The following is a 115,343-nucleotide window of genomic DNA, read 5'->3' as shown; positions in this document are numbered from 1 at the left end:
GGCCTCTACCGTGACGCCATGACGACCCCCGAGCAGCAGCCGCCTCAGACGGCGAGCCCTCCGACGCCCGAGGGGCTGCCCAAGGCCGAGTTCGCCTTTCCCGGTCCGCTCCGCGACCAGCTCGTCGCCGCGATTCTCGACGGTTCGAAGACGTCCACGACCGGGCTCGTCGTCGACTACGAGCACGAGGGTGAGGCTCTGCCGGAGGCCGGGAGCCGTTCGGTGGTCGTCGACTCCGAGGACCGGCCGGTCGGGATCATCGAGGTCACGGGCGTACGAGTGGTTCCGCTGGCCGAGGTGGATCTCGCCCACGCGCTCGACGAGGGCGAGGGCTATGCGGACGTGGCCGCGTGGCGGGCCGGTCACGAGCGGTTCTGGCACAGCTCGGAGATGCGGGCGGCGCTCGGGGACCCCGGGTTCACCGTGGACGACGCGACACCGGCGGTACTCGAACGATTCCGCCTCGTGACCGACCTCAGGCCTTGAGGTTCTCGCCCCCGCCCGCGCCTGCCCGTCCCACCCCTGGGGGCTCCGCCCCAGACGGGCTGGAGGCAGGGGTGGGCGGGTGGGAAACAAGAACCCGGGCTGCCGAAAGCGGCAGCGCAGCTCATCGGCCCGTATGTGTGAGCTCGGGCAGGTCGGCCGGGTCCGCGGGGACTTCGGTACCCGTCTGCTCCGCCTCCTCCTGCCCGCGCCCCTTCCCCGGCAGCAGAACAGCGACCAGTACCGTCCCCACCCCCAGGATCACCGCCCCGATCAGGCTCGTGTGGGCCACCGCGTCCGAGAAGGACGAGCCGACCGCGTCTGCCATCTGCCGCGCCCCCTGGGCGAGTTGAGTCGCCTGCGCCTTCAACTCGGCCGCCTGCCCGGTCTTCCCCGCGCTCGCCGCCTGCGATGCCTGTGCCGCGAGCTGCCGGGCCTGTGCGCCGATCGTCCGGGCCACCTGGTAGCCCGCGCCGACCGAGTCCTGGGCCGAACTCAGCGCGCCCGCCGGCAGCTTGCTGCCGTTCGTCGCGTCGGTGAGGTGGGAGGCGTACGACGTGGAGAGCAGTGAGCCGAGGATCGCGATGCCGAGTGAGCCGCCGAGTTCCAGCGAGGTGTCGTTCACCGCCCCGCCGACGCCCAGTTCGGCCTCGGGGAACGCCCCCATGATCGCGTCCGTGCACGGGGAGAGCGCGAGGCCGATCGCGAGGCCGAGGACGACGAGAGGGGCGACGAAAGTCCCGTACGACGAACCGGAGTTCACCTGCGAGAGCAGCGCGAGGGCCGCCGTACCGCCGACCATGCCCGCCGTGACCGTGACCTTCATGCCGACGCGCGGGGTGAAGTAGCCGGTGAGGGCCGAGCCGGCGAAGACCGCGCCCGCCAGCGGCAGCATGCGCAGGCCGGTGTCCAGGGCGTCGTAGCCGAGCACGAACTGGAGGTGCTGCGTGAGGTAGTAGAACGCGCCGAAGACCGCCAGGAAGAACAGGGCGACCGCGAGGTTCGAGCCCGCGAACCGGCGCTGTGTGAAGCGGCGTACGTCGAGGACCGGGCGCGGGTGGCGCAGTTCCCATACGACGAAGAGGACAAGGCCGAGGCCCGCGGCGACCGCCGCCGTGACCGCCTTGAGGCCCCAGCCGAAGTGCGGCCCTTCGATGATCATGTAGACCAGCGCGCCGATCCACACCACGGACAGCAGGCCGCCGACGTAGTCGATCCGGTCGTGGTGGCCCGCCTTGGACGGCGGTACGAGGACGAAGGCGCCGATGATCGCGAGCACGGCGATCGGCACGTTGATCAGGAACGTCGAGGCCCAGCCGTGGTCCTCCAGCAGCGCGCCCGCGACCAGCGGGCCAGCCGCGATGGCGAGGCCTGCGGTGGCGGTCCACAGGGTGATCGCCTTGGCGCGTTCGGCGCGCGGGAAGGTCGCGGCGAGGAGGGAGAGTGTCGCGGGCATGATCAGCGCCGCGCCCACGCCCATGACGGCACGGGCCGCGATGACCCCGGTGGCCGAGTCGACCAGCGAGCCCGCGACCGACCCGGCGCCGAAGACGACCAGGCCGAGGACGAGCGCCCCACGGCGGCTGTACTTGTCGCCGATCGCGCCGAGCAGCAGCATCAGCGCCGCGTACGGGACGGTGTAGCCGTCGATCACCCACTGGAGGTCGGCGCTGGACAGGCCCAGGTCCTGGGTCATGTCGGGGGCGGCGACGGTGAGGGCGGTGTTCGCCATCACGATGATCAGCAGGCTCAGGCAGAGCACGAGGAGCGCCCACCAGCGCCGGGCGTACGGGCGGGTCATCCCCTCGACGGGTTCCGTCCTGACGAATCGCATGGCCACGGGGTCGCCTTCCTAACTGGCTGGTGATCACTGGCTGATGGCTGACGCCTGATCATTTTGCACAGTGACGTGCAGTTGCACAATAATGTGCAACATACCCCGATGCACAGTGCTGTGCAAATAGAAGGAAAGGAAGGCACAATGTCAGCCATGACCACGGGTACCACCAGCCGCGCCGACGTGAATCGCCGCCGCATCCTCGACGTCGCGCTCGCCGAACTGTTGCGCGACCCCGACGCCTCGATGGACCAGATCGCGCGCGCCGCAGGTGTCGTACGACGGACTGTGTACGGGCATTTCCCCAGCCGGGAGGCGCTGATCAGCACGCTGCTCGACGGCGCCGTGGAGGCGGTGGCCGCCGCGCACGCCGAGGGGATCGAGGGCGCCGCCGATGATCCGGCGGAGTGTGTCGCCCGGTCCACGCTCGCGGTCTGGCAGGTCGCCGACCGCTACCGCATCCTCGTCGGGCTCGCCCAGCGCAGCGTCACCGTGCAGGGCATCCGCGACCGGTTCGCTCCGGTCCGTGAGGCGTGTGTCGAGGTGCTGCGGCGGGGCCTGGAGGAGGGTGTGTTCACCTCGACCCTGCCCGCGGCGGCACTGGCGTACGTGCACGAGCAGATGCTGTTCGCGCTGATGGAGGCGGTGAACGACGGGCTCCTCGCAGCGGAGGAGGCGGGCCGCTCAGCCGCGGTCACCCTGCTGGCCGCGGCGGGTGTCCCCGTCTCCCGGGCCACCGCGCTGGTGGCCGAGCTGGGCGACGTGTCGACTGGGCAGCGTGACGGCTGAGCGACGTGTCGGCTGAGCGACGTGTCGGCCGACCGCCGTACCCGCGCACAGTCGTACCGACGAACTGCCGTACCGACGAACTGCCGTACCGGGCATGGAAATAGCCGAGCGGCCAGGCTTCGGGGGAGTGCCTGGCCGCTCGGCGTTTTTCGAGGTCCTGGGGCTCCGGCGGACCTGCCGGGGTGCCCCAGGCCGGTTGGCTGGACTACCGGGGAGTGTCCGGGCCATCCGGGGTTCGGGATCTGACTGCTGTTCTGCGCCGCCGTGAGTCCTGTGCCCGGGCGGCTGAGGGACAGGGGAGCACCTCAGCCGCCCGGAGTCGGCGGGCCCGGACCGGGTCGTAGCGGACCGGGCCGAACCTGGCCTGGCCTGGCCTGGCCTGGCCTGGCCTGGGATCAGGCCTTGGCGAGTTCCTTGTCGCCGCCCTGCTCGGGGGCGTCCGCGGCATCGGAGTCCGGGTGGAAGCCGTCGTTCTCGTCGATGAGCGTCTTCTCGTCGAACGGGTGCTGACCGGCGAGGACCTCCGCGACGCGCTCCTTGTCGATCTCGTTGGTCCAGGTGCCGATCAGGACCGTGGCGACCGCGTTGCCCGCGAAGTTCGTGAGGGCGCGGGCCTCGCTCATGAAGCGGTCGATGCCGACGATCAGGCCGAGGCCGTCCACCAGGGCGGGCTTGTGCGAGGAGAGACCGCCGGCCAGGGTCGCGAGACCGGCGCCGGTGACACCCGCCGCGCCCTTCGAGGCGACGAGCAGGAAGAGCAGCAGCGGGATCTGCTCACTGACCGACATCGGCGTACCCATGGCGTCGGCGATGAACAGGGACGCCATGGTCATGTAGATCATGGTGCCGTCGAGGTTGAACGAGTAGCCGGTCGGGACGGTGATGCCGACCACCGGCTTGCTGACGCCCAGGTGCTCCATCTTCGCGATGAGGCGCGGCAGCGCGGACTCGGAGGAGGAGGTCGAGAGGATCAGCAGGAACTCACGGCCCAGGTACTTGAAGAGCGAGAAGATGTTGAGGCCCGTGAAGATCTTCAGCAGCGCACCGAGCACGATGAAGACGAAGAGGAAACAGGTGAGGTAGAAGGACAGCATCAGGATGGCGAGCTGCTTGAGCGCGTCGACACCGGCGGACCCCGTCACCGCGGCCATGGCACCGAACGCACCGACGGGCGCGGCCCACATCACCATGCCGAGGATGCGGAAGACCAGGCGCTGGATGTGCTCCACACCGCGCATGATCGGCTGGCCGGCCGAGCCCATGGCCTGGAGGGCGAACCCGGCGAGCAGGGCGATGAGCAGCGTCTGGAGGACCTCACCGCCGGTGAAGGCGGAGACGAACGTCAACGGGATGATCCCGAGCAGGAACTCCGTGGTGTCCTTGGCCTCGGCCACGACCTGCGCCTGGCCGGTCTCCTTGACTGCGTCGGTCAGCGCGAGGCCGGTGCCCGGCTCGATGATGTTGCCGACGACGAGGCCGATGCCCAGCGCGACGAACGACATGAGCACGAAGTAGCCGAGCGCGATGCCGCCGACCTTGCCGACCTTCGCGGCCTTCCGTACCGAACCGATTCCGAGCACGATCGTGCAGAAGATGATCGGCGAGATCATCATCTTGATCAGGTTCACGAAGCCGGTACCGATGGGCTTCAGCTCGACGGCGAAGTCCGGGGCGATCAGGCCCACGGTGATACCGGCGGCCACCGCGGCGATGACCGCGATGTAGAGGTAGTGGGTACGGTCCCGCTTGGCGGCGGGTGCGGCAGGTGCCGTTGATGATGAGGTGGCCACGGCTGCCCTCCTTGACGTCGTCGTCGGCATCACCGGCGTGCGGCTCACGTCCGGGGGATGGGGAGAAAGTTGTGCTGGGGGTGCGATGGTGCTGGGTTGCGATGGTGTTGCGGGGTCGCGAGCGGCGGCGACCGAAAACAGGCCAAGGCCCGTGAATCGCGTCCCTGCGATGCCGTGACTATCCCTCGGCCTGTGAGGGCGGTCACCCTTCCGTTCATTTAGTTCACGCTTATAAGGAGAGGCAGACTGACACCATGCGCTTCCCCCGCGTTCCCGGACCCCGCAGCCTGGCCGCCCAGCTGTTCGCGATGCAGGCCGTGCTGATCGCGGTCGTGGTGGCCGGATGTGCGCTGTTCACCTACCTCAGCGACCGCACCCAGGCCGAGGACGCGGCGGGCCGCCAGGCGATGGCCGTCGCCCGTTCCGTCGCGGACGCCCCCTCCGTGCGCGAGGCGATCCTCACCGCTCCCGAGCCGACGGCGCTGCTCCAGCCGTACGCCCTCCAGGTGCAGCACCACACGGACGTCGACTTCATCACGATCATGGACCCCGAAGGCATCCGCTGGACCCATCCCGACAAGGCGCAGATCGGGCAGCGTTTCCTGGGGCACCGGGAGCGCGCGCTGCGCGGCGAGTCGTTCACGGAGGTCTTCTCCGGCACGCTCGGCCCGTCCGTCCGCGCGGTCACGCCGATCCGCGCCGGCGGTGCCGACGGCGAGATCATCGGGCTGGTCAGCGCGGGTATCCGGGTCGAGGAGATCACCGCCCGGGTCCAGGACCAGGTCACGGCACTGTTCGGAGTCGCGGCGGGCGCTCTGGCGCTGGGCGCGGTGGGTACGTACGTCATCAACGCGCGCCTGCGCCGCCACACACACGGGATGAACGCGGCCGAGCTGAGCCGCATGCACGACTACCACCAGGCCGCCCTGCACGCCGTACGCGAGGGGCTGCTGATGCTGGACGGGCAGTACAAGGTGGCGCTGATGAACGACGGCGGGCGTGAACTGCTGGGCGTCCTTGACGACGGCAAGGGCGAGGGCGAGGTCGTCGGGCGGTCCGTGGCCGAACTGGGGCTGCCGGCGCCGCTGACGGGTGCGCTGCTGTCGGCCGAGCCGCGCGTCGACGAGGTGCATCTGACCGCCGACCGGGTTCTGGTCGTCAACACCTCTCCGGTGTCGAGCGGTGAGCGCCGGGGCACGGTCGTCACCCTGCGCGATGTGACGGAACTCCAGTCCCTGATGGGCGAGTTGGACTCCGAGCGCGGTTTCACGCAGGCGCTGCGCTCGCAGGCGCACGAGGCGGCGAACCGCCTCCACACGGTCGTCTCCCTGATCGAGCTGGGGCGGGCGCCGGAGGCCGTGGACTTCGCGACCGCCGAACTGGAACTGGCCCAGGCGCTCACCGACCAGGTCGTCGCGGCGGTCAGTGAACCGGTGCTGGCCGCCCTGCTGCTCGGCAAGACGGCGCAGGCGAACGAGCGGGGCGTGGAACTGGTGGTGTCGGAGGACAGCAGCCTCGACGACGGTCTCCTCCCCGACACCCTCCCCTCCCGCGACCTGGTCACCATCCTGGGCAACCTCATCGACAACGCGGTGGACGCGGCCCAGGGAAGCGTGGAGGGCGGCATGGGGGCGTCCCGGGTGACGGTGACGGCCCTGACGGAGGACTCCCTGCTGGTGCTGCGCGTGTCGGACACGGGCGCGGGCGTCGACCCGGCCCACGCGGAGGCGGTCTTCCAGCGGGGCTTCACGACGAAACCGGCGGGACCGGGCGGTCGGGGTCTCGGCCTGGCGCTCGTACGGCAGGCGGTGGCCCGGCACGACGGGACACTGACGGTGGCCGAGGCGGCGTGCGGCGGGGCGGAGTTCGAGGTACGGCTGCCGTTGCCTAAGGTTGCGGCGCCCGTGGTGGTTCCGGCGAGCGTGGTGGTTCCGGCGAACGCTCCGGGGCGTCACGCTCCCGCCAGGTCCACTACAACCAAGTCCGCTGCTGACATCGCTGAGCCCGCCAAGCACGCCGAGACCACCGAGCACGCCGAGCACGCCTTGCCAGGAGGCGACGTATGACCGACCCGAGAGACACGACGCGCAGGGATACGACGACCGACCCCATCCGCGTTCTCGTCGTGGAGGACGACCCCGTCGCCGCCGACGCGCACGTCATGTACGTCGGCCGGGTGCCCGGGTTCACGGCCGTCGGCAAGGCCCACACGGGCGCGGAGGCGCGGCGCGCGCTGGACCGTACGCCCGTCGACCTGCTCCTGCTCGACTTCCATCTCCCGGACGGACACGGGCTGCAACTGGCCCGCTCGCTGCGGGCCGCCGGCTACCACGCGGACGTGATAGCGGTGACGTCGGCGCGGGACCTGGCGGTGGTCCGGGAGGGGGTCTCGCTGGGGGTCGTGCAGTACGTACTGAAGCCGTTCACCTTCGCGACCCTCCGGGACCGGCTGGTGCGGTACGCCGAGTACCACGCGTCGGCGGGCGAGGCGAGCGGCCAGGACGAGGTCGACCGCGCGCTGGCCACCCTGCGCGCACCGGGCCCCGCGGCCCTCCCCAAGGGCCTCAGCGCTCCCACCCTGGAACGGGTCACGGTGACCCTCCGGGCCAGCACCGAGGGGCTCACCGCGGCCGGGGTCGCCGAGGAGGTCGGCATCTCGCGCATCACCGCCCGGCGCTATCTGGAACACCTGGTGGACGCGGGCCGGGCGGCGCGGAGTCCGCAGTACGGGCAGGTGGGGCGGCCGGAGTTGCAGTACCGGTGGGTGAAGGGCTGATGGGGTACGGGGAGTTGAGCGGGTCTTACCTCAACGGCCGTGCGTAGGCGATGACTTGGGAGGCGAGTCCGACGACGCTGACTGCCTCGAAGCCGGAGAGCACAAGCAGACCGGGGCTGCCCTGGCCACCCGCCCAGTAGACGCCTAGACCGGCGAGCGGGACGAGACAGAAGGCCAGCAGATCGATGACGCACTGGACGGCCTTACGGGAACGCCGCCGCAGATTGGCACGATGGACCCGCTCCCAGCCGAAAACTCCCTCGCCCTGGGCAGGTTGGGTGAGCTGAGCGAGTTGGGCGAGCCGCGGCCCCAACTCGTCCCTCACATACGCCCCGATCGCGGAGATCTTCTCGTCGTTGACGAGGTAGGTCCAGCCGAGGACCACGCACACCGGCGGCAGGGCGAGCACGATGGCGGGCTGCTTGGCCTGCACGGCAGCCGCGATGACGGCGGCGACGACGGTGAGGGTGACATAGAGGAGGTTGTCGCGGAATCCGATACGGGTCTTCTGCTCCTCCTTGAGGACCGTGTACTCGGTGAGCAGGAGCTGCCCGAGGTCGACACCTGTTCTCGGCGATGCAGGTGGTTCCGGTGGTTCAGTTGATTCGGGTGACTCCGGATTCTCCGGTGACTCCGGCACGCTTCTTCCTTCCGATGCCTGTTGAGCGTCTGCTGAGCGAATGATCGCTGGTCGCCGGTCGCTGCAGGGTCATTGACCTGACTAGACCACTCCTCTTACGTTCGCCGGGCAGCCATACAGGCTTCAAGCCCGTAGGAGGTCGTGCTCGTGCGCCCCACCGCCGCCCGCCCAACTGCCCCATTCTCCCTGCTCATTGCCGCCACCCTCGCCATCGCCGCCGGCTCGCTCACGGCATGCGGCGGCGGCTCCGGAAGTGATCCGGACACGGTGAGGATCTCCTTCAAACAGTCGACCGACAACTCCGTCAAGGTGATGGACACCTTCCTCGCGGACGTCAGGAAACAGTTCGAGAAGGCCAACCCGGGCAAGAAGGTCGAGTTGGTCCCGATCAAGGCCCCGGACTCGGAGTACTACACCAAGGTCCAGCAGATGATCCGCTCCCCCAAGACGGCCCCCGACCTGGTCTACGAGGACACGTTCCTCATCAACTCGGACATCACCAGCGGGTACTTGAAGCCGCTGGACGCCTACCTGGCCAAGTGGCCCGACTGGAACCAGTTCATCGACACCGCGAAGACGGCGGCCAAGGCCGAGGACGGAAAGACGTACGGCGTCCCGGACGGCACGGACACGAGAGGCCTCTGGTACGACAAGGGGATCTTCAAGAAGGCGGGCTTACCGGCCGAGTGGCAGCCGAAGACGTGGGAGGAGGTGTTGTCCGCGGCCCGCACGATCAAGGAGAAGGTCTCTGACGTCACGCCTCTGAACGTCTACACGGGCAAACCGGCGGGCGAGGCGGCCACGATGCAGGGCTTCGAGATGCTGCTGTACGGAACGGGGGATGCGAGAGCGACGACCGCTAGTGACCCCTTGTACGACAGTTCGTCGAAGAAGTGGATCGCGGGAAGCCAGGCCTTCAAGGACGCCCTGACGTTCGTCGAAACGGTCTACGCGGAGAAGCTGGGCCCGGACGTGTCGGACGCGCTGGATCCGAACATCGCGACCCGCGTCCGCGGCGAGTGGCTCCCCCAGGGCAAGTTGGGCATCAACCTCGACGGCTCCTGGCTCCCCCAGGACTGGCTGCCGGGCAGCGGTCACGAATGGCCCGAGTGGTCGACGAAGTTGGGCCTGGCGGCGATGCCGACCCAGAACGGCCAGGCGCCGGGCAGGGTGAGCATGTCGGGCGGCTGGACGTGGGCGATCCCGTCGAAGGCCGGCAACCCTGACCTGGCCTTCGAGTTCATCAAGACGATGCAGACGAAGGCGAACGCCCAGAAGTGGTACATCGCCAACTCGGGCATCGCGGTACGGCAGGACGTGGCGGCGGACCCTGCGTACGTGGACGCCCAGCCCGGCATCAAGTTCTTCACGGACCTGGTCGCGAGCACGCACTACCGCCCGGCGTATCCGGCGTATCCGAAGGTCTCGACGGCCGTCCAGGAGGCGATGGAGGGCGTGACGACGGGCGACTCGTCGGTGGAGGAGGCGGCGAGCGCGTACGACGAGGCGCTGAAGTCGGCGACGAACGACCAGGTCGCAGAGAAGCCGTGAGTGCGGATACGGATACGGGGACGGGTGCGGGTGCGGGTGCGGGTGCGTCCAGGCGCTCCCTGTCCCGAACGCTGACGCGGGCGCTTCCGGTCACACCGGCGGTGATCCTGCTTCTCCTCTTCCTCGCCGGCCCGATCGCGTACTGCGCCTACATCGCCTTCACCGACCTCCAGTTGACGGGCCAGGCCGAGTCGTCGTTCATCGGCTTCGAGAACTTCCGGACGGCGTTCAAGGACGAGGCGTTCCTGAACGCCGTATGGCTGACGCTGGTGTTCACGGTCCTGTCGTCCCTCATCGGTCAGAACACGCTGGGGCTGGCGCTGGCGTCGCTGATGCAGCGTGCCTCGAAACCGGTGCGGACGATGGTGGGCGGGATCGTGATCACGGCGTGGGTACTGCCGGAGGTGGTGGCGGGGTTCCTGCTGTACGCCTTCTTCCGGAGGGAGGGCACCCTCAACGCCATCCTGGACTGGCTCCGTCTACCGTCCCAGAACTGGCTGTTCACGTTGCCGATCCTGGCGGTGTCGTTCGCGAACGTGTGGCGGGGTACGGCGTTCTCGATGCTGGTGTACTCGGCGGCGCTGAACGAGATCCCGAAGGAGATCACGGAGGCGGCGGAGGTGGACGGAGCAGGGGGCTGGCGGCGGATGTGGCACATCACGCTGCCGATGATCCGGCGGTCGATCGGCACGAACCTGATGCTGAACACGCTTCAGACGCTGTCGGTGTTCGGGCTGATCTGGGTGATGACGAGGGGCGGTCCGGGGAACAGGAGCCAGACACTCCCTCTCTTCATGTACGAACAGGCCTTCCAGAAAAGCATGATCGGGTACGGCACGGCGGTGGCGCTGCTGTTGCTGGTGGTCGGCTCGCTGTTCTCGGTGGTGTACGTGCGGCTGCTGCGTACGGAGGTGTGAGGGGGCCGTGGTGACGGTGGCGACGATGAGGTCCCGGCGTGCGAACCGCCGGTTGGCGGCCGATGCGGGGTTGTTGGTGGTCGCGGCGGCGTTCGTGCTCCCGCTCGCGTGGGTCGTCCTGTCGGCTCTGGATCCGCGGGCTGATCTACGGGTGCGGGTGCCGGACGGTTTGACGCTGGGGAACTTCGATGCGGTGCTGACGGATGACGTCACGTTTACGCCGCTGCTGAACAGTCTGCTGCTGTGCGGGGGCGGGACGCTGCTGACGGTGGTGTGTGCGGCGCTGGCCGCGTATCCGTTGTCGCGGTTTCGGTCGCGGTTGAACAGACCGTTTCTGCTGACGGTTCTGTTCGCCACATGTCTGCCGATCACTGCGATCATGGTGCCCGTTTACGCGCTTTTCGTGCGGGTGAACCTTATCGACACCATGCAGGGCACGATCTTCTTCTTTGCGGCTTCTCAGCTGCCGTTCGCCATTTGGCTGATGAAGAATTTCATGGATGGGGTGCCGAGGGAACTGGAGGAGGCCGCGTGGACGGACGGGGCTTCGTCGTTTCAGTCTCTGGTGCGGATTGTGCTGCCGTTGATGGGTCCGGGGGTGGCTGTCGTCACGGTGTTCTCGTTCGTGATGATGTGGGGGAACTTCTTCGTGCCGTTCATGTTGCTGCTCACGCCGGATCAGATGCCGGCGAGCGTGAGCATCAATGATTTCTTCGGGAATCGGGGGACGGTTGTCTATGGGCAGTTGGCCGCGTTTTCGGTTATTTATTCGACGCCGGTGATTTTGTTGTATGTGTTGGTGGCCCGGAGGGTGGGTGGGGGCTTCGCACTCGGTGGAGCCGTGAAAGGGTGAGTGGTGCGAGCCCGCCGGTCTGCGTGGCTGCTATCCCTGTTGCTCGGCCCGGATGCGGGCTTCGTCGGCCTCGACGGTGGAACCGGCCCGGGTGTGGGCACTGGCCGCCTGGAGCCAGGTGGCCAGCGCCTCGGCGGGGTTGCCGGTGGCCTCGTGGGTCGATGCGAGGTTGGAGAGGGTGCGGCCCACGCGGTGCCAGTCCTCGAGCTCCTGGAAAATCTCCAGCCCCTGTCGGTGAGCCGAAACGGCCGCTGCCCCTCGACCCGCTCTCCCGAGGGCTACACCGAGGTTGTCCCAGGCGATGGCCTCACCATGGCGGTCCTCTGTTGCCCGGTAGAGGTCGCGAGCGCGGGAGTGCGCCTCGATCGCCTCCTCCACCCGGCCCACCTCGCGCAGGGCGACACCAAGGTTGTTCCAGGCCCTGGCTTCACCGTGGCGATCCTCGACAACCTGGTGCAGTTCTCGGGCACGGGAGTGGGCCTCGATCGCCTCCTGCACCCGCCCCACCTCCATCAGGGCGAGACCCAGGTTGTTCCACGTCCTGGCCTCACCATGGCAATTCCGCGTCGCCTGGTGCAGGTCACGGGCACGGGAGTGCGCCTCGATCGCCTCCTCCACCCGACCCACCTCGCGCAGGGCAATGCCCAGGTTGTTCCACGCCCTGCCCTCACCACGACGGTTCCTCGTGGCTCGGTGCAGGTCACGAGCGCGGGAGTGGGCCTCGATCGCCTCCTCCAGCCGGCCCACCGTCCGAAGGGATCCGCCGAGGTTGTTCCACGCCCTGGCCTCGACCCTGCGCTCACCGGCACGATGGGCGGCCTCCTGGGCGGCACGGCTCACGGTGACCCGATCATCGCTGTACCGCCGCCAGCGCAGATACACCACCAAGGCCTCGGCGAGCCGAACCGCGGTGTCCGCATACCGCGCCCTACTCGCCCAACGCGCCGCGGCTACCAGCCCAGCCCGCTCCGCATCCAGCCATGCCAGTGCTTCCGCCCGTTCCGTGAACCACGCCGGCACCGGCCTCCCCGGCAGCCACCGCAAACGCCGATCAGCTGCGTACGCCCACGTGCAGTAGAAGGTCAGCACCCGCTCACGGGCCGCCTCCCCCTCCTCCACCAACCCCGCATCCCCCGCCACCACACCCACCCCGAACGCCCGTACCAAGTCGTGCAACCGCCACCGTCTACGCCCGCTCTGTCTCCCCCGCTCAACGAGATGGGCGCGAACCAGGGCCTCCAGTGCCTGGATCGGAGGGGCGTCGGTCCCGACGAGCGCGGCGACGACCTCATCGCTCGCATCCGGCCCCGGCGCCAGAGCAAGGAGACGTAACATGCGTGCCTGCTCCGGCGGCAAGCGTTTGTACGACAGGTCGAAGGCCGCGCGAACGCTGCGCTCGCCGTCGTCGAGATGGCCGAGCAGGTCACGGGACTCCGCGAGTTCGGCGGTGAGTTCGGCGACCGGCTTGTCCCGGTCCACCGCCAGCAATGCCGCCGCGATCTGGAGGGCCAGGGGCAGGTGCCCGCAGAGGCCGGCGAGGCGTGCGGCCTCCCCCGGGTCGTCGGCGACACGGCTGTCGGCCGGACGGGCGATCCGCAGGGCGCGGTCGAGCAGGTCGCATGCCTCCTCTGGCGTCAGCTCGTCCAACGCCAGCAGCCTGGCGCCCAGTTGGGGCAACCGGTCGCGGGAGGTGACCAGGAGTCGGTGCCCGCTGCCGCCGGGAAGCAGGGGCCGCACCTGGGCGGGCGAGGACGCGTTGTCGGCCAGGATCAGTACCGGGCCTCGATCACGGGCACGCGCTGCGAGGGCCGAGCGGTAGAGCGCGGCTCGTGCGTCCAGCCCGGCCGGGATGTGCTCCGGATCCGTACCCAGCGCCCGTAACAGCGCCTCCAGCGCCTGCTCTCCCGTGACGGGCTCCTCGTCGTACCCGTGCAGATCCACGAAGAGCACCCCGCCCGGAAACCAGTCCTTGCCGCAGGCCTCGTACCCGGCCTGCACGGCGAGCGCGGTCTTGCCGATGCCGCCGAGTCCGGAGACAGCCGCGACGACCACCGCCTCGGGGCCGGCCTCGGACGCGGCCGGGTCGAACGCGTCCAGCAGTTCCCGGAGTTCAGCCTCCCGCCCCGTGAATCCGACCGCCCGGGCGGGAAGGGCATCGAGCGCACTCGGCGCCGACGCGTGCTCGTAGTACACGGCCTTCGCCGTCACCGAGCCCGCGATGTTCGCACCCCGCAGGTCGATGTGATCCCCGCCGTACGCACTCGCCATCGTGCCGCCCGTCCCCCGTGCCGCCTTCACTCATCGCGTGACATCAACGTACGCCCGCCCAGTACGGTAGAAACGTGCCGGAGACAAAGAGAACCGTGGCCGTCCTCACCGCGCTGTCGCTGGAGTACGACGCGATGCGGGAGCGCCTCACGGACGTCGAGACGCTGACCCACCCGCGCTACGGCACCAAGGCCAAGCTCGGCCAACTCCCGGACAGCCCTTGGCAGGTGGTCCTCGTCAACATGGGCGAGGGCACACTCACGGCGGCGACACTCACCGAGCGTGTGCTGACGTGGCTCGAACCCGAGGCCGTGCTGCTCGTCGGTGTCGCGGGCGGCCTCAAGGACGACATCGAGATCGGCGACGTCGTGATCGCGACGAAGGTGTACTCGATCCACGGCGGCAAGCAGACCCCGGACGGCTTCCTGGTCCGCCCGGAGGCGTGGCGGGCCTCGCACCGCCTGGAACAGGCGGCCAAGGAGGCCCTGCGCGACACGACCGACTTCCAGGCGTACTTCAAGCCGATCGCCGTGGGAGACGTGGTCCTCGCGGACCGGAAGTCGGAGCTCGCCCAGCACATCCACACGCACTACAACGACGCCGTCGCCATCGAGATGGAGAGTTCCGGCGTGGCCAACGCCGTCCATCTCGCCGGTGAGGCAGGCGCGTTGATCATCCGGGGCATCAGCGACCAGGCCAACCCGGACAAGTCCGCGGCCGACAAGGCAGGTTCGCAACCCCGGGCCGCAACGAACGCGGCAGCGGCAGCCGTTGCCGTACTCCGCGAACTGACCCCGAAGCAGCTACCCGGCCAGGCGGCGACCGACCCCCGGGAGGGGCCTTTTCACGGCTCCACGTACGGAGGGGACCACATCGACTTCCGCAGCAGCACGTTCAACGGCCCCTTCGTCGCGAAGGTCGTCGGGCACCGCCCCGGCGACGAGGCCGGACGGTAGCCCGGACGCGGGGCCCGGAGGGCTCGGCACGGGCCACTCCCACGGCCCGGTCCCGGTAGCGACGGCCACGCTTCCGCCCCGTCCGCTGGGCTTCACCGGCCGTTCGGCGGAGTTGGGCCGCCTGTTGCCCCGCCTGGAACCTGACCCGACCGGTGCCGCCGCGCCCCCTCTCCTCATCTTCGCCGTCACGGGCATGGGCGGCATCGGCAAGACAGCACTGGCGGTCGAGGCGGCACACCAGGCCTGCGCGCGGGCCTGGTTCCCCGGCGGCGCACTCTTCGTCGACCTTCGCGGCTACGACGACGACCCGGTCACCGCCGACCAGGCGGTCCTGGCGCTGCTCGACGCGCTCGGCGTACGTGGCCCGGATCTGCCGCCATCCGCCGCGCGCCAGTACGACGCCTACCGCCAACTCCTCGCCGAGCGGCAGGACCGGATGCTGCTGATCCTGGACAACGCGTCGGACCCGGCCCAGTACCTCCCCCTGCTCCCCGGCACGGACCGCCACCGGGTACTGATCACCTCCCGCGACCGCCCGGACTCCCTCGCCCTACGCCTCATCGACCTGGAGACGCTCCCTCCGGACGACTCCGCAGCGCTCATCACCCGCGCCCTCCACGACGCCGACGAACGCGACGACCGCCCGGCCGTTGAACAGGACGCCCTCCACGAACTGACCGCCCTCTGCGGCCACTTGCCGCTCGCCCTCCAGATCGCCGCCGCGATGCTGCGCCGGCGCCGTCACCGCGGTATCGCCTCCCTGGTGACCGAGATCAAGCAGGCCGAGGACCCAACTGCCGTACTGGACAACGGCACCCACGGAACCGACCTGTACGGCCGCTCCCTCGCCCTCCGCCCGGTCCTGGAGACCTCGTACCGCCGGCTCCCACCCGACCAGGCCCGCCTGCTGCGCCTACTCGCCCTCGCACCCGGCACGGACACCGGCACGGACGTAGTGGCCGCCCTGATCGACCTCGACACGGAGGCCGCCCTGAGCCTCTTGGAGGACCTGGCCGCCACGCACCTCGTTACCCCGGTCAGAGCTGACGACGGTTCGGATACCGGCGTGCGGTGGCGGTTGCATGACTTGGTGAGGGTGTTCGGGGTGGGTGTGGTGGTGGGGGATGTGGGGTTGGTGGAGGAGGGGGAGGCGGCTCGGGGGCGGGTGCTGGCCTTCTATCTCGCGTGGGCGGGTGCGGCTGATGACTGGTTGCGGTGGTTGCCGGGGATGGAGGTGCCGGGGCGGTTCGGGGATCGGCGGGAGGCGTTGGGCTGGCTGGATGGGGAGCGTGCTGGTTTGGTGGCCGCGGTGGGGTGGGGGGAACTGGAGCGGTATGCGGACACGGCCTGGCGGCTGGCCGCGTGTCTGGCGGTCTACCTGGAGTGGCGGCGGTATTTCGATGACTGGGTCGGGGTGGGCCGGGCCGGGCTGGAGGCGGCGGGCCGCGCCGGGGACGGCGAGGGCGAGGCCCGCGCGTGGGACCACCTCGGCCTCGCCCTGCGGGAGGCGGGCCGGGCGGTGGAGGCGGTCGAGGCGCACACCCGCTCCCGCGACCTGCACCAGGCCGCCGGGGACCGCCACGGCGAGGCCGACGCGTGGAACAACCTCGGCGGCGCCCTGCGGGAGGCGGGCCGGGTGGCAGAGGCGGTCGAGGCGCACACCCGCTCCCGCGACCTGCACCAGGCCGCCGGGGACCGTCACCGTGAGGCCCGCGCGTGGAACAACCTCGGCCTCGCCCTGCGGGAGGCGGGCCGGGTGGCAGAGGCGGTCGAGGCGCACACCCGCTCCCGCGACCTGCACCAGGCCGCCGGGGACCGCCGCCGCGAGGCCAGCGCACGGTACAACCTCGGCAACGCCCTGCGGGAGGCGGGCCGGGTGGCGGAGGCGGTCGAGGGGTACGGGAAGGCACTGGAGGTCTACCAGGAGTTCGAGGACTGGTACTGGACGGGCCAGGTCCTCCACAACCTCGCCCTGATCCACAAGGCCGCCGGCCGCCGCGTCGAGGCCCGTGCCTGCTGGCTCCGGGCCGCCGACGCCTACACCCAGGCCGGCGACACCGCCGAAGCCGACCAGGCCCGCACCTGGGCCGAGGAGCAGCAATAACACCCGCGCCGCCCCCGAGTCACGCCCTCCCAACCCCCACTGCCGCGAACTCCCGAGCCCCCGCCCAAGGCAGCACAGCCCACATCCGCGTCCCCTCTCCCGGCTCCCGAGCCTCCCCGAACCCCCACTCCCCGCCGCACCCCTCCACCACGCACCCCAGAACCCGTAGCGCATCCCCCCTCCGCTCATCGCAGGCCGCAGCCAGCCGAGGATGCACATGCCGCCGGTGACCGTCGTAGAGCACCACTTGCAACTCTGCCTCCCACCACCGCAGCGACACGTACACCGACGCATCCGCAGCGAACCGAAACGCACAAGCCGTCAGCTCCCCCACCACCTGCACCGCAGCGTCCGCCATCTCCTCCAGCCCATGCGTCTGGAGAACAACCCGAGTCGTAGCCCGCGCAACCCGCGAACTCACCGCCTCCGCAGGCAGAGTGAAGCCGTACGTAAGCGTGTCAGGAGAGGGCGGCGGGGCCTTCGTGAGGTCGGTCGAGATGGGACAGGCCGAGACGGCGAGCGAAGCGGACATGACGAACTCCCTTGCTGGACAACGGACTTGACGCAGCCGACGTACACCCAACCGGTGGCCTGTCTCCCTGGCGCGAGCGCGCCCCTCCCAGGGAGGGAGAAGGCGGGCAGGCTCGCGCGATGCGCTTCCGAGTAATGCCGGGCCGTAAGCGACTACTCACGGACTGTAGACCAGTTTGGTGGCCTTTTGTCACCTACTCAACAGAATTACCACTAGCCGAATGGACCAACCAGGCGCCCGAAGGGCAGACTTACGCCGCACCCGCTGGAGGAAATGACACATGCCGCCGAGGTCAACACCGACGGAACGCCAGAAGCGCTTGGGCGCCGAACTGCGCAAGATGCGTCTCGCCGCAGACGCGACCACGGAGTACGCCGCAGGGCTGCTCGGGCTGGACCGCACAAAGGTGTCCAACATCGAGTCCGGGGTCCGGGCCATCAGTACGGACCGACTGAGGACCCTGGCCTGCAACTACGCCTGCCGCGACAAGGCGTACGTCGACGCCCTGGTCGACATGGTCGGGACACGTAAACGCGGCTGGTGGGAAGTGTACCGGGGGCAAATCCCCGCGGGACTTCTCGACATCGCGGAGCTGGAATGGCACTCCAAGAGCGTGCGCGTAGGCCTGGCCATGATCATGCCTGGCCTGCTCCAGACCGACAGTTACGCCCGCACTCTCTTCGGCGCCGCGCTCCCGCCCCTCTCACCGGCGGAGGTCGAGCTGCGCGTGGCTCTTCGCCTCCAACGGCAGCAGGTGCTGTACCGGGAGGAGCCGATCACTTACATCGGCTACGTACACGAGGCGGCCCTGCGCATCGAGTTCGGCGGCGTCAAGGTGATGCGCGCCCAGCTGGACCGCCTCTGCGAGGTGTCCGAGCGCGACAACATCGGCGTACGCGTGATCCCCTTCAACGCGGGGGCATTCCCCGGCGCCGGGCAAGCGGTGGTCTACGCCGAAGGGCCGGTCCCTCAGCTCGACACCGTGGAGCTGGACTCCGCGCACGGCCCCGAGTTCACCCACGGTCAATCTCAACTCGACAAGTACCGTGCCCACTTGGACTGGATGGAAGCCGCGTCACTGCCCCCCAGTGCGTCCCGCGACTTCATCCACACGATCGCCCGACAACTCTGAGGAGTCACGTTGCCCGACATCACCTGGGAAGAGCCCTACTGCGCCGAAGGCGCCAACTGCTTCCGCATAGGCACCGACCCGAACGGCAACGCCTACATCGCCATCGCCGGCCAGGAGGACACCTACCTCACCGACACCCGAGAAGCCCTCCGCACCCTCATCCGGGACATCAAGGCCGGCAAGGCAGACCACCTCCTGTAGCCCCTAGCCCCCGTTGGCCCCGCCGCCAAAAAAAACTTACTCACACCTCAGGCAGCACCCCAGGCCGGAACGGCTCAACCCCCACAACCCGCCGCACCCGCGTCACCTCGATGAGCAGCATCACGCGCCGCTCCCCCGGCAGCAGCCACGGATACCGGTCCTGGTCGATGTACTTCTTGGTGAGCCGGTCCATGGAACGCTCCGCCTCCTCGCCCTCCACGAACCGCACCACGCGCCCCCGGATCTCCGCACGGTCGTACGGGTTCTCGGGGTCGTGGTGGGAGAGCGAGACGTTCGGATTGCTGCGGAGGTTCTCCTCCTTCACGCGGCCGATGGCCGTGTTGACCATGACATGGTCGCCCTCGATGTCGACCCACATCGGCGACACCTGCGGCATGCCGTCCGCACCGACCGTCGCGAGGTGCCAGAAGTTCGGGGCGAGCAGCCGCTCCCGTATGTGCCCCTCGATCTTCTCCGGCTCACCACTCACAGGACCACCACTTTCCGACGCCACCCGGCGTCCTCCAAAACCCGCCAAGCCACCCACCCGGGCAACCCGGCCTCATCCCGACGGCAGATCGCAGACCACAGCCCGCAGCCTCCGGCAACGGTACGCGCCCCAGCCACCCCCACAAGGCCCAACATGCCCAGTTGCACGCGCACTTGACGCTCGCACGCCCATCGGACACAAAGGGGAGGCGGCCTCCATGGCAGGTGCAGCAAAAGCGACAGCCCAGAGGCAACACAGTGGCAATCGAGCGGCGCCCAATCAACAGACCGCACAATTCACGCCGCCCCTACTCGCCAGTCACCCGCCCCACACCACCCCACCGAACCCCCCGCCACACCGCACCCACCTTCGACACTCGCCCACAGGGCCGACACCGCATCCACCTCGAGCCCTCGAACCTCCACCGGCGAACACTCGTGCATATGCCCCTCCACCTTGCCATTCGCACGATCGGACACCCGGACAAGCCTTCCAGGCGCCCCCACCCAGCCACCGGCCCACGATCCCCAGCCGGCCCGGAGCCGACCGGAATCACCCCCGGACCCGTAGCTTCCTACAATCCGTGATTGTGGCCGAACAGAACGTAGTCACCGCCGCCCCGCCCCCCTAGCTTGTGGCGCGTGCGCCGACCCCCAGTTCCGCCTCCACCGCCCACGCCGCCGAACCCGCCCTTCGACGCCCACGCCGCCCGCAGACTCCGTGTGGCCCTCGGAATGGGCCCCGAGCACGTCGCGTACGGGATGCGGGTCTCGTACGGGCTGCCGTACATCACGCCGGACCACGTGATCGCCTGGGAACGCAACATCATGGCCCCGGGCACCAGCGAACTCACCGCTCTCGCCGGTGTGTTGTGGTGTGCGCCCTGCGAACTCATCGGTCGTCCCGGCACCTTGCGGGAGCACCGCGCCGCGCGCGGACTCAGCGCGGAGGACGTCGCCCGGGCCGTCGGGCTCGAACTGCTCGTCTACGTACGGATGGAGGAGAGCGGCGAGTGGCGCGGCACCGAGCGGCAGTCCGCGATTCTCGCCGAGGTACTCGAACTCTCGCTCGCCGACTTCATGTCCCTGACCGGCCTCGACGGCAAGCTCGCCGGCCTGCTGCGCAGCGCGGTCACGACGCGCTGGCAGGCGTACGTCCGCCCCGTCAACAAGATGGTGCCGCTGAACCGGCGCCTCCTGGAGGGCGCACTCCAGGAGCTCCACCGTTACTACCAGGGGCAGTTGGCCGCCACCCTGACCTGGTCGGACGGCTCCGCGGCGACCGAGGCGAGCCACATCGGACGCGACTTCCTCGACCGGATCGTGGAGCACTTCTGGGCGAAGGTCGACACCAACATCCCCAACACCCGCTGATCGCCGGACCGCTCAGACCGCGACCAGACCGACCCTGTCCTAGAACACCGACTCCGCCTCGTCCATCCGGTCCTTCGGGACCGTCTTCAGTTCGGTGACCGCCTCCGCCAGCGGCACCATCACCACGTCCGTCCCGCGCAGTGCCGTCATCCGCCCGAACTGGCCCTGGTGCGCGGCCTCCACCGCGTGCCAGCCGAACCGGGTCGCGAGGACGCGGTCGTACGCGGTGGGCGTGCCGCCGCGCTGGATGTGGCCGAGGATGACCGGCTTGGCCTCCTTGCCGAGCCGGCGTTCCAGCTCGTACGCGAGTGCCGTACCGATGCCCTGGAAGCGCTCGTGGCCGAACTGGTCGATCGCACCGTGGCCGTAGTCCATGCTGCCCTCGGCGGGGTGCGCGCCCTCGGCGACGCAGATGACGGCGAACTTCTTGCCGCGCGCGAACCGTTCCTCGACCATTTTCACGAGGTGGGCGGGGTCGAAGGGGCGCTCGGGGAGGCAGATGCCGTGCGCGCCGGCGGCCATGCCGGACTCCAGGGCGATCCAGCCCGCGTGCCGGCCCATGACCTCGACGACCATCACGCGCTGATGGGACTCGGCGGTGGTCTTCAGGCGGTCCATCGCCTCCGTCGCGACACCCACCGCCGTGTCGAAGCCGAACGTGCGGTCCGTCGACGAGATGTCGTTGTCGATCGTCTTCGGGACGCCGACCACGGGCAGACGCGCGTCGCTCAGCATCCGGGCCGCCGTCAGCGTGCCCTCGCCGCCGATCGGGATCAGTACGTCGATACCGAACTCGCGGGCCATGTCCTGCGCGTTCTCGCAGGCCTCGCGCAGCCGGTCGCGCGGGAGCCGGGACGAGCCGAGGATGGTGCCGCCGCGGGCGAGGATGCCGCTGACGTCGTCGAGGTCGAGGCTGCGGTAGCGGCCGTCGAGCAGCCCCGCGTAGCCGTCCTCGAAGCCGATGACCTCGTCGTCGTACTGGGTGACCGCTCGGTGCACGACCGACCGGATCACTGCGTTCAGGCCCGGACAGTCGCCGCCTGCGGTGAGAACTCCGATGCGCATCGTGCTCTGTCTCCTGCTCGCTGTGATCAGTCTGACTCGGTCTGATCGCTCTGGTTGCCTGTGATGCCGGTGAGTCGCCCCAATTGTTTCACGCCCGGGCCGGGCCCTCGATCCTGGCGGGTGCCTTAGCCATCGCCGCGGGTACTGTCAAGAGGGTTCCGCTCACCTCGGTGAGCCATATTCGCGAGCGAGGAAACGGAGAGCACGCGTGACGACCCGCAGCGTGTACGTGACCGGGATCGACCGGGGCGACGGCCGCCAGGTCGTCGAGCTGGGGGTCATGGAACTCCTGACCCGGCAGGTCGACCGCGTGGGCGTCTTCCGCCCCCTGGTGCACGACAACCCGGACCGTCTCTTCGAGCTGCTGCGCGCCCGCTACCGCCTCTCCCAGGACCCGGCGACCGTGTACGGCATGGACTACCCGGAGGCGTCCGCGCTCCAGGCCGAGCAGGGCACCGACGAGCTCGTCTCCACCCTCGTCGACCGATTCCTGCTCGTCGCCCGCGAGTACGACGTCGTCCTCGTCCTCGGCACCGACTTCGCCGACACCCAGTTCCCGGACGAGCTGGCCCTCAACGCCCGCCTCGCGAACGAGTTCGGCGCGTCCGTCGTCGCGGTCGTCGGCGGACGCGACCAGACCGCCGAGTCGGTGCTCGCCGAGACGCGCAACGCGTACCGCGCGTACGAGGCGCTGGGCTGCGACGTCCTCGCCATGGTCGCCAACCGCGTCGCCCGCGAGGACCGCGCCGGCATCGCCGCGGGCCTCGACTCCCGTCTCCCCGTGCCCTGTTACGTCCTCCCCGACGAGCCCGCCCTCTCCGCGCCGACGGTCGCCCAGATCACCCAGGTGCTCGGCGGCACAGTGCTTCTCGGCGACGACTCGGGCCTCGCCCGTGACGCGCTGGGCTTCGTCTTCGGCGGCGCGATGCTGCCCAACTTCCTGACCGCGCTGACCCCCGGCTGCCTGGTCGTCACCCCCGGCGACCGCGCCGACCTGGTCGTCGGCGCCCTGGCCGCGCACAGCGCCGGTACGCCGCCCATCGCGGGTGTCCTGCTGACCCTGAACGAGCGCCCCAGCAACGAGGTTCTCACCCTCGCCGCCCGCCTCGCCCCGGGCACCCCGGTCGTCTCCGTGGCCGGCACGAGCTTCCCCATCGCCGCCCAACTCTTCTCCCTGGAGGGGAAGTTGAACGCGGCCACCCCGCGCAAGGCGGAGACGGCGCTGGGCCTCTTCGAACGTCACGTGGATACGACGGAACTCCTCAAGCGCGTCTCCGCACCCAGCAGCGACCGTGTCACGCCGATGATGTTCGAGCACAAGCTCCTCGAACGCGCCCGCGCCGACAAGCGCCGGGTCGTCCTCCCCGAGGGCACCGAGGAACGCGTCCTGCACGCCGCCGAGGTGCTGCTGCGCCGGGGCGTGTGCGACCTGACGCTGCTCGGCCCGGTCGACGCCATCCGCAAGAAGGCCGCCGACCTGGGCATCGACCTCGGCGGCACCCAGCTGATCGACCCGCAGACCTCCGAACTGCGGGACACGTTCGCCGAGAAGTACGCCAAGTTCCGCGCCCACAAGGGCGTCACGGTGGAACTCGCCTACGACGTCGCCTCGGACGTCAACTACTTCGGCACCCTGATGGTCCAGGAGGGCCTGGCCGACGGCATGGTGTCGGGTTCGGTGCACTCCACGGCCGCGACGATCCGGCCCGCCTTCGAGATCATCAAGACCAAGCCGGACGCCTCGATCGTCTCGTCCGTCTTCTTCATGTGCCTGGCCGACAAGGTCCTCGTCTACGGCGACTGCGCGGTCAACCCCGACCCGAACGCCGAGCAGTTGGCCGACATCGCCATCCAGTCGGCTGCCACCGCCGAGCAGTTCGGCGTGACGCCGCGGATCGCGATGCTGTCGTACTCGACGGGTACGTCGGGTTCGGGCGCCGATGTCGACAAGGTGCGGGAGGCGACCGAGCTGGTGCGCTCGCGGCGCCCGGACCTGCGTATCGAAGGCCCGATCCAGTACGACGCGGCCGTGGAGCCGACCGTGGCCGCCACCAAGCTGCCGGGTTCCGAAGTCGCGGGCCAGGCAAGCGTATTGATCTTCCCGGACCTCAACACCGGCAACAACACCTACAAGGCCGTGCAGCGTTCGGCCGGCGCGATCGCCGTCGGCCCGGTCCTCCAGGGCCTGCGCAAGCCGGTCAACGACCTGTCCCGGGGCGCCCTGGTCCCGGACATCGTCACGACGGTCGCCATCACCGCGATCCAGGCCCAGACCGCCGACTCCGCCCCCAGCCAGGTCCCCACTCAGAAGGCACCCCACCAGTGACCGCGACCCGCGTCCTCGTCCTCAACTCCGGTTCGTCCTCGCTGAAGTACCAGCTGCTCGACATGCGCGACAGCAGCCGGCTCGCCGTGGGCCTGGTGGAACGCATCGGCGAGGAGACGTCCCACCTGAAGCACACCCCGCTGGCGACCGGCGGCGCGTCCCGCGAGCGCACGGGCCCGATCGCCGACCACGAGGCAGCCCTGAAGGCGGTGGCGGAGGAACTGGCGAAGGACGAACTGGGCCTGGACTCCGCTCAATTGGCGGCCATCGGCCACCGGGTGGTGCACGGCGGCCTGTCCTTCACCGAGCCGACGGTCATCGACGACACGGTCCTCGCGGAGATCGAGCGCCTGATCCCGGTGGCCCCGCTGCACAACCCGGCCAACCTCACCGGCATCCGTACGGCCCAGAGCCTGCGCCCCGACCTCCCCCAGGTGGCGGTCTTCGACACGGCCTTCCACACCACGATGCCGGAGTCGGCGGCCCGCTACGCGATCGACGTGAAGACCGCCGACGAGTACCGCATCAGGCGGTACGGGTTCCACGGCACGTCCCACGCGTACGTGTCGAGGGAGACGGCGCGGCTCCTGGGCCGGGCGCCCGAGGACGTGAACGTGATCGTGCTGCACCTGGGCAACGGGGCGTCCGCGTCGGCCGTACGGAGCGGCAAGTGCGTGGACACGTCCATGGGGCTGACGCCTCTGGAGGGACTCGTCATGGGAACCCGGTCCGGCGACCTGGACCCGGCCGTCATCTTCCATTTGACGCGTGTTGGCGGAATGTCCACGGACGAGATCGACACTCTTCTCAACAAGAAGAGCGGCCTGCTCGGTCTGTGCGGAGACAACGACATGCGGGAAATCCGCCGCCGTATCGACGAGGGCGGCGCGGACGCCCCGGCGGCCCGGCTGGCCTTCGACATCTACATCCACCGACTGAAGAAGTACATCGGCGCCTTTTACGCGGTACTCGGCCGGGTGGACGCCATCGCGTTCACAGCCGGGGTCGGCGAGAACGCGGCGCCGGTGCGCGAGGCGGCGGTGGCGGGCCTGGAGGGCCTCGGCATGGCCGTGGACGGCGCCCTGAACGCCGTACGGAGCCAGGAGGCCCGGCTGATCTCGCCCGCGGGCTCCCCGGTCGCGGTGGCGGTCGTCCCGACGGACGAGGAGCTGGAGATCGCGACACAGGCGTACGCGCTGGTGGGAACCGCGAGCACCTGAGAACGGACAACTGAAGACACTTAACGGATATTGGACGAACATTGGGAAACATTGGGCAGACAATGCCGGAAGAGCCTCACCTGAGCGCTATCCCGCCCCTTTGTGTCCAGTAGGTGCTTCTACGTCGTCCACCAGGCGGAATATTCCGAAGCGAAACAAACCGATAGGATCGCCCCATGCGCCGTTCGAAAATCGTTTGCACTCTCGGCCCCGCGGTCGACTCCCACGAAATGCTCGTGTCGCTGATCGAGGCCGGGATGAACGTGGCCCGCTTCAACTTCAGCCACGGCACGCACACCGAGCACCAGGGCCGGTACGACCGGGTCAGGGCCGCCGCCAAGGAGACCGGCCGGGCCATCGGTGTCCTCGCCGACCTGCAGGGCCCGAAGATCCGCCTGGAGACCTTCGCGGAGGGCCCCGTCGAGCTGGTCCGGGGCGACGAGTTCGTCATCACCACCGAGGACGTCCCCGGTGACAAGACCATCTGCGGTACGACGTACAAGGGCCTCCCGGGTGATGTGTCGCGCGGCGACCAGATCCTGATCAACGACGGCAACGTCGAGCTGAAGGTCGTGGACGTCGAGGGTCCGCGGGTGAAGTCGATCGTCATCGAGGGCGGCGTCATCTCGGACCACAAGGGCATCAACCTGCCCGGCGCGGCCGTGAACGTCCCGGCCCTCTCCGAGAAGGACATCGACGACCTGCGCTTCGCCCTGCGCATGGGCTGCGACCTGGTCGCCCTGTCCTTCGTCCGCGACGCCGGTGACGTGAACGACGTCCACAAGATCATGGACGAGGAGGGTCGCCGCGTCCCGGTCATCGCCAAGGTGGAGAAGCCGCAGGCGGTCGACAACATGGAGGCCGTCGTCGCGGCCTTCGACGGTGTGATGGTGGCCCGCGGCGACCTCGCCGTCGAGTACCCCCTCGAAAAGGTCCCGATGGTGCAGAAGCGCCTGGTGGAGCTGTGCCGGCGCAATGCCAAGCCGGTGATCGTCGCGACCCAGATGATGGAGTCGATGATCACCAACTCCCGCCCGACGCGCGCCGAGGCGTCCGACGTGGCGAACGCGATCCTGGACGGCGCGGACGCGGTCATGCTGTCGGCGGAGTCGTCGGTCGGCGCGTATCCGCTCGAGACGGTCCGCACGATGTCGAAGATCGTGGCCGCGGCGGAGGAGGAACTCCTCTCCAAGGGCCTCCAGCCCCTCGTCCCCGGCAAGAAGCCGAAGACGCAGGGCGGCTCGGTCGCCCGCGCGGCCTGCGAGATCGCCGACTTCCTCGGCGGCAAGGGCCTGGTCGCCTTCACCAAGTCCGGCGACACCGCCCGCCGCCTCTCCCGCTACCGCGCGGCCCAGCCGATCGTCGCCTTCACCACCGACGAGGGCACCCGCAACCAGCTGTCCCTGAGTTGGGGCGTCGACTCCTACGTCGTCCCGTTCGTCAACAGCACGGACGAGATGGTCTCCCTGGTCGACCAGGAGATGCTGAAGCTGAACCGCTTCAACATCGGCGAGATCGTCGTCATGACAGCCGGCTCCCCGCCCGGCGTCCCGGGCACGACCAACATGGTCCGCGTGCATCACTTGGGCGAGGGCGAACACGCGTGAGGTGACACCTCCGTACCCGTACGGCTGTGAGGGCGCCCCCTGTTGTACGTGACAGGGGGCGCCCTCCGCCGTACGGGGTGCGCCGGGTGCGCTAGAGAAGGTGATCCGCCTTGCCAGCCTTGATGTCCTGAATGAGGGTGCGGAGGGCTTCGCGGGTGTCGGTGAGGTAGGCGTCTTCCTGACCGGCGATGGCGATGTAGGCGTTGCCGGTGGGGTCGGTGCCTATGCGGAAGCAGTTGTTTCCCTCAGCGCAGAAGGGCTCTTCCCAGGTGATGTCGGGCATGGCGGCTCTCCTTAAAGTTGCTGGGCGATGGCATGGATGAGGTCGCGCGAGTCCTGAGGGCTCAGTGTGTGGGTGTGCCACCAATCCATGTGGGCGCGGTACTTGGCGAGTTGCGAATCGGCGTGGGTGAACTCGCCGCCGTGCGCCGAGTCCAACTGCACGGTGTCCAGTTGAGGGACGGCCCCGTCGGCGTACAGAACGGCATGCCCGGCACCGGGAAAGGCGCCGGCCTCGACAGGGAGCACGCGTACGTCAACATGCTTGCGCTCGGACGCCTCGCACAGGTGGGTGAGTTGCTCGCGGGTGGACCGACGCCCGCCGAACTGCATGCGCAGCGCCCACTCGTGCACATACGCGACGTAGTCGACGGGGTTGTCGCGGTCGAGCACCTGCTGACGTTGCAGTCGCTGCACGACGCGTAGTTCCACCTCGGACTTGGGCAGCGGAGGCAGCGCTGAGTCGAAGACGGCTCGGGCGTAGCTGCCGAGTTGGAGCAGGCCCGGGATGTGTACGGTCTGGTAGCTGCGCAGCCGGGTGGCGAACCACTCCAACTCGGCGACGTCCAGGAGGCCTTGGGGAAGTGCACCCCTGAACCTCTCCCACCAGCCGCGAGTGCGTGAGTTGGCCAGGGCCATGAGCGCGTTGACGTAGGCCTCGTCCGCGCAGTCGTAATTGCTGGCGAGTATCCGGATCCGCTCGGGCGAGGTGGCTCGGACGCCCGACTCCATATTGGACACCTTCGTCCGGTCCAGCCCGAGCAGCCCGGCGGCGCACTCCGTGGTCCGGCCGGACGCGAGCCGCATCTTGCGCAACTCGGCACCCAGGCGCTTCTGACGTTCTGTCGGCGCGGGCCGTGTCGGCATCTGCACCTTCCTCCCCGGTTGGTCCGGGGCCAGTCTGCCGCGTTCGCTGTGCGCCAGTCCACTTCGATGGAGGCAATACGCAAGAGTATGTGGCACACGTTCCCCGTCGAGACCTACAGTTGGTGACGAGTCGCTTACGGCCCGGCATTACTCGGAAGCGCATCGCGTGAGCCTGCCCGAGTTCTCCTTCCCTGGGAGGGGCGTGCTCGCGCCAGGGAGACAGGCCACCGGTCGGGTGTACGTCGGCTGCGTCAAGTTCGTTGTCCAGCAAGGGAGTTCGTCATGTCCGCTTCGCTCGCCGTCTCGGCTTGTCCCATCTCGGCCGATCTCACGAAGGCTCCGCCGCCCGGTCCCGACACGCTCACGTACGGGTTCACGCTGCCTGCCGAGGCGGTGAGTTCGCGGGTTGCCCGGGCCACCACTCGGGTTGTTCTCCAGACGCATGGGCTGGAGGAGATGACGGACGCTGCGGTGCAGGTGGTGGGGGAGCTGACGGCTTGTGCTTTCCGGTTCGCTGCGGAGGCGTCGGTGTACGTGTCGCTGCGGTGGTGGGAGGGGGAGCTGCAAGTGGTGCTCTACGACGGTCACCGGCGGCATGTGCATCCCCGGCTGACTGCGGCCTGCGATGAGCGGAGGGGGGATGCGCTACGGGTATTGGGGTGCGTGGTGGAAGGGTGCGGCGGGGAGTGGGGGTTCGGGGAGGCTCGGGAACCGGGGGGCGGGACTCGGATGTGGGCTGTGCTGCCCTGGGCAGGCGCTCGGGCGTATGCGGAGGTGAGGTGAGGTCGGGGGTGACCTGGGGCGGGACGGCTGCTGGCGCCGCCCCAAACCTCGCTCACCGAAACGCACACAGGCCCGCCCCGCACCAGCCACTTCGCAGCACCGTTCCGGTCGGGCAGGGCCGGTCGGGCTGCCCGGCGTCTGCCAGCTGGCTGGCTGATCAGCGGAACTGTCTGCTCCGAGTTCAAGTCGCGTTCGATGCTGGACAATAGGTGACAAGGTGAGGGCGGCGCCCACGATACGGGCGCCGCCCTCACCTTGTACGGCCGCAGCGACGAGGCGTCAGAAGACGCCCCCCGATTCCGCCGGGAAGTCCGGCGGCCAGGGCCCGGTCCACAGCGACTCCCGGCCACCCATCAGCGCGTACTCCGCCTCGCGCCAGTTCGGATTGCCACCTACGACGAAGCTGTCGCCGTCAGGGTCCAGCATCCAGGTGTAGTCAGCATCGGCGGGCTCCAGCCCGTGCCGTTCCGCCAGCACCGCGAACTCCTGCGGACTGGCGCGGCGGATGTGCAGGCCGTTGCGGTAGTAGGGCTGCAGAAGCATCAGCCTCACGTGGCCGATGGTGACCTCGACATGCGTCGAAGTCCCGTCGACCAGCGTGGCTTCGCTCCGCAGGAGGAGATACCGGTGGGACGGGTTGAACCCGGCCACCCGGAACAGCCTTCCGGTGCGGATGAAATCGGTCATGTCCGAAGCCCTTTCCTAGTTACGGCACCGGCTTCCCGTTGGCCAGCTTGAAACGCTCGGGGAAGACCTCCTTGCCACCCATCCGCCATTCGATCGACGACCACGAGCGTTCGCCCCTCCTGACCGCGGTGCGCAACCTCGTCATCTCCCACGCGGTGCCGTATCCCCCGATCTCTACGAAGTCCCAGGTGCCTGCGGGAATGGTCTCACCCCGCTGCAGGAGCAGTTTGAGTGCCTCGTCGGCGTTAGCGGCGCCTGCGACGCCGTCCAGCGAGACCGTCAGCCGCACGTTGGGGTTGGTCACTGTCCAATCGACACCCACCGTCCAGATCGGACGTTCGCCCATACCGAAGACGTGTGGAAGCACCGGGCTGTAGCGGTCACCGTTGAACGTCTTGGCTCCGATAGCCTCCGCCAGGTCGTCGGCGCCTGGGTTGATGCCCAGGACGACGTGGTCTCCGTCCTTCACCAGGTCCTTGAGGACCTGCCGTACGCACTCCTCGTTCGAGCTCTGGGCAGCAAACGCCCGAGCGCCAGCGGCCCTCGACGCCCTCGAAGGGGTTGATGCACACGCCTCGTACACCGCCTGCATGAACTTGCTGGTGACGGTCGCGACGACGGCCTCGGACAACCGAAAGGAGCGCAGGGCCGCGTACGCCTCCCTGAAACCGATTCCGGTCCTGACGGCCGCGTCCATCGCCCGGACAGCGTCCGCGATGGGGCGGATGATCTTGGTGGCGAACAGTGACGCCACATCTACGACGGCCCAGGCGCAACCGCCCCAGCTTCCGTTCTCACCAAAGGAGGTGAGTTTCTGAGCGCATTGGATCCAGTGGCCGAAGAGGATGTCGACGGGGTCGATGCTCTGCTGGTACTCCGCGATCGTGATGGTGTGCGTGACGTCGGTGGACTGCGTTTCCGTCTTTTGCTCGCCCAGGTACAGCGGGTCTCCGGAGAAGCACGAGTTGTTCCAGACCTCCGTAGGGCACAGGTACAGGTCGAGGACGGCCTTGTAACTGATCCTCTGGGTCATCGTGCAGTCGCCGACGTAGAAGAGCTGGTCCCACCAGTCGTCACAGCTCTCGGTCTTCTTGAGGACCTGCGGTTCGCCGACCTTCTCGATGTGGTCGACGACGTAGAAAATTCCACCAATGAGTTCGGCGGAGCCCTCGGGGACGGTCCCGGTCGCGATCTGCCCGTTGTTCTCCGCGTTGGACGCGGCCTCCTTAGCCTCGGCCGCGGCCGCCTCCGCCTTGACCGCGGCCTCCTCGGCCTTGACCGCGTCCGACTCGGCGTCGGTGGCGGCTCGGTCCGCTGCGGCTGCGTCGGACTCGGCCGCGGAAGCCGCCGAGCGGGCGCCTGCGGCGTCCGTCTCGGCCTCCGAGGCGTCACGATCGGCCTGGGCTGCCGCGGACTCGGCGTCGCTCGCTGCGGAGTTGGCGTAGAAGGCGTCTGTGCCCGCCTGCGCGTCGTACTTCTGGGCGTTCGCGTCGGCCTTCTTCGTGGCTGCCGCGTCGGTCGCCGCTGCGGCTGCGGAAGCGTTGGCCGCTGCGGCGGAGTTAACCGCCTGCACGGCGTAGTCCGCTGCGTCAGCCGCCGCCTGGAGGGCGATCTTCGCGTCGCCGGCGGCCTTGTCAGCCAGGGCCTTGGCCTGGGCCGCCGCCTTCTTCGCCTCGTCCGACTTCGCCTTGGCCGCGGAGGCCTGCTGCTCGGCGAGGGTCTTGGAGGTCTGCCCGATCAGCACCGCGTACGCCGCCGAGGTGTCTGTCTCGCGGTACGGGGAGCCGACGGTGATCGCTTCGTCGGCCGCCTTGGTCGTCGCGGTCGCGGCGTCCCGGGCGCCCTGCGCGTACTGGGCCGTGGCGAGGGCGTACCCGGCGGTCTTCGCCGACCAGGCGGCCGTCTTGACCGCCTCGGCGACCGCCGCCGTGGCCTCCTTGCGCGCGGTGATCGCCGCGGCCTGAGCCTTCTTCGCCTCGACGTCCGCCTGCTTGGCGTTCTCCTTCGCAGCTGCTGCCGCGTCGATCGCCTCGGCAGCGGCGGCGTGCGCGGTCGTGGCAGCCGCGTGCGTCTTGGCGTACGCCGACTGGGCCGCGTCGGCAGCGGAGCGGGAACGCTTCGCCGCGCCTTCGGCCCGGGTGGCGGCAGCTCGGGCGTTCACCGCCGCCGTGGTCGCCTCGTTCGCCGCAGTACGCGCCCGGGTCGCAGCGCCCGCCGCGTCGGTGGCGGCGGAGCGCGCCTCGGTTGCCGCCTGCCGGGTCTCCTCTGCGGCACTGGTGCCCTCGGCCGCAGCGGCAGCCGACTCCAGGGCTGCCGCGTGGGACTCGGTGGCGTTCTTGTCGCGCTCGGCCGTGACCGCCTTGTTGCGGGCGAGGAACGCACGCACCTCGGCGTCCTCCGCCGCCGCCAGCTTCTCCGTCGCCGTCGCCCCGGCCGTCTCCGCAGCCGTGCGCGCCTGGCCGGCCCTGGCCTGCTCGGTCCTTGCCCGCTCCTCGGCCGCGCCCGCCTTCGCGCGCTCACTCGCCGCGAGGTCGCGCTCCCGCTCCGCGGTGGCCTTCTCGGCCTCCGCTATGCCGCGCTGACGCTTCGCCTCGGCGGCCTGGGTCTTGGCCGTCTGCTCCGCCTTCTCGGCGGTCGCGCGGGCGGTCTTCGCGGTGGCGGCGTTGGCCGCGGCCTCCGTGGCCAGCTTGGCGGCGGACTCGGCCGCTGCCTTGGCTTGCGCCTTCGCCTCAAGCGCGGCCGTCTTACGGAACTCGGTGTTCAGCGCGTGCGTCTGGGTCTTCGCCAGCGCCAGCAGCGTCTGGGAGTCAGCCACCGTGGCCTTCGCGGCGTTCGACGCCGTCAGCGTGGCCTTCGCCGCCGCCTGGGTGGCCGAGGCCGATGCTTTGGCTACCTGCACGGACTGCTGCGCGTAGAAGAGACCCCGGCCGCGCGGAAGCCTCGCGGCGTCGGCGATCGTCCACGCCTTGGTCTGCTGGGTGCCTGCGGCATCCGCGGCCGTCTTGGCCCGGGTGGCCGCCGCGTCCGCCACGGCCACCTGCGCGGCAGCCTTGGACTTCGCCGCGTTCAGGTCCGCCGTCGCCTTGGTGAAGGCCGCGGGCTTCGGATAAAGAGCGGATCCTTTGTTCGCGGCCCAGTACTTCTGCCAGTACAGGATCTGGTCCGCCTGCCAGGCCTGCCGGACCGCCTCGATCATCGCGTCCGTGGCGACCCGGACTTCCTTCGCCGCGGTGGCCTTGGCGGTAACAATCGCCTTCCGCTGCTCGGCCTGTCCGGAGTACTCCGCCTCCCACTCCGAGTAGGCCACCAGGACCGGTCCGGTCAGCATCCGGTAGTGGTCGATCGGGTTGGCACTGTCACAGGCCGCCCAGGCCGTCTTCAGCGCCTCGACCTCGGTACGGAACTCCAACGAGTCCGGCTCGGGGGCCTTCGTCGGGAAGCCACCGAAGCGCAGGAAGGTCGCTACGTCGTTGGCCGAGGAGTAGCTCAGGTTGGTCGTATCGAGCAGTGCCGTCCCGGCGAAGTCCTTGTACGCGGCTGCCCAGGTGTCGTCGCCAGTGTCGAACGCGTCGAGCACCTTCTTGGCTTGGTCCAGCGCGGCCTGGCCGGGTCTCGGAGTCGGGTTCTCCGACGCCTGGTTGTAGAGATCCTGCTGAGTGCCGAGGGTGAAGGCGACGATGTCCTTGCCGAACTCCGGCGCCCAGTAGTCCCGACCGCCGGAGGAGTTCTCTGCGGCGTAGGGCTTGTTGGCGGTGTTCAGCTTGTCCTGGCGGTCCCGAAAGACATTGACGTCGGCGATGGCCGCGTTTCTGTCCCGGATGCTGGCCTGACCCCACTCGCCCAAGAGGGCGTCCGGGGTCACGAACGTGCGCAGCCCGGCGTCCGTGCCGGTGAGCTTCGCCCTCGCGACCGAGTCCAGCTCGGGCCCGCCGAAGTGCACAGCCCGTCCTGCCTGACAGCGGTCCTTGCGGGCCTGCTCACCGAGGCTGATGCGGAGAGTGCGCTCGTATGGGTTGGCCGGGTTATCCCCCGGCTCGTCGGAGGCCGCGGGGGCGGCGAACACCAGTCCGCCGAGCACAGCGGCGGCAGTCGCCAACGCGATGGCCGCGAACCCTCTTTGTGGACGGCTTCGTTGAGGTCTTCCTGGAGTTGTTCGCACGTCTATGCCTGCCTGGATGGTCGGTCCGGATTCGGTCTCGTCCGACAGGAAGAAGGCACAACGAACACTCGGCCGCGGCCGACGAGTGGTGTCACCGGCGGCCTGCCGTGTAGGAAAGTCAGGAAGTTCTGAGACCCCCGTCCCTGCTGCGCGTGCGGTCAACACGCGCCCCCCGTGCCCCTCTTCCCGCAGGGACCGGATCATCATGATATGAGAAAGCTTTTAAGGAACCTTTAATTAGTCATTTTGTTCGAACATAAATCCCACCCCCTGCACAGGCCTGTGGCCCGGCCCTCGCCGAAGGCGGTACGGCCGGGCCACAGGCCCCGGTGCGGCTCCCGAACGGGGTGGTGAGTGCTCAGGTCGTGTACTGGCGCAGGCCCGGGATCGTCAGCGTGCCGCCGAACTGGCCCGCCTGGATGACCTTCACGTTGGTGAAGTAGATCAGCGGGATGTTCAGGGGCGGCGGGCTCTTCGGGGTGAAGGTCACCGGGATCAGGCCGAACAGGTTGCCGGAAATGCTCTCGGTGTACATGACCGTCTTGCCGTTGTCGATCGTGGACTTCGAGCCCTTGGCCGCCTGCGCGTGGTAGGTCTTGCCGGACAGGTCGTCCTTGACGATCTGGTGCAGGTCGTTGATCTCCGTGCCACCGGAGATCACGTACTTCAGGACTTCCTTGACCGTGCCGTCGGCGGTGCGCACCTTGACGATGCCCTGGTAGTCCGCGCCCGTGAGCAGCAGCGAACTCGCCTCCAGGGTCCACGGTTCGACGGGCAGCCGGATGGTGTTGTCGACACCGCCCTCGTCTTCGGTGGCGACCAGGCAGTCGTCCACGTCCGTCGTCGCGCTCGCCGAGGGGCTCGGGGACGCGGTGGCCTCGTCGGCTGCCTCATCGGCCGCCTCCGTGGTCACCTCTGTCGCCTTGGCCGCCGTGTCGGTGGTGTCCTTGAGGACCTCGGTGACCTTCGGCGTCGTGTTCTTGACCGTGGTGGTGTCGGTCGTGGTCTTGTCGGCCGCTTCCGTGGTCGCGGCGGGGGACGCCGTCGGCGTCGGAGTGGCGCTGTCGGCGGCCTCGGTGGTCGCCGTGGAGGTCGTCGTCGTGGACGCCGTGTCGGTCGTCGAGTCGCTGCCGCCCGTGAAGATGTCGACGATCGCGTCGCCGATGGTCTCCAGCAGGTTGCCGCTCTCCTCGGTGGCGCTCGCGCTCGCCGAGGGGGTGGGCGTGGCCGTGTCGCTGCCGCCGCCGGTACTGCTACTGGACGTCGTCTTGCTCGCGGAAGGCGTCGGGGTCGGCGTGGCCTCGTCGTCGGAACCTGAATCCGACGAAGAGGAGCCGTCCGAGGCCGAGTCGCCGGCAGAGGCCGAAGGAGTCGCCGTCGCTTCGCTGGAGTCCTCGTCGGACGAACTCTCCGAGGAGGTCTCCGACGGGCTCGCCGAGGTCGAGGCGTCGTCCGTCATCGCCGCGACGCAGGCCTTGTACTCCTCGGCCTGCTGAGCGTTCGACGTCGGCTGCTCATCAGCGTTGGCGAGCGTCGGCGTGAACCCCATGCCCATGAGCACCGCGGTCGGCATCGCCGCCAGGGCTATCGCCTTTCCGGCAGGCATGTGGAACCTGGTGAACAGCGGCTTCCTCGGGGCCGCGTGCCTCGGCCCGGTTCGCCCGCGGGACTCTTCCACATCAGTCCCGTGGGTCACCTTGTCAGCCGGCACTGCGCCTCCCGTTCGCCCCGTTCACCGGGCTCGTTCCTGACAGATCGTTCGGCTCGTACGGCTCGTTCGACTTGCTCATGTCCAGTGCGCCCGGCTCCGCCGTCGGGTCCGCTCCGTCGGTGGCCTCGGCAGACACCGGGGCCTCAGTGGCCTCAGCGGTCTCCGCGACAGGGGCCGCTTCCGTACCGCCGCCCGCCGGCTCTCCGTACTTCGTGTCCGGCTCCGGCTCACCGGGCGCCCAGGCGATGGCCAGCGCGCCGCCGACCAGGGCCAGCAGGAAGCCGATGATGAACCCGCCGAAGTTGGAGACCGGGAGGGACACCAGTCCCAGCAGGATCGCGGCGGTGCCGGCGAAGGTCCGTACGTGCTTCTGGAACCAGAGGCTGATGCCCAGGACGACGAGCAGGACTCCGATGATCAGCGATCCCGCGCCTGCCGTTGTGGACATGCGGATCGTGAGCTGACCGATCGTGAGGTGCGCGTAAGGGAAGTACATGATCGGGACACCGGCGAGCAGGACGAACAGACCGGCCCAGAACGGCCTCGTACCCCGCCAGGCGCGGAACTGCAGCCTCAACCGGACGAACAGGCTGGCGGCGGCAGGAGTCTCGGCGCTCATGGAAACAGCTCCCTGGTGCGGTGTTGCTGTGGTGAGAGGTCTTCCGTCAGCCCGTTGGGGCGGTACGCGAAGACCCGGTAGGAGAGGAACGGGCGGGGGGCGCCTCACGGCCTCCCCCGCCCGTCACCGAGTGCTTAGTAGCACTCCTTGGTACCCGAGTAGAGCTTCATGCTCAGACCGGGCAGCGTGAAGGTTCCGGCAGTGGTGGCCCACGCCGTCTGCTTCACCTTGTACAGATCCACGGTGTCCGCCGACTGGCCGAAGCCGTAGGGGTTCGACTTCTCGGAGCCGCCCTTCATGGGCGGGTCGGTCAGGGAACCGGCGGCGACGCCGATGTTCATGCCATTGAACACAGCCTTCTCGGCGGCGAGGTCCTCGACGTCGATATAAAGGTTGTGGGCACTGACCTGCTTGGTCTCGTCACTACTGTTACCCGCGGTCAGCTGCAGAGTGACAGAGCCGAGCAGCGGGATGTTCGGCGTGACGACCGACTGGCACATGTTCTGGATAGTGGCATCAGTGAACGCCGACACCGCAACCGGGTGAATGGTGTCCTTGCCGTCCAGCGTCTTGCCCGCGTCGATGGCGCCGTACTGCGAGAAGCCATCGCCGTGGATGTAGTCAGCGCTGACCTTGAACGACTGGCCAGAAACGCTGAACGAAGCGGCGAGGGCACCCTGCGCGAGGGCAACACCTATACATGCCGTAGCGGCAACGCTGGGCACCATGACCACAGCGAAGCGCTTCCATCTTGTCCCGCCACGCACCTGGGACTCCATATTTCCTCCTTCTCGGACGTACATCTCCTGGCCCTGACTGCCCCATAACGGCGGCTCAGCCGGGCAGGGATGGGAGAAGTGCTACGTCCTCGGTATAGGAGAGCGCCCGCGCTCGACGGCGCGAACAGCGCCCGAGCTCACCGGCGATCACCCCCGAGCGACAACCACTGGTCGCGCCTGACGCACATCACGCACAACCTTGCCGGACAGGCTCCACCAGAAGGTGAAGACCCCCCTGTCCGAGAGCCGGCGCCACTGCCGCCGACTCTGCCCGGTGGGGACCCAACAGCTCCCGTTCGCCCGACTGGCTGTCGGTGTACGGGATAGGACCGAGCGACGCCGATCGTGGTGCATTCTCGCCGCCCGCACAAGGGGGTTCGTTACTGGCTAGTAACGGGCAGATAACCGAGCAGCGACCAGCGAGTGTCGCTCGGCAACGCTGGGTGGCCCTCAAAGGGGTGACAAACCGGCAGCTTCGTGCCCCAAACCCGACAGTCCGACGCTTCCGGGCTACTCCAAGTAACAGCGGCCGCAATTACCAAGATTTGGCAAAGTGTGGCCTCAGGAGCACCGGATCGACAAATTCTTCACGCTGACAACACGCGTCGTGGTGTTTAGCGACAGGTCAGACCACTGATCGAACCGTGACCCGCCGCCCACCCCGACCGACCGGTCAGAACAACGCCCGCGCCAGCGCCCGCCGGGCCAACGCGACCCGTGGATCATCCGCGCCGACGACCTCGAACAGCTCGAGCAGCCGCAGTCGTACGGCATCCCGGTCGTCGCCCGCCGTACGCCCCACCGTCTCGATGAGCCGGCCGAACGCGTCCTCGACATGGCCGCCCACCAGATCCAGGTCGGCGGCAATGATCTGCGCCGTCGGGTCGCCCGGCTTCTCGGCGGCGTCCTTGCGGACCTGCTGCGGATCGACCCCCTGCACCCGCTGGAGCAACTCGGCCTGCACGAGGCCGAGTTTGGCCTCCATGTTCCCGGGGTCGTCGCTCAGCACGTTCTTGTACGCCTGCACCGCACCGGCCAAGTCGCCCGCGTCCAGGGCCTGTACGGCGGCTTCGAGCAGCGCGTCGTACGGCCCGACCGGGTCCAGGGGGGCGGGGGCGGGCCGGTCGCCGGGTTCGGCGTCCGCGTCGACGACGAGGCCCGTGAGGCCGAAGCGCTGTTCGGCGACCTGTACGAGCTGATCGAGGGTCTGGCGGATCTGCTGTTCAGCGGCGGCGCCCTGGAAGAGGGGCAGGGCCTGCCCGGCGACGACGGCGAAGACGGCCGGGATCCCCTGGATGCCGAACTGCTGCATCAGCATCTGGTTGGCGTCGACGTCGACCTTGGCGAGGACGAAGCGCCCGTCGTACTCGACGGCCAGCCGCTCGAGAACGGGGCTCAGCTGCTTGCACGGCTCGCACCACTCGGCCCAGAAGTCGATGACGACGGGCACCTCGGTGGACCGCTGCAGGACGTCGAGTTCGAACCCGGCCTCATCGACGTCGATGACGAGGTCGGTCGGCGAGACGGCCTCTCCACCGCCCTGCCGGGCGGTTTCGGCGCGCGCCTGCTCCGCCTTCGACTTGGCCTCCTGGGCCGCCTTCACCGCGGCGAGGTCGACGACCCCGCTCATGGACATGTTCCGTGGCTGCATGCGTCTATCCTCCCCCGTTCGGCGCGCACATGTGAAAGGCGTAGTGAAATGCGGTCCTGGTCGACGGACACTGCTTTCGCTACGAGTCGTAGCGTAATGGCCAAGGTGGCCTCCTGGGAAGCGCCCCTGGAGCATCTCCGAGTGACCTCCCTCACGACCCCCGCAGGAGAGGAATGGCCGGTTATGGTCATGCCATGCAGAGCCGCACCCCTGTCAGCCGTACGGGACGCCCCCGTAGCGCCACCGCGGACACCGCGATCCTGGCGGCGACACGGGACGCGCTGGTCGAACTGGGCTGGTCCAAGCTGACGTTGGGGGACGTGGCGACGCGCGCGGGGGTGGCGAAGACGACCCTCTACCGGCGCTGGCCCGGCAAGAACGAACTGGTCGTCGACGCGGTGGCGGCCCTCTTCGACGAACTGGAGATGCCCGACCGGGGCAGCCTCGCCGCCGACATCGAGGGCGTCGTCCTCCAGTTCGCGGCGATCCTGGTGCGCCCGGAGACGAAGAGCGGCCTGATGGCGGTGGTCGCGGAGTCGACGCACGACGACGCGCTGCGGGAGCGCATCCGCGCCTCGATCGTGGACCGGCAGAAGCGCCTGGTCCTGGAAGGCCGCGCCCGCGCCCAGCAGCGCGGCGAACTCCCCCCGGAAACAGACCCGGAGGAGGCCGCCCGCACGGTGGACCTGATCTTCGACATGGTGGCGGGCGCGGTGGTGCACCGCACGCTGGTGAGCGCGGAGCCGGTGGACCCGGAGTGGGCGGAAGCGTTCACCCGGGTACTGGTGCTGGGGCTGATCCGCAACCAGTAGCGGGTAGCGGGTACGTGGCGGTTACGCCTTGGCGGCCACGGGAGTCGGCTCCGCGAGCTGTGCCGCCAGTTCGTGGCTGACCTTCCGCTCCACGAAGAACGCGGCGGTGGGGATGGTGCCGGCGAGCAGGACCCACAGTTGCTTGCGGACCGGCCACTTCGCCTTGGAGCCCAGATCGAAGGCGAAGACCAGGTACACGACGTACAGCCAGCCGTGCGCGATACCGACGACGCTCGTGAAGCCGTCGGCGCCGTCGAGCTTCAGCGCGTACTTGGCGATCACCCCGAGGGTCAGCAGAACCAGCAGCACACCGGTGACGTAGGCCATGACGCGGTAGCGGGTCAACACGCTCTTCTTCATGCGTACGAGCGTAACCACCCGTTTCCGGCGATCTTCCGGCGACCCCGGCACCCCCGCACTTCCACCGGCCTGCGGCCCTACTCCTCGTCGAAGTCGCTCGCCGACACCCGCAACGGCCGCAGCATCGCGAAGATCTCCGCGCACTCCTCCGCGTCGTACACACCGAGGCCGAAGTCCATCGCCATCAGGTCGCGGGTCGCCGCGTCGACCGCCTCCCGGCCCTTGTCGGTGATCGTGGCGAGGGTGCCGCGGCCGTCGTTCGGGTTGGGGCGCCTGGCGACCAGGCCCGACTTCACGAGGCGGTCCACGGTGTTGGTGACCGACGTCGGGTGGACCATCAGACGCTCACCGATCTTGGACATCGGCAGCTCGCCCGCCTTGGAGAAGGTGAGCAGCACCAGCGCCTCGTACCGCGCGAACGTCAGACCGTACGGCTTCACCACCGCGTCGACCTCCGCGAGCAGGATCTGCTGCGCGCGCATGATCGAGGTGATCGCGGCCATGGACGGGACGTTTCCCCAGCGCTGCTTCCACAGTTCGTCGGCGCGGGCGATGGGGTCGAAGGGGAGACTGAGCGGCTTCGGCACGGCACCAGACCTTACCGGCCGGTCATATCGCGGTCAGCCCCGTCTCGCCCTTCGGTCCGGCCGGGCGGGACCTCGGCGGATCCGTCACCTTCTCCGCGTACCCGGCAGGCCTGGTCACCGGTCATCTCACCTGGAGCCACTTCGCCTCCGACGGCGTTCCCTTCGCGTCCGTCACGAACAGCATGTACCAGCCGGGCGGTACGAGCGTCCGGTCCTTCGGTACGTCGACCGTCACCGAGGTGCGGTCCTTGCTGAGGGGGAGGTCGATGGAGCGCTGTTCGACGTCCGTCGAGTGCGTGACCGCGCTGGGGCGCATCAGGCGGGCCTTCGCGACCCGCTCGGGATGGGCTGTGGCGAAGGTCGCGCGGCCGAGTTTGTCGGTCTCCTGGGGGCCGTCCCCCAGTACGGGCCGGTTCTTGCCGTTCCTGTGCAGCGCGGGCGGGGTGAAGATCTCCATCCGCTGCTCGAAGTGGCCGAGCTTGGTGTTCTGCTGGTTGTCGTAGAGCGGGTCGGAGCCGAAGGTGGCGACCCGGCCGTCGGGCAGCAGCAGCGCCTCGGAGTGGTAGTTGCGGCCCACCTTCGGGGAGGCCGCCGCACGGAACGCGTTGGCCCTGGGGTCGTAGAACTGTGCCTTGAGGATGTTGCTGCCGCTGCGGCCCCGGTAGTCGGTGGAGCCGTTGGACGTGAACACCGTGTCGTCCGGCATGAGGACGCTGTTCAGGTAGCGGGTGCCCTGGGGGAGGTCGGGACCGGCCTCGAAGACCGGGTTGTCCTTCTTCAGGTCGACCACGGCCGTGCGGCGCGTCGCCCTCTTGGACTCGCCGACGCCTCCGCCGCCCAGGATCATCACCTTCTGGTCCTGCGCGGGCGGGAGGAGGACCGAGGCGGACGTCTCGGTCCTGTCGGCGTCCGTGAGGCCCGGCACCTTCTCGAAGGTGTTCTTCTCCAGGTCCCAGAGGCCCGGCGCGCGGCCCATCGTCGCCGGGCCGTAACCGGCGTTCGAAGCCGGGTAGAACAGCTTGCCGCCCTTGGTGAGGAAGAGGGCGGGGTAGGTGGGGAAGTAACGTTTCGGCCCCGGGGTCCACTTCTTGGTCTTCGGGTCGTAGATCTCGTTGTCCCCGGGGTCGATCGCACCGACGTCGTCGAGCCCGGAGACGGCCAGCACCCGTCCGTCGCCGAGGCCGACGAGCGTCGGGTACCAACGGGCCTTGTCCATCGGATCGACGGGGAGGTACTTCTCCGCCTTCGGGTCGAACTCGTAGGCCGCCCTGATCCCCTGGAAGTCCTGCTTGTCCATGGTGATCTTCTCGGAGAGGCCGTACGTGTTGTCGGCGTCCTTGCCCTTCAGGCCGACGATCTCGTACTGCGCCTGCTTGGCGGTGATCGAAACGGGCCCGGCCTCGGCCGCCTCGACGAAGACCCGGGCCTCGCTCGGGACGACCTTCGTCACCCAGGGCTGCATGACCCCGGCCGCGTTGTAGGTGATCTTCTGGGTGCGCCTGGCCTCGGGGACGGTGACGTCGAACCGGCTGACGTACTCGACTCCGGCGGGCGAGCGGAAGCGGGTGCCCTTCTTCAGGACCACCGGTTTGTCGGGGTTCTCGTTCTTCACGCGCATCCCGCCGCCGGCCCGTTCGACCTCGCCGTCGAGGAGTTCGTAGCGGGCGGTGCCACCGGCCACCAGGAGCCGTCCGTCGGGGAGTTGGGCGTGTCCGGCGCAGAAGAAGTCGTCGGGGGTGGCGATCTTCTTGAAGGTGTCCGTCTCCGGATCCCAGAGGATCGTGTCGAACGACCCCTTGTCGAACTTCTTCTGCTCGTTCCCCGAGCCCGCGACGATCAGGACCTTGCCCGTGTGGAGCAGGGCCGCGTGGATGGCGTTGGTGCGGAACTCCTCGGGGATGTCGATCGAGCTCCAGGAGCCGTACTTCGCCCGGTAGCCGGGCTGGGCGATCTTGTATTCGTGGTAGCGCTCGCCGGCGAAGCCGAGCACGGCGGGGGCGTTGAGACCGGCGAGGAGGGCGACGCCTCCGATGCCCAGGACGGTCTTCTTGGTCTTCTTCGACGGTTGGAAGGCCATGGCCTAGTTGCCTCCTGTCGGGGTGCCGGAGACCGGGGCGACGGTGTTCGTGGCGACGACGGGTTCCTCGCGCTCTCTGCCTTCTCTGTTCTCCGTGTTCTCGCTGCTCTCCCTGCGGTCCTTGAGCCGGGTGGCGATCCACACCCCGACCGGGGCGAGGGAGATCGCCATCGCGAGGACCGCCCAGGTGCGCATGGCCACATGGGTGTGGCCGAGGTGGACGGAAGCGATGAGTGAGGTCGCCAGGAACGCGGCCCAGAAGAGGTGGACGCGGAAGGTGAGCAACCGGTCGGGGCTGGCGTCCCCGCCCTTGGGCGTGACGACGAAGCGGCTGGGGCGGCGGAGCAGGGCCGCACCGAAGGCCTTCAGGTAGATCGGCGCGGAGAGCGCCGACATCGCCATGCCCGCGAGCCCGCCGGAGCCCTCGGGCTCGTGGGGCGAGACGTTGTGCCGCCGGTTCCACAGGTACAGCCCGATCTGGAGGGCGGCTGCGTCGCTGTAGAGCATCAGCCAGACGGAGGCGGCGACCTGGGTGCCGGAGGCCCCGAACCAGAGGAAGAGGAAGCAGCTCAGAATGCCGAGGAACCAGTTGACGGCGGTCATCGGGTAGTAGACGAGCATGAGCGTGTACGAGAAGAGCCGGCCCGGGGGCATGGTGAAGAGTGCCTTCCCGTACTGCTTGAAGAGCGTCTCGTACGTGCCGCGCGACCAGCGCATCTGCTGGGTGAAGAAGTCGGTCCAGGAGGCGGGCCCCTCGCCGACGGCGAGCACGTCGGGCGTGTAGACGGACCGCCAGTAGTGCCCGGTGCGCGGATTGCGGCGGCGGTGCAGCTCGAACCCCGTGGCCATGTCCTCGGTGATGGAGTCGTACAGTCCGCCGATCTGTTTGACGGCGGCGATGCGTACGACGTTGTTGGTGCCGACGAACATGGGGGCGCGGTAGCGGTTTCCGGCACGCTGGATGAGCGCGTGGAAGAGGAACTGCTGCGACTCGGCGGCCTTGGTCACGGGGTGGGTGTAGTTGCCGTACACCTGGGGGCCGACGACGAAGGCGACGTCCGGGTCGCGGAAGAAGCCCGTCATCCGCTCCAGGAAGTTGGGGAGCGGCACGTGGTCGGTGTCGACGGAGGCGTAGAAGTCGTACTCGTCGCCGTGCATGGCGAGCCACGCGTTGTAGTTGCCGTGCTTGGTACGGGCCCGGTGGACGCCCTTGGCCCGGTTCCACTCGGGGACCCCGTACCGGCTGAAGTGCCGTACGCCCAGCTCGGCGCAGAGCGCCCAGGCCTGGTCGTCGTCGCCCTCGTCGAGGAGCCAGACGTCCAGGGGGCCGGTGTGGTGGACGCGGATCGCGCCTTCGAGGGTGGCCCGGACCATCGCGAGGGGTTCCTTGCCGGGGACGTACGTGGTGAGGAAGGCGACGCGGGTGCCGGGCTCGGGTACGACGGGGACGGGGTCGCGGGCGACCATGGTGGCGTGGGCGATGGACACCACGTTGACGACCATGAACAGCTCGATCAGCCCGATGGCGATCAGCATCACGATGTCGAGATCGACCATCCACTTCTCACCGGCCTCGCGCTCCACCCAGTGGGTGGGCCAGACGAGGTAGACGAGCAGGGCGCCGGTGAGCAGGGGCGCGAGGGTCATGAGCAGGACGGCGCGTATTCGGCGTGGCTCGCGGGAGAGGAGCGAGGTGTACCGCACCTGGTACGGGGATCCGTCCGGCGCCTCGGTCAGGGGTCCGGCGAGCCGGCTGTGGGTGTCGTAGTCGTAGCCCTCCGGCCGCACAGTGCCCTCCAGTGATCGAACAAGCCGATATCCCCACCAAAGTGGAGATATGACGGCGAGTCGACCTGGGTGCGTCCGGACGGGTGAGCGCGGGCCGCGCCGGTTTACGCGGAGAGGTGCCGCTCCACCGTCTCCACCTTGGAGGTCAGGCCGTCGGTCACGCCGGGGCGGATGTCCGCCTTGAGGACGAGGGAGACGCGCGGCGCGCGGGCCTCCACAGCGGCGACGGCACGTCCGACGACGTCCATGACCTCGGCCCAGTCGCCTTCGATTGACGTGAACATGGCGTCGGTGCGGTTGGGGAGGCCGGATTCACGGACGACGCGAACGGCGTCGGCGACGTACTCCCCCACGTCCTCGCCGACACCGAGGGGCGTCACGGAGAAGGCGACGATCATGACTTGTAGGCCTCTTCCTGGCGGACCCGGAGGGCGATGGCGGCGTTGACCGCGTCCTCGGCCTCGCGGCGCAGCCTGCGCTCAGCGAAGAAACCGCCGGTCGGCAGGACGGAGAGGACGAAGTAGAGGGCGGCGGTCTTCAGGGACCACCTGGCGCGGTACCAGGCGACCACCCAGAAGATCACGTAGAGGACGAAGAGGAATCCGTGGACCGCGCCCATGACGGGCACCGCGTTGAAGTCCGTGGTCCGCTTCAGCACCGAACAGACCAGCAGGAGGAGGAAGGAAACGGCTTCGGGCGCCGAGACCAGCCGCAGGCGGCGGAGGGCGGAGGCGGTCTTGATGTCCACGGGTCACCTTCGGTGGGTGCGAGGGGGTCGCTTTGTGAATGGATGCACAAATGTTCGCCCATTGTGACATCGGCGGCCCGGGCGACCGGGACGGGGGTGTGAGGGTGCGGGAGTGCGGAGGTATGGACGGGTGTTCGGGTGTTCGGCCCCTAGGGGGAGGTTCAGGGGCGATCTCCACCTTCGGGATCTGTTGCCGGGGGTGCCCGGCGGGCTACCTTCGCCCCGTGGCGATGTTTCGACTTCAAGGCAGCAAGGTGCTGGCCATCGACATGACCGGGGACGCCGTAAAGGCGAAGAACGGCTCGATGGTGGCGTACGACGGCCAGATGGACTTCAAGAAGCTCAGCGGCGGCGGTGAGGGCATCCGGGGGATGGTCACCCGGCGGATCACCGGTGAGCAGATGACACTGATGGAGGTGAAGGGGCACGGGACGTGCTGGTTCGCCGACCGCGCCTCCGAGATCAACCTTGTCGGCCTCCAGGGGGACAAGTTGTACGTCGAGTCGACCAACCTGCTGGCGACCGACTCGGGCCTGCGCACGGGCACGTCCTTCACGGGGATGCGCGGCGCCTCACAGGGCAACGGCCTGTTCACGACGACCGTCGAGGGGCACGGCCAGGCGGCGATCATGTCGGACGGACCGGCCGTGGTGCTGCGTGTGAGCCCGCAGTTCCCGCTGACCGTCGACCCGGGCGCGTACATCGCGCATCAGGGCAACGTCCGGCAGTCCTTCCAGTCCGGCGTGACGTTCCGCACGCTCATGGGCGAGGGCGGCGGCGAGGCCTTCCAGATCCGCTTCGAGGGCGACGGCCTGGTGTACGTCCAGCCCAGTGAGCGCAACACGATCGCCGGGGACGTGTGACATGCCCTTCCGTGAGATCAACTCCAAGATGGTCGAGGCGACCCTCATGCCCGGCCAGCGCGTCTTCAGTCAGCGCGGGGCGATGCTGGCCTACAAGGGCGAGGTGTCCTTCACACCCAACATGCAGGGCGGCCAGGGCGGGATCATGTCGATGATCGGCCGCCGGGTCGCCAATGAGGCCACCCCGCTGATGACCGTCGAGGGCAGCGGCACGGTCCTCTTCGGGCACGGCGGCCACCACGTCCAGGTCATCAACCTCACCGGGGACACGCTGTGCGTCGAGGCGGACCGCCTCCTCGCCTTCGACGGCACACTCCAGCAGGGCACGATGTTCATGGGCTCGCAGGGCGGCGTCATGGGCATGGTCCGGGGGCAGGTGACGGGCCAGGGTCTGTTCACCACCACCCTCAAGGGGCAGGGCGCGGTCGCCGTCATGGCCCACGGCGGGGTGATCGAGGTGCCGATCACCCCCCAGCGCCCGGTCCACGTCGACCCGCAGGCGTACGTCGCGCACCACGGCGACGTCCGCAACAAGCTGTCCACCGCGCTCGGCTGGCGCGACATGGTGGGCCGCGGCTCGGGCGAGGCGTTCCAGCTGGAGCTCAGCGGCAGTGGTGCGGTGTACGTCCAGGCGTCCGAGGAGAAACTGTGACCACCTACCCGGGCGCGGGGCCCGTCGTCCACGACCCTATGACGCTGCCGTCCGACGACAACGTCAACAACTACACCTTCTGCGTGGAGCTCAAGGGGAGCCAGTGGTTCCTGCAGAAGGGGAAGATGATCGCCTACTACGGGTCGATCGACTTCAACGGCATCGGGCACGGCCGTCTGGACCGCCTTGTCCGTACGTCTTTTCATTCGCCTCTGCACGCGAGCGACTGGGTCGTGGCCGAGGGTTCGGGCAAGATGCTCCTCGCCGACCGGGCCTTCGACGTGAATTCATACGATCTGGAGGAGGGCAACCTGACCATTCGCTCGGGCAACCTTCTCGCTTTTCAGCCAACTCTCGCGCTCAAGCAGTCGATCGTGCCGGGCTTCCTGACTCTCATCGGAACGGGCAAGTTCGTGGCCGCGTCGAACGGCCCGGTGGTGTTCATGGAACCCCCGATCCGGGTGGACCCGCAGGCCCTGGTCGGCTGGGCCGACTGCCCCTCCCCCTGCCACCACTACGACCATGGGTACATGACGGGCCTGATGGGTGGTCTACGTGCGATGACGGGCATCGGCGGGGCCTCCGGCGAAGAGCACCAGTTCGAGTTCGTCGGGGCCGGCACGGTACTGCTCCAGTCCTCCGAGACACTCATGGCCGAGCAGGCCACGGGGGTGGTTCCGCACGAGCCCGGAGTGCCGGGTGGTGGCGGGGCTCCCGCAGGTCATCCACAGCAACCGGGTGTACCGCGCCTTCCCGGACAGCTCGGTGACCTCCAGCGTCGCTTCGGGCTGTGAGCGGTAGTCTGCGGAGTGTGACGTCGAACGTGTGCGCGCCGTCACGCCACCCTCACTAGTTCGCCTTTCAACCTTTTAGGTAGACTTCATTCATGGAGACCGAGACGGCCACAAGCTGGCTGACCGACGCGGAGCAGTGCGCCTGGCGCACCCACCTTGAGGTCAACAGGTTGCTGGCATACCAGCTCGAAAAGGACCTGCAACCGTTCGGCCTGACGATGAACGACTACGAGATCCTCGTGAACCTCTCCGAATCCGACGATGTGCGCATGCGGATGAGCGACCTCGCGTCCGCAACCCTCCAGTCCAAGAGCCGGCTCTCCCACCAGATCACCCGTATGGAGAACGCGAACCTGGTCCGCCGCGAGAACTGCGAGTCCGACCGGCGGGGCCTGTTCGCGGTGCTCACCGAGCAGGGCATGGAGACCATGAACAAGGTCGCGCCCCATCATGTGGCGTCCGTGCGGCGGCACTTCATCGAGCTGCTGACCCCGGAGGCCCTGGCCGAGCTCAGCACGTCGCTCAAGCCGGTCGCGCAGCACCTGCGCGGCCACCGGGGCCGTCCGTAGGACCTGTGCGCCCCGTCCAACCCGTGCAATCCGCGCAATCTATGCAACCAGTTCGACGGATCAGGTGATCGGCAGGCGGAGCTCGAACAGGGCTCCGCCCGCGGTCGCTTCACGCACGGTCAGCGTGCCGCCGTGCCGTACGGCGACGTCCCGGGCGATGGCGAGCCCGAGCCCGGCTCCGCCGTCGTCACGACTGCGGGCGGCGTCGAGCCGTACGAACCGCTCGAAGACCCGCTCCCGGTCCGCCACGGGCACCCCGTCCCCGTCGTCGCCGACCTCGACCACGGCCCGCGCCCCCTCCCGCCGCACGGAGACGGTGACCGCCGACCGGGCGTGCCGCTGCGCGTTGTCCAGCAGATTGGCGACCAGCCGCCCCAGCTGCGTCCGGGACCCGGCCACTTCCACGGCGCCTGCCTCAACCGTCAGCCCTGCCCTGCCCTCCGCCTGTTCGCGGACCAGCTCCGCGAGGTCGAAGCGCGCGCCGGCGGGCCGCTCCCCCGCGTCCAGCCGGGCCAGCAGCAGCAGGTCGGCGGCGAGGCGTTGCAGCCGCACGGTGTCCTCGACGGCGCCCTCGACGTCCAGCAACTCCGGGTGTGCGGAGCCGACTTCGAGCTGGGTGCGCAGGGAGGCGATGGGGCTGCGCAGCTCGTGCGAGGCGTCGGCGACGAACCGGCGCTGGCGTTCCACGGAGGCCTCCAGGGCGGCCAGCGTCTCGTTGGTGGTCCGGGCGAGCCTGGCCACCTCGTCGTGCGTGTCCGGCACCGGGACGCGCCGGGCGAGGTCCTGGGAGGCAGTGATCGCGGCCATCTCGGCCCGGATGCCCTCGACGGGGCGCAGCGCACGCCGGGTGACCAGCCAGGTGACGCCCGCGACGACGCCGAGGAGCAGCGGGAACCCGATCAGCATGACGGTCAACGCGGTGCTGACGGCGCTCTGTTCGGCGGAGAGCGGCGCCCCGGCGTGCACGGTGAGGGTGCCCCTGTCGTCGACCTCGACCCGTACGGCGGCGAACCGGTAGTCGGCCTCGTCGCCTTCGACGGCCGCGGACCCGTCGGTGAAGGAGACGTCCTCGTCGATCTCGCCGGGCGAGAGGGAGCCGTCGTCATCGTCCTCCGCGGCACCGTCGCCCGCCGGGAGCTGCGGCCGTACCGCCGCCACACCCGTGCCGCTGATCCGCTCCAGGTCCTCGCTGGCCGCGACCAGCCGTCCGGCGGCGTCCACGACCTGGACGGGCCGGTCGTCGGCGTCGAGCGACAGCTTGTCGTACGCCGTCCCGGCCGCCAGGTCGGCGGCGACCGCCCGCGCGGTCCGCTCCGCCTGGGTACCGGCCTGGCCGCTGAGGTTGGACCACAGGGAGAGCAGTACGGCGGTCCCGGCGGCGACCAGCGCGACCGCGACGACGACGGTGGCCCCGAGGGTCGCCCGGGCCCGTACGGAGCCGAGAGCGCGTCTCACCGCGGCACCTCGAGCCGGTACCCGGCGCCGCGCACGGTCCGGATCAGCGGGGCGCCGAGCTTCCGGCGCAGGGTGCTGACGTACACCTCGACGATGTTCGGGTCGCCGTCGTACGCGAAGTCCCAGACATGCTCCAGGATCCGCGCCTTGGACACCACCTCGCCGGCCCGCACGACGAGCTGCTCCAGTACGGCGAACTCCTTTGCCGTGAGGGTGACTTCGCTCTCGCCGACGTGGACGCGGTGGGCCGCGGTGTCGACCGTCAGCTCGCCGACCACAAGAACGGGCGAGGCTCCCGCCGACCCGCGCCGGCGCAGCAGCGCCTTCACCCGGGCGACCAGGACGACGTAGGAGAAGGGCTTGGTCAGATAGTCGTCGGCGCCGGTGTCGAGCCCCTCCGCCTCGTCGTACTCGCCGTCCTTGGCCGTGAGCATGAGGATCGGCACGTCGTGACCGGCGGCGCGCAGGGCCGCGCAGACGCGGTAGCCGTTGAGGCCGGGCAGCATGATGTCGAGGATCACCAGGTCGTACGACGTCTCGGTGGCCCGGTGCAGACCCTCGCGGCCGTCGTGGACGACGTCCACGGCGTACCCCTCGGCCATCAGCCCCTTGGCGAGCGACAGGGCCAGTCGCTTCTCGTCCTCGACGATCAACAGTCGCATGCGTACAGCGTCGCAAACCGAAGCTGAAGACGCCTTCAGGTGCCTTCAGGCCCGCTTCAGGCGGCGTCGGGCAGCTTGGTTCTCGTCATCGAAGCGAGCAAGCGAAGAGGCAGGAAATTCCATGAAGCGGAACATCGTCATCGCCACCCTCACCGCCATCGCCCTGGCCGGCGGCACCGTCGCGGCCTTCGCTGCGGGCGACGACGAGTCGGCGGCGCGGCATCGGACGGGCGCCAACGTGCAGGTGGTCTCAGACGACGAGGACGACACCACCACCACGGACGACCGTACAGCTGTTCACAGCAGCGCCGTCACCGCGGCCGAGGCCATCACGGCAGCGCTGCGGCACACCCCGGGAACCGCGGTCTCCGCCGAACTGGAGGACGACGGTGCCGACGCCGGCACGTGGGGCGTGGAGGTCGTGCGGGGCGACGGGGCCGAGTACGACGTCGAGGTCTCGGGCGCGGGGAAGGTGCTGGCGGCGCAGCGTGACACCGACGACGACACCGACCGCGACGGTGAGGACCGCGCCGAGTCGGCCGCGCTGAAGGGCGCGAAGTTCGACGCCCGGGAGGCCGCCCTTGCCGCCGCCGCGAAGGGCACGGTCACCGAGGTCGGCGCCGACGGGGAGAACGGCACGGTCGCGTGGAGCGTGGAGACCGTGAAGGACGGCAGGGCGAGCGAATGGAAGGTCGCCCTGGACACGGGCAAGATCACGCGGGACCACTCCGACAACGACTGAGGCCGCCCGCGGCGGCCTCACCCCTCCGTCAGGCCCGCCACCAGTTCGTCCGCCGCCCCGTAAGGATCAAGCTCCCCCGCCACGATCCGCTCCGCCAGCGCACCCAACCGCCGGTCGCCGCGCAGGTCGCCGATCCGTTCGCGGAGGGTCGTGACGGCGATCGTCTCGACCTCGTGGGACGCGCGGGCGCGGCGGCGGTCGGCGAGGACGCCGTGCTCCTCCATCCATGCGCGGTGCTTCTCCAGGGCCTCCACCAGTTCGTCGATGCCCTCCGACCTCGACGCGACCGTCTTCACGATCGGGGGGCGCCAGTCGCCGGGGGATCTGGACGCGCCCAGGCCGAGCATGTGGTTCAGCTCGCGGACGGTGGAGTCCGCGCCGTCCCGGTCCGCCTTGTTGACGACGTACACATCGCCGATCTCCAGGATTCCCGCCTTGGCCGCCTGGACGCCGTCGCCCATCCCGGGCGCGAGAAGCACCACGCTGGTGTCGGCCTGTGCGGCGATCTCCACCTCCGACTGGCCCACGCCCACAGTCTCGACCAGGATCACGTCGCAGCCCGCCGCGTCCAGCACGCGGATCGCCTGCGGGGCCGCCCAGGCCAGGCCGCCGAGGTGGCCGCGGGTCGCCATCGAGCGGATGTAGACGCCCGGGTCCGACGCGTGGTCCGACATCCGCACCCGGTCGCCGAGCAGTGCGCCGCCGGAGAACGGCGACGACGGGTCGACGGCGAGTACGCCGACCCGCCTGCCCTGCCGCCGGTACGCCGTGACCAGTGCCGACGTCGACGTGGACTTGCCCACGCCCGGTGATCCCGTCAGGCCGACCACGTACGCGTTGCCCGCGAGCGGGGCCAGCGCGGCCATGACCTCGCGGAGTTGTCCGGACGCCCCCTCCACCAGGGAGATCAGCCGGGCCACGGCCCGCGGCCGGCCTTCCCTGGCCTGGGCCACCAGCGTGGGGACGTCCTGCATCACAACTCCGTTCCGATCACAGACGTACGAGACGTACGGCCGGCCTCGCGACCGCTACGCCTTGGGTACCCGCACGATCAGCGCGTCACCCTGGCCGCCGCCCCCGCACAGGGCCGCCGCGCCGACGCCGCCGCCGCGCCGCTTCAGTTCCAGGGCCAGGTGCAGTACGAGCCGGGCGCCGGACATTCCGATCGGGTGGCCCAGGGCAATGGCACCGCCGTTGACGTTCACCCGTTCCGTGGACACGCCGAGGTCCTTGATTGACTGGACAGCGACCGCCGCGAAGGCCTCGTTGATCTCGATCAGGTCAAGATCCTCGACGCTCAGGCCCTCCTTCTTGAGGGCGTGCAGGATGGCGTTGGAGGGCTGGGACTGGAGGGAGTTGTCCGGGCCCGCCACATTGCCGTGGGCGCCGATCTCCGCGATCCACTCCAGGCCGAGTTCCTCGGCCTTCGCCCTGCTCATCACGACCACGGCCGCCGCGCCGTCCGAGATCTGCGACGACGTGCCCGCCGTGATCGTGCCGTCCTTCGTGAACGCCGGGCGCAGCCTGCCCAGCGACTCCGCCGTCGTCTCCGCCCGGATGCCCTCGTCCTGGCTGAAAACGATCGGCTCGCCCTTGCGCTGCGGGATCTCCACCGACGTGATCTCCGCCTCGAAGACGCCGTTCTTCTGAGCCGCCGCCGCGCGCTGGTGGGAGACGGCGGCGATCTCGTCCTGTTCGGGGCGCAGGATGCCCAGACGCGTGTTGTGCTTCTCCGTCGACTCGCCCATGGCGATGTTCTCGAAGGCGTCGGTCAGGCCGTCGTACGCCATCGCGTCGAGCATCTCGATCGCGCCGTACTTGAAGCCCTCACGGGACTTGGGGAGCAGGTGGGGGGCGTTCGTCATCGATTCCTGGCCACCGGCCACGATCACGTCGAACTCGCCGGCGCGGATCAGCTGGTCCGCCAGCGCGATCGCGTCCAGGCCCGACAGACACACCTTGTTGATGGTCAGCGCCGGGACGTTCATCGGGATGCCGGCCTTGGCCGCGGCCTGGCGGGCCGGGATCTGGCCCGCACCGGCCTGGAGGACCTGGCCCATGATCACGTACTGCACCTGGTCGCCACCGATACCCGCACGGTCGAGGGCGGCCTTGATCGCGAAGCCGCCGAGGTCGGCTCCGGAGAAGGTCTTCAGCGAGCCCAGCAACCGTCCCATGGGCGTACGCGCGCCCGCGACGATCACCGAGGTACTGCTGTTCGTTCCTGACATGAGGTGCGATCCCCTTTCAGCTGGAGAGCTGAGGAGTGTGTGAACGAGGGTTTACCTGAATGTACTGAGCGGTAGCCCCTGGCGTCATCGGGCCGTCGGTGTGACAGCGCGCACGTTGCGTAACCACCGCGGGAGCGCTGCACTGACACCATGCTGACGCGAATCGACCACATCGGGATCGCCTGTTTCGACCTCGACACGACTGTCGAGTTCTACCGGGCCACGTACGGCTTCGAGGTGTACCACTCCGAGGTCAACGAGGAGCAGGGCGTACGCGAGGCCATGTTGAAGATCAACAACACGGACGACGGCGGCGCCTCCTACCTCCAGCTCCTGGAGCCGACCCGCGAGGACTCCGCCGTGGGCAAGTGGCTCGCCAAGAACGGGGAGGGAGTGCATCACATCGCTTTCGGTACGGCAGATGTGGACGCGGACGCCGCGGATGTCCGCGGCAAGGGCGTACGCGTTCTGTACGAGGAGCCACGGCGCGGCTCCATGGGGTCGCGGATCACTTTTCTGCACCCGAAGGATTGCCACGGAGTACTGACAGAACTGGTCACTTCGGCGCCTGTTGAGTCACCTGAGCACTGACCCTCGTACATATGGGCCGGTAGGGTTGGGCACGGCCGCTCTCCTGTTGTCGGGAAGCGGTCCGGGTCCCGGTGTGTGGAGGTGCGGGATCCGAGGGCCGGGGTACAGGTTTCGGGGGCCGAGGGTGCGGGCGGGAGTCCGTGCCTCGCCGTTGATCTGACACCATTCCCCGGGAGCACCGTCCGGCGGATGGACGTGGCTCGTTCGGAGAAGGTTGCGACCAGGGGACGGATGGGACCGCGCAGTGCGGGGCTACGAACGCCAGGAGCGAGAGCCGGCGGCTGACGTCGACCACCTCTCTCGGTTCGAGGCCGAGATGGAGCGGCTGAAGACCGAGCGGGAAAAGGCGATTCAGCACGCCGAGGACCTCGGCTACCAGGTCGAGGTACTGCGCGCCAAGCTTCACGAGGCGCGCCGAACCCTCATGTCCCGGCCCGCCTACGAGGGCGGTGACATCGGCTATCAGGCCGAGCAGCTGCTGCGGAACGCGCAGATCCAGGCGGACCAGCTCCGCCAGGACGCCGAGCGCGAGATGTCCCAGGCGCGCGCCCAGACGCAGCGCATCCTGCAGGAGCACGCTGAACAGGCGGCCCGGTTGCAGGCCGAGCTGCACCAGGAGGCGGTCACCCGTCGCCAGCAGCTCGATCAGGAACTGGGCGAGCGGCGGCAGACCGTCGAGTCGCACGTCAACGAGAACGTGGCGTGGGCCGAGCAGCTGCGGGCCCGCAGCGAGTCCCAGGCACGCCGGCTCGTCGACGAGTCCCGCGCCGAGGCCGAGCAGGCGCTGGCCGCCGCCCGCGGCGAGGCCGAGCGGGTCGCGAACGAGGCCAGGCAGCGGCTGCAGAGCGAGGCCGAGTCCGCCCGCGCGGAGGCCGACCAGCTGCTGCGCCGGGCGCGTGCCGAGGCCGAGCGCCTCCTGAACAGCGCGACCTCCGAGGCCCGCGAGGCCTCCGACCACGCCGAGCAGCTGCGCAGCTCCACGGTGACCGAGTCGGACAGCGCCCGCCGTCAGGCCACCGAGCTGAGCCGCGCCGCCGAGCAGCGGATGCAGGAGGCCGAGGCCGCCTTGCGCGAGGCGCGCGCCGAGGCCGAGAAGGTCCTCAGCGAGGCGAAGGAGACCGCGACCAAGGCGATCGCCGGCGCCGAGTCGGCCAACGAGCAGCGCACCCGTACGGCGAAGGAACAGGTCGCCCGGCTGGTCACCGAGGCCAGCCAGGAGGCCGAGGCCACCAAGGCGTCCGCCGAAGAGGTCGTCGCCGACGCCAAGGCCAAGGCCGACAAGATCGTCGCGGACGCCGAGGAGACCGCCCGCAGTCTCACCGCCGAGGAGACCGCCTCCCAGCTCGCCAAGGCTGCCCGCACCGCCGAGGACGTCCTGAACAAGGCGTCCGAGGAAGCGAAGGCGACCACCAGGGCGGCCACCGAGGAGGCCGAGCGCATCCGCGCCGAGGCCGAGTCGGAGGCGGACCGGCTGCGCGCCGAGGCGCACGACATCGCCACGGAACTCAAGGGCACGGCGAAGGACGACACCAAGGAGTACCGCGCCAAGACCGTCGAACTCCAGGAGGAGGCCCGGCGGCTGCGCGGTGAGGCCGAGCAGTTGCGCGCCGACGCGGTAGCCGAAGGCGAGCGCATCCGCGCGGAGGCGCGCCGTGAGGCCGTCCAGCAGATCGAGGAGGCGGCCAGGACCGCCGAGGAGCTGCTCGCCAAGGCGAAGGCCGACGCGGACGAGACGCGCCAGACCGCCCAGTCGGACAGCGAGAAGGTCCGTACGGAGGCCATCGAGCGCGCGACGACGCTGCGCCGGCAGGCCGAGGAGACCCTGGAGCGCACCCGCAAGGAGGCCGAGCGGCACCGCGCGGAGGCCGTCGAGCAGGCCGAGGGCATCGCGGCGGACGCCGACCAGGCCGCGCGCGAGCTGCGCGAGGAGACCGAGCGGGCCATAGCGGTACGCCGCGACGAGGCCGCCGCAGAGCTCACCCGCCTGCACACCGAGGCCGAGGATCGGCTCACCGCCGCCGAGCAGGCGCTCAGCGACGCCCGCGCGGAGGCCGACCGTGCCCGCCGCGAGGGGTCCGAGGAGGCGGAGCGGCTTCGTTCGGAGGCCGCCGAGCGCATCCGCAGCCTCCAGGCGCAGGCCGACGCGGAGATCCAGCGGCTGCGCGACGAGGCGGCGGCGGACGCGTCCGCGTCCCGGGCGGAGGGCGAGGCCATCGCCGTACGCCTGCGGTCCGAGGCGGCGGCCGAGGCCGAGCGGCTGAAGACGGAGGCCCAGGACACCGCCGACCGGGTACGGGCGGAGGCGCAGGCCGCTGCCGAGCGACTGGCGACGGAGGCGTCGGAGACGCTGGCCGCCGCCCAGGAGGAGGCCACCCGGCGTCGCCGCGAGGCCGAGGAGACCCTCGGTTCCGCCCGCCAGGAGGCCGACCAGGAGCGCGAGCGGGCCCGCGAGCAGAGCGAGGAGCTGCTGGCGTCCGCGCGCAGGCGCGTGGAGGACGCCCAGGCCGAGGCCGTACGGCTGGTCGAGGAGGCGGACCGCCGGGCCAACGAGATGGTGTCGGCGGCCGAACAGCACGCCCAGCAGGTGCGGGAGTCGGTGTCCGGGCTGCACGAGCAGGCCCAGGAGGAGATCCAGGGGCTGCGCTCCGCCGCCGAGCACGTCGCCGACCGGATGCGCCGCGAGGCGTCCGAGGAGTCGGACCGGGTCCGGGCCGACGCCTACTCCGAGCGGGAGCGGGCCTCGGAGGACGCCGGCCGGGTGCGGCGCGAGGCGTCGGAGGCGTCGGAGCACGCCAAGGCGCTCGCCGAGCGCACGGTGGGCGAGGCGATCGCCGAGGCGGAGCGGCTGCGCCAGGAGGCCTCCGCGCACGCCCAGCGGGTGCGTACCGAGGCGTCGGACACCATCGCGGGCGCCGAGCAGGACGCGTCACGCAGCCGTGCGGAGGCCCGCGAGGACGCGAACCGGATCCGTTCGGACGCGGCGACGCAGGCCGACACACTGATCACGGAGGTGACGGCGGAGGCGGAGCGCCTCACCGAGGAGACGAACGCCGAGGCGGAGCGGGTCCGGGCCGAGTCCGTGGCCGCTGCCGAGCAGCTGCTCTCGGAGGCGACCGGGGAAGCGGAGCGGCTGCGGGCCGAGGCCGCCGACACGGTCGGTTCGGCGCAGCAGCACGCGGAGCGGATCCGTACGGAGGCGCAGCGGGTCAGGGCCGAGGCGGCAGCTGAGGCCGACCGGCTCATGTCGACCGCGCGCGACGAGGCCGACAGCACGCTGGACGAGGCCCGCAAGGAGGCCAACAAGCGGCGCTCCGAGGCGGCCGAACAGGTCGACACGCTCATCACGGAGACGGCTGCCGAGGCCGACAAGCTCCTGTCCGAGTCGCAGCAGGCAGCGCAGAAGATGACCGCGGAGGCGGAGGCGCAGGCCGACTCGATGGTGGGCGCGGCCCGCACCGAGGCCGACCGGCTGCTGTCCCAGGCGACGGCGCAGGGCAACTCGACGGTGGAGAAGGCCCGCACGAACGCGGACGAGCTGCTCGTCGGCGCGCGCCGGGACGCCACCGCCATAAGGGAGCGCGCGGAGGAGCTGCGCGACCGCATCACGGCCGAGATCGAAAGCCTGCACGAGCGGGCCCGCCGTGAGGCCGCCGAGACCATGAGGTCGACCGGCGACCGCTGCGACGCGCTGATCACGGCCGCCGAGGAGCAGCTCGTCAAGGCGGAGACGAAGGCCAAGGACCTGGTCTCTGAGGCCAGCTCCGAGGCGGGCAAGGTCCGCATCGCCGCCGTCAAGAAGGCCGAGGGGCTCCTGAAGGAGGCCGAGCAGAAGAAGGCCTCGCTGATCCGGGAGGCCGAGGAACTGCGGGCCGAGGCGATCCGCGAGGCGAAGCGCACGGTCGAGGAGGGCAAGCGCGAGCTCGAGGTCCTCGTCCGGCGCCGCGAGGACATTCAGGCGGAGATCTCCCGTGTCCAGGACGTCCTGAACGCGTTGGAGTCTTTTGAGGCCCCGTCGACGACCAAGGACGGCGGCGTCAAGGCGGGCGCTACCGTCGGCGTGACTCGTTCGGGTGGCAAGTCGTCAGAGGGCTAGCACGGAGGGCGCGTTGCGTGCATTCTGTGGGGCTTTCTGGGGTCTTTGACCAATTCTTTGGCAAGCGGCACGCCGGTCAGCCACTCAAAAGGGGTCCGATTCTCCATATCAATCGGGCTTCTGCTCTATGACACGCCGCTTGGCCCCCTAGGATTCCACCTATCACCTCACCGGTCTCATTCGACAGGAACCCCATGAGCGACACTTCCCCCTACGGCTTCGAGCTTGTGCGGCGTGGGTACGACCGCGCTCAGGTGGACGAACGCATCTCGAAGCTCGTCTCCGACCGTGACAGCGCTCTGGCTCGTATCACTGCTCTGGAAAAGCGCATCGAGGAGCTCCACCTCGAAACGCAGAACGCCCAGGCCCAGGTCAGCGACGCAGAGCCGTCGTACGCCGGTCTCGGCGCGCGTGTCGAGAAGATCCTCCGTCTCGCCGAGGAGGAAGCGAAGGACCTGCGCGAGGAGGCCCGTCGCGCGGCCGAGCAGCACCGTGAGCTCGCCGAGTCGGCGGCCCAGCAGGTGCGCAACGACGCAGAATCGTTCGCTGCGGACCGCAAGTCCAAGGCGGAGGACGAGGGCGTCCGGATCGTCGAGAAGGCCAAGAGCGACGCTTCCCAGCTGCGTCAGGAGGCTACGAAGGACGCGCAGTCCAAGCGCGAGGAGGCGGACGCCCTCTTCGAGGAGACCCGCGCCAAGGCCGCTCAGGCCGCCGCGGACTTCGAGACGAACCTCGCCAAGCGCCGTGAGCAGTCGGAGCGCGACCTCGCATCCCGCCAGGCCAAGGCCGAGAAGCGCCTCGCGGAGATCGAGCACCGCGCGGAGCAGCTCCGCCTGGAGGCCGAGAAGCTGCGCACGGACGCCGAGCGGCGCGCCCGCCAGACCGTCGAGACGGCCCAGCGCCAGGCCGAGGACATCGTGGCCGACGCGAACGCCAAGGCCGACCGGATCCGTTCGGAATCGGAGCGCGAGCTGGCGGCTCTCACCAACCGCCGCGACTCGATCAACGCCCAGCTGACGAACGTCCGCGAGATGCTCGCCACCCTGACGGGGGCCGCGGTCGCCGCCGCCACCGCGCCGGTCGCGGACGACGAGCCGATCACCCGCGGGGTCCCGGCCCAGCAGTCCCGCTGATCAAGTAACGGTCGCCTAACGGCTCCCGAGGCCCGTACCCCTTGGACAGGGGGTACGGGCTTCGGCTTTTTTGGGGATGCAAGTCGTGTCATGGGCCGACGCGGAGGTTCGGGGAGGCATTCCGGTGGAGCCGGGGGGAGTCAGGTCGGGCGTTGTTGTTGACGGATGTACTGCTTGACGTCGGTGAGAGGTGTGCCGTCGCTGGAGGCGGCGAGGTAGGAGCCGGACCAGAAGCGTCCGCCCCACAGGTAGCGGCGCACGTGGGGTTCGAAGTCCTGGCGTAGGTGGCGTGAGGAGACGCCTTTGAGGGAGTTCACCAGCCGGGACAGAGCCACTTTGGGCGGGTAGTGGACGAGGAGGTGGACATGGTCGTGGTCACCGTTGAACTCGCGCAGTTCGGCCTCGAAGTCCGTACAGACCTCCCGCATGACCTCCTCACAGCGGTCCAGCATCGCCTCCGTGAACACTCCGTGGCGGTATTTGGTGACGAACACCAAATGGACATGGAGGTTGTGGAACACATGACGACCGGTTCTGACATCCTTGTTTGCTTCCCATCGAGGTGACATAAACCAATGCTAGCTTTCCCGGTGTGAGGCGACAGGATGCCCAACCGGGCCAGGTGAAACGGCAGTTCGGCCACCGTGCCCGGCTGGCGCTCGACCCTGACCAGGTGGCGGTCCTTGATGCCCAGGCGCATGCGGCGCGCACCACGTGGAATCTGCTGCATGACTGGTGGCTGATGCTGCCGAAGGCGAAACGGACCCTGGTGGCGGCAGACGCGGTCATCCGGCAGGGCCGCAAGGAACTGGCCTGGCTGGGGGTGCTGCCCGCGCAGGCTGCCCAGGCGGTCTTGAAGTCCTACTTCCAGGCGTGGAAGAACTGCTGGGAGAAGCGGGCGCAGGCGCCGGAGTTCAAGGCCCGGTTGCGCACGAGGATGAGTATCGACATCCCTCAGGGCCGTGATCTGCAGGTGGTGCGGGTGCACCGCCGGTGGGGCATGGTCAACATTCCCAAGCTGGGCCGGGTGAAGTTCCGCTGGACGCGGGAACTGCCCGTCGGCAAGCATGCCGACACGGATCAAAGGATCACCGGTGCCCGGCTGGTCAAGGACGCTCTGGGATGGCACATCGCCTTCCGCGTCCAAACCCTGGAGGCGGCCCCCGCCCCGCATCCGGGGCCGGCGGTCGGGATCGACGCCGGGATCACCGTCCCGCTGGCCCTGTCCGACGGGAACACCGCAGAACACGGGCCGTGGCTGTCCAAGAAGGAGGAGGCCCGTCTGCTGCGCTACGAGCAGCAGGCCGCCCGCCGCAAAGCCCACCGGAAGAAGGGCGAGCGCACCAGCCGCCGCCTGCACCACACCTACAACCAGATCGCCCGCATCCGCGCGACAGCCAAACGCCGACGCGACGACTGGCAGCACCGGACCACCACCGCCCTCGCCGACACCTACGGCACGGTCGTGGTCGAAGCACTCCGCATCACAAACATGACCCGCTCCGCCAAAGGCACCGCCGACAAACCAGGGACGAAGGCCGCCCAGAAGGCCGGACTCAACCGCGCCATCCTCGGCGAAGCCTGGGGACGCACCGTGCAACTCCTCGCCTACAAGCTCACCCACCGTGGCGGCACCCTGGCGGAGGTCCCCGCTCCGGGAACCTCCCAGGAATGCTCCCAGTGCCACACCGTGACCCCGGGCAGCCGCAGGAGCCAGCACGAGTTCGTATGCAACAACCCCGCGTGCGGCTGGGAAGGCAACGCCGACCTGAACGCCGCCCGCACCGTGCTCCACCGATACCGGACGGGCCACGCGCTCGCCCCGGCTGCCGGGAGGGCAGTCGTCAGACGCGCTACACACGGCGTCAAACCCGCCACCGCAAGGTAGGCAGGAATCTCCCTCATGAAACAGGGGAGAGAACTTCAAATGACGCTCATCGCCCTGTTCTCCATGGGCGTGGCCGTGATGCTGCGCAGCCCGATGCTGTCGCTCGGTGTGCTGATGCCGTTCTTCTTCCTGATCTCCAACATCCTCGGCGCCGTCTCGACGACGAAGAAGGTCGCCCGCTATCTGCCCGACCAGGCCGGCAGCAAGATCATGCAGGTGGTCACCCCGGTCGACAACCTCACCCCGTACGGTCCCTGGGGCGGGCTCGCGATCATGCTGGCCTGGGTTGCCGTGGCCCTGCTCGGCGGGTATGTGCTGCTGAAGAACCGGGACGCCTGAGCCGGTCCCCTCATGTCCCCCACCCACGTCCTTCCTCCCGCCCCGCCTCCCGCCCCTCCTCCCGTCCGCTCTCCCATCCACCTCGCATCTCCCTCGCTCGGTCATGGACCCGACATTTTTGATGCTTGCTGGGGGGAACCGTCAGCGTCCGGATAAGCTCCTAACCCTTACGGGGGCGTGTGCCCTGCTGTCCTGAATTTTTCGGTGGGTGCGGAGCATGATCGAGGCAGTCGGCCTGACGAAGCGCTATGGCGACAAGACGGCCGTGTACAACCTTTCCTTCCAGGTGCGGCCGGGGGCCGTCACCGGCTTCCTCGGCCCCAACGGGTCGGGCAAGTCGACGACGATGAGGATGATCCTCGGCCTGGACCAGCCTTCCTCGGGCCAGGTGACGATCGGCGGCTTCCCCTACCGCAAGCTGCCCAACGCCCCCCGCCAGGTCGGTGCGCTGCTCGATGCCAAGGCGGTGCACGGCGGCCGGTCCGCCCGCAGCCACCTGCTGTGCCTGGCCCAGCTGTCGGGCATCCCGGCGCGGCGCGTGGACGAGGTGCTGGGGGTCGTCGGGCTCCAGGATGTGGCCCGAAAGCGCTCCAAGGGGTTCTCGCTCGGTATGGGACAGCGGCTCGGCATCGCCGCCGCGCTCCTCGGCGACCCCCAGGTGCTGCTCTTCGACGAGCCGGTCAACGGCCTCGACCCCGAGGGCATCCTCTGGGTGCGCAACCTGATGAAGGCGCTCGCGGCGGAGGGGCGGACCGTGTTCGTCTCCTCCCACCTGATGAGCGAGATGGCGCTGACCGCCGACCACCTCATCGTGATCGGGCGCGGCCAGCTGCTGTCCGACATGAGCGTGAAGGACTTCATCTCCACCAACTCGGCCGACTTCGCGCGCGTACGCACGCCGGAGACCGAGCCGCAGCAGCGCGAGAAGCTGACGGCCTCGCTGACCGAGGCGGGCGGGCAGGTGCTGCCCGAGCAGGACGGCGCGCTGCGTGTGATGGGCCTGCCGCTGCACCGCATCAGCGACCTCGCGCACTCCGCCGACGTACGCCTGTGGGAGCTGTCGCCGCACCAGGCGTCGCTGGAGGAGGCGTACATGCGGATGACGCAGGGCGCCGTCGACTACCGCTCCACCGTCGACCAGAAGGCCGGGCTCCAGCAGCCGCTGCCGCCGGGCGCGCAGCCGCCGGTGCAGATGCCGGTCCCGGGGCAGGGCCAGCCGGGCTGGTACGCCCCGCCGCCGCCCCAGCAGGGCGGTCAGCCGCCGTTCGCGAACCCCGGGCAGCCCGGACAGCCCGCGGGGCCGTACGGCGCCCCTGGCGGCCCCGGCGCTCCCGCAGGCGGCCACGTGAACCCGTACGCGCAGCCCGCCGCCGCCCCTCAGCAGGCGCCCGCGGCTCCCTCCGCTCCCGCCCTGACGAAGCCCGAGGACGCCCGATGAGCACGCCCCAGCAGCCCCCGACGCAGCAGCTGGCACCGCAGGCCGCGCCTAACTGGCAGGCGGCGCCCGGAACTTCGTACGCCCTCTACACCTCGCCGATCCCGGTCACGCGCACGCACCTCGGTCATGCCCTCGCCTCCGAGTGGACGAAGATCAAGTCGGTGCGCTCCACGTTGTGGACGCTCGGGGTCTTCCTGCTCCTCGTCGTCGGCATCGGCCTGCTCGTCGCCGCGCAGACGACCGAAGAGGACTTCGGCGAGGTGCCGTACACCTTCCCGGCGTTCTTCGGGCTGATCCTCGGGCAGATCTGCCTGATCACACTGGGCGTGCTGGTCATCTCGTCGGAGTACGGCACGGGCATGATCCGTACGACGTTCACCGCCTCGCCGCAGCGCCACCGGGTGCTCGCCGCCAAGCTGATCATCTTCTTCGGGGTCGCGTTCGTCGTGTCCGCGTTCGCGATCGGTTTCGTCGGTCTGGTGACCGAGTCCATACACAACGGCGGTGAGGGCAAGGCGTGGGGCGGCACGGTCGTCATGGGCGCCCTGTACGTCTCGCTGCTCGGCGTGCTCGGCATCGCGGTCGGCTCGATGCTGCGTCACTCGGCGGGCGCGATCACCGCGATGCTGGGGCTCGTACTCCTGCCGGCGATCCTGCCCGCCTTCCTGATGCTGTCCGAGAGCATGCGGACGATCGGCGAGAAGATGATGGAGTACAACGCGCCCAACGCCCTCGCCAGGATCTTCCAGCTGGACAGCGATAACGGCAACGGCGGTCCTCAGCTCGGCCTGCTCGCCGGGGTGACCGTCGCGGCGATCGCCGGCGCCTTCGTGCTGCTCGACCGCCGGGACGTGTGATTCACCCGGACGCGTGAACTGGCCCGGCTGCTGGGCAAGTTCAGAAATCCGGTCAGAACTTCGGTCAGAACTTCGGTGCGTTACGGGACCGCTGCACCCGCGTGGTGCGGCGGTCCTTCGCGTTCCAGCACGCCTTGTGCCAGTGCCGCCGGTCGTCCACGCCCGCGTGCTCGGCCCACGCGACGACGTGCGGGACGCCGGACGGGATCAGCTGGTCGCAGCCGGGGCAGCGGTACGTCTTGCCCTGGGTGCCGGCGCCCGCCACATGCCGGACGTTCCAGTTCTCGCCCCGCCAGCTCACCGAGGACTGGAAGCCGCCGTAGCGGCCGGTATCGTCCTCGTCGGCGCTCCGGCCGAACGTGCCGCCGGGATCTTGGGGTCGGTTGCGGCGCGGGGACACAGGACACCTCACGGAGCGGTTCAGGGGGCACAAGTCCCCTCCAGCCTACGCGGCGCGATCCGGGGTAGAGGTAAGTCAGGGCCCTCCGCATCACCCAGCTCGAACCTCCTCTCGAACTCTCGAATCCCCTGTCGGCTCACCATCGGCACCCCGGCCTCTCTCCGCCCGGTTGCTCGATTCTGCAGACAATCCGCCTATCTCTCCGCCAAGCCGTGACTTCGGCACGTGTCGAGCGGTTATGCCGTGCGGGGGAGCTCCGTGTCGGGGCCTAGGAAGCAGGAAAGAGCATGCGCGTAGGAAGTTTTGTGCTGGCGGCCCAGTTCCCGGGCCAGGGCCAGGGGGAGGCGCTGCACCGGGCGGTCAGGTCCGCCGAGGTCGCCGAGGAGGCGGGTCTCGACACGGTCTGGCTGGCGGAGCACCACTTCGTGCCGTACGGCACCTGCCCGTCCGCGACGACCCTGGCCGCCCTGCTGCTGGGCCGCACCCGGCGCATCCGGATCGGTACGGCGGTGAGCGTGCTGCCCACCACCCACCCCGTGGCGCTCGGCGAACAGGCGGCGCTGCTGCATCTGACGTCCGGCGGGCGGTTCACGCTGGGCGTGGGGCGCGGCGGGCCGTGGGTCGACCTGGAAGTGTTCGGGACGGGTCTGGAGGCGTACGAGAAGGCGTTCCCGGAATCACTCGACCTGCTGCTGCGCTGGCTGCGCGAACCGTCCGTGTCGGCCGACGGCGACCGGTTCAGGTTCCGTGACGTGGCCGTCGTACCGAGCCCGTCGGAGTCGCTGACGGACACCGCGGGGCCGGAGGTCGTCGTCGCGTGCACCTCGCCGTCGAGCGTGCGGCTGGCCGCCGAGCGCGGGCTGCCGATGCTCCTCGGGATGCATGTCGGGGACGAGGAGAAGGCCGAGATGGTCGCCCTGTGGCGGCAGTACGCGCGCGCGGCGGGACGTCCGGGGGACGAGATCCGGGGCGCCGCCCATGTGTCGGCCGGCGTCTGCCAGATCGCGGACACGCGCACGGACGCGGTCGAGATCCTGATGAAGGCGATGCCGGGCTGGCTGCGGCAGGGACTGGAGGCGCATGTCACGGTGGACGGCCGGCAGCGTTCGATGCGCGACCCGGTGGCGTACACCGAACTCCTCTGCGGACTGCACCCGGTGGGCACGGCCAGGCTCTGCGCCGACCGGCTCGCGGCGACCTCCGAACGCACGGGCATCTCACGCTTCGCCCTGCTCGTCGAGGGTTCCGGCGATCTGGCGGCCACGGAGGAGAACGTACGGCGGCTGGGGACCGAGGTGGTCACCCAGCTGCGCTGAACACCCGGCTGCCGCAGGGAGCTTGCCGCCCCGTACTGAAACACCTCCCGCGTACGGAGCGGCAAGCCGTTGCCCCAAATCGCTTCAGCAGTCCCGGAATTCCGGAGACTGGTTCAGCAGCTGACTGCGCACCGAGGTGAAGCGGGCCAGCTTGACGTCCACCGAGGAGTCCAGCGGGAACACCGCCACCCGGTGGCAGTTCTGGAAGGCCAGCCGCACACCGAAGTGCCGCTGCAGCGCGCCGCGTATCGCGTCACTCGCCAGCGCACGTAGCAGCTGGCCCCGTGCCTGCTCGTCCGGCGGCGGCGTCTGGTTGTCGGCGAAGTCTCCGCCGTCCACCTTCAGCTGGGCCACCAGGGAGCTGATCATCTCCCATGCGTAGGGCAGGGAGGTCCGGACGCAGTCGACGAATTCAGCTTCGTCGACCTCGCCTCGCTCGGCCTGTTCGAGTAGGGCCGGTGAGACGTCGAGCGACATGAGTTCTCCTCTCGCACCCCCGGGGTCGCGGGGGTTGCCGGACAGGGAAATGGGAGCCCGCGACACTGAGCACGCTCCGTACAGGCATCGCGACCTCCCGGTTACTACCGTAGGCAACGGGCCGTGACGGCACCAGGAAAACGCGGATACAGGACCGGTCAGAACCGTCCCCGTAGGCACACAATCAGCCAACAACGAACAGTTGCCTCTGGCATGTTCCCTCGGCCCAAGAAGTCCCCGTCAGCACTTCTGAGGTGGGCGAATCGCGTGGACCACCGCGCGTCGAGTAGCGTTGCCGACCATGCGTCTCGTCATTGCGCGCTGTTCCGTGGACTACGCGGGCCGGCTCACCGCTCATCTCCCGTCGGCCCCCCGCCTCATCCTGGTCAAGGCTGACGGCAGCGTCTCGATCCACGCGGACGACCGCGCCTACAAGCCTCTCAACTGGATGTCTCCGCCCTGCACGTTGAAGGAGGGGACCGGAGAAGAGGAGGGGATCTGGACCGTCATCAACAAGGCGGGCGAGAAGCTCATCATCACGATGGAGGAGATCCTCCACGATTCCTCGCACGAACTGGGCGTGGACCCCGGCCTGATCAAGGACGGCGTGGAAGCGCACCTCCAGGAACTCCTCGCCGACCGCATCGAGACCCTCGGCGACGGCTACACCCTCATCCGCCGCGAGTACATGACGGCCATCGGCCCGGTCGACATCCTGTGCCGGGACGGCGACGGCGCGACGGTCGCGGTCGAGATCAAGCGGCGCGGCGAGATCGACGGCGTGGAGCAACTCACGCGCTATCTGGAGCTGTTGAACCGCGACCCGCACCTCGCGCCGGTCCGCGGCATCTTCGCCGCCCAGGAGATCAAGCCCCAGGCCCGCGTCCTCGCCACGGACCGGGGCATCGGCTGCGCGGTCCTGGACTACAACGCGATGCGCGGCATCGAGGACGACAAACTCCGGCTGTTCTGACGCCGGTTCACGGCTTTACGGCTCGGCGGCACGGTTTGGCTGTCCGGCTTGGCTGTACGTCGAAGGGGGCGGGCCCGTGGTTACGGGCCCGCCCCCTTCGACGTGCTGTCAGATCACCGGCGTCGGCGCGTCGGCGTCGACCGGGGCACTCGCAGGCTCGCTCGCCGTCTCGGTCTGGACCGGGCTGGTGGCCGAGCCACTGGCCGTGGCAGGGGTGTCCGAGGCCGACGGATCCACGGTCGGCTCGGGCGACGTGGACGCCGAAGGAGTGGGCGAGGCCGACTGGGACGGCGTCGTCGTCGGGGAGGTCGACGTCGACGGCTTGGAGCTGGGCGTCGGGGACGGGGACGTGGAGGTGGACGGCGTGGTCCCCCCTGTGCTGCTCCCGCCTCCCGGCGTCTTCGTCCCCGTGGGGTCGTCCGACGGCTCCTCGCCCTCCGTCGGCGGCGGCGTCGGGTCGTCCGAGGTGCCCATCGTACCGTCGGGGCCCGGGTCGGTCGGGCGGCTGGTGGCCGTACCGGTGTCGCCGTTGCTGTCGCTGCCGCCGTTGTCGGCCTTGTCGGCGCCCAGACCGTCGTCGTCGCTGCCCGGACTGGCGGACGGGTTGACGCCGACCTGGTCGGACGGCGCGTCGTTGTGGTTCGAGGTCGCGCCCAGCGTCACCACCGTGCCGAGCACCGCCGCGAGCAGTGCGCCCGCGCCGACCGCCACGAGGTTGCGCCGGGCACCGCCCACGAGCCGCCGGACGCCCGAGACCTTGTGCGCCCCGCCGCCCCCGGACCGGGACGCGATCACGGTCGGCGCGAAGTCGCCGCCCCCGCCGGCGCCCCCGTAACCGGAAGCCGAACCGGAACCCATGGGCGACGCCTTGAGCGGCGGGTAGCCCGCGGCCCCGAAGACGGCCGGGACACCACCGGGCGGCGACGCCGACTCCTCGTGCCGCGCGTCCGGCAACTCCTCGCCCGCCGTGGAACCCGGGCCGGAGCCGGAGCCGAAGCCGGGAGTGTCGCCGGACCGGTCGGCGACCAGGGTGAGGGCACGGCGGCCCGCGACCGTGCCGCGTTTGTCGGCGACGGCGCCGCGCAGCTCGATGGCGCCCTCCAGCTCGCTACGGGCCCGGTCGAGCTGTTCGCCGCAGATCGCGAGGATCCCCAACTCATGGTGGAAATAGGCCTGTTCCGAAACATCCCCGGCGAGCCGGGCGGCCTCGGCGCCGGAGTGCAGGGCGTGTTCCCAGGCGCTCCAGTACAGGCCGGCCGCGAAGGCGGGCGCCGCCGTGCGGGCCAGCTGCACGGCCGTGCTCTCCTCGTCCTCCCCCGGCGGCACGGTCTCGGGGACCAGCACGTCCAGGGCGGCGAGCAGGGCGTCGGCCTCGGCGCAGACCCGCTCGGGGGCCACGGACGGGTGTCCGGCCCACCAGGCGTAGTGCCGGGCGGCGGCGAACGCCCGGTCCTGGGCGCCCTCGCCGTATCCGGCGGCCTCCAGCTGAGTCCCTACCCCGGCCGCGAGCCGGTAGTGGGAGCCGATCGGGGAGACGAGGGCGCAGCCGAGCAGCTCGCCGAGGGCGGCGTCCGCGTGGGTGTCGCCGACCAGAGCGGGCAGATGGGCCTGGTGGGGCACCTCACCGCCGAGGGCGACGGCGAACCGCAGGGTCTCCCGCGCGGACGCGCTGAGCCGGGACGCGAGCAGCGGCGCGGGCGCGGCACCCTCGGCGAGCGAGGGCAGCGGTACGTCGTCCTCGTCGCCCGTGTCGAAGGGGGCGTCGACCGGGGTGTCGTCGAAGACGCCGAACTCGTCGAAGGCGTCGGCGCCGGCACGCAGGCCGTCGCGCTGCCTGAGCAGGGCGCCGGCCTGGACGAACCGCAGGGGCAGGCCCTCGGACTCGAACCAGAGGTCACCGGCCCAGTTGGACTCCTCCTCGGTGAGGACACGGCCGACGGCGCGCTCCAGGAGCTCCAGACCGCCGGCCCGGTCGAGCCCGTCGAGGAACAGTTCCTCGATCAGCGCGTCGGCGGACGGCGCGGGCACGTCGGGGGTGGCGCTGATCAGGAAGGCGCACTCGGGGGTCGCGTCGAGGAGTTCGTCGAGCGCGGCGCCGCCGAACTCCACGTCGTCCAGGACGACGACCGCGCCGGCCTCCCGGACGAGGGCGCGCAGTTCGTCCGGTTCCGGCCGGTACAGAGGCGCGCTGTAGACGGCGTAGAAGAGGTCGTAGAGCAGATCGGTCTGGGTGCGGTGGAAGCCGGTGAGGCGGACCACGCCGTCGGGTGCGAGGTCCGCACAGTCCGCGGCGACGGCGTCGAGGAGTGTGGTGCGGCCGGCGCCGGCCGGGCCGGTGAGGCGTACGGAACGGCCGCGGGCCAGCAGCCGCACCAGCCGTTCGCGCTCGCCGTCGCGCTCCAGGAGCGGCAGTTCGGGCTGCGCGGGCCCGGGCGGTACGGGTGGCTTGGCGGCGCGGGAGATCTCGGCGCGCTCGACCGTCGTGAGCTTGAAGGGCCTGCCGGGCCGTTCGCCGGGCGGGCAGACCTCTATCTCGCTGCCGTCGACGGGGTTGACCGTGAGCAGGTAGTCGCCCGAGACGAGCTGCGCGGTGCGGGCGAGCGCCGGCGTGTGCTGGCCGAAGTCGGTTGTGAGGGCGTCGCGAGGCGGGCGCTGACGCGGCGTGCTGCCGTCGGCGTCATGGCCGTACTCCTCGGATCCCTGGTTGTTCGGGTCCATAAGGTTCAAGCCCCCCAAAAGCGTCGTGTGCGGGTCGACAGGACCCAGGCCCCTCCCGGCCTTGCTGCACACTGCGCTGTCGCTTCTGGTCCGGGCCCGCTCGTGGGATGTCAGGCAGCGGGCGACCGAACCCTAAACCTTCGCACAGTATCTATGACAGGCCGGGGTACCGCGCCGTCCGAGACGTCACAGTCTCGTGAGGATTGCGAGTGAAGCGCGTTTTCACACCCGCTGGTTCACACTCTGGGCAGCGACTCCACCCCGATACCGCCCTCGATCGCCAGGATCCGGTGCAGCCGGGTGGCCACCAACAGGCGCTGCATCTGCGGTGGTACGTCGCGCAGCACGAGTCGTCTGCCGCACCGCCCGCACCGCCGGTGGGCTCCCATGATCACCCCGAGTCCGGTGGCGTCCCAGGAGTCCAGCTCGGACAGGTCCAGCACGAGATCGCCGACGCCCGTGTCGACGGCCGTATGCAGGACCGTACGGGCGTCCGCCGCGCTGCGGACGTCGAGGCGGCCCCCGACGACCAGCTCGGCGTGGTCGCCCCTGATGTGCATATGCGCTCCCGTGAGTGCGTGTCGTGCTCCGCGTCGGTAGGTGATGCAACGTCTGACTGCCTGAGGGGCGGTCAGGTTGCCGTCTGTGAGCGAACCGATACTCAATTCACCCCACAGGGTGATACCCCAGGGGTTCGTGCGGTTTCCCTACCTGTTGACTACGTGCGATACCGCTCAGTGCTTGTAGAAGCCCTGCCCGCTCTTGCGGCCGATGTCACCGGCGTCAACCATCCGGCGCATCAGCTCAGGAGGAGCGAACTTCTCGTCCTGGGACTCGGTGTAGATGTTGCTGGTCGCGTGCAGCAGGATGTCGACCCCGGTGAGGTCGGCGGTGGCCAGCGGGCCCATGGCGTGCCCGAAACCGAGCTTGCAGGCGAGGTCGATGTCCTCGGCGGAGGCGACACCGGACTCGTACAGTTTGGCCGCCTCGACGACCAGCGCCGAGATCAGCCGGGTCGTCACGAAACCGGCGACGTCCCGGTTGACGACGACACAGGTCTTGCCCACGGACTCGGCGAACTCCCGTGCGGTGGCGAGGGTTTCGTCGCTCGTCTTGTAGCCGCGGACCAGCTCGCAGAGCTGCATCATCGGCACCGGCGAGAAGAAGTGCGTACCGACGACCCGGTCCGGGCGGTCGGTGACAGCGGCGATCTTGGTGATCGGGATGGCGGAGGTGTTGGAGGCGAGCACGGCGTCGTCGCGCGCGATCTTGTCGAGCGCGCGGAAGATCTCGTGCTTGATCTCCAGCTTCTCGAAGACCGCCTCGACGACGATGTCCGCGTCGCCGACCGCGTCCAGGTCGGTCGTCGCGGTGATGCGTCCGAGGGCGGCCTCGGCGTCGGCCGCGGCCAGCTTGCCCTTGCCCACGAACCGGTCGTACGAGGATTTGATGCCGTCGGTGCCACGGGTGAGCGCTTCGTCGGTGACATCGCGCAGTACGACGTCCCAGCCCGCCTGGGCGGAGACCTGGGCAATGCCGGAACCCATCAGGCCGGCTCCGATGACGGCAAGCTTCCGTGCCACTGTGCGACTCCCCTGACGCGCCGTTTAGGTGGGCCTCGTGCATTGGACCTCTTCGGCGGACCCTAGCGGTCGTGAGGGTGCTGTGTGACCGGTAAGTAATGCGCGTCACGTCTCATCAGACGGACATCACACCGACGTGTCTCATTCGGCCCCTCGTGCGGCCTAGTTGAGCGGTGGCGGAAGGTCGTCATTACGCTGGCCCCATGGTCAATCTGACGCGCATCTACACCAGGACCGGCGACCAGGGCACCACCGCCCTCGGTGACATGAGCAGGGTCGCCAAGACCGATCTGCGGATCTCGGCGTACGCCGACGCCAACGAGGCGAACGCGGTGATCGGGACCGCCGTCGCGCTGGGCGGGCTGGAGGTGGAGGTCGTCAAGGTGCTGACCCGCGTGCAGAACGACCTGTTCGACGTGGGCGCCGACCTGGCGACGCCGGTGGCCGAGAGCCCGGAGTTCCCTCCGCTGCGGGTCGAGCAGTCCTACGTCGACAAGCTGGAGGCGGACTGCGACCGGTTCCTCGAAGACCTGGAGAAACTGCGCTCGTTCATCCTCCCCGGCGGCACCCCCGGCGCCGCCCTGCTGCACCAGGCGTGCACGGTGGTACGCCGGGCCGAGCGCTCGACATGGGCGGCCCTGGAGGTCCACGCCGAGGTGATGAACCCACTCACCGCGACCTACCTCAACCGGCTGTCGGACCTGTTGTTCATCCTTGCGCGCACGGCCAACAAGGAGATCGGGGACGTGCTCTGGGTCCCGGGCGGGGAGCGCTGACCCCAGGGCCGTCGCGGCGTTCGAGTGCTTCTTCGGCCGGATCGCGCACGTCGGCGCGGCCACCCCGTGGACGCCGACAGGGAGCCGAACGCCGACCCCGCCGTCCTGGGCACCCTCACCCGCCTCCACACGGCCGAGGTGACGACGAAGACGCACGTCAGCCGGTTGCCGGACAGGCTTGAGCTGTGCAGTCGCGCCCAAACGGCGGTGGCGGCACAGGAGTTGGGGGTTCGGCGAATCGGTGGAGGCTTTCCGCGAAGTGGTCCAGACCTATTGACCTGTGGTCCAGACCTTCCTATTCTCGCGGCACTGTGGGTGCGAAGGCTCAGTCGCGCCCCCCTGACACCTCCAAGGAGGCGCGGCATGCGCTTCGGACAAAGATGTACGGCAGGCCTGACAACCCTGCTGCTCCCCCTCGCCGCCCTGATGGGCCTGGCGAGCCCGGCACAGGCGGCCACCTCGGCCACCGCTACCTACGCGAAGACCCAGGACTGGGGCACCGGTTTCGAGGGCAAGTGGACGGTCACCAACACCGGTACCACGTCGATCAGTTCCTGGACGGTCGAGTGGGACTTCCCCTCGGGTACTTCCGTCACCTCGGCCTGGGACGCCGACGTCACGTCCAGCGGCGCCCACTGGACCGCCAGGAACAAGTCGTGGAACGGCACCCTCGCCCCCGGCGCCGCCGTCTCCTTCGGCTTCAACGGCGCCGGCTCCGGCTCCCCCGCCAACTGCAAGCTCAACGGCGGCAGTTGTGACGGCGGCTCGGTCCCCGGCGACAACGCCCCCTCGACGCCCGGCACTCCGACCGCCTCCGGCATCACCGACACCTCGGCGAAGCTCAGTTGGGGCGCGGCCACCGACGACAAGGGCATCAAGAACTACGACGTCCTGCGCGGCGGCACCAAGGTCGCGACGGTGACGGCCACCACGTACACGGACACGGGCCTGACCGCCGGTACGGACTACTCGTACACCGTCCAGGCCCGGGACACCGCCGACCAGACCGGCCCGGTGAGCGGCGCGGTCGCCGTGCGCACCACCGGCGGCACCACCACGCCGCCGACCGGGAACAAGGTCAAGCTCGGCTACTTCACCGAGTGGGGCGTCTACGGCCGCAACTACCACGTCAAGAACCTGGTGACCTCGGGCTCGGCATCCAAGATCACGCACATCAACTACGCGTTCGGCAACGTCAAGGACGGCAAGTGCGTCGTCGACGACACCTACGCCGCCTACGACAAGGCCTACACCGCCGACCAGTCGGTGTCGGGCGTGGCCGACACCTGGGACCAGCCACTGCGCGGCAACTTCAACCAGCTGCGCCAGCTGAAGGCCAAGTACCCGAACATCAAGGTGCTGTACTCCTTCGGCGGCTGGACCTACTCCGGCGGCTTCGCACAGGCCGCCGCCAACCCGGCCGCCTTCGCCGCCTCCTGCAAGGCAGTCGTCGAGGACCCGCGCTGGGCGGACGTCTTCGACGGCATCGACATCGACTGGGAATACCCGAACGCGTGTGGCCTGACGTGTGACACGTCGGGTGCCGCGTCCTTCAAGAACCTGCTGTCGGGGCTGCGTTCGGCATTCGGGGCGAACTACCTGGTCACCGCGGCCATCACCGCCGACGGCTCCTCCGGCGGCAAGATCGACGCGGCCGACTACGGCGGCGCCTCCGCCTACGCCGACTGGTACAACGTGATGACGTACGACTACTTCGGCGCCTTCGACGCGGACGGTCCGACCGCCCCGCACTCGCCGCTCACCTCGTACGCCGGTATCCCGGCCGCCGGCTTCAACTCCGCCGACGCCATCGCCAAGCTGAGGGCGAAGGGCGTCCCGGCGGCGAAGCTCCTGCTGGGCATCGGCTTCTACGGCCGTGGCTGGACCGGCGTCACCCAGGCCGCCCCAGGCGGCACGGCGACCGGCGCGGCACCGGGCACGTACGAGGCGGGGATCGAGGACTACAAGATCCTCAAGACGTCCTGCCCGGCCACCGGCACGATCGCCGGCACCGCGTACGCGTACTGCGGCAACAACTGGTGGTCGTACGACACTCCCGCGACGATCGCCGGGAAGATGACCTGGGCCAAGAACCAGGCCCTCGGCGGCGCGTTCTTCTGGGAGTTCAGCGGCGACACGAGCAACGGGGAGCTGGTGAACGCGATCAGCGGCGGCCTCGCGTAGCTCAAGCTCATGACAAAGGCAGCGGGGCGGGTCCGTACGGACCCGCCCCGCCGCCCTCGTGTGTCAGCGTCAGGCCACGTTCACCTGTTGCCCGGGAGGCGCCGCCTCCAGCCAGGCGAGGAAACCGGTCAGCGCGTCGTCGCTCATCGCCAGCTCCAGTCTCGTCCCCCGGTGGAGACAGGCCAGCACGACCGCGTCCGAGAGGAGGGCCAGCACCTCCTCGCCTTCTGGGATCCGGCGGCCGGCCACATCGATCGCCGAGCGATCCAGCACGCGGCGCGGCCGGGGGGAGTACGAGAAGATGCGGTACCACTCGATGCGGTCGCCGTTGTAGCGGGCGACACCGTAGCCCCAGCCCTTGCCGCTGAGGTCGGGTTTCTCGGTTACGTCCCAGCGCAGGCTGCAGTCGAACGTACCGCCGGAGCGTTGGATGAGCCGGCGGCGCAGCCCGAAGACACCCAGGCCGACCACCACGACCGCCACTACCAAGCCGCACACAGTCAGAGCGAGGATCATCGACACCGACCTCCTCGTCTCCTAGGTAACGGAAAGGAAAAAACACCCGGATTTGCCTCAGCCGCGGCTGGGACCGGCGCAAACCGGTCCCAGCCGCGGCTGAGGCAAAGCATCACACTGGAGCTCCCCCAGTGCCTAAAGGGCCTGGGAGGTACCCCCTGTGGTTCAGCGCGCCGCCACGGCCCGCAGTCGGACGTCCGCACGCCGCTCGGCGGAGGCGTCACCCTCCGCCTTCGCGCGCTCGAGCTCCCGCTCCACGCGCTGGACGTCGATCTCGTCCGCCAGCTCGGCGATCTCCGCCAGCAGCGACAGCTTGTTGTCCGCGAACGAGATGAAACCGCCGTGCGCCGCGGCGACGACCGTTCCACCATCACTCGTACGGATGGTCACCGGGCCCGACTCCAGCACACCGAGCAGCGGCTGGTGACCGGGCATGACGCCGATGTCGCCGGACGTGGTGCGCGCGACGACCAGAGTGGCCTCGCCGGACCAGATCTTACGGTCGGCAGCGACCAGCTCGACGTGCAGCTCAGCAGCCAAGGTTGGCTCCTCGGGTCACCACCCGGCCTGTTGTGCCGGGTGTTGGGGTTAATTCTAGTGGGTGTGGAGAGAGGGGCAGGACGCACCCCGCGAAGGGTGCTCCCCTGCCCCTCTCACAAGAGCTCGGGGGTCAGGAGACGCCCAGCTCCTTGGCATTGGCCGTGAGGTCCTCGATGCCACCGCAGAGGAAGAACGCCTGCTCCGGGAAGTGGTCGTAGTCGCCGTCGATGATCGCGTTGAACGCCACGATCGACTCGTCCAGCGGTACGTCCGACCCGTCGACGCCGGTGAACTGCTTGGCGACGTGGGTGTTCTGGGACAGGAAGCGCTCCACGCGACGGGCACGGTGGACGACGAGCTTGTCTTCCTCGCCCAGCTCGTCGATACCGAGGATCGCGATGATGTCCTGAAGGTCCTTGTACTTCTGGAGGACCGTCTTGACGCGCATCGCGGTGTTGTAGTGGTCCGCCGTGATGTAGCGCGGGTCCAGGATGCGGGACGTGGAGTCCAGCGGGTCCACGGCCGGGTAGATGCCCTTCTCGGAGATCGGACGGGAGAGAACCGTCGTCGCGTCGAGGTGGGCGAACGTGGTGGCCGGGGCCGGGTCGGTCAGGTCGTCCGCGGGGACGTAGATCGCCTGCATCGAGGTGATCGAGTGACCACGGGTCGAGGTGATGCGCTCCTGGAGGAGACCCATCTCGTCGGCCAGGGTCGGCTGGTAACCCACCGCGGAGGGCATCCGGCCGAGCAGGGTCGAGACCTCGGAACCGGCCTGCGTGAAGCGGAAGATGTTGTCGATGAAGAACAGCACGTCCTGCTTCTGCACATCGCGGAAATACTCCGCCATGGTCAGACCGGCCAGGGCCACGCGCAGACGGGTGCCCGGGGGCTCGTCCATCTGGCCGAAGACCAGCGCGGTCTTGTCGATGACGCCGGACTCCGACATCTCCTCGATGAGGTCGTTGCCCTCACGAGTGCGCTCACCGACACCGGCGAACACGGAGACACCGTCGTGGTTGTTGGCGACGCGGTAGATCATCTCCTGGATGAGCACCGTCTTGCCGACGCCGGCACCGCCGAACAGGCCGATCTTTCCACCCTTGACGTACGGGGTGAGAAGGTCGATGACCTTGACGCCGGTCTCGAACATCTCGGTCTTCGACTCGAGCTCGTCGAAACGCGGGGCCTTGCGGTGGATGGACCAGCGCTCGCCCGAGTACGTCTCGTCGGAGTTCAGTACCTCACCGAGGGTGTTGAACACCTTGCCCTTGGTGAAGTCACCGACCGGGACGGTGATGCCCGAACCCGTGTTGGTGACCACGGCCTGGCGGACCAGACCGTCGGTGGGCTGCATGGAGATGGTGCGGACCAGGCCGTCACCCAGGTGCTGGGCGACCTCCAGGGTCAGCGTCTTCTTCGCGCCGTCGAGGGCCGGGTCGGCCACCTCGACGTGAAGGGCGTTGTAGATCTCCGGCATGGCGTCGACGGGGAATTCCACGTCGACGACCGGGCCGATGACCCGGGCGACGCGGCCCGTGGCAACGGCCGTCTCAACTGTCGTCGTCATTACCTGTCACTCCCCGCGGTCGCGTCGGCCAGGGCTGCGGTGCCACCGACGATCTCGCTGATTTCCTGGGTGATTTCGGCCTGTCGGGCCGCATTGGCAAGTCGGGAGAGCGTCGTGATGAGGTCTCCCGCGTTGTCGGTGGCCGACTTCATCGCGCGGCGCGTGGCGGCGTGCTTGGAAGCGGCCGACTGGAGCATCGCGTTGTAGATACGGCTTTCGACGTACCGCGGCAGCAGGGCGTCGAGGACGTCCTCCGCCGACGGCTCGAAGTCGTACAGCGGAAGGATCTCGCCCTTCCCGGTCGTCTCTGCCGCGACCTCGTCGAGGCGCAACGGCAGCAGGCGGCCGTCGACCGCGTTCTGCGTCATCATCGAGACGAACTCGGTGTAGACGATGTGGAGTTCGTCCACGCCGCCGTCCGCCGTCTCCGTCTCGATGGCCTCGATGAGCGGAGCCGCGACCTTCTTGGCGTCCGCGTACGTGGGCTGGTCGGTGAAGCCCGACCACGACTCCACGACCTTGCGCTCGCGGAAGTTGTAGTGGGCCAGACCGCGGCGGCCGACGATGTACGTGTCGACCTCCTTGCCCTCCGCCTCAAGTCGCGCCGTCAGCTTCTCGGCGGCCTTGATCGCGTTGGAGTTGAAGGCGCCGGCCAGACCGCGGTCGCTCGAGAGGAGCAGAACCGCGGAACGGGTCGGCGTCTCGGCCTCGGTGGTCAGCGGGTGCCTGGTGTTCGAGCCCGTGCCGACCGCCGTGACCGCGCGGGTGAGCTCGGTCGCGTACGGCGCGGAGGCCGCCACCTTGCGCTGCGCCTTGACGACGCGCGAGGCGGCGATCATCTCCATCGCCTTGGTGATCTTCTTGGTCGCGGTGACAGACTTGATACGACGCTTGTAGACCCGGAGCTGGGCTCCCATGAGTCAGGTCCCTTCCGTCGTCACTTGGCCGCGGCGGCCGGAGCGTCTTCGCCGAGAAGCTTGCCGTCCGAGGTCTCGAACTGCTTCTTGAATTCCGCGACGGCGTCGGCGATGGCGGTGATGGTGTCGTCCGACATCTTCGCGCCCTCCTTGATGGAGGTCATGAGGCCCTGCTCCTTGCGGTGCAGGTACTCCAGGAGCTCCTTCTCGAAGCGGCGGATGTCGTTGACCGGCACCTCGTCCATCTTGCCGGTGGTACCGGCCCAGATGGAGACGACCTGGTCCTCGGTGGCCATCGGCTGGTACTGAGCCTGCTTGAGCAGCTCGACCAGTCGCATACCGCGCTCCAGCTGCGACTTCGACGCGGCGTCCAGGTCGGAACCGAAGGCGGCGAACGCCTCCAGCTCACGGTACTGGGCGAGGTCGAGGCGCAGTCGGCCGGACACCTGGCGCATCGCCTTGTGCTGCGCGGAACCACCGACTCGGGAGACGGAGATACCGACGTTCAGCGCGGGGCGCTGACCGGCGTTGAACAGGTCCGACTCCAGGAAGCACTGGCCGTCGGTGATGGAGATGACGTTGGTCGGGATGAACGCCGAGACGTCGTTGGCCTTCGTCTCGACGATCGGCAGACCGGTCATCGAGCCGGCGCCCAGCTCGTCGGAGAGCTTCGCGCAGCGCTCCAGCAGACGGGAGTGCAGGTAGAAGACGTCACCCGGGTAGGCCTCACGGCCCGGCGGGCGGCGCAGCAGCAGGGACACGGCGCGGTAGGCGTCGGCCTGCTTCGAGAGGTCGTCGAAGATGATGAGGACGTGCTTGCCCTCGTACATCCACTGCTGGCCGATGGCCGAACCGGTGTACGGCGCAAGGTACTTGAAGCCGGCCGGGTCGGACGCCGGGGCGGCGACGATGGTCGTGTACTCCAGCGCGCCGGCCTCTTCGAGGGCGCCACGCACGGAGGCGATGGTCGAACCCTTCTGACCGATGGCGACGTAGACGCAGCGAACCTGCTTCTTCGGGTCACCGGTGCGCCAGTTGTCGCGCTGGTTGATGATCGTGTCGACGGCCAGCGCGGTCTTGCCGGTCTGACGGTCGCCGATGACCAGCTGACGCTGGCCACGGCCGATCGGGGTCATCGCGTCGACGGCCTTGTAGCCCGTCTCCATCGGCTCGTGCACCGACTTGCGCGCCATGACGCCCGGAGCCTGCAGCTCCAGGGCGCGACGACCGCTGGTCTCGATCTCGCCGAGGCCGTCGATCGGGTTGCCGAGCGGGTCGACGACGCGGCCGAGGTAGCCCTCGCCGACGGCCACGGACAGGACCTCGCCGGTACGGGTGACCGGCTGGCCCTCTTCGACGCCGCTGAACTCGCCGAGGATGACGGTACCGATCTCGCGCTCTTCGAGGTTGAGCGCGAGACCGAGGGTGCCGTCCTCGAACTTCAGCAGTTCGTTGGCCATGGCCGAGGGGAGACCCTCAACCTTCGCGATGCCGTCGCCGGCAAGGGTGACCGTACCGACCTCCTCGCGCGAGGCCGCGTCCGGCTTGTACGACTGGACGAAGTTCTCCAGCGCATCCCGGATCTCCTCCGGCCGGATCGTGAGCTCCGCCATCTGGGTTCCCTGCTCTCCTTGTTGGGCCCGAAGTTTCACTTGGGGGGATGGGGACTCCCCCCAAAAAGAGGTGAATCCTCTGCACGGCCCAACCAGGGCCGCATTCAAGTACGTACTACGAGTATTGAGTTGCTGCGTGCTGTGCGGCTGCCGGGCGGGCTAGCCCGCCATGCGGCGGCCTGCGTCCTCGATGCGGTCCGCGATGCTGCCGTTGATGACCTCGTCGCCGACCAGCACCCGGATCCCGCCGAGGACCTCGGGGTCCACGTCCAGGTTCAGGTGCATCTGGCGGCCGTAGAGCTTCGCGAGGGCGGCGCCGAGGCGCTGCTTCTGCGGGTCGCTCAGCGGAACCGCCGAGGTGACGACGGCGACCATGCGGTCCCGGCGCTCGGCGGCGAGCTTGGACAGGGACTCGAGTCCCGCCTCCAGGCTACGTCCCCGCGGCGCGGTCACAAGGCGCGTCACCAGCCGCTCGGTCGTGGCCTCGGCCCGGCCTCCGAGCAGGCTGCGCAGCAGCTCGCCCTTGGCGCCGGTGGTCGCGGCACGGTCGGTCAGCGCGGCGCGCAGCTCGGTGTTCGAGGAGACGATCCGGCCGAACCGGAACAGCTCGTCCTCGACGTTGTCGAGCGTGCCCGCCTGTTGGGCGGACGTGAGGTCGGCGAGGTCCGCCAGCTCCTCCAGCGTGTCCACCAGGTCGCGCGAACGCGACCAGCGGGAGCGCACCATGCCGGCCACCAGGTCGGTGGTGGGCCCGCCGACCTGACTGCCGAAGAGGCGCTGGGCCAGCTCGGCCTTGGCCTCTCCGGACTGCGCCGGGTCGGTGAGGACCCGACGCAGCGACACCTCGCGGTGCAGCAGCGCGGTGACCGAAGCCAGCTCCTCGGACAGCTTCTTCGCGTCGGCGGACGTCGAGTCCGTCAGCGCGTCGAGACGCTCCCGTGCGGCGGCGGCAGCCTCGCGACTGGCTCCGTGCACGGTCATCGAGTCGCCTCGGCCTTCTCCTCGAGGTCATCGAGGAAACGGTCGATCACGCGGCTCTGCCGGGCGTGGTCCTCAAGGGACTCGCCGACGAGCTTGCCGGCCAGCTCGGTGGCGAGCTTGCCGACGTCCTGGCGGAGCGCGGACGAGGCGGCCTTGCGGTCGGCGACAAGCTGGGAGTGACCGGCGGCGACGATCTCCTCGCGCTGCCGCTGGCCTTCCGCGCGCATCTCGGCGATGAGCGTGGCACCCTGCTCCTGCGCCTCCTGGCGCAGTCGCGCGGCCTCGTGCCGGGCCTCGGCGAGCTGAGCCTTGTACTGCTCAAGAACGCTCTGGGCCTCGACCTTCATGGCGTCGGCCTCTTCGATACCGCCTTCGATCGCCGCGCGACGCTCCTCCAGAACCTTGTTGATGTTCGGAAGCAGCTTCTTCCAGAAGAAGAAGAACACGATGGCGAAGGCGATGGCGCCGACAAGCAGCTCGGGGCCGGGCGGGATGAGCGGGTTCTGCTCCTCCTCGGCCGCCAGCTGTACCAGGTTGGCGATCACATCAGTGCCTTTCCTTGAAAGGTTTCGATCGTCGATACGTCGGTCTAGTAGACGAACGGCATGACGATGCCGATGAGGGCGAGCGCCTCACAGAACGCGAAACCGAGGATCTGGTTGGCACGGATCAGACCGGCCGCTTCGGGCTGGCGGGCCAGCGCCTGGGTGCCGTTGCCGAAAATGATGCCGACGCCGACGCCGGGGCCGATCGCGGCGAGGCCGTAACCGATGGAACCGATGTTGCCTTCGACAGCGGCGAGGGTCTCAAGGGCAGCCATGCTGATTCTTCCTTCTCTTTCAGGACCGGTGGGGGTTGGCCACCGGACGTTCTGGGGCTGAGGGGGGCGGCTCAGTGGTGCTTTGCGAGAGCGCCCTGAACGTAGGTGCAGGCCAGCAGCACGAACACATATGCCTGGACGGCCTGAACGAAGAGCTCGAAGCCGATCATGACCACGGCCATCACGAAGGAGACACCTGCGGCCGGCACCATCCAGCTGTTGAGCAGGTACCAGGAGGCGACCGTGAACATGACCAGCATCAGGTGGCCGGCGAACATGTTGGCGAACAGTCGCACGGCGTGCGTGAACGGCCTGACCAGCAGGTTCGAGAAGAACTCGATGACCATCACGAGCGGCAGCACCGGGCCGAGCGACTTGTCGTAGCCGGTGACGTTCTTGAAGAAGCCGACGAAACCGTGCTTCTTGAAGGTCAGCGAGACCCACACCACGTAGACGATGACGGCCAGCACCATCGGGTAGGCGATGACCGAGGACACCGGGAACTGTGCCAGTGGGATCACGGACCAGATGTTCATGATCCAGATGAAGAAGAACAGCGAGACCATGAAGGGGACGAACTTCTCGCCCTCCTTCTTACCGATGGTCTCGTAGACGATGCCACGGCGTACGAAGTCGTAGCCGGCCTCGCCGATCATCTGCAGCTTGCCCGGGACCACCTTCGCCTTGCCGAAGGCAAGCGTGAAGAAGGTGACGACCAGGAGGCTGGTGACGATCGCGAGGAGCATCACCTTGTTGAACTCGAACCCGCCGACCGTGGCGATCGGCTTGAAGAGGAACGAGTGCAGGCCCGGAGCCGGGAAGCCACAGCCGTTGTCGGACATGATCCGACAGCTCCAGTCAAAGGCGAGCTGGGTCTGGTCAGCACTCACCACGGGCTCCTTCGGCGTGACGCATGGGTACGGCAACCTCGTTGTGTCGGCGCGGCGCGCAGCCGCGGTTCGGCACTGGACTGGTGTTACGGATGTGAGGGCGGCTGTGGGGCATCAAGCCTCGCGATTGAGCAGGCGTCAGCTTCAGATGCCCGCGCCCGCGATGCCGCAGTTGGCACCGGACGATAGCAGGATCTCTCACACCCGCTTATCCCGGCCCTACCTCTCACGAGGAGTGCCCCGTCTTTTCGGGCCTGTCCCCCAACGTGGAGTCGGGTTCAACGTAGAGGATCTTCGACTTCATGTGGGCACGCGCCTGGGCCGCGATCCAGGCGAGCGTGCCTGCGAGCAGCGTGAGCGCGAAAGCCCTGGGGTTGAACAGCGACGTGTTCTTGAACGCCGCGACAAAGATGAACAGCAGAAGAATTTGGGCCGCGTACAGCATCAGGCCCATTGCCTGGAACAGATGCGGAAGCGTTTTGGCAGTGCGCTGCAAAACGTAAAGCCCGATACCCATGAAGAGAATCACGATCAGCGTCGCGACGACCGCCCCGATCGCTCCTTCGACACCGGCGACCACAGCGCTGACGATGGCGGCAAGAGCGCCGACGGCGGCTGTGGGCACAGCGGATTGAAGCAGGATCCGGACGTCATTGGACGGCATGGCGGCAACTCCGCTTTCGCAGGGGGCGTGGGGTGTCGTCATGGACGAGCGTAGTCCCCGGTTCGAGCAGAGAAACTCGCGCCAATGGACCGTCGCACTGCGGTCCTTCGGCTCTGTCCGGGGTTCTCGTGAACCGTATCACAAACTATTTGATGAGGTCTTTACCTGGATGGCGTGCCCGGTGTCACACATGAGAGTGAACCTGCCCACCTGTGCAGAATCAGCGCCGACTTGTCTGGTATTAGGGCGCTTTAGCCGCCCTGTGCTCTCTCTGTTTCAAGCAAAGCATTAGTCAGATTCTTACCTTGCCTCAACGCGACGACCCGGCTTTACGCCGGTCCAGAAGCCGCGAACGGGGGCCGATCGCCGTCGCCCCGTTGACTCCCGAGACGCCGGCCCGCACCGGAGCACGGTGCTCCGGAGTGGCCTCCTCATCGGCCATGGCCGGCACCGAGGCGGCGGGCGCCGCGGCCCCGGCCTCTTCGGTCGGACGGCCGCGTCGGTAGCGCGGCGGCACGAACCGCTCGGCCCAGCGCGGGGTGCGCGGCGTGAAGCGCGGCAGCAGCAGGAGTACGAGTCCGATCGCGCTCAGTGCCACCACACTGAGGACGATCCACATGGACGCGTTGTTGACCGAGTAGGACAGGGCGCCGAAGCCGATGAGCGCCGACCAGAAGTACATGATCAGGACGGCCCTGCTGTGCGAGTGCCCGACCTCCAGCAGCCGGTGGTGCAGATGCCCCCGGTCGGCCGCGAACGGCGACTGTCCGCGCCAGGTGCGCCGCACGATGGCCAGCACCAGGTCGGCGGCCGGGATCGCGATGATGGTGAGCGGCATCAGCAGCGGGATGTAGACCGGCACCATCTGGTGCACGGTGTTGCGCTCGGACCCGGAGAACAGGTTCATCGCGTCGGGGTCGATCTGCCCGGTGATGGAGATCGCGCCGGCGGCCAGCACCAGGCCGATGAGCATCGACCCGGAGTCGCCCATGAAGATCCGGGCGGGATGCATGTTGTGCGGCAGGAAGCCGAGGCACATGCCCATCAGGATCACCGAGAACAGGGTGGCCGGGGCGGCGGCCTCGATGCCGTACGAGACCCAGACCCGGTAGGCGTAGAGGAAGAACGCCGCCGAGGCGATGCACACCATGCCGGCCGCGAGACCGTCCAGGCCGTCGACGAAGTTGACGGCGTTGATGGTGATGACGACCAGCGCCACCGTCAGCAGGGTGCCCTGCCACTGGGTCAGCGCGACGTTGCCCACGGACGGGATCGGCAGCCACAGGATCGTCAGACCCTGCATGACCATGACGCCGGCGGCGATCATCTGGCCGCCCAGCTTGATCAGGGCGTCGATCTCGAACTTGTCGTCCAGCACGCCGATCAGCCAGATGAGCGCGGCACCGGAGAGCAGTGCCCGCGGCTCGTTCGAGTTCTTGAAGACCTCGTGGAGGTTGGTGAGGTGGTCGGCGACGAGCAGTCCGGCGCACAGCCCGAAGAACATCGCGATCCCGCCGAGCCGCGGAGTGGGTTCCCGGTGCACGTCACGGGCCCTGATCTCCGGCATCGCTCCGGCCACGATCGCGAACTTCCGTACCGGCCCGGTCAGCAGATACGTCACCGCGGCCGTGATGCAGAGCGTCAGCAGGTATTCACGCACAGGCTTCCCCACAGGTCTCGCTGGCCATCCCAGGTCCCACACCCTAGCGAGGGACGCATAAGGATGGGGACTTCCGGGTATCGACGATGGTTGCACGGGCGCCTGTGCACGTTTGACGACTACCCCTCATCGCCCGGGATACGGCGGAAATCTACCGGCCAGCTCCCGCACTTCTTCACGCACCCCACCGCTCTCGGCAGCCCCACGCAGCACCCCCGCCAGCAGCACCGCGATCCGTGCCATCTCAGCCTCCCCCATGCCCTGGGTGGTCAGCGCCGCCGTCCCGAGCCGCAGTCCGCGTGCCTCCCCGTGAGGCAGCGGACAGCAGTCCAGAACCACTCCGGCGGCGGAAAGCAGGCCCCGAGCGGTACGTCCGTCCACACCCAGGGGTGCCGGATCGACCGTGATGAGGTGCGTATCGGTTCCGCCCGTGGTGACGACGAACCCCTCGGCGGCCAGCCCCGCCGCCAGCACCCGCGCGTTGGCGACCACCTGATGGGCGTACGCCGTGAAGGCCGGGGTCGCCGCCTCGCCGAAGGCGACGGCCTTGGCGGCGATCGTGTGCATCTGCGCGCCCCCCTGCGTGAACGGGAAAACCGCCCGGTCGACCCGTTCCGCGAGGTCGGCGCCGCACAGCAGCAGCCCGCCGCGCGGTCCGCGCAACACCTTGTGGGTCGTCGCGCAGACGATGTCGGCGTACGGCACCGGACTGGGCGCCGCTCCCCCGGCGACGAGCCCGATGGGGTGGGCGGCGTCGGCGATGAGGTAGGCACCCGCCTCGTCGGCGATCTCGCGGAAGGCGGCGTAGTCGATGTGCCGGGGGTAGGCGATGGACCCGCAGACGATGGCCTTGGGGCGATGCGCATGCGCGAGGGCGCGCACCTGCCCGTAGTCGATGAGGCCGCTCTCCGCGTCCACCCCGTAGGGGACGAAGTCGAACCAGCGCCCGGAGAAGTTGGCGGGCGACCCGTGCGTGAGATGGCCGCCGTGGGGCAGCCCGAGGGCGAGGACGGTGTCACCGGGGCGCAGGAGGGCGGCGTAGGCGGCCAGTACGGCCGAAGACCCGGAGTGGGACTGGACGTTGGCGTGTTCAGCGCCGAAAAGCGCCCTGGCGCGCTCCACGGCGACGCGCTCGGCGACGTCGACGATCTCGCAGCCGCCGTGGTGCCGGGCGCCGGGATAGCCCTCGGCGTACTTGTTGGCGAGCGGTGAGCCGAGCATGGCCAGCACGGCGGGCGAGGTGAAGTTCTCGGCGGCGATCAGCTGGAGCGTCGTCGACTGCCGTTCGGCCTCCCCGAGCAGCACCTCGGCCAGCTCGGGGTCCTGCCGGCGCAGCACATCAACAGCGAGATCGCCCTCGGGGGCACGCGTGACCGACATGGTGGACTCCGGGCGTCGACGGTGACGTACGTCCAATGTAGGCCGGGGAGAGCGGGTGCGCCCGGTGCACCTGCGAACCGGCTACGTACGCGCGGCGACTCCCGTCAGTGCGGTCACCACCGGGTCGAGCGCCTGCTGTATCTCGTCCCCGATCGACCGGAAGAACGTCAGGGGCGCCCCGTACGGGTCGTACACCTCGTCCGCCTCCGCGGTGGGCGCGAGGAGCCACCCGCGTAGAGCCGCCGCAGCGCGGACCAGTGCGCGCGCCCGTTCGATCATTCCGTCGTCCAGCGGGGGCAGGGTCGCCGGGTCTATCGCCTTCACCAGGCGCGTGAACTCCTTCAGCGTGAAGGTGCGCAGGCCCGCCGAGTGGCCCATGGAGATGACCTGCGCGCGGTGGTCCCGCGTGGCCGTCAGCACCAGGTCGGCCCGGATCACGTGCTCGTCGAGCAGCTCGCGCCCAGTGAAGCCGGAGGGGTCCGCGCCGAACTCCGCGAGGACCGCCTCGGCGTTGGCCTCCATGGGCGCGCCCTCGTGGCCCCACGTACCGGCGCTCTCCACGATCAGGCCGCCCCAGAGCGGGTCGCCGAGCCGGTCCGCCAGGGCATGACGGGTCAGCCGCTCGGTGATCGGTGAGCGGCAGACGTTGCCGGTGCTGACATAGAGGATGCGGAAGGCGTCCCGCGAGGCCCCGTTCCAGTGCTGAGCCCCCGTGCCCCCCGTACGCATGCCTATGCCACGCCCCGCGTCAGGGGCTGTCAATTCGCCACCTCGAGGTCGGGGACCACCTTGCGCAGCTCTTCGGCCGACAGCGCGCCCGCGCGCAGCAGGACCGGCACCTTGCCCGTGACGTCGACGATCGACGACGGGACGATTCCGGGCGTGGGGCCGCCGTCCAGGTAGACGGAGACGGCGTCGCCGAGCATTTCCTGGGCGGCGTCACAGTCCTCGGGGGACGGGTGGCCCGTCAGGTTGGCGGAGGAGACCGCCATGGGGCCGACCTCGGTCAGCAGCTCGATGGCCACCGGGTGCAGCGGCATGCGTACGGCGACCGTGCCGCGGGTGTCCCCCAGGTCCCACTGGAGGGACGGCTGGTGCTTGGCGACGAGTGTGAGGGCGCCCGGCCAGAAGGCGTCGACGAGTTCCCAGGCCATCTCGGAGAAGTCCGTGACGAGGCCGTGCAGGGTGTTCGGGGAACCGATCAGGACGGGCGTGGGCATGCCACGGCCGCGGCCCTTGGCCTCCAGCAGGTCGTTGACGGCCTCGGAGGAGAACGCGTCGGCGCCGATGCCGTACACCGTGTCGGTCGGGAGGACCACCAGCTCGCCGCGGCGGACGGCGGACGCGGCCTCGCGCAGACCGGTCGTGCGGTCGGTCGCGTCGTTGGTGTCGTATCGCCGAGCCATTTAGCGGGCCTCCTCGTACACGTACTGCTGGGGGTAGAGAGTCTGGGTGATGCTCACGGCGTGGCCCTGCGGGCGGTCGCGAAGCGCGGGCGGTTGTTGAGGTCCGGGTGGTCGGCCGCGTCGGCCCAGCCCCGTTCCTCGGTGAAGATCCACGGCACCTGGCCGCCCTGGGTGTCCGCGTGCTCGACCACGACGACGCCGCCGGGGCGCAGCAGACGGTGGGCGGTGCGTTCCAGGCCCCGGATGAGGTCGAGGCCGTCCTCGCCCGAGAACAGGGCGAGTTCGGGATCGTGGTCCCGGGCCTCCGGGGCGACGTACTCCCACTCGGTGAGCGGGATGTACGGCGGGTTGGCGACGACCAGGTCGACCTGGCCGTCGAGGTCCGGGAAGGCGTCCAGGGCGTTGCCCTGCCGCAGGTCGACCCTGGACCCCTCCATGTTCTTGCGGGTCCACGCCAGGGCGTCCTCGGACAGCTCCACGGCGTGCACCCGGGAGCGCGGGACCTCCTGGGCGAGGGCGAGCGCGATGGCGCCGGAACCGGTGCACAGGTCGACGATCAGCGGCTCGACGACGTCCATCGCGCGTACGGCGTCTATCGCCCAGCCGACGACCGACTCGGTCTCGGGACGGGGGACGAACACGCCCGGCCCGACCTGGAGTTCCAGGTAGCGGAAGAAGGCGCGTCCGGTGATGTGCTGGAGCGGCTCGCGGGCCTCGCGGCGGGCGATGACCTCCCAGTAGCGGGCGTCGAAGTCGATGTCCTTGACGGTGTGCAGCGTGCCGCGCTTCACACCGTGCACGAACGCGGCGAGCTCCTCCGCGTCGTTGCGCGGCGAGGGCACGCCCGCGGCGGCCAGCCGCTGGGTGGCCTGGGCCACCTCCGCGAGCAGCAAGCTGCGGGGGCTCGGGGGCCGTCCCCCAATGTTCTGCTGCACGCTGGTCCTCCGGTACTGGTTACTCGTACGGGGCTACGGTCCTCGTACGGGGATTACGCCGCCGCGAGCTTCGCTGCGGAGTCCGCGTCGACACAGGCCTGGATGACGGCGTCGAGGTCGCCGTCCAGCACCTGGTCGAGGTTGTACGACTTGAAGCCGACGCGGTGGTCCGAGAGGCGATTCTCCGGGAAGTTGTACGTACGGATCTTCTCGGAGCGGTCGACGGTGCGGACCTGGCTGCGGCGGGCGTCCGCGGCCTCCTTCTCCGCTTCCTCCACGGCTGCCGCGAGGAGCCTGGAGCGCAGGATACGCATCGCCTGCTCCTTGTTCTGCAGCTGGCTCTTCTCGTTCTGGCAGGAGGCGACGACTCCGGTGGGAATGTGCGTGATGCGCACCGCGGAGTCGGTCGTGTTGACGGACTGGCCGCCGGGACCGGAGGAGCGGTACACGTCGATACGGAGGTCGTTCGGGTTGACCTCGACGTCGACCTCCTCCGCCTCGGGGGTGACCAGGACACCGGCCGCGGAGGTGTGGATACGGCCCTGGGACTCGGTCGCGGGCACGCGCTGCACGCGGTGCACCCCGCCCTCGTACTTCAGACGGGCCCAGACGCCCTGGCCGGGCTCGGTGGCACCCTGGCCGCCCTTGGTCTTCACCGCGACCTGGACGTCCTTGTAGCCGCCCAGCTCGGACTCGGTGGCGTCGATGATCTCGGTCTTCCAACCGACGCGCTCGGCGTAGCGGAGATACATCCGCAGGAGGTCCCCGGCGAACAGGGCGGACTCGTCACCGCCGGCGCCGGCCTTGACCTCCAGGATGACGTCCTTGTCGTCGTTGGGGTCACGCGGAACGAGCAGCAGGCGCAGCCTCTCGGTGAGCTCGTCGCGCTGCTTCTCCAGTTCCTTGACCTCGGCGGCGAAGTCGGGGTCGACGACGGCGAACTCCTTCGCCGTGCCGATGTCGTCCCCGGTCTGCTTCCAGGAGCGGTAGGTCCCGACGATCGGGGTCAGCTCGGCGTAGCGCTTGTTGAGCTTGCGCGCGTTGGCCTGATCGGCGTGGACCGACGGGTCGGCGAGCTTCTTCTCCAGGTCGGCGTGCTCGGTGAGCAGATCCTCGACGGCCTCGAACATGGGGGCTCCTGAAAACGTGTGGTGCGTGGGGGAAGGCGGGCGACCAAAAACGCCGGTCCAGGTACGCCCCGGGGGGCATCCATGGACCGGCGCTGGTGCCTCGCTACTTCGTGGAGCCGGCAGCGGCCTTGCCGAAGCGGGCCTCGAAGCGGGCCACGCGGCCACCGGTGTCGAGGATCTTCTGCTTGCCCGTGTAGAACGGGTGGCACTCGGAGCAGACCTCGGCGCGGATGTTGCCGCTCGTGATCGTGCTACGGGTGGTGAACGACGCGCCACAGGTGCAGCTGACCTGCGTCTCGACGTACTCGGGGTGGACTTCGCGCTTCAAGGGGTTCTCCTAGTTTCGGGAGGGCTCCGGGTCGCCTCCGCGGGATGCGGGTGCGTGAACCGGGGCCGACGTACCAGTCTGCCAGGACTGGGCGCATCCCCCAAAACCGGGGGCGGGGGTTGGATATTCCCGGAGGGCGCGGGAGGGGGTGCTGGGATGCCGTTCGCGGGCGGGTGCGGGTGCGTTGTGGCTTGTCGCGCCCACGCGGCGGAGCCGCAAATGTCACAGCCCCGCGCCCCTGAAAGCAGGGGGCTGCGCCCCGCTGCTTTCAGCTCACCACGCCCGCCGCGTCGCCCTTCGCCGTGCCCTTGGTCGCGGCTGCCGGGATGGGGCGGTCCGTCTTCAGGGCGTTCCAGACCGAGCGCGCCTTGGCCTTGTCGACTATGACCCTGTTGGGGTTCGCGGGGTCGTACTCGACCGGCATGGTGATCATGGCCATGTGGGCGGAGCCGATGCTCTTGAGGCCCGTCGCGAAGGAGGTCAGGGAGCGGACCGAGCCCAGGTCGGAGTCGGTCGTGACGGCCTTGGTGGCGGTGTTCGCCAGGTCGAAGAGCTTCTTGGGGTTCGACAGGACGCCCACGTCCTTGATCTGGTCGACGAGGGCCTTGATGAACGCCTGCTGGAGCTGGATGCGGCCCAGGTCGGAGCCGTCACCGACGCCGTGACGGGTACGGACCAGGCCGAGTGCCTGCTTGCCGTTCAGCTTGTGCGTACCGGCCTTCAGGTTCAGGTGGCTGTCGGAGTCCTTGATGTCCTTCGTCGTGGTCACCTGTACGCCGCCCAGCTCGTCGACGAGCTTCTGGAAGCCGGTGAAGTCGACCTCGACGTAGTGGTCCATACGGATCCCGGTGAGCGCCTCGACGGTCTTCACGGCACAGACGGCGCCCCCCGTGGAGTACGCGGAGTTGAACATCACGCCGGTGGCCGCGTCGTGCGTGACGCCCTTGGTGTCGGTGCACAGGGGGCGGTCTACGAGGGTGTCCCGGGGTATGGAGACCACACTGGCCTTCTTGTGGCCCTCGTACACGTGGACGATCATCGCGGTGTCCGAGCGGGCACTGCCGTCGTCCGCGCCGCCGCCGAGCTTCTTGTTGGCGCCGGAGCGGGTGTCGGAGCCCAGGACCAGGATGTCCTCGGAGCCGTTGTCGACGTTGGTGGGTCGGTCCGTACCGAGGACCTGGTTGATGTCGACGCTCTTGATGTTGCCGTTGAGCTTGAAGTACACGTACCCGAGGCCGGTGCCGCCGAGCACGACGATGGCGGCGGCGATCCAGGCCGTGACGAGCAGCGCCCTGGAGCGCTTGCCGCCGGGCTCGCGGCGGCTGGGCCACTTCGACGGCTTCCCTGGATCAAGCGGATTGCTCTCGGCGGACATGCGCTTCCTTCGGTTTCGTTCCGGTCGGTTACCCCTTGCTTTCAGGGTCAGTCCTGTTTCCGTCGTAACCCGGTCGGTCGGATGGTCAGACGGTCATTACGGAAAAAGGGTTGCACAACGAGCTGTGCCCTTCGCGTGGTGCGAAGGGCACAGCGTGTGACCGAACGGACGGGATGTTCCTCGCGAATCGCTCAGAAGACCCTTTTCACCTGCGGATTCAGCTGATGATGTCCCACTGCTTGTAGTCGGTGCCGACCGACTTCGGTGTGCCGAAGATCTCGCTCGTACCCTTGCCGGTGCCCGGGTAGAGGTACATCGTCCCGGCAGGCGTACGGGCCAGGAAGTCGGCCTTTCCGTCGCCGGTCACGTCGCCGGGGGTGAGCAGGGTGTTGAAGCCGCCCCAGGTGCGCACCTTGACCCGGGCCGCGAAGGCCTGGGAGCCGGCCTTGCCGTTGCCCTTGAGGAGGTAACCGACCGAGCCGGTCTTGGTGCGGGCCAGCAGGTCGGCCTTGCCGTCGCCGTTGAAGTCGCCGTGGCCGACGATCGAGCTGTACTGGTTCCACCCGGTGGAGACCTTGGACGGCGCCCCGAAGGTGCCGTTGCCGTTGCCCGGGTAGATCCACAGGGCACCTGCGGAGTCGACGGTGAGGACGTCGGGCTTGTAGTCGCCGGTGACGTCGCCCGGGGTGATGATCCGGGTGCGGGACTTCCAGTTGGCGAAGATCGTCTTCGTGGCCCAGGTTCCGGCGCTGCCGTCGGGCTCGGGCACGTAGTGCATCCAGTAGACGGCACCCGAGCCACTGTCACGGACCACCAGGTCCTGGTAGTCGTCCCGGTTCAGGTCGGTCTGCAGGACGACGTTGACGCCGTCCCAGTTGCCCCAGGGCTCACTCGCACCGAAGCTGGTGCCCTTGGAGTCCTTCTCGTAGGCGATCTTCGTGGAGGCGCGGCGCAGCCACAGGTCGGCCAGGTGGTCACCGCTGAGGTTCGCGTCCTCGACCCGCGGGTACACGGCGCCGACGTACGAAGTGACCTTCGAGAAGACGCTGTAGGCGCCCTTCTCGACGCAGTCCGTCACACCCCACGAGACGACACCCACGACCTTGCCCGCGACCACGAGCGGGCCGCCGGAGTCGCCGTTGCAGGCGGTGGTGGTACCGGTGTCGCTGCCGGTGGCGGGATTGCCCGCGCAGACCATGTGGCCCTTGATGAAGTCGCTGCCGTACTTGCCGTTGCAGGTGGCGTCGGACTGGATGGGCAGCGTGGCCGTCTTCAGGGTCGCGGAGATGTCCTTGGTGGTGGAGCTGGTGCGCCCCCAGCCGTAGACCTTGGCGTTGGTGAGCGCCTTGTAGGAGGCGGTGTCACCGGCCGTCGTCATCCGGATCGGCGGCGCCGTGACGGGGTACGCGAGCGTCAGGACGGCGATGTCGTTGTCGAACGTCACCGAGCTGTACGACGGGTTGTTCCACTGCCGCCAGACGCCCGAGACGGTCCCGTCGGTGTTCCCGTCGGCGTCCGGAAGCGTCGCGGTACCGGTGATGACGGCGCCGTTGGCGTTCCAGTTGTAGCCCTTGACGCAGTGCGCGGCGGTGAGGATCTTCGTCGGGGCGATGACCGAGCCGCCGCAGAAGAAGCTGATGTCGTCGTCCGTCGTGTCCGTGCCCCTGGTGTCGTCGTACCAGAGCTGGGCCATGTACGGGGCTGCCGCGAGGGTGGTCGTCGAACCACCGATGATCTTCGCGTCCTTGGTGCCGGCGACGGTGCCGGCGGTGAACGTCGTCTTCTTGGAAGCCAGGGTGTCGTCACCGGTGGCCGCGCCGGCTACGCGCTTCTCGAGCTCCGCGGTGCTGTGCGCGCTGCGGCTCAGGTCGGCGGTGGGCTTCGGCAGGGCGGTGGCGGCGTTCGCGGACGACATCATCAGCGCACCGGTGACCGCGGCGGCGAGGCCGGCGGCGATCACGGGAACAACGATTCGCACACGTCGTCTGTGGCGGCCTTCTCCGGACAGGGATATACCCACTCAAGTCCCCCCTAGGGATCGTCAGTTCGGGCACACCACGAGAATCGGCCCGAAGAGCGCGATCCTACACCTGTCCCATACACCCCAAAGGGCCACCCTCATAACAGAGGATGGCCCTTTGGGAACTGCTTGCCGACCGTTTACCGACCGTCAGTCGTTGTTGTTGCCGCCCGGCGTCGTCTTCTGGATCTGGAGCAGGAACTCGGCGTTCGACTTCGTCTGCTTCATTTTGTCGAGAAGCAGCTCGATCGCCTGCTGCTGGTCGAGCGCGTGCAGCACCCGGCGCAGCTTCCAGGTGACGGCGAGCTCGTCGCTGCCGAGCAGGATCTCTTCCTTACGGGTACCGGACGCGTCGACGTCCACCGCCGGGAAGATGCGCTTGTCGGCGAGCTTCCGGTCGAGCTTGAGCTCGGCGTTGCCGGTGCCCTTGAACTCCTCGAAGATGACCTCGTCCATGCGGGACCCGGTGTCCACCAGCGCGGTGGCGAGGATGGTCAGCGAGCCGCCGTCCTCGATGTTGCGGGCCGCACCGAAGAAGCGCTTCGGCGGGTACAGGGCGGTCGAGTCGACACCACCGGACAGGATGCGGCCGGAGGCCGGGGCGGCGAGGTTGTACGCACGGCCCAGACGCGTGATCGAGTCCAGGAGTACGACGACGTCGTGGCCCAGTTCCACCAGGCGCTTGGCGCGCTCGATGGCCAGCTCGGCGACCGTGGTGTGGTCCTCGGCCGGGCGGTCGAAGGTCGAGGAGATGACCTCGCCCTTCACCGACCGCTGCATGTCGGTGACCTCTTCCGGACGCTCGTCGACCAGGACGACCATCAGGTGGCACTCGGGGTTGTTGATGGTGATCGCGTTGGCGATCGCCTGCAGGATCATGGTCTTGCCGGTCTTCGGCGGGGCCACGATCAGACCGCGCTGGCCCTTACCGATCGGCGCGACGAGGTCGATGATGCGGGTGGTGAGGATGCCCGGGTCCGTCTCCAGACGGAGGCGGTCCTGCGGGTACAGCGGCGTCAGCTTGTTGAACTCCGGGCGGCCACGGCCCGATTCGGCGGCCATGCCGTTCGCGGAGTCGAGACGGACCAGCGCGTTGAACTTCTCGCGGCGCTCGCCGTCCTTCGGCTGACGGACCGCGCCGGTGACGTGGTCGCCCTTGCGGAGGCCGTTCTTGCGGACCTGGGCGAGGGAGACGTACACGTCGTTGGGGCCCGGCAGGTAGCCCGACGTGCGGATGAAGGCGTAGTTGTCGAGGATGTCCAGGATGCCCGCGACGGGGATCAGGACGTCGTCGTCGGCGACCTGCGGCTCGTTCGGGCCGAACTCCTCGCGCCCACGACGGCCCCGGCGGTCGCGGTAGCGGCCGCGACGGCCGCGACGGCCGCCGTCGAAGTCGTCGTCGTCCTGCGGCCCGTTGTCGCGTGGACCGGTGTCGCGCTGCTGGCGGTCCTGACGGTCCTGGCGCTCGGGACGGTCCTGGCGCTCGGCGCGGTCCTGGCGGTCCTGACGGCCACCGGCCGGCTGCTGACCCTGCTGGCCTTGCTGGCTCTGCTGGGTCCCGCGCTGCTGGGCGGCGCCCTGCTGCTCGTCGGTCTTGTTGCCCCGGCGGTCGCGGTCCCGGCCGCGGTCGCCGCGGTCCCGGCGGTCGCGGCGGCCCTGGCGGCCGTCGGCGTCGGCATCGCCGGCCTGCGTCTCGGCCTTCGACTCGCTCTGCGCCTCGGCGACGATCGTCTCGGGGCTGCCGGCCTCGGCTGTGGCGCGACGCCGACGGCGCTCGGCCGGGGCGTCTTCGCTGGCGGGCTGGCCGGGGATCTCGATCTGCTGCTGGGCGACGGCCTTCTCGGCGGGCGCCTCGACGACCTGCACGGCCGCCTTCTTCTCGGCGGCGGCGGGCGCGGCGTCCTCGCCCGTACGGGCCTTGGAGGTGGCGCGGCGCCTGGGCTTGGTCTCGGCGGCGTCCCCGGCGGGGGCAGCGGCGGCCTTGGGGGTCCCGCCCCCGGCCTGCGCCTCCTTGATGACCTCGATCAGCTGGCTCTTGCGCATCCGCGCGGTGCCCTTGATACCGAGGCCGGATGCGACCTGCTGCAGCTCGGCCAGCACCATGCCGTCGAGGCCGGTACCGCGGCGCCGCCGGGAGCCGGCACCCGTGGCAGGCGCGGAGGCGTCCGTGGAGGGCGCCGCAGCGGTCTCCTCGACACGTGCGCCCATCAGATCGGTGGTGTCGCTCACGAAGGGTCCTTCCCTGGAGCGGACGTCGGCCTGTCTGGCACGGCGACCGGTTTTGCTGTCCGGCTGCGGTCCTTCATGAGTGGACCGTGCCGGGGCGGTGGTCCGCCGAAGCGGCGGAAGAGGTTCTGGTGATGGCGTTTCCCAAAGCCGTGACACTGAGTTCTGTGTCAGGTGGCTTGGTCACACCGGTTCCGGAGCGTGCCCTGAATGCCGCTCAGCGCCTGCACACGACGAAACGAACGCCGCATGAAACACACAGTGGCTTGGGGGGCTCCCGGAAGAAAGTCTGTCCCGGACGGGGACAAAAAGCACCTCGCCATGGTGGGGTCGGGTGCAGACTTGAGGTTAACACTACCGGATCCAACAAACATTCCCCCTCTCCAAATCCGGCAACCGTATGTAGTTGAATGTCGCAGCGTTGAATGTGGCAGCGTTGAATGCCGATGCGCCGGATACGGCGCCGCACGCGCTGTCGGATGCGGCGCCGAACGCGACAACGCCGGATGTCGTAAGTCCCCTGGTGCGTGCCCCGTTGATGTCGTCGCCTAACTCTCTCCGGGGGCCGCGAGCGGCAGAACGCTCGCTCCCCGGGCGTCGAGTCCGAGCCGGTTGGCGGCCCAGCCGTCGCCCGCCAGTCGGGAGACCTTGTCGGCGGTCGCCTCGTCGGCCAGCGCCAGGACCGTGGGTCCCGCGCCGGAGATCACCGCGGGGATGCCGTCGGCCCGCAGCCGCTCCACCAGCGCCGCGCTCTCCGGCATGGCCGGGGCGCGGTAGTCCTGGTGCAGCCGGTCCTCGGTGGCCGGCAGCAACAGCTCGGGACGCCTGGTCAGAGCCTCGACGAGCAGGGCGGCACGCCCCGCGTTGGCCGCGGCGTCGACATGCGGGACGGTGCGCGGCAGGAGGCCGCGCGCTGTCTCCGTGAGCACCGCGTTCCCGGGCACGAACACCACCGGAACGACGGAGCCTGCGGGTTCCATCCTGATCGCCCGGGCGGCTCCGGCCTCCATCCAGGAGAGCGTGAACCCACCGAGGAGACAGGCGGCCACGTTGTCGGGGTGTCCCTCGATCTCGGTGGCGAGTTCGAGCAGGGCTTCGTCGTCGAGGCGGCTGTCGCCACCTATGGTGACGGCCCGCGCCGCGACGATGCCGGCGCAGATGGCGGCCGAGGAGGACCCGAGTCCCCGCCCGTGCGGAATGCGGTTGGCGCACACGATCTCGAGGCCGCGCGGCTGTCCGCCGAGCAGGTCGAAGGCGGTGCGCAGAGACCGTACGAGGAGGTGGTTCTCGTCGCGTGGGAGGGTCTCGCTGCCCTCACCCGCGATGTCGATGTGCAACCCGGAGTCGGCCACCCGGACGACCACGTCGTCGTACAACGCCAGCGACAGGCCCAGGGCGTCGAAGCCCGGACCGAGATTGGCGCTGGTGGCGGGGACGCGCACCCGGACGGCGGCGGCTCGGAACGCTGGACCGGCCATCGCTCGATGACTCTCCTTGAGCTGCGATTTCGTCGAAGACATTCGATGACATGCGATACGACACTGGAGAACGGCTACTGAAAAACGGCTGAGGGCCTGCAGGGAGACCCTCAGGGCCGCTGGGGCAACGCGGCGCCGCGCCATACGCGCGGAGGCATATGCGGCGGGCGGGTTCACCCCAGCTTATCGAAGGAAGGTTCTGTGGCGACATAGGGCGCACAGGAGGCGCACGATGCGTGTCGTAAGCCCCCTGTGCACCCGCCGTAGGGACTCCGTAGGGAGTACCCCGGTTAGGCGATCAGTACCCGGTCTACGCGAGTCCGAGTCGCTCGGCGGCGGTCGCGGCGTCCACCGGGACGACGACCGGCTTCGGTGCGCCCTCGGTGGCCCAGCCCGGGTCCTTCAGGCCGTTGCCGGTGACGGTGCAGACGATGGTCTGGCCCGGGTCGACCTTGCCCTGCTCGGCCGCCTTCAGCAGACCGGCGACGGAAGCGGCGGACGCCGGCTCGACGAAAACACCCTCCTGTGCGGCCAACAGCCGGTAGGCGCGCAGGATCTCACGGTCCGTCACCTCGTCGATGAAACCGCCCGACTCGTCACGCGCGGCCAGCGCCTGCTTCCAGGAGGCCGGGTTGCCGATGCGGATCGCGGTGGCGAGCGTCGAGGGGTCCTTGACGATCTCGCCGCGCACGATCGGGGCACTGCCGGCCGCCTGGAACCCCCACATGCGCGGGGTGCGCCGGGCGATGCCGTCGACGGCGTACTCGGTGTAGCCCTTCCAGTACGCGGTGATGTTGCCCGCGTTGCCGACCGGCAGGACGTGGATGTCGGGCGCGTCGCCGAGCATGTCGACGATCTCGAAGGCGGCCGTCTTCTGCCCTTCGATACGCACCGGGTTGACCGAATTCACCAGCGCCACAGGGTAGTTGTCGCTCAGCGAGCGGGCGAGGGTGAGGCAGTCGTCGAAGTTGCCGTCGACCTGGAGGATCTTGGCGCCGTGGATCAGCGCCTGCCCCATCTTGCCGAGGGCGATCTTGCCCTTCGGTACGAGAACGGCCGAGACCATACCCGCGCGCACGGCGTAAGCGGCCGCGGAGGCAGACGTGTTGCCCGTGGAGGCACAGATGACCGCCTTCGCGCCCTCCTCCTTCGCCCGGGAGATGGCCATGGTCATACCGCGGTCCTTGAAGGACCCGGTCGGGTTCGCGCCCTCCACCTTGAGGTGGACCTCGCAGCCCGTGCGCTCGGAGAGCACCTGCGCGGGGACGAGGGGCGTGCCGCCCTCCCTGAGCGTCACGACAGGCGTGCTGTCGGAGACGGGCAGCCGGTCCCGGTACTCCTCGATGATTCCGCGCCACTGGTGGGTCATTGCTGGTTACTCTCCTTCAACCCGCATGATGCTTGCGACACCCCGCACGGTGTCGAGCTTGCGCAACGCCTCGACCGTTCCGCCCAGGGCGGCGTCGGACGCACGATGGGTGACGACGACAAGGGAGGCCTCGCCGTCCTTGCCGGTCTGCCGAACCGTATCGATGGAAACACCGTGCTCGGCGAACACGGTGGCCACCTGGGCGAGAACACCCGGTTTGTCGGCGACGTCAAGGCTGATGTGATAGCGAGTGACCACATCGCCCATGCCCGAAACGGGCAGCGCGGCGTACGCCGACTCGCCCGGCCCGGTCGTCCCGCTGAGCCGGTTGCGGCACACGGCGACGAGGTCACCGAGCACGGCGGAGGCCGTCGGCGCACCGCCGGCCCCGGGCCCGTAGAACATGAGCTGCCCGGAGGCGTCGGACTCGACGAACACCGCGTTGTAGGCGCCGCGCACGGAGGCGAGCGGGTGCGTCAACGGGATCATGGCCGGGTGCACACGCGCGGTGACGGACTGGCCGTCCCCGGCCCGCTCGCAGATGGCGAGCAGTTTGATGGTGCAGCCCATGTTCCTCGCGGAGGCGAAGTCGGAGGCGGTGACCTCGGTCATGCCCTCGCGGTAGACGTCGTCGAGACGCACGCGCGTGTGGAAGGCGATTCCGGCGAGGATGGCGGCCTTGGCCGCGGCGTCGAACCCCTCGACGTCGGCGGTCGGGTCGGCTTCGGCGTACCCGAGGGCGGTGGCCTCGTCGAGGGCCTCCTGATACCCGGCGCCGGTGGAGTCCATCTTGTCGAGGATGAAGTTGGTGGTGCCGTTGACGATCCCGAGCACCCGATTGACCTTGTCACCGGCGAGGGACTCGCGCAGCGGCCGGATGAGCGGGATGGCACCGGCGACGGCGGCCTCGTAGTAGAGGTCCGCGTTGTGCTCCCCGGCGGCGGCGTGGAGCGCGGCGCCGTCCTGGGCGAGGAGGGCCTTGTTGGCGGAGACGACCGACGCGCCGTGCTCGAAGGCGGCGGTGATGAGGGAGCGCGCGGGCTCGATACCACCGATGACCTCGACGACCACATCAATGTCACCGCGTTTGACGAGGGCGGTGGCGTCGGTGGTGACGAGGGCGGGGTCGATGCCTTCACGCACCTTGGAGGGCCGCCGCACGGCGACACCGGCAAGTTCGACGGGAGCACCGATGCGCGCGGCGAGATCGTCGGCGTGCGTCGTCATGATGCGCGCCACCTCTGAGCCGACGACCCCACAGCCCAGCAGCGCCACCTTCAGCGGACGCGTACGCATCATCGGACCTCGTTTCCTCATACCGTCTACGGTTCATAAGTCTCACTCACCGGACTGAAGTTTCTACCCATCGTCCGGATCGTGAGATGTCTATTTCGTTTTCCGGGCGGCGGAAGACAGGAGATCTTTCGCCGCCTTCCGCGATTCTGCCGTCATCCCCACGTCACCCCACGTCGAGCCGGAGAAGATCCTCCTCGGTCTCCCGCCGAACGATCACTCGGGCCTCCCCCTCGCGTACGGCGACAACAGGCGGGCGCAGCGCATGGTTGTAGTTACTGGCCATGGACCGGCAGTACGCACCGGTCGCCGGCACCGCGATCAGGTCACCCGGTGCCAGGTCGGCGGGCAGGAAGGCGTCCTTGACGACGATGTCCCCACTCTCGCAGTGCTTGCCGACGACCCGCACGAGCATGGGCGCCGCCTCGGAGGTCCGGGAGACGAGAGCGACGCTGTATTCGGCGTCGTACAGCGCGGTCCGGATGTTGTCGGACATCCCGCCGTCCACGGAGACGTACGTACGCAGCCCGTCGAGCGGCTTGATGGTGCCGACCTCGTAGAGGGTGAAGGCGGTGGGCCCGACGATGGCGCGCCCCGGCTCGACGGAGATACGGGGGGTACGGAGCTTGGCCCCCTCGCACTCCCGGCCGACGATCTCGTTGAGCGCCTTGGCGATCTCGTGCGGCTCGCGCGGGTCGTCGTCGCTGGTGTAGGCGATACCGAGCCCACCCCCGAGGTCGATCTCGGGCAGTTCGACCCCGTGCTCGTCACGAATGTCCTTGAGCAGCCCCACAACACGATGCGCGGCGACTTCGAAGCCCGACATGTCGAAGATCTGCGACCCGATATGCGAGTGAATACCGATCAGCTCGAGCCCATCGAGCTGAAGCGCCCGCCGCACGGCCTCGGCGGCCTGCCCACCGGCAAGCGGAATACCGAACTTCTGGTCCTCGTGGGCGGTAGCGATGAACTCGTGCGTATGAGCTTCAACCCCGACGGTGATACGGATCTGCACGCGCTGCCGCTTGCCGAGGGACTGTGCGACGTGCGCGACGCGCACGATCTCCTGGAAGGAGTCGAGCACGATCCGCCCGACCCCGGCGCGAATGGCGGTCTCGATCTCGTCAACGGACTTGTTGTTGCCGTGGAAGGCGATGCGGTCGGCGGGCATACCGCCGGAGAGGGCGGTGGTGAGCTCCCCCCCGGAACAGACATCAAGGTTGAGCCCCTCCTCGTGGAGCCACCGCACGACGGCACGCGAGAGGAACGCCTTGCCGGCATAGAAGACGTCGGCGTCGTCCCCGAAGGCGGTACGCCACGCCCGGGCCCGCTCACGGAAGTCGGTTTCGTCGAGGAGATAGGCGGGGGTCCCGAACTCCTCGGCGAGCCGGGTCACCTCGATCCCGCCGACACTGACGACCCCGTCGGGCGTACGGGTGACGGTCGACGCCCAGACCTTCCGGTCCAGGTGGTTGAGGTCGGCGGGCGGCGCGGAGGGGTGCCCCTCGGGGAGTACATCGGCGTGGCGGGGCCCGGCGGGGTGTGCGGAACGGCTCATGGCTGTGCGGCTTCCTCGGTGATGTCAGAGGTATTTCGATGTCAAAGGTATTCGGGTGCGTCGATACCGAGCAGGGACAGGCCGCCGGCCAGCACCGTCCCGGCGGCTTCGACGAGCGCGAGCCGGGCCCGGTGGGCGGCCGAGGGTTTCTCGTCGCCGAGCGGCAGCACGGTGGGAAGGAAGGCGAGCGTGGCATCGGCAAGGGTGACGAGATGCCGGGCGAGCCGGTCAGGGGCGCGATGGGTGGCGGCGCCGAGGAGGACGCGGGGGTGGTCGGCGAGGGAAGCAAGAAGCGAAGGTGGTACGTCGGTGAGGTCACCGGCGTACGCGGTGAAGCCGAGGTCGGCGGCGTTGCGACCGAGGGCGCGGGTACGGGCGTAGGCGTAACGCACCCGGAAGAGGGGGTTGCCCTCCCGCTGGACCAGATGCTCGGCGCCGATACGGGGCCGGTCGTGCGGCGCGGGATGAAGGAGGGCCCAGCGGGCGGCGTCGGGACCAAGGGTGGCGGGGTCGCGGGGGGCGGGCGGAAGCGTGCGGAGGTCGAGGATCTCGACCTCCATTCCACCTTGTTCACCCTGGTGACCCTGTTCGCCCTGTTCACCGGTGCCTCGATGGAGATGAATGCGGGCGCCTTGGGTGGCGACGATGCGTGCGAGCGCGTCGGCGACGACTTCGGCCCGGGGTTCGTACGCGACGGGCAGCCGTACCGACAGCACCTGGCCGGCGAGGGCGTCGCTGTGTCCGTAGCGCAGGCCCTGGGTGAGGATCTCGCGTACGAGGGCGGCGGGGGCGGCGCTGTCGAGGCTGATGTTGAGGAATCCGGGCCCGGTGATCTCGACGCCACGGACGCCGGGGGCGGCGCTGATCTGCTCGCGCAGCACTTCGGCGACGTAGCGAGGGGTGCGCCCGGCGGGCCTGGCCAGCTGCAGCGCGATGTTCGTGGCGTAGTCCCCGGAACCACCGGGTCCTGGCGCGGCGACGACGGCACGTTCGGGGACGGCGACACTCAGCTCTCCCGCGTCGACAGCACGACGTACCGCGCACAGCACGGTACGGGAGAGCTCGACGGGGGTCACGGGACAAGCGTATGGGAGGAGGGGGGTGGGTAGGCGACTGGGTTTGCGGGTGGGGGCGGCTGTTCCGGCATGTGGACGGAGGGGGCGGACGGGGACAGGGGGTGCGGGGAGACGGTGCCGGGGGCCGGCGGGGCGGTGCCGGGTTCGGGGCGGAACGGTGCCCGGGTCCTGGGTCCCGGCGGAGAAGTGCCCAGGTACAGGGGGGCGGGGCGGTACCCGGGTCAGCCGACGGCGCCTCGGCCGGCGCGCTCGGCCTCAGTGGGGGTGCCGAGGGAGCCGATGGCTGGTCCGAGGGGCGGTCCGAGGGCGCTCCCGAACGAAGCGTCGTCCCGCCCACGCGCGGCCAACTCCTGTACGAGGCTGATGAGTTCGGCGGGATCGAAGGGCTTGGCGAGAAACGCGTCGACGCCGACCTCGAGACCGGCCTCGACCTCGTACTGCGTACATGCGCTGATGATGGCGAGGGGCAGGTCGCGCGTCCGGGGGTCGGCACGCAGCCGGGCGGCGGTGCGCAGACCGTCGAGGCGAGGCATCGCGACATCGAGGGTGACGACATCGGGGCACACCTGATGAACGACATCCAGACACTCGGCACCATCAGCCGCGGTCACGACCTCGAAACCCTCCAGTTCGAGGTTGACCCTGATCAGCTGCCGGATGACCTTGTTGTCGTCTACAACAAGCACCCGGCCGGACACGCCTGGCACAAGTCGAGGGTAGGTCCAGACCGGCCACCGCGTCCGGCTTTTCCCCACTTCCACGGGCGCGATCGAGCTCCGGCCAGGTCCGCCACGACCTCCAAAACCCGTTCCTGATCACCCCGAACGAGCTGGTAGGGTTCTACTCGTCACCGCGCAACGCGCTGGACACGCCCCCGTAGCTCAGGGGATAGAGCAACGGCCTCCGGAGCCGTGTGCGCAGGTTCGAATCCTGCCGGGGGCACTCGCCAGTCAGCCAGCAAGAATCATGCTCTGACCAGTGCGGATGCCGACATGAGAGAGCGGGAGTCAGTCTCACTGACTCCCGCTCTTTCTTGCTCTCTCTCACTGTTCACGCACTATCTGCGATACACCCCCGATACGCCCCTCAGGCCGCGTCGCCCTCTTCCTCCAGAGCCTTTGTGATCTTCGCGTTGGCCGCTTCCTCGTGTCCGTCGATGCAGCCGTGATACCGGCGGTGGATCACCTCTGGCGAGTTGCCGACCCGCCGGGCAATCTCAGCGATCGGGACCCCTGCGTTCAGCCACCGCGTGATGCAGGCGTGCCGTAGGTCATACGGGCGTCCGGCGAGCGGCGATTCGACACGGTCCGGCGGGAGGGCGAACAGTCGTGCTTCCTCCCACACACGCCAGTACGTGGATGAGCCGACGACTCCCCCGCGCTCGTTCCCGAACACGCGCCCTTCCTTGGCGGTCCCGAACTCCTTCAGGTGGGCCCGAAGGATGGCGACGAGGACGGGAGGGATCGGGACCGGACGGTCCGTGTCCGCCTCGCGCGCCTTCAGCCCCCGGCGGTCGTGCCGCTCCCCCGAGTCGGTCCACTGCTTGCCTGAGACGGGACGCGTCTCCCGCAGCGTCAGCGTGCCCCAACCCGACTCCGGGAGGTCGCAGTCGGAGAGCCTCATCCCCACCGCCTCAGCGGGCCTCAGCCCCGCGTAGTAGAGCACCCCGTAAAACGCCACCAGGCGCCGCCCACGATTGCGGTCCCATGAGCCGACGTACGAGACGGCAGTCAGCAACTGGCGCCCCTGTACGGCGTTCACGAGGACACGTCGGTCCACCACCGCACCGGAACCCACGCGCTTCTTGTGGGCCCCCTGAAGTGGGTTCTCCGGGAGTTCCTTTGTGGCCACCGCGTGTTCGAGGGCGGTGTTCAGGGCGCGGCGGCGCCGCTTGTGCGTCTCCCCCGCTGCCGGAGTGCCGTCCAGTCGATAGCTGAGGCGGTAGAGCACGTCTTCGAACACCCCCGCGTCGGCCAGGTCGGCAACCGGCCGGTCCTCCGTCGTGAGCCACTCGTACGCGGCCTTCAGTTCGGCCGGCGGATCGTCCCCCGCGTTCGCGGGAACGGTTCCCCACCGGAATGCCAGCCGTAGGTGCGTGTCGTCAGGGGCCCCCTCCCGCTTCACCATGGCCAGCGCCACCGCCGCAAGCCCGTCCGCCATGCCCTCACGCGTCTTGGCGGCGCTCATGCGCCACCGCCCTGCCAGGTACTTCCGGCAGAACTCGAACCACCGCAACGACGGCTCGGCCTCAGCCGCCGTTGCCGCCGCGCGGACTTCGGACTCAGGCTGTCCACTGGAGATCTCGAACGCTTCCCCCCGGCGCATGGCCTGCCGGAGCTCCGAACGTCGGCTCTCGGCAAGTGCCGACGTGGCGAACGTCGCGCTGTTCACCTTCCCGCCTACAACCCAACGGAGTTGGTACGGACGCGCCTTCCGGTCGACCCTCGTGACCTTCCACAGCCGGACATCGAGGGAGTACCCCGATCGGGCCGACCCGTGCGGGCGAACGGCGGGGGTGGTGTCTTCAGTCGTGCTCACGCAGCGTCCTCCCGCTCGGAAAGCCAGCGCTCGTACTCGGATCGGCGGATACGCACGTCACCGTTCGGCAGCTTGATGGCGCGGGGGCCCTTCCCGAGTTGGCGCCACCGGTAGAAGGTCGACGGGGCAACCTTCAGATCAGCGAGCACCTCAGAAACGGTCATCTTCTCGTCCATCGGGCGGGCGCTCATGCCGCCGTCCTCTCGGATTCGATCGGGTCGTGCGGGGTCGATTCGGGCAGGCCACGGGGCGACCGACGCGCGGCCGAGTCGGGCGGCCAACTGGCCGCGTGGATCGGGTGGTTGGCGTGTGCGAGTCGGGCCAGTAGCGGTAGATCGGTCGGGCGGATGACGGGGCGGGTCGGGTCGATCTGGCGCAGCAGCAACAGGGCCAGGGAGAGCGGGAAGCGGTCGCCCTTGCGGTGGTTGCAGTCGAGGCAGGCCAGCACGAGCGCGGTGACCGTGGCCGTGCGCCACAGCGAGTTGGGCACGATGTGGTCGAGCGTCGCTTCCCCCTCGGTGGCGAACGGGCGACGGCAGTAGGCGCAGCGCAGTCCGTGGCGCTCAGCGAGTTGCCGCCGACGCAGGCGGCGCGTCTCGCTCTTGATCCGGCGAGCGGCCGTGGTCACGGTCACCACTGCGCCCGCAGCGACCGCGTCCACGTGCCGTCAGGGCCCGCCGGAGGGGTCGCCCCCACCTCGTAGCCGCCGCCGTCCAGACGGACGATGAGCGGGGACGGCTGGCGCCTGTCGGCACGCATCAGATCGAAGCAGAACCGGCGACGGCGCCAGTCGGGCAGGGCCTGCCGATACAGCCAGTCCCGCCCCGGCGCCATGGCCGTCACGTCCTGGTGTGACGCGTCCGTGACGCCGGGCGTCACGCAGGTCAGCGCCGGGACGAACTCCCACCCCATGGCCGCACCCAGCCGCATCAACGTCTCGGTGGGGACCAGGGCGGCGCCCTGCCGGATCGCGCGGGAGACCAGCAACGGGGAGCGCCGGAAGGTGTCGGGGTCGACCTGGTGGCGGTAGGCGTCCGACAGGTACAGGGCCACGGCCGCTTCCCCGACCGTCATGGGACGCGATCGCGCGCCCTCGTACCAGAACGACAGGGCCAGCCGGTAGGCGAGCACCCAGCACAGCGCCACCTCCCCGTACTGTCGGGGGTTCATCTCGACGAATTCGGCGGTGACGGAGTCGACACGGGCCGGACCGAACTTGCGTACGGCCGCACTCAGCGCCGTGTGCACGACGTCGGTGTCCGGCACGGGCACGGCGAACTCATCCGCCCACGCCTCGAACAGTGCGCCCGCCGCCTGCTCCGTCGTCAGTTCCCGCCCGACGGCGGGGATAGTGGGCAGGGTCGCCCCCGCCCGACACCGGTCCCTCTCCACGAGAGGGATGACCGGCGTCGGTGCGGGCGCCACCTGCGCGTACAGCGCGCTCAGAGCGACGTTCACGCGGTGGCCCCCTGCGCCGCGCTCAGGGCGGACGTGAGGCGTTCCACCATGGCGGCCAGGTCATTCACGCGGGCCCGCAGGTCGTCCCCGGCGGTGTCGCGCCGCTGCGCGGTGAAGCCGAGTTCCTCCGGGGTAGCCCGGTACAGGGTGCTCAGCAGGACCCGGTACGTCTCGCCCGGACGGCGCGCCCCGCGCTCCCAGTCGGAGATGTACACCTTCAGCGACGACTCGGAAGCGATCTGCCAGTCCCAGTTGTCCGCGAGCAGCAGCAGCGCCCGCACGACCTTGTCCTGTGACCAGCCACGGGCTACCCGCGCCCGCCCCAACGGCGAATCCGCCGACTGCAACTCCGACGGCTGACGCGGCACCGTGCCTACGACCGTCACGGTCAATTCAGGCAACATGAAAGAGCCCCTTCGAGGGTCGGGGGGCGGCTGACTGCTTGGCGGTAGGGAGCCGCCCCCTGTTCTGAGCCCCGGTGAGCTTGCTGCCGGGGCTTCCCTGTCGGCACAGATGAGCAGGCCTAGGCCTATTGGTCCACCTGCTCAACTTGTTGGTACAAGCCGATGTGCTGATGCTGCCCTGCCGGAGCGTGAAGCGTCAAGAGGTGAGGTGCGTCATGTACCAACAAGTTGCACGAGTGCGTCATGATGGGGGTATGACCCAGCAGCCGAAGTACCACCAGGTAGCCGATGTCCTGCGCCGTGACATCGTCGGCGGCACGTATCCGCCGGGGGCTCGTCTGCCCTCAGAGAGCGACCTTCAGGAACGCTTCGACGCGTCCCGGAACACGGTGCGAGCTGGGTTGAAACTGCTGGCCAGTGAAGGGCTGATCTCATCGAGTCAGGGACTCGGGTACGAGGTCCGGAAGCACGAGGTGTTCGAGCTGAACGCCTCTCGGTTCGAGAACCTGAACTTCCCGCAGAACGGCGACTCGTACAGCACCGACGTGACGAACGCCGGGCGCCGGCCGCATCAGACCTTCCGGGTGGAGATGACTCCCGCGTCGGAGTACATCGCTCAGCGGCTCAAGGTCGAAGCGGGAGACACGTCGGTGCTGCGCTTCTGTCACCGATTCGTAGATGACGTGCCGTGGTCGACTCAGGCCACGCAATACCCCGAGTGGCTCGTATCCAAGGGTCCGCGACTCACCGAACCCGGCGACATCGCCGAGGGGACAACCCGCTATCTGGCGGGGTTGGGCATCGAGCAAGTCGGCTACTACGACGAGATTGCTACACGTATGCCAACGCCGGATGAAGCCCGTTTGCTGGAGATCGGGGCAGGGGTACCGGTGCTGCTGTGGACGCGCACAGGTTACTCGCAGGAGCGGCCCATCCGATGCACGGTTACGACGTTCCGGGGCGACCTGAACCGGATGAACTACGAGATCGGCGACCTGTCCGCCAGGAGCGAGAACGAGCCTCAGTGAAGATCACCCCAGCCGCGCCGGACGACTTGCCCAAGCTTCTCGCATTCCGCCAAGAGGCGGCTGCTTGGCTCGGCAAGCTCGGCACTGACCAGTGGAGCCGCCCCTATCCGGCTGACCTACTGCTGGCCACCATCAAATCCGGTGCCGTGTTCATGGTGCGCGATGGCGAGGTGACCGCAGCGACCATCACCCTGACGCCTGACGCTGAGGAAGGGCTCTGGGCAGAAGAGAAACTCAGTGAGCCGTCCATGTTCGTCAACAAGCTGACCGTGGCGCGGACGCACGCAGGGCGGAACCTCGGCGAACGACTGCTGGACTGGGCAGGGGATCGCGCGTACCAGGCTCAGGCGAAGTGGCTCAGGCTCGATGCCTGGACGACGAACGAGGGACTCCAGCAGTACTACCTTCGTCAAGGGTTCGAGCACGTCCGCACCGTCCGCGAGGGCGGAGCCGTAAACGGCGGACCGCGCGTCTCGGGGTGGCTGGCCCAGCGCCCCGCTCGGCCAGCGGAGCATGGATTCGTGGACGCGACACCCGCCCCTCAGTCGCTGCCCCTCACGTAGTGACTCTGTGTCGGTGCCGCCTCGGACAAGAAGAGCAGATCGGATGGGGCCCGCAGTAGTTGCGCCCACAATGCTGTGGGTCGCGGACCATCGCGGACCACCCCGTTTGACCTGCGGTTTTACCGACACCCGTATGCGGACCATCGCGGACCACCCTGCCGCCGGGGAGTGGTCCGCAATGGTCCGCACGGAGACGGCACAAAACCGCAGGTCACAGCTTTGGTCCGCGATGGTCCGCGACCCACAGCATTGTTGCGCCAACCTCACCTGTGGAACGACGGGCGGTCCTTCCCCGCCCTCTTCCGGGAGGTCCGCCACGTCCGCCACGCCGCCACAGTGCAGGCCAGAGGGGGTGATCGCGTGGCGGATCGCTCCCGTGTGGCGGATCGATACCGCCACGTGGTGGTGGAAGAGCTGAAAGGACCGCCCTGCGGGCGGGCGACCTTCGGGCGCCTCAGCGGTCGGGGGTTCCGGCCGGACGGCGGCTGCGGCGCCGCCGGGCATCAGAGCGGCTCTTAGGAGGGGGGCGCTCCCCACCCTCTCCAGAGTCCGCTACCTGCGCTACCGCCGCTACCGTGCAGGTCAGGGGCCTGTTTTGAGGTAGCGGACGGGGTAGCGGTAGCGGATACACCCACACCCCGCCGCGCTTGGTCTTGCCTTTGCGGTCGGTCTTGAAGGCGTGGCCCATGCCGTCGCACTTGCGGCAGTCGCCGAACGGGCTCAGCCCACGCTTAGAACTGTAACAGAGTGTGATAGCGAGTAGGCAGGCGATAGCAAGGAGGGCAAGGCCCATCAGGGCCTCTCAGGCAGGGTTCCGGAGGTTTCCGCAGGTGAGCCGCTAGCCGCTAGCAACCTGATCAGACATGGTTTCGGTCGCTAGCAGGGTCGCTAACGTTAGCGACGGCTACCGCTAGCGTTAGCGACCCTTGAGGGCTATCCGGCGTCCTGCTTTTCGTTGCGCTGCGTAATCGTGGCGGCGATGTCCGCGCGCTTGATGCCGAGCTGGCCTGTTCGCCGCCGGACACTGCTGGACCTACTTTCTGATCTATCGCGACTCAAGCGACTCAGCGCGTCTCAGTGCAGGTCAGGAGGGGACCCGTGGGGCAGGTATCGCGACTCAGGGCAATGCGGTCCGTAGGGTCAGTGACGCCTTCCAAGGGGGCATCAGGGCCGGCGGTCGGGCCACGCCCCCTTGGAAGGCGTCACTGGCTCTTCAGGGGGGAGGTCCCGCCGGCGCCCCACTCGCTCCCCCTCTGAAGAGCTGTGGTGACCCCACGAGACGGACAGCCGTCGACTGTGCTTGCCCCATGTCGCCGTCTGCCCGCCTGGATTGCCGCAGACGGCCTTTACCTTGCGGGGGCCCTGCCCTGCCCCCCAGGTAAAAGCCGTCTGCACGCACGTCGGCGGTGAAGAGAAGACACCACCCCCCGCCGGGCGCGGGGGTGGTGTCTTCAGCAGTCCGTGAGTCGCGATGCGCATCTCAGGCACACCCTCTCTGACCTGCACTGAGACGCGCTGAGTCGCTTGAGTCGCGACTCAGCGCAATGTGTGCGGAACCTGGTGCGGGGTGTGGGTGTATCCGCTACCGCTACCCCGTCCGCTACCTCAAAACAGGCCCCTGACCTGCACGGTAGCGGCGGTAGCGCAGGTAGCGGACTCTGGAGAGGGTGGGGAGCGCCCCCCTCCTAAGAGCCGCTCTGATGCCCGGCGGCGCCGCAGCCGCCGTCCGGCCGGAACCCCCGACCGCTGAGGCGCCCGAAGGTCGCCCGCCCGCAGGGCGGTCCTTTCAGCTCTTCCACCACCACGTGGCGGTATCGATCCGCCACACGGGAGCGATCCGCCACGCGATCACCCCCTCTGGCCTGCACTGTGGCGGCGTGGCGGACGTGGCGGACCCTGGAGGAGACGGGGCGGCCCCTCTTAACCGGGGGCGCCGCACGGGGGTAAGCGGAATCATCTGGAGGACTATCCAGGGAGGCAAAGACACCCCCTGGCGGATGCCTTCAAAAGGGGGTTTTGGAGGTCTGACCTGCGCGCCTCCCCGCCTCCCTGATCGTTGATCTATGCAGGTCAGATACGGGGAGGCACCCCAGGGAGGCACTCAGGGAGAACTCCCCGCCTCCCTGGCGCCTCCCCCGCCGCCTCCCCGTAGAAACGGAACCTGTCGCGACCGGTTCGAGGGCGAAACGATAGCTGTCGCGGTGGCTCTTCAGCGGGGAGAGCCGAATCGCCGGCGGGCCCCATGGCTACCCTGGGACCATGACGACTCGGGAAGAGCTTCACGCGCTCATCGATCGCGTGCCGGATGACGACCTCGACGCCGTGGTGCAGACCTTGCGGCCGTTCGTAGGGCCCGCGTCCCGCCCGGCGCGACCCTCGTTCATCGGCATGGGCCGGTCCGGGCACTCCGACACGTCAGCGCGTGCTGACGAGATTCTGCGGGAGACAGGGTTCGGCGAGTGATCGTGGTCGACACGGGCCCGCTCGTGGCTCTCGCGGACGCAGACGACGACCACCACGCGGCATGCGCCCGTTGGTACGACAGCGTCCACCCCCGCAACCTCGTGATCCCGGCGCCTGTCATCGCGGAAGCATGCCACCTCATCGGTACGCGCTGCGGAGCCCAGGTGGAGGCCGCATTCCTGGACGCGCTCGCGTCCGGACAGCTCGGCACGGTCACGGGCATCATGCCCGACGACATCGAGCGCATGGCGCACCTCGTGCGGCAGTACGCCAGTCTGCCGCTCGGGGGCACGGACGCGTGCGTCGTCGCCATCGCGGAACGCTGGCAGGCAAAGCAGGTGGCCACCGTCGACCGGCGGCATTTCAGCGTCGTACGACCCAACCACGTACCCGCGTTCGAGCTACTGCCGTACGACCTGTAGCCCCGCGTGGCGGGCCCTCTCCGACCGCGCACGGCGGTAGGTCGCTCCTGCTTCGCACTATCTGCGATACAGGACAGCTCCGCCCTCCGTCCGTGATCAAGGAAACAGCTGGTCAGAGCCCATTCGTAAGCCGAACTCCGAATGTGCTCCGGAGCCGTGTGCGCAGGTTCGAATCCTGCCGGGGGCACCTTGCAGCTACCAGCACGATCAAGTCGCTGACCTGCACGAGTGCCACGTATGAAGAGTCGGATTCAGTCTCACTGAGTCCGGCTCTTTGTCGTTGTCTGTCACTGTTCGCGAGTGAGTGGCGAGTGAGATCTCAGCAGCGGGGGTGTTCCTCTGGAGGGACAGGCTGAGCTAGGACGTTGGCAAATCGACCGTGCCCAGTGCGGCTGCCCCTCACTGAAAAGCCGCAGGTAGGCGTGTCACACCCACCGGAAGGGTCACACCCCAAGTGTGAACTCGCAGCTCTGTGCTGGTGCGGCCGTCCCTCTAGAGGAACTAACACCCTGCATGGGAGCGCATCAGGACGCAACGCAATCATCATCTGTGTCAGAGGTGTGTCGCACGGACCCGCTGGCTACGTGGAGACCGTGCGGGCACAGCGAAGATGGCGGGCGCACCCACCGTTATGCCTGCAACAGCCTCAATCATCATGTTTGGCGATTGATGCAAGTTGATCAATAGAGGCCGGTAGACTCCCCACCTCGCACGGACCATCGGGGGACAGATGGGTGACTACTTGCAGACGACTCTCCTCGCTGCAACTTTCCTCACCGGCCTTGCTATGCAGTCGCTCACGCGGCAGAGGCGAGACCGCTTCGACTATGAACTGCGTTTGGAACGAGAGCGTTTGCGTTCCCTGGTTGTGCCAGCTGCTGCTGAAAGTTCCGAAGCAGGTGACACTGAAAAAGAAGATCAACCGGATGAGTCCGAGCAGGATGCAGACCTTGACGACTCCGAGAAACCAAGGAATCTCGTTGAGAAGTCGAGCAATAAACCTAGCATGTCGCCTCAGACACTCACGCAGAGAGTGGATGACGATAAGTTCGCTGAGCTACTTATCGAATATTACGCGTACGGGCTGACGCAGGCGCGAAGTAGCTTCGTGACAAGTCAGCGATTTGCTGGGTTTGGCGCTTCTATCCTCCTGATCGGAATTGCAATTGCCGTCTGGCGTGCTGAAACGTCGGGTGATTTGTACCTTGGCGTTGTGACTAGCTCGGCAGGCGTTGTAACGATGTTGATTGGCCAGCTTTTTCACCGTAGAGCAGATATTGCACTGCGCCATATGGCCACTCAGACAGACGGACTTCGTGATGACATGAGAGCCGAACGATCGACCGAACAAGCGCTCGCCCTGCTGACTGATGTGGGCGATCCGAAAATCAAGGTGCGACTGCAGGCAGGCTTGATCATGAAGCTTGCTTCATCATCAATGCCGTCACTTGCGGAAAATTCCGTCGCGCCCGGACAGCGTGAGCTAAATGGAACACAAGCGGCAGCGTCGGCAGACGGATCGGTTGAGGCGAGTCCTCAGTAGCGGGAGGGGCGATAGGCAGCATTCCTAGCCGGGCACGGACTAGGCCGAACAGCCCATCGCGGTTCCGGTCGCTCTGCCGCTCACCAGACGACCGCTCGGTCGACTTGGTTGTGGCCGACACGCCTACCTGCGACTTTCCAGCGAGGGACAGCCGCACCGAGCACGGTCGATTTGCCAACGCCCCAGCTCAGCCTGTCCCTCCAACGGAGCTACACCCCAGCAGCGGTCACCGCGCAAGGATCACCCTTCGGCGCTTTTCTTCTTGGGCGCCTCACCCCACCCCATCGCCTGTTCGATCTTCTTGTTGTTCACCTCCTCGTGGCCGTCGATGCAGCCCTCGTAACGCCGGTGGATGACCTCCGGGGAGTTGCCCGCACGACGGGCGACCTCGGCCACCGGGACACCAGCGGTCAACCAGTTCGTGATGCAGGTATGCCGAAGGTCGTAGGGCCGGTGCGCGAGCGGAGAATCCGCCTTGTCCGGTGGGAGTGCGATGGGTCTTGCTTCCTGCCACACCCTCCAGTAGCTGGACGTCCCCAGCACGCCACCGCGCTCGTTGGCGAAGAGCCGGCCGTCCTTGGCCGTACCGAACTCCTTGACGTGCTCACGGAGCATCGCGACCAACAGCGGCGGTACGGGCACAGGCCGGTCTGCCTTGACCTCACGCGACTTGAGCCCCCGCTTGTCGTGGCGCTGCCCCGAATCGGTCCACTTCTTGCCGGACACCGGGCGGGTTTCCCGAAGGGTGAGGGTCCCCCATCCCGTCTCGGGCAGATAGCAGTCCTTCTCTCGCAACCCGACCGCTTCCGCCGGCCGCATTGCGGCGTAGAGCTGACAGCCGAAGAACGCGACCAGTCGACGGCCACGATTGCGGTGCACGGACCCCACGTACGAGACGGCCGTGAGAAGTGAATTCCCCTGAACGGCATTGCCCAGGACCCGAGGATCCACCACCTCACCACCCGTGGATCCGATCCGCTTCACGTTGGCGAGCGGGTTTTCGTCCAGGTAGCCCGATTCGATCGCGTGCTCCATTGCGGTGTTGAAGCCGCGGCGGCGCCGCTTGTACGTCTCCCCTGCCGCTGGGGTGCCGTCCAACTTGAAGGAAAGCCGGTACTGGACATCCCGGAGCATTCTCGGGTCCGTCAACGCGGACAGCGGAAGAGAACGGTTGGCGAGCCACGTGCAGACGGCCACGAGGTCGGGCGGGGGCTCTTCGCCCTTGTGGGCCGGTACGACAGTCCAGCGCACGGCCAGCCGCACTTCCTCGGGTGTCGGTGCCTTCGCTCCGTCGCCCATCATGGCGATCGCCACTGTGGCCAGGCTATCGGCGATGCCTTCACGCGTCTTCGCTGCTGTGGTACGCCACCGCGCTGCCATGTACTCGCGGCAGAAGTCCCACCATGACGGATCCGGCCTGGTGTTCTCTTTCGCCGCTGCGGCCCGGAGTTCGGAATCTGGCAAGCCGGTGTCCACATCGAACGCCTCGCCCTTGCGCATGGCTTGCCACAACTCCGAGCGGCGACTTTCAGCGAGTGCGACCGTGGTGAAGCTGGACGCTTTCACCTTGCCCGCGACCGTCCAACGGAGCTGATACGGCGCCTTCTTGCTCCTCACCTTGTTGACCTTCCACACCCGTACGTCGGTGGAAAGGGTGGGGGCCGGTGTCTCAGGCCCGGACGGGCGCCCGCCGTTGCGGGCGGCCTTGGTCTCGCTGGCCTTGCGGTGGTTCACGCGGATTCCTCCAAGGTCTCCATCCAGCGATCCAATTCGGAGCGACGGATGCGCACCGAGCCGTTCGGGAGCTTGATGGCCTGGGGGCCCTTCCTGAGCTGCCGCCAGCGGTAGAACGTGGAGAGCGGTACGCCGATCTCTTCGATGACTTCAGGGATGGTCAACTTCTCGTCGCGGGGCTTGGCCACGACTCCTCCTTGGGCGAGAGAGCAAGCAGGTGGGGAGCGGAGCGTCTGCGGGCCGCCACAGAAACCACGAAATACACAGAAAGCCGGGGCGGGTGCTCTGCAGTTCGCGGAAAACCTGACGGACCGCCAGGCTGCCCACGCCGTACGCGCGAGAATCGACTGGAAGTACTTGCTCGGCCTCGAACTGGCCGACCCTGGCTTCGACTTCACCGTACTGACGGGCTTCCGCGACCGACTCCTGGCCCACGGGCTGGAAGAGAAGATCCTGGACTCGCTGCTGAAACGGCTCAACGAGCTGGGGCTCGTGTCCGGCCGGGGCCGACAGCGCACTGACTCTACGCACGTGCTCACCGCGGTGAGGGATCTCAACCGCCTGGAGTTCGTCGGCGAGACCCTGCGGGCCGCCCTGGAGGCGGTTGCCGTCACGGCACCCCAGTGGCTCACCTCCTGGATTCCCCGAGGCTGGCAAGAAAGGTACGGAGCCCGCGTCGACTCCTACCGACTGCCCAGCGACGAAAACGAGCGAACCCAACTGACCTGGCGCGTCGCGGCCGACGGCTACCAGTTCCTCGAAGCGGCCTTCGCCACCAGTGCCCCCGCCTGGCTGCGGCAGGTCCCTGCCGTTGGCATCCTGCGGACGGTATGGCTCCAGCAGTTCCAACGCACGATCACGGACGCAGGGCAGGAGGTGGCCTGGCGGGGGAAGGACAATCTCCCGCCCAGCAGAGCACGGATCACCTCGCCCTACGACCCCGACGCCCGTAACTCCGTCAAGCGCGGTTCGGCCTGGGACGGCTACAAGGTCCACTTCACCGAGACCTGCGACGCCCGGGAGACCAGCCGACCACACCTGATCACTCACGTGGTGACCACGGACGCCACGGTCGGCGACCCCGTGGTCGTCGACGAGATCCACGACCGGCTCGACGCCAAGGGCCTGCTGCCGGGCGAACACCTCATGGACGCCGGCTACATCTCCGCGGAACTCCTGCTCACGGCGCCCAGCCAGCGAGGCGTCCGCGTTATCGGCCCAGTCCGACCCATGACCCGCCGCACCGTCCAAGCAAGCGGCTACGACAAAGCATCCTTCACCATCGACTGGGACGCTCATCGGGCAATCTGCCCCGACGGCTCCCATAGCCGTTACTGGACCGAGGGCCTCGACAACAACCAGCGACCCGCGATCCGCATCCGCTTCGCCACCGAGACCTGCGCGCCCTGCCCCTCCCGCGGACAGTGCACCAACTCGACACGCTACGGTCGCCAGCTCACCGTCCGCCCGCAAGATCAAGACGCCGTTCTCGAACACGCCCGCGCCGAGCAGTCCACAGAGGAATGGAAGGCCGTCTACGCGATCCGCTCCGGTATTGAGGGCACAATCCACCAGGCGGTCACAGCCACCGGCGCGCGCAGAACCCGATACGCAGGACTGGGGAAGACCGCCCTCGCGCACATCCTCACAGCCACCGCCGTCAACCTGCTCCGACTCGACGCCTGGTGGACCGGACAACCACTCGCCCCCACTCGGACATCACACCTCGCTGCCCTCGACCTCGCCGCATAAGCAATTGGGCAACGGGGTCCCTCGACAAAGTCGAAGATCGCGGTGCGGGCCGCGGCCCGGTTGAGCCAGGTTCTCGTGTCGAGCAACTCCCGTTTGATGGTGGCGAAGAACGACTCGGCGAGGGCGTTGTCCCAGCACTGTCCGG

At 68.9% G+C, this 115,343-nt stretch carries 101 protein-coding genes, 1 tRNA gene and 2 pseudogenes; 39 read left to right on the top strand and 65 right to left on the bottom strand.

What is annotated here, in order from left to right; all coding sequences use genetic code 11:
- The first annotated feature begins 18 nt into the window (after positions 1-18).
- The gene (locus G3I71_RS16475; protein ID WP_164315444.1) at positions 19-486 is read left to right on the top strand and encodes an ASCH domain-containing protein; all 468 of its coding nucleotides are present in this window, start codon (positions 19-21) and stop codon (positions 484-486) included.
- Positions 487-607: 121 nt separating this feature from the next.
- Here the strand turns inward: G3I71_RS16475 and G3I71_RS16470 are convergent, their stop codons facing one another.
- Entirely contained in the window at positions 608-2,317 is a 1,710-nt protein-coding gene (locus tag G3I71_RS16470; RefSeq protein ID WP_164315442.1) for an MFS transporter, read from the bottom strand.
- A gap of 147 nt (positions 2,318-2,464) precedes the next feature.
- Here G3I71_RS16470 and G3I71_RS16465 point away from each other — a divergent pair, with 147 nt between their 5' ends.
- Positions 2,465-3,109: a TetR/AcrR family transcriptional regulator gene (locus tag G3I71_RS16465; protein WP_164315440.1), complete on the top strand. Its 645-nt coding sequence runs from the start codon at positions 2,465-2,467 to the stop codon at positions 3,107-3,109.
- A gap of 395 nt (positions 3,110-3,504) precedes the next feature.
- Here G3I71_RS16465 and G3I71_RS16460 read toward each other — a convergent pair whose 3' ends face one another.
- On the bottom strand, positions 3,505-4,899 hold the full coding sequence (locus G3I71_RS16460) for a cation:dicarboxylate symporter family transporter (RefSeq protein ID WP_164315438.1): 1,395 nt from the start codon (positions 4,897-4,899) through the stop codon (positions 3,505-3,507).
- Positions 4,900-5,153: 254 nt separating this feature from the next.
- Here G3I71_RS16460 and G3I71_RS16455 point away from each other — a divergent pair, with 254 nt between their 5' ends.
- Together G3I71_RS16455 and G3I71_RS16450 are read left to right on the top strand one after the other, a co-directional pair.
- A complete protein-coding gene (locus tag G3I71_RS16455; RefSeq protein WP_164315436.1) occupies positions 5,154-6,965 on the top strand; it encodes a sensor histidine kinase in 1,812 nt (603 codons plus the stop codon).
- Complete coding sequence (locus G3I71_RS16450) at positions 6,962-7,675, top strand: response regulator (protein ID WP_164315434.1); 714 nt, start codon at positions 6,962-6,964, stop codon at positions 7,673-7,675. Before G3I71_RS16455 ends, G3I71_RS16450 begins: the two co-directional genes overlap by 4 nt.
- 25 nt (positions 7,676-7,700) lie before the next feature.
- Here G3I71_RS16450 and G3I71_RS16445 read toward each other — a convergent pair whose 3' ends face one another.
- Positions 7,701-8,219, bottom strand: a complete 519-nt coding sequence (locus G3I71_RS16445) for a hypothetical protein (protein ID WP_164315599.1) — start codon at positions 8,217-8,219, stop codon at positions 7,701-7,703.
- A gap of 237 nt (positions 8,220-8,456) precedes the next feature.
- Here G3I71_RS16445 and G3I71_RS16440 point away from each other — a divergent pair, with 237 nt between their 5' ends.
- Genes G3I71_RS16440 through G3I71_RS16430 form a run of 3 tightly spaced genes read left to right on the top strand, consistent with a single transcriptional unit; the run spans position 8,457 to position 11,636 of the window.
- Entirely contained in the window at positions 8,457-9,866 is a 1,410-nt protein-coding gene (locus G3I71_RS16440) for an extracellular solute-binding protein (RefSeq protein WP_164315433.1), read from the top strand.
- Between the two features lie 59 nt (positions 9,867-9,925).
- On the top strand, positions 9,926-10,783 hold the full coding sequence (locus G3I71_RS16435) for a carbohydrate ABC transporter permease (protein ID WP_164315598.1): 858 nt from the start codon (positions 9,926-9,928) through the stop codon (positions 10,781-10,783).
- 25 nt (positions 10,784-10,808) lie between these two features.
- Complete coding sequence (locus G3I71_RS16430; RefSeq protein WP_164315597.1) at positions 10,809-11,636, top strand: carbohydrate ABC transporter permease; 828 nt, start codon at positions 10,809-10,811, stop codon at positions 11,634-11,636.
- 30 nt (positions 11,637-11,666) lie between these two features.
- Here the strand turns inward: G3I71_RS16430 and G3I71_RS16425 are convergent, their stop codons facing one another.
- On the bottom strand, positions 11,667-13,904 hold the full coding sequence (locus G3I71_RS16425) for a tetratricopeptide repeat protein (protein ID WP_164315431.1): 2,238 nt from the start codon (positions 13,902-13,904) through the stop codon (positions 11,667-11,669).
- Positions 13,905-13,978: 74 nt separating this feature from the next.
- Here G3I71_RS16425 and G3I71_RS16420 point away from each other — a divergent pair, with 74 nt between their 5' ends.
- Positions 13,979-14,860 carry a 5'-methylthioadenosine/S-adenosylhomocysteine nucleosidase gene (locus G3I71_RS16420; protein ID WP_164315429.1) on the top strand — a complete coding sequence of 294 codons (882 nt, stop codon included), beginning with the start codon at positions 13,979-13,981 and terminating at the stop codon, positions 14,858-14,860.
- Between the two features lie 124 nt (positions 14,861-14,984).
- Positions 14,985-16,964 carry a tetratricopeptide repeat protein gene (locus tag G3I71_RS16415; protein WP_164315427.1) on the top strand — a complete coding sequence of 660 codons (1,980 nt, stop codon included), beginning with the start codon at positions 14,985-14,987 and terminating at the stop codon, positions 16,962-16,964.
- A gap of 19 nt (positions 16,965-16,983) precedes the next feature.
- Here G3I71_RS16415 and G3I71_RS16410 read toward each other — a convergent pair whose 3' ends face one another.
- On the bottom strand, positions 16,984-17,496 hold the full coding sequence (locus tag G3I71_RS16410; protein WP_164315425.1) for a sensor histidine kinase: 513 nt from the start codon (positions 17,494-17,496) through the stop codon (positions 16,984-16,986).
- A 280-nt stretch (positions 17,497-17,776) separates the two neighbouring features.
- On the opposite strand from G3I71_RS16410, the gene G3I71_RS16405 reads away from it, so the two are divergent.
- Together G3I71_RS16405 and G3I71_RS16400 are read left to right on the top strand one after the other, a co-directional pair.
- Positions 17,777-18,628 carry a helix-turn-helix transcriptional regulator gene (locus G3I71_RS16405; protein WP_164315423.1) on the top strand — a complete coding sequence of 284 codons (852 nt, stop codon included), beginning with the start codon at positions 17,777-17,779 and terminating at the stop codon, positions 18,626-18,628.
- Positions 18,629-18,637: 9 nt separating this feature from the next.
- Positions 18,638-18,829 carry a hypothetical protein gene (locus G3I71_RS16400; protein WP_164315421.1) on the top strand — a complete coding sequence of 64 codons (192 nt, stop codon included), beginning with the start codon at positions 18,638-18,640 and terminating at the stop codon, positions 18,827-18,829.
- 40 nt (positions 18,830-18,869) lie between these two features.
- Here the strand turns inward: G3I71_RS16400 and G3I71_RS16395 are convergent, their stop codons facing one another.
- A complete protein-coding gene (locus G3I71_RS16395) occupies positions 18,870-19,319 on the bottom strand; it encodes a PPOX class F420-dependent oxidoreductase (RefSeq protein WP_164315419.1) in 450 nt (149 codons plus the stop codon).
- Between the two features lie 641 nt (positions 19,320-19,960).
- On the opposite strand from G3I71_RS16395, the gene G3I71_RS16390 reads away from it, so the two are divergent.
- Positions 19,961-20,692 (top strand): helix-turn-helix transcriptional regulator, encoded by a 732-nt coding sequence (locus G3I71_RS16390; protein WP_164315417.1) that lies wholly within the window; start codon positions 19,961-19,963, stop codon positions 20,690-20,692.
- Between the two features lie 39 nt (positions 20,693-20,731).
- Here G3I71_RS16390 and G3I71_RS16385 read toward each other — a convergent pair whose 3' ends face one another.
- Positions 20,732-21,757 (bottom strand): ATP-dependent 6-phosphofructokinase, encoded by a 1,026-nt coding sequence (locus tag G3I71_RS16385; RefSeq protein ID WP_164315415.1) that lies wholly within the window; start codon positions 21,755-21,757, stop codon positions 20,732-20,734.
- Positions 21,758-21,965: 208 nt separating this feature from the next.
- Between G3I71_RS16385 and pta the strand changes: the two genes are divergently transcribed.
- The 3 genes from pta (at position 21,966) to pyk (ending at position 26,910) form a co-directional block, all read left to right on the top strand.
- Complete coding sequence (gene pta / locus G3I71_RS16380; RefSeq protein ID WP_164315413.1) at positions 21,966-24,083, top strand: phosphate acetyltransferase; 2,118 nt, start codon at positions 21,966-21,968, stop codon at positions 24,081-24,083.
- Positions 24,080-25,303, top strand: coding sequence for an acetate kinase (locus tag G3I71_RS16375; protein WP_164315411.1), 1,224 nt, complete (start codon positions 24,080-24,082; stop codon positions 25,301-25,303). Before pta ends, G3I71_RS16375 begins: the two co-directional genes overlap by 4 nt.
- A 176-nt stretch (positions 25,304-25,479) precedes the next feature.
- Complete coding sequence (gene pyk, locus G3I71_RS16370; protein WP_164315409.1) at positions 25,480-26,910, top strand: pyruvate kinase; 1,431 nt, start codon at positions 25,480-25,482, stop codon at positions 26,908-26,910.
- Positions 26,911-27,001: 91 nt separating this feature from the next.
- On the opposite strand, the gene G3I71_RS16365 is transcribed toward pyk, so the two are convergent.
- From G3I71_RS16365 to G3I71_RS16330, 8 genes are all read right to left on the bottom strand, one after another.
- Positions 27,002-27,193: a hypothetical protein gene (locus G3I71_RS16365; protein ID WP_164315407.1), complete on the bottom strand. Its 192-nt coding sequence runs from the start codon at positions 27,191-27,193 to the stop codon at positions 27,002-27,004.
- A gap of 11 nt (positions 27,194-27,204) precedes the next feature.
- On the bottom strand, positions 27,205-28,056 hold the full coding sequence (locus tag G3I71_RS16360; RefSeq protein WP_164315405.1) for a helix-turn-helix transcriptional regulator: 852 nt from the start codon (positions 28,054-28,056) through the stop codon (positions 27,205-27,207).
- A 1,062-nt stretch (positions 28,057-29,118) separates the two neighbouring features.
- Positions 29,119-29,526: a hypothetical protein gene (locus G3I71_RS16355; RefSeq protein WP_164315404.1), complete on the bottom strand. Its 408-nt coding sequence runs from the start codon at positions 29,524-29,526 to the stop codon at positions 29,119-29,121.
- 19 nt (positions 29,527-29,545) lie between these two features.
- Positions 29,546-33,622 carry a polymorphic toxin type 27 domain-containing protein gene (locus G3I71_RS51120; protein WP_164315402.1) on the bottom strand — a complete coding sequence of 1,359 codons (4,077 nt, stop codon included), beginning with the start codon at positions 33,620-33,622 and terminating at the stop codon, positions 29,546-29,548.
- A 421-nt stretch (positions 33,623-34,043) separates the two neighbouring features.
- Positions 34,044-35,396 (bottom strand): hypothetical protein, encoded by a 1,353-nt coding sequence (locus tag G3I71_RS16345; RefSeq protein ID WP_164315400.1) that lies wholly within the window; start codon positions 35,394-35,396, stop codon positions 34,044-34,046.
- Positions 35,386-36,015 (bottom strand): DUF6114 domain-containing protein, encoded by a 630-nt coding sequence (locus G3I71_RS16340; RefSeq protein WP_164315398.1) that lies wholly within the window; start codon positions 36,013-36,015, stop codon positions 35,386-35,388. The genes G3I71_RS16345 and G3I71_RS16340 overlap by 11 nt, the downstream gene beginning before the upstream one ends.
- Before the next feature lie 134 nt (positions 36,016-36,149).
- Positions 36,150-36,794 (bottom strand): DUF6230 family protein, encoded by a 645-nt coding sequence (locus G3I71_RS16335; RefSeq protein ID WP_164315396.1) that lies wholly within the window; start codon positions 36,792-36,794, stop codon positions 36,150-36,152.
- Between the two features lie 673 nt (positions 36,795-37,467).
- Positions 37,468-38,445 carry a tetratricopeptide repeat protein gene (locus G3I71_RS16330; protein ID WP_164315394.1) on the bottom strand — a complete coding sequence of 326 codons (978 nt, stop codon included), beginning with the start codon at positions 38,443-38,445 and terminating at the stop codon, positions 37,468-37,470.
- A 194-nt stretch (positions 38,446-38,639) separates the two neighbouring features.
- Here G3I71_RS16330 and G3I71_RS16325 point away from each other — a divergent pair, with 194 nt between their 5' ends.
- Positions 38,640-39,257, top strand: a complete 618-nt coding sequence (locus G3I71_RS16325) for a TetR/AcrR family transcriptional regulator (protein ID WP_164315392.1) — start codon at positions 38,640-38,642, stop codon at positions 39,255-39,257.
- A 21-nt stretch (positions 39,258-39,278) separates the two neighbouring features.
- On the opposite strand, the gene G3I71_RS16320 is transcribed toward G3I71_RS16325, so the two are convergent.
- The 6 genes from G3I71_RS16320 to G3I71_RS16295 all read right to left on the bottom strand — a co-directional run bounded on the left by G3I71_RS16320 (position 39,279) and on the right by G3I71_RS16295 (position 44,817).
- Positions 39,279-39,617: a DUF3817 domain-containing protein gene (locus G3I71_RS16320; RefSeq protein ID WP_164315390.1), complete on the bottom strand. Its 339-nt coding sequence runs from the start codon at positions 39,615-39,617 to the stop codon at positions 39,279-39,281.
- Between the two features lie 77 nt (positions 39,618-39,694).
- Complete coding sequence (locus G3I71_RS16315) at positions 39,695-40,204, bottom strand: MarR family transcriptional regulator (protein WP_164315388.1); 510 nt, start codon at positions 40,202-40,204, stop codon at positions 39,695-39,697.
- A 121-nt stretch (positions 40,205-40,325) separates the two neighbouring features.
- Positions 40,326-42,281, bottom strand: coding sequence for a kelch motif-containing protein (locus G3I71_RS16310; protein WP_164315386.1), 1,956 nt, complete (start codon positions 42,279-42,281; stop codon positions 40,326-40,328).
- A 3-nt stretch (positions 42,282-42,284) separates the two neighbouring features.
- Positions 42,285-44,069 carry a glycosyltransferase family 2 protein gene (locus G3I71_RS16305; protein ID WP_164315384.1) on the bottom strand — a complete coding sequence of 595 codons (1,785 nt, stop codon included), beginning with the start codon at positions 44,067-44,069 and terminating at the stop codon, positions 42,285-42,287.
- Between the two features lie 104 nt (positions 44,070-44,173).
- Positions 44,174-44,467, bottom strand: a complete 294-nt coding sequence (locus tag G3I71_RS16300) for an MTH1187 family thiamine-binding protein (protein ID WP_164315382.1) — start codon at positions 44,465-44,467, stop codon at positions 44,174-44,176.
- A complete protein-coding gene (locus G3I71_RS16295) occupies positions 44,464-44,817 on the bottom strand; it encodes a DUF3817 domain-containing protein (protein WP_164315380.1) in 354 nt (117 codons plus the stop codon). The genes G3I71_RS16300 and G3I71_RS16295 overlap by 4 nt, the downstream gene beginning before the upstream one ends.
- Positions 44,818-45,047: 230 nt before the next feature.
- Here G3I71_RS16295 and G3I71_RS16290 point away from each other — a divergent pair, with 230 nt between their 5' ends.
- The 4 genes from G3I71_RS16290 to G3I71_RS16275 all read left to right on the top strand — a co-directional run bounded on the left by G3I71_RS16290 (position 45,048) and on the right by G3I71_RS16275 (position 47,695).
- Positions 45,048-45,680: an AIM24 family protein gene (locus G3I71_RS16290; RefSeq protein ID WP_164315596.1), complete on the top strand. Its 633-nt coding sequence runs from the start codon at positions 45,048-45,050 to the stop codon at positions 45,678-45,680.
- A gap of 1 nt (position 45,681) precedes the next feature.
- Positions 45,682-46,332, top strand: coding sequence for an AIM24 family protein (locus G3I71_RS16285; protein ID WP_164315378.1), 651 nt, complete (start codon positions 45,682-45,684; stop codon positions 46,330-46,332).
- Positions 46,329-47,126, top strand: coding sequence for an AIM24 family protein (locus G3I71_RS16280; protein ID WP_164315376.1), 798 nt, complete (start codon positions 46,329-46,331; stop codon positions 47,124-47,126). Before G3I71_RS16285 ends, G3I71_RS16280 begins: the two co-directional genes overlap by 4 nt.
- A 92-nt stretch (positions 47,127-47,218) precedes the next feature.
- Positions 47,219-47,695: a MarR family winged helix-turn-helix transcriptional regulator gene (locus G3I71_RS16275; protein WP_164315374.1), complete on the top strand. Its 477-nt coding sequence runs from the start codon at positions 47,219-47,221 to the stop codon at positions 47,693-47,695.
- 60 nt (positions 47,696-47,755) lie between these two features.
- Here the strand turns inward: G3I71_RS16275 and G3I71_RS16270 are convergent, their stop codons facing one another.
- A complete protein-coding gene (locus G3I71_RS16270) occupies positions 47,756-49,150 on the bottom strand; it encodes an ATP-binding protein (RefSeq protein WP_164315372.1) in 1,395 nt (464 codons plus the stop codon).
- On the bottom strand, positions 49,147-49,812 hold the full coding sequence (locus G3I71_RS16265; protein WP_164315371.1) for a response regulator transcription factor: 666 nt from the start codon (positions 49,810-49,812) through the stop codon (positions 49,147-49,149). The genes G3I71_RS16270 and G3I71_RS16265 overlap by 4 nt, the downstream gene beginning before the upstream one ends.
- A gap of 121 nt (positions 49,813-49,933) precedes the next feature.
- Here G3I71_RS16265 and G3I71_RS16260 point away from each other — a divergent pair, with 121 nt between their 5' ends.
- Entirely contained in the window at positions 49,934-50,554 is a 621-nt protein-coding gene (locus G3I71_RS16260) for a PepSY domain-containing protein (RefSeq protein WP_164315369.1), read from the top strand.
- A gap of 17 nt (positions 50,555-50,571) precedes the next feature.
- On the opposite strand, the gene meaB is transcribed toward G3I71_RS16260, so the two are convergent.
- Together meaB and G3I71_RS16250 are read right to left on the bottom strand one after the other, a co-directional pair.
- Positions 50,572-51,528, bottom strand: coding sequence for a methylmalonyl Co-A mutase-associated GTPase MeaB (gene meaB, locus G3I71_RS16255; protein ID WP_164315368.1), 957 nt, complete (start codon positions 51,526-51,528; stop codon positions 50,572-50,574).
- Positions 51,529-51,582: 54 nt separating this feature from the next.
- A complete protein-coding gene (locus G3I71_RS16250) occupies positions 51,583-52,785 on the bottom strand; it encodes an acetyl-CoA C-acetyltransferase (protein ID WP_164315367.1) in 1,203 nt (400 codons plus the stop codon).
- Between the two features lie 150 nt (positions 52,786-52,935).
- Between G3I71_RS16250 and mce the strand changes: the two genes are divergently transcribed.
- The 3 genes from mce to G3I71_RS16235 all read left to right on the top strand — a co-directional run bounded on the left by mce (position 52,936) and on the right by G3I71_RS16235 (position 58,602).
- Positions 52,936-53,376 carry a methylmalonyl-CoA epimerase gene (gene mce, locus G3I71_RS16245; RefSeq protein WP_164315365.1) on the top strand — a complete coding sequence of 147 codons (441 nt, stop codon included), beginning with the start codon at positions 52,936-52,938 and terminating at the stop codon, positions 53,374-53,376.
- Positions 53,377-53,620: 244 nt separating this feature from the next.
- Positions 53,621-57,469 carry a polarized growth protein Scy gene (gene scy / locus G3I71_RS16240; protein ID WP_164315363.1) on the top strand — a complete coding sequence of 1,283 codons (3,849 nt, stop codon included), beginning with the start codon at positions 53,621-53,623 and terminating at the stop codon, positions 57,467-57,469.
- 194 nt (positions 57,470-57,663) lie between these two features.
- Positions 57,664-58,602: a cellulose-binding protein gene (locus tag G3I71_RS16235; protein WP_164315362.1), complete on the top strand. Its 939-nt coding sequence runs from the start codon at positions 57,664-57,666 to the stop codon at positions 58,600-58,602.
- A gap of 140 nt (positions 58,603-58,742) precedes the next feature.
- On the opposite strand, the gene tnpA is transcribed toward G3I71_RS16235, so the two are convergent.
- Positions 58,743-59,171 carry an IS200/IS605 family transposase gene (tnpA, locus tag G3I71_RS16230; RefSeq protein ID WP_164315361.1) on the bottom strand — a complete coding sequence of 143 codons (429 nt, stop codon included), beginning with the start codon at positions 59,169-59,171 and terminating at the stop codon, positions 58,743-58,745.
- A 23-nt stretch (positions 59,172-59,194) separates the two neighbouring features.
- Between tnpA and G3I71_RS16225 the strand changes: the two genes are divergently transcribed.
- From G3I71_RS16225 to G3I71_RS16210, 4 genes and pseudogenes are all read left to right on the top strand, one after another.
- Positions 59,195-60,490: a transposase gene (locus G3I71_RS16225; RefSeq protein ID WP_343242973.1), complete on the top strand. Its 1,296-nt coding sequence runs from the start codon at positions 59,195-59,197 to the stop codon at positions 60,488-60,490.
- Positions 60,491-60,529: 39 nt separating this feature from the next.
- Positions 60,530-60,829 (top strand): annotated as a pseudogene (locus G3I71_RS16220) (ABC transporter permease); the annotation flags it as partial.
- 217 nt (positions 60,830-61,046) lie between these two features.
- Positions 61,047-62,267, top strand: coding sequence for an ABC transporter ATP-binding protein (locus tag G3I71_RS16215; RefSeq protein ID WP_164315359.1), 1,221 nt, complete (start codon positions 61,047-61,049; stop codon positions 62,265-62,267).
- On the top strand, positions 62,264-63,124 hold the full coding sequence (locus G3I71_RS16210) for an ABC transporter permease subunit (RefSeq protein WP_164315345.1): 861 nt from the start codon (positions 62,264-62,266) through the stop codon (positions 63,122-63,124). Before G3I71_RS16215 ends, G3I71_RS16210 begins: the two co-directional genes overlap by 4 nt.
- A 64-nt stretch (positions 63,125-63,188) precedes the next feature.
- Here G3I71_RS16210 and G3I71_RS16205 read toward each other — a convergent pair whose 3' ends face one another.
- Positions 63,189-63,524, bottom strand: coding sequence for an ATP/GTP-binding protein (locus G3I71_RS16205; protein WP_164315343.1), 336 nt, complete (start codon positions 63,522-63,524; stop codon positions 63,189-63,191).
- Between the two features lie 287 nt (positions 63,525-63,811).
- Here G3I71_RS16205 and G3I71_RS16200 point away from each other — a divergent pair, with 287 nt between their 5' ends.
- Positions 63,812-64,840, top strand: a complete 1,029-nt coding sequence (locus tag G3I71_RS16200) for an LLM class flavin-dependent oxidoreductase (RefSeq protein ID WP_164315341.1) — start codon at positions 63,812-63,814, stop codon at positions 64,838-64,840.
- A gap of 84 nt (positions 64,841-64,924) precedes the next feature.
- On the opposite strand, the gene G3I71_RS16195 is transcribed toward G3I71_RS16200, so the two are convergent.
- A complete protein-coding gene (locus G3I71_RS16195) occupies positions 64,925-65,317 on the bottom strand; it encodes an SCO5389 family protein (protein WP_006381684.1) in 393 nt (130 codons plus the stop codon).
- A gap of 301 nt (positions 65,318-65,618) precedes the next feature.
- Here G3I71_RS16195 and nucS point away from each other — a divergent pair, with 301 nt between their 5' ends.
- Complete coding sequence (gene nucS, locus G3I71_RS16190) at positions 65,619-66,290, top strand: endonuclease NucS (protein WP_164315339.1); 672 nt, start codon at positions 65,619-65,621, stop codon at positions 66,288-66,290.
- Between the two features lie 108 nt (positions 66,291-66,398).
- Here the strand turns inward: nucS and G3I71_RS16185 are convergent, their stop codons facing one another.
- From G3I71_RS16185 to G3I71_RS16175, 3 genes are all read right to left on the bottom strand, one after another.
- Positions 66,399-69,008 carry an ATP-binding protein gene (locus G3I71_RS16185; protein ID WP_164315338.1) on the bottom strand — a complete coding sequence of 870 codons (2,610 nt, stop codon included), beginning with the start codon at positions 69,006-69,008 and terminating at the stop codon, positions 66,399-66,401.
- Positions 69,009-69,244: 236 nt separating this feature from the next.
- Positions 69,245-69,568, bottom strand: a complete 324-nt coding sequence (locus G3I71_RS16180; protein ID WP_164315336.1) for an STAS domain-containing protein — start codon at positions 69,566-69,568, stop codon at positions 69,245-69,247.
- Positions 69,569-69,742: 174 nt separating this feature from the next.
- Positions 69,743-70,591: a 3-hydroxyacyl-CoA dehydrogenase family protein gene (locus G3I71_RS16175; protein ID WP_164315335.1), complete on the bottom strand. Its 849-nt coding sequence runs from the start codon at positions 70,589-70,591 to the stop codon at positions 69,743-69,745.
- A gap of 203 nt (positions 70,592-70,794) precedes the next feature.
- Here G3I71_RS16175 and G3I71_RS16170 point away from each other — a divergent pair, with 203 nt between their 5' ends.
- Positions 70,795-71,367, top strand: coding sequence for a cob(I)yrinic acid a,c-diamide adenosyltransferase (locus tag G3I71_RS16170; protein WP_164315333.1), 573 nt, complete (start codon positions 70,795-70,797; stop codon positions 71,365-71,367).
- A gap of 363 nt (positions 71,368-71,730) precedes the next feature.
- Positions 71,731-73,551, top strand: coding sequence for a glycoside hydrolase family 18 chitinase (locus tag G3I71_RS16165; RefSeq protein WP_164315332.1), 1,821 nt, complete (start codon positions 71,731-71,733; stop codon positions 73,549-73,551).
- Between the two features lie 69 nt (positions 73,552-73,620).
- On the opposite strand, the gene G3I71_RS16160 is transcribed toward G3I71_RS16165, so the two are convergent.
- The 26 genes from G3I71_RS16160 to G3I71_RS16035 form a co-directional block, all read right to left on the bottom strand.
- Positions 73,621-74,067, bottom strand: coding sequence for a DUF2550 domain-containing protein (locus G3I71_RS16160; RefSeq protein ID WP_164315330.1), 447 nt, complete (start codon positions 74,065-74,067; stop codon positions 73,621-73,623).
- Between the two features lie 165 nt (positions 74,068-74,232).
- On the bottom strand, positions 74,233-74,607 hold the full coding sequence (locus tag G3I71_RS16155) for a F0F1 ATP synthase subunit epsilon (RefSeq protein ID WP_164315328.1): 375 nt from the start codon (positions 74,605-74,607) through the stop codon (positions 74,233-74,235).
- Positions 74,608-74,737: 130 nt separating this feature from the next.
- Positions 74,738-76,174 (bottom strand): F0F1 ATP synthase subunit beta, encoded by a 1,437-nt coding sequence (gene atpD, locus G3I71_RS16150; protein ID WP_164315327.1) that lies wholly within the window; start codon positions 76,172-76,174, stop codon positions 74,738-74,740.
- Entirely contained in the window at positions 76,174-77,091 is a 918-nt protein-coding gene (locus tag G3I71_RS16145; protein ID WP_164315325.1) for a F0F1 ATP synthase subunit gamma, read from the bottom strand. Before G3I71_RS16145 ends, atpD begins: the two co-directional genes overlap by 1 nt.
- Before the next feature lie 20 nt (positions 77,092-77,111).
- A complete protein-coding gene (atpA, locus tag G3I71_RS16140; RefSeq protein WP_164315324.1) occupies positions 77,112-78,704 on the bottom strand; it encodes a F0F1 ATP synthase subunit alpha in 1,593 nt (530 codons plus the stop codon).
- 159 nt (positions 78,705-78,863) lie between these two features.
- Positions 78,864-79,679: a F0F1 ATP synthase subunit delta gene (locus G3I71_RS16135; protein ID WP_164315594.1), complete on the bottom strand. Its 816-nt coding sequence runs from the start codon at positions 79,677-79,679 to the stop codon at positions 78,864-78,866.
- 2 nt (positions 79,680-79,681) lie between these two features.
- Positions 79,682-80,230, bottom strand: coding sequence for a F0F1 ATP synthase subunit B (locus tag G3I71_RS16130; protein WP_164315322.1), 549 nt, complete (start codon positions 80,228-80,230; stop codon positions 79,682-79,684).
- Positions 80,231-80,274: 44 nt separating this feature from the next.
- A complete protein-coding gene (gene atpE, locus G3I71_RS16125) occupies positions 80,275-80,505 on the bottom strand; it encodes an ATP synthase F0 subunit C (protein ID WP_105970730.1) in 231 nt (76 codons plus the stop codon).
- A 71-nt stretch (positions 80,506-80,576) separates the two neighbouring features.
- On the bottom strand, positions 80,577-81,347 hold the full coding sequence (gene atpB / locus G3I71_RS16120; protein ID WP_164315593.1) for a F0F1 ATP synthase subunit A: 771 nt from the start codon (positions 81,345-81,347) through the stop codon (positions 80,577-80,579).
- 274 nt (positions 81,348-81,621) lie between these two features.
- Complete coding sequence (locus tag G3I71_RS16115; RefSeq protein ID WP_164315320.1) at positions 81,622-82,059, bottom strand: hypothetical protein; 438 nt, start codon at positions 82,057-82,059, stop codon at positions 81,622-81,624.
- 310 nt (positions 82,060-82,369) lie between these two features.
- A complete protein-coding gene (locus G3I71_RS16110) occupies positions 82,370-83,719 on the bottom strand; it encodes an MraY family glycosyltransferase (protein ID WP_164315318.1) in 1,350 nt (449 codons plus the stop codon).
- 126 nt (positions 83,720-83,845) lie between these two features.
- Positions 83,846-85,099 (bottom strand): serine hydroxymethyltransferase, encoded by a 1,254-nt coding sequence (gene glyA / locus G3I71_RS16105; RefSeq protein WP_164315316.1) that lies wholly within the window; start codon positions 85,097-85,099, stop codon positions 83,846-83,848.
- Positions 85,100-85,180: 81 nt separating this feature from the next.
- On the bottom strand, positions 85,181-85,861 hold the full coding sequence (locus G3I71_RS16100) for a protein-tyrosine-phosphatase (RefSeq protein WP_164315314.1): 681 nt from the start codon (positions 85,859-85,861) through the stop codon (positions 85,181-85,183).
- Entirely contained in the window at positions 85,858-86,505 is a 648-nt protein-coding gene (locus G3I71_RS16095) for an L-threonylcarbamoyladenylate synthase (RefSeq protein ID WP_164315312.1), read from the bottom strand. Before G3I71_RS16095 ends, G3I71_RS16100 begins: the two co-directional genes overlap by 4 nt.
- A 53-nt stretch (positions 86,506-86,558) precedes the next feature.
- The gene (gene prmC, locus G3I71_RS16090) at positions 86,559-87,398 is read right to left on the bottom strand and encodes a peptide chain release factor N(5)-glutamine methyltransferase (protein ID WP_164315592.1); all 840 of its coding nucleotides are present in this window, start codon (positions 87,396-87,398) and stop codon (positions 86,559-86,561) included.
- A gap of 95 nt (positions 87,399-87,493) precedes the next feature.
- Positions 87,494-88,570, bottom strand: a complete 1,077-nt coding sequence (prfA, locus tag G3I71_RS16085) for a peptide chain release factor 1 (protein ID WP_164315311.1) — start codon at positions 88,568-88,570, stop codon at positions 87,494-87,496.
- 103 nt (positions 88,571-88,673) lie between these two features.
- Positions 88,674-88,898, bottom strand: coding sequence for a 50S ribosomal protein L31 (gene rpmE, locus G3I71_RS16080; protein WP_164315309.1), 225 nt, complete (start codon positions 88,896-88,898; stop codon positions 88,674-88,676).
- 268 nt (positions 88,899-89,166) lie between these two features.
- Positions 89,167-90,273 carry an LCP family protein gene (locus G3I71_RS16075; RefSeq protein WP_164315307.1) on the bottom strand — a complete coding sequence of 369 codons (1,107 nt, stop codon included), beginning with the start codon at positions 90,271-90,273 and terminating at the stop codon, positions 89,167-89,169.
- Between the two features lie 217 nt (positions 90,274-90,490).
- Positions 90,491-92,191: a trypsin-like serine protease gene (locus tag G3I71_RS16070; RefSeq protein WP_239149178.1), complete on the bottom strand. Its 1,701-nt coding sequence runs from the start codon at positions 92,189-92,191 to the stop codon at positions 90,491-90,493.
- 252 nt (positions 92,192-92,443) lie between these two features.
- The gene (rho, locus tag G3I71_RS16065; protein WP_164315303.1) at positions 92,444-94,522 is read right to left on the bottom strand and encodes a transcription termination factor Rho; all 2,079 of its coding nucleotides are present in this window, start codon (positions 94,520-94,522) and stop codon (positions 92,444-92,446) included.
- 545 nt (positions 94,523-95,067) lie between these two features.
- Positions 95,068-95,997, bottom strand: a complete 930-nt coding sequence (thrB, locus tag G3I71_RS16060; protein ID WP_164315301.1) for a homoserine kinase — start codon at positions 95,995-95,997, stop codon at positions 95,068-95,070.
- 310 nt (positions 95,998-96,307) lie between these two features.
- Positions 96,308-97,366, bottom strand: coding sequence for a threonine synthase (gene thrC / locus G3I71_RS16055; protein WP_164315299.1), 1,059 nt, complete (start codon positions 97,364-97,366; stop codon positions 96,308-96,310).
- Between the two features lie 6 nt (positions 97,367-97,372).
- On the bottom strand, positions 97,373-98,665 hold the full coding sequence (locus G3I71_RS16050) for a homoserine dehydrogenase (protein WP_164315296.1): 1,293 nt from the start codon (positions 98,663-98,665) through the stop codon (positions 97,373-97,375).
- Positions 98,666-98,825: 160 nt separating this feature from the next.
- On the bottom strand, positions 98,826-100,217 hold the full coding sequence (gene lysA / locus G3I71_RS16045; protein ID WP_164315294.1) for a diaminopimelate decarboxylase: 1,392 nt from the start codon (positions 100,215-100,217) through the stop codon (positions 98,826-98,828).
- 41 nt (positions 100,218-100,258) lie between these two features.
- Positions 100,259-101,293 carry an ArgS-related anticodon-binding protein NrtL gene (nrtL, locus tag G3I71_RS16040; protein ID WP_164315292.1) on the bottom strand — a complete coding sequence of 345 codons (1,035 nt, stop codon included), beginning with the start codon at positions 101,291-101,293 and terminating at the stop codon, positions 100,259-100,261.
- 221 nt (positions 101,294-101,514) lie between these two features.
- Positions 101,515-102,000, bottom strand: a complete 486-nt coding sequence (locus G3I71_RS16035; protein ID WP_343242972.1) for a response regulator — start codon at positions 101,998-102,000, stop codon at positions 101,515-101,517.
- A gap of 163 nt (positions 102,001-102,163) precedes the next feature.
- Between G3I71_RS16035 and G3I71_RS16030 the strand changes: the two genes are divergently transcribed.
- Positions 102,164-102,235, top strand: a tRNA-Arg gene (locus G3I71_RS16030).
- 144 nt (positions 102,236-102,379) lie between these two features.
- Here the strand turns inward: G3I71_RS16030 and G3I71_RS16025 are convergent.
- Genes G3I71_RS16025 through G3I71_RS16005 form a run of 5 tightly spaced genes read right to left on the bottom strand, consistent with a single transcriptional unit; the run spans position 102,380 to position 105,693 of the window.
- Positions 102,380-103,831: a site-specific integrase gene (locus tag G3I71_RS16025; protein ID WP_343242971.1), complete on the bottom strand. Its 1,452-nt coding sequence runs from the start codon at positions 103,829-103,831 to the stop codon at positions 102,380-102,382.
- On the bottom strand, positions 103,828-104,022 hold the full coding sequence (locus G3I71_RS16020) for an AlpA family transcriptional regulator (RefSeq protein WP_164315289.1): 195 nt from the start codon (positions 104,020-104,022) through the stop codon (positions 103,828-103,830). Before G3I71_RS16020 ends, G3I71_RS16025 begins: the two co-directional genes overlap by 4 nt.
- A complete protein-coding gene (locus tag G3I71_RS16015; RefSeq protein ID WP_164315287.1) occupies positions 104,019-104,459 on the bottom strand; it encodes an HNH endonuclease in 441 nt (146 codons plus the stop codon). Before G3I71_RS16015 ends, G3I71_RS16020 begins: the two co-directional genes overlap by 4 nt.
- 2 nt (positions 104,460-104,461) lie before the next feature.
- A complete protein-coding gene (locus G3I71_RS16010; RefSeq protein ID WP_343242970.1) occupies positions 104,462-105,289 on the bottom strand; it encodes a hypothetical protein in 828 nt (275 codons plus the stop codon).
- Positions 105,286-105,693: an XRE family transcriptional regulator gene (locus G3I71_RS16005; protein ID WP_164315285.1), complete on the bottom strand. Its 408-nt coding sequence runs from the start codon at positions 105,691-105,693 to the stop codon at positions 105,286-105,288. The genes G3I71_RS16010 and G3I71_RS16005 overlap by 4 nt, the downstream gene beginning before the upstream one ends.
- A 254-nt stretch (positions 105,694-105,947) precedes the next feature.
- On the opposite strand from G3I71_RS16005, the gene G3I71_RS16000 reads away from it, so the two are divergent.
- The 5 genes from G3I71_RS16000 (at position 105,948) to G3I71_RS15980 (ending at position 111,712) form a co-directional block, all read left to right on the top strand.
- Entirely contained in the window at positions 105,948-106,721 is a 774-nt protein-coding gene (locus G3I71_RS16000) for a GntR family transcriptional regulator (protein ID WP_164315284.1), read from the top strand.
- Positions 106,718-107,284: a GNAT family N-acetyltransferase gene (locus G3I71_RS15995; RefSeq protein ID WP_164315282.1), complete on the top strand. Its 567-nt coding sequence runs from the start codon at positions 106,718-106,720 to the stop codon at positions 107,282-107,284. The genes G3I71_RS16000 and G3I71_RS15995 overlap by 4 nt, the downstream gene beginning before the upstream one ends.
- Positions 107,285-109,543: 2,259 nt before the next feature.
- Positions 109,544-109,747 carry a hypothetical protein gene (locus tag G3I71_RS15990; protein ID WP_164315281.1) on the top strand — a complete coding sequence of 68 codons (204 nt, stop codon included), beginning with the start codon at positions 109,544-109,546 and terminating at the stop codon, positions 109,745-109,747.
- Complete coding sequence (locus G3I71_RS15985; RefSeq protein ID WP_164315279.1) at positions 109,744-110,169, top strand: PIN domain-containing protein; 426 nt, start codon at positions 109,744-109,746, stop codon at positions 110,167-110,169. The genes G3I71_RS15990 and G3I71_RS15985 overlap by 4 nt, the downstream gene beginning before the upstream one ends.
- A gap of 730 nt (positions 110,170-110,899) precedes the next feature.
- Positions 110,900-111,712 (top strand): hypothetical protein, encoded by an 813-nt coding sequence (locus G3I71_RS15980; RefSeq protein ID WP_164315277.1) that lies wholly within the window; start codon positions 110,900-110,902, stop codon positions 111,710-111,712.
- Positions 111,713-111,952: 240 nt separating this feature from the next.
- On the opposite strand, the gene G3I71_RS15975 is transcribed toward G3I71_RS15980, so the two are convergent.
- Positions 111,953-113,347: a site-specific integrase gene (locus tag G3I71_RS15975; RefSeq protein ID WP_343242980.1), complete on the bottom strand. Its 1,395-nt coding sequence runs from the start codon at positions 113,345-113,347 to the stop codon at positions 111,953-111,955.
- Positions 113,348-113,442: 95 nt separating this feature from the next.
- A complete protein-coding gene (locus G3I71_RS15970) occupies positions 113,443-113,634 on the bottom strand; it encodes a helix-turn-helix domain-containing protein (RefSeq protein WP_164315275.1) in 192 nt (63 codons plus the stop codon).
- On the opposite strand from G3I71_RS15970, the gene G3I71_RS15965 reads away from it, so the two are divergent.
- Positions 113,591-115,198 (top strand): IS1182 family transposase, encoded by a 1,608-nt coding sequence (locus G3I71_RS15965; RefSeq protein ID WP_343242969.1) that lies wholly within the window; start codon positions 113,591-113,593, stop codon positions 115,196-115,198. The two genes, G3I71_RS15970 and G3I71_RS15965, sit on opposite strands and share 44 nt — an antisense overlap.
- A 20-nt stretch (positions 115,199-115,218) precedes the next feature.
- Here G3I71_RS15965 and G3I71_RS51115 read toward each other — a convergent pair.
- Positions 115,219-115,343: pseudogene (locus G3I71_RS51115) on the bottom strand (integrase core domain-containing protein); the annotation flags it as partial.

It is taken from the genome of Streptomyces sp. SID12501, from assembly GCF_010550245.1.
In the GTDB taxonomy this organism is placed as follows: Bacteria; Actinomycetota; Actinomycetes; order Streptomycetales; family Streptomycetaceae; genus Streptomyces.
This window is presented reverse-complemented; position numbering and strand designations above follow the sequence as displayed.

What these genes read in the sequence shown, in the direction of transcription:
- G3I71_RS16265 (WP_164315371.1), bottom strand. Translation starts at nt 49,812, where the DNA reads ATGCGACTGTTGATCGTCGAGGACGAGAAGCGACTGGCCCTGTCGCTC.
- G3I71_RS16250 (WP_164315367.1), bottom strand. Translation starts at nt 52,785, where the DNA reads ATGTCAGGAACGAACAGCAGTACCTCGGTGATCGTCGCGGGCGCGCGT.
- G3I71_RS16405 (WP_164315423.1), top strand. Translation starts at nt 17,777, where the DNA reads ATGCCGCCGAGGTCAACACCGACGGAACGCCAGAAGCGCTTGGGCGCC.
- G3I71_RS16360 (WP_164315405.1), bottom strand. Translation starts at nt 28,056, where the DNA reads ATGCCGACACGGCCCGCGCCGACAGAACGTCAGAAGCGCCTGGGTGCC.
- G3I71_RS16000 (WP_164315284.1), top strand. Translation starts at nt 105,948, where the DNA reads ATGACCCAGCAGCCGAAGTACCACCAGGTAGCCGATGTCCTGCGCCGT.
- G3I71_RS16145 (WP_164315325.1), bottom strand. Translation starts at nt 77,091, where the DNA reads ATGGGAGCCCAGCTCCGGGTCTACAAGCGTCGTATCAAGTCTGTCACC.
- G3I71_RS16425 (WP_164315431.1), bottom strand. Translation starts at nt 13,904, where the DNA reads ATGGCGAGTGCGTACGGCGGGGATCACATCGACCTGCGGGGTGCGAAC.
- G3I71_RS16210 (WP_164315345.1), top strand. Translation starts at nt 62,264, where the DNA reads ATGAGCACGCCCCAGCAGCCCCCGACGCAGCAGCTGGCACCGCAGGCC.
- G3I71_RS16180 (WP_164315336.1), bottom strand. Translation starts at nt 69,568, where the DNA reads ATGCACATCAGGGGCGACCACGCCGAGCTGGTCGTCGGGGGCCGCCTC.
- G3I71_RS15980 (WP_164315277.1), top strand. Translation starts at nt 110,900, where the DNA reads ATGGGTGACTACTTGCAGACGACTCTCCTCGCTGCAACTTTCCTCACC.
- G3I71_RS16290 (WP_164315596.1), top strand. Translation starts at nt 45,048, where the DNA reads ATGTTTCGACTTCAAGGCAGCAAGGTGCTGGCCATCGACATGACCGGG.
- G3I71_RS16475 (WP_164315444.1), top strand. Translation starts at nt 19, where the DNA reads ATGACGACCCCCGAGCAGCAGCCGCCTCAGACGGCGAGCCCTCCGACG.
- G3I71_RS16455 (WP_164315436.1), top strand. Translation starts at nt 5,154, where the DNA reads ATGCGCTTCCCCCGCGTTCCCGGACCCCGCAGCCTGGCCGCCCAGCTG.
- thrC (WP_164315299.1), bottom strand. Translation starts at nt 97,366, where the DNA reads ATGACCCACCAGTGGCGCGGAATCATCGAGGAGTACCGGGACCGGCTG.
- atpB (WP_164315593.1), bottom strand. Translation starts at nt 81,347, where the DNA reads ATGTCCGACAACGGCTGTGGCTTCCCGGCTCCGGGCCTGCACTCGTTC.
- G3I71_RS15990 (WP_164315281.1), top strand. Translation starts at nt 109,544, where the DNA reads ATGACGACTCGGGAAGAGCTTCACGCGCTCATCGATCGCGTGCCGGAT.
- lysA (WP_164315294.1), bottom strand. Translation starts at nt 100,217, where the DNA reads ATGAGCCGTTCCGCACACCCCGCCGGGCCCCGCCACGCCGATGTACTC.
- G3I71_RS16050 (WP_164315296.1), bottom strand. Translation starts at nt 98,665, where the DNA reads ATGATGCGTACGCGTCCGCTGAAGGTGGCGCTGCTGGGCTGTGGGGTC.
- G3I71_RS16235 (WP_164315362.1), top strand. Translation starts at nt 57,664, where the DNA reads ATGAGCGACACTTCCCCCTACGGCTTCGAGCTTGTGCGGCGTGGGTAC.
- G3I71_RS16355 (WP_164315404.1), bottom strand. Translation starts at nt 29,526, where the DNA reads ATGACCGATTTCATCCGCACCGGAAGGCTGTTCCGGGTGGCCGGGTTC.
- G3I71_RS16430 (WP_164315597.1), top strand. Translation starts at nt 10,809, where the DNA reads ATGAGGTCCCGGCGTGCGAACCGCCGGTTGGCGGCCGATGCGGGGTTG.
- G3I71_RS16385 (WP_164315415.1), bottom strand. Translation starts at nt 21,757, where the DNA reads ATGCGCATCGGAGTTCTCACCGCAGGCGGCGACTGTCCGGGCCTGAAC.
- G3I71_RS16070 (WP_239149178.1), bottom strand. Translation starts at nt 92,191, where the DNA reads ATGATGTCGTCCGCGAACGCCGCCACCGCCCTGCCGAAGCCCACCGCC.
- G3I71_RS16410 (WP_164315425.1), bottom strand. Translation starts at nt 17,496, where the DNA reads ATGTCCGCTTCGCTCGCCGTCTCGGCCTGTCCCATCTCGACCGACCTC.
- G3I71_RS16020 (WP_164315289.1), bottom strand. Translation starts at nt 104,022, where the DNA reads ATGAGCGCCCGCCCGATGGACGAGAAGATGACCGTTTCTGAGGTGCTC.
- G3I71_RS16195 (WP_006381684.1), bottom strand. Translation starts at nt 65,317, where the DNA reads ATGTCGCTCGACGTCTCACCGGCCCTACTCGAACAGGCCGAGCGAGGC.
- G3I71_RS16335 (WP_164315396.1), bottom strand. Translation starts at nt 36,794, where the DNA reads ATGGAGTCCCAGGTGCGTGGCGGGACAAGATGGAAGCGCTTCGCTGTG.
- prfA (WP_164315311.1), bottom strand. Translation starts at nt 88,570, where the DNA reads ATGTTCGAGGCCGTCGAGGATCTGCTCACCGAGCACGCCGACCTGGAG.
- G3I71_RS16450 (WP_164315434.1), top strand. Translation starts at nt 6,962, where the DNA reads ATGACCGACCCGAGAGACACGACGCGCAGGGATACGACGACCGACCCC.
- mce (WP_164315365.1), top strand. Translation starts at nt 52,936, where the DNA reads ATGCTGACGCGAATCGACCACATCGGGATCGCCTGTTTCGACCTCGAC.
- G3I71_RS16285 (WP_164315378.1), top strand. Translation starts at nt 45,682, where the DNA reads ATGCCCTTCCGTGAGATCAACTCCAAGATGGTCGAGGCGACCCTCATG.
- G3I71_RS16185 (WP_164315338.1), bottom strand. Translation starts at nt 69,008, where the DNA reads ATGGACCCGAACAACCAGGGATCCGAGGAGTACGGCCATGACGCCGAC.
- G3I71_RS16165 (WP_164315332.1), top strand. Translation starts at nt 71,731, where the DNA reads ATGCGCTTCGGACAAAGATGTACGGCAGGCCTGACAACCCTGCTGCTC.
- G3I71_RS16470 (WP_164315442.1), bottom strand. Translation starts at nt 2,317, where the DNA reads ATGCGATTCGTCAGGACGGAACCCGTCGAGGGGATGACCCGCCCGTAC.
- G3I71_RS16170 (WP_164315333.1), top strand. Translation starts at nt 70,795, where the DNA reads ATGGTCAATCTGACGCGCATCTACACCAGGACCGGCGACCAGGGCACC.
- atpD (WP_164315327.1), bottom strand. Translation starts at nt 76,174, where the DNA reads ATGACGACGACAGTTGAGACGGCCGTTGCCACGGGCCGCGTCGCCCGG.
- G3I71_RS16275 (WP_164315374.1), top strand. Translation starts at nt 47,219, where the DNA reads ATGGAGACCGAGACGGCCACAAGCTGGCTGACCGACGCGGAGCAGTGC.
- G3I71_RS16095 (WP_164315312.1), bottom strand. Translation starts at nt 86,505, where the DNA reads ATGGCTCGGCGATACGACACCAACGACGCGACCGACCGCACGACCGGT.
- G3I71_RS16160 (WP_164315330.1), bottom strand. Translation starts at nt 74,067, where the DNA reads ATGATCCTCGCTCTGACTGTGTGCGGCTTGGTAGTGGCGGTCGTGGTG.
- G3I71_RS16325 (WP_164315392.1), top strand. Translation starts at nt 38,640, where the DNA reads ATGCAGAGCCGCACCCCTGTCAGCCGTACGGGACGCCCCCGTAGCGCC.
- G3I71_RS16075 (WP_164315307.1), bottom strand. Translation starts at nt 90,273, where the DNA reads ATGTCCGCCGAGAGCAATCCGCTTGATCCAGGGAAGCCGTCGAAGTGG.
- G3I71_RS16465 (WP_164315440.1), top strand. Translation starts at nt 2,465, where the DNA reads ATGTCAGCCATGACCACGGGTACCACCAGCCGCGCCGACGTGAATCGC.
- G3I71_RS16330 (WP_164315394.1), bottom strand. Translation starts at nt 38,445, where the DNA reads ATGCAGCCACGGAACATGTCCATGAGCGGGGTCGTCGACCTCGCCGCG.
- G3I71_RS16215 (WP_164315359.1), top strand. Translation starts at nt 61,047, where the DNA reads ATGATCGAGGCAGTCGGCCTGACGAAGCGCTATGGCGACAAGACGGCC.
- G3I71_RS16200 (WP_164315341.1), top strand. Translation starts at nt 63,812, where the DNA reads ATGCGCGTAGGAAGTTTTGTGCTGGCGGCCCAGTTCCCGGGCCAGGGC.
- atpA (WP_164315324.1), bottom strand. Translation starts at nt 78,704, where the DNA reads ATGGCGGAGCTCACGATCCGGCCGGAGGAGATCCGGGATGCGCTGGAG.
- G3I71_RS16300 (WP_164315382.1), bottom strand. Translation starts at nt 44,467, where the DNA reads ATGATCGTCGCCTTCTCCGTGACGCCCCTCGGTGTCGGCGAGGACGTG.
- G3I71_RS15965 (WP_343242969.1), top strand. Translation starts at nt 113,591, where the DNA reads ATGACTTCAGGGATGGTCAACTTCTCGTCGCGGGGCTTGGCCACGACT.
- glyA (WP_164315316.1), bottom strand. Translation starts at nt 85,099, where the DNA reads ATGTCGGTCACGCGTGCCCCCGAGGGCGATCTCGCTGTTGATGTGCTG.
- atpE (WP_105970730.1), bottom strand. Translation starts at nt 80,505, where the DNA reads ATGGCTGCCCTTGAGACCCTCGCCGCTGTCGAAGGCAACATCGGTTCC.
- meaB (WP_164315368.1), bottom strand. Translation starts at nt 51,528, where the DNA reads ATGCAGGACGTCCCCACGCTGGTGGCCCAGGCCAGGGAAGGCCGGCCG.
- thrB (WP_164315301.1), bottom strand. Translation starts at nt 95,997, where the DNA reads ATGGCCGGTCCAGCGTTCCGAGCCGCCGCCGTCCGGGTGCGCGTCCCC.
- G3I71_RS16340 (WP_164315398.1), bottom strand. Translation starts at nt 36,015, where the DNA reads ATGAGCGCCGAGACTCCTGCCGCCGCCAGCCTGTTCGTCCGGTTGAGG.
- G3I71_RS16365 (WP_164315407.1), bottom strand. Translation starts at nt 27,193, where the DNA reads ATGCCCGACATCACCTGGGAAGAGCCCTTCTGCGCTGAGGGAAACAAC.
- nucS (WP_164315339.1), top strand. Translation starts at nt 65,619, where the DNA reads ATGCGTCTCGTCATTGCGCGCTGTTCCGTGGACTACGCGGGCCGGCTC.
- pyk (WP_164315409.1), top strand. Translation starts at nt 25,480, where the DNA reads ATGCGCCGTTCGAAAATCGTTTGCACTCTCGGCCCCGCGGTCGACTCC.
- G3I71_RS16115 (WP_164315320.1), bottom strand. Translation starts at nt 82,059, where the DNA reads ATGCCGTCCAATGACGTCCGGATCCTGCTTCAATCCGCTGTGCCCACA.
- G3I71_RS16260 (WP_164315369.1), top strand. Translation starts at nt 49,934, where the DNA reads ATGAAGCGGAACATCGTCATCGCCACCCTCACCGCCATCGCCCTGGCC.
- tnpA (WP_164315361.1), bottom strand. Translation starts at nt 59,171, where the DNA reads ATGTCACCTCGATGGGAAGCAAACAAGGATGTCAGAACCGGTCGTCAT.
- G3I71_RS16320 (WP_164315390.1), bottom strand. Translation starts at nt 39,617, where the DNA reads ATGAAGAAGAGCGTGTTGACCCGCTACCGCGTCATGGCCTACGTCACC.
- G3I71_RS16005 (WP_164315285.1), bottom strand. Translation starts at nt 105,693, where the DNA reads ATGTTGCCTGAATTGACCGTGACGGTCGTAGGCACGGTGCCGCGTCAG.
- G3I71_RS16310 (WP_164315386.1), bottom strand. Translation starts at nt 42,281, where the DNA reads ATGGCCTTCCAACCGTCGAAGAAGACCAAGAAGACCGTCCTGGGCATC.